The sequence below is a fragment of the Hymenobacter latericoloratus genome (assembly GCF_014199535.1).
GTDB lineage: Bacteria > Bacteroidota > Bacteroidia > Cytophagales > Hymenobacteraceae > Hymenobacter > Hymenobacter latericoloratus.
This window is the reverse complement of the sequence record NZ_JACHNV010000011.1, coordinates 1-81,723: the sequence shown is the minus strand read 5'-3', so window position 1 is coordinate 81,723 and position 81,723 is coordinate 1. Positions and strand designations below refer to the sequence as shown.

Below are 81,723 nucleotides of genomic sequence, written 5' to 3'. Positions count from 1 at the left end.
ACGAACACACACCCGCCAGCCACGTCACTTGGCTGCTATTGGCCAACATCACCTTGGGCCTGAACCGATGCCGCTGATTCCCCAACACCCTCTAAGTGCGTGCCTTAGCCGTGTCAGGACGCCCGTAAGAAGCGGACAAGTGCTTTCGAAGCAGGCAATCAATCTTAAGGGAAGAATCTGATTCAAAGCTGTCCTCGAACACGAGCAAGCCGTCAACGCCTTGGGGCAGCAGCGGCAGGAGCGCCCGAAAGTCGTCGGTGTCAGGTGCCAGCAACGCTTTGAGATGGAGCACATCCATGAACACTTTGTTCACGGCCAGGAATACCCGCCCATTCAATCCGCTGTGGCCATCTTGGCCGAATTTATCGGCCAGCTTATTTCTGATTTTGAGCTCGAAGCTCTCGTCATCCTGCTTCAGGTCGATGACTTTCAGCGGGTACTCGTCGGACTCCAGCTCGCTCGCGCTGTCCGCCTCGATGAGGTTGTTGGGCATGTACACTTCCACGTGAAAGGTATTGCCCCTGGCCGTCTGCACGCTCAGGTCAATGTCCCGCTTTTTGAGCGTGGTCAGCAGCTTGAATTTCGTTTCGAAGCTCACCCTATACCCCCGCTGGTGCAGCGCATACGCCAGCGAAAGCTCGCTCATGGTAGCCAAGAAGTACAGGCCTTCCAGGTTCGTTATCTTTTCCAGGAAGCGCTTGTCGGCCGGTAGTTCAGGAAAAGCCCGCAAGTATACTTCCAGCTTCCGCAGCAGCCGTCTGTAGTGCGCAAAAAGGGCGTCGTCTCGCCCAGTCCGGATGCTGTACCCGGTCATAACCGATACATTCAGCAGATTCAGCTTTTCGCCGTTCCCGCCTAGAAAATCATCCGGGCTACGCTGGGAGCGCAGCGTGCCGGTCCACATCCTCACCACTTTGGCGCCGATAACCCCGCGGAGCCACGGGAACAGCTGGTAGCACAGCTCAAGATGGGCAAGGATATCAGCTACATCCGTAAACAAGCTCATGCTGCTGGGATAAGGGCGGGGGCCAGGTTGCTTTTGCTGTTGAAGTTACTCGGTTTCGGCACTAGACGGGGAAGTTCCGCGCAGCTCAATCAGGAACCTTTGCCGACCGAAGCGGGTACAAGCGGTAGCCGACAATTACCAGCTGTCGTTACCTTTGCCCTCATGCGTCTGTTGTCCCTGTTTTTCGCCTTCTACTTCGCGTGCCTGTCGACGATGACCTGCACCGACGAAGTGCCGGTGTCCCAGGACCAGGCGCACACCACCATCGCCGCGGCGTCGCATGCCGACGGCGGCACGGATGCACTGGGGGATTGGTGCTCCCCGCTGTGCCAGTGCCACTGCTGCCCCGGCGTGGTCATGCCGGTGCCGGCTACCCCGGTCCTGCCGCAAGCCGCCCTGCCGGACTGGTCCGAGGCCCAGCGCCACGCCTTTCTCGTGGTAGCCGCTCCAACGCGGGCATCCGGGGCCGTGTGGCAGCCGCCCCAGGCCTAGCCCTTCCCTATTCTTCCTGCTGACTTCCTTCAGGTAGCCTGAGCACGTGCGCGTGTTCAGGCTGCCGGCATATGCTCGTGGTAGCCATATGCCGCGAAAGTGCCGCGTGCTCCGCCGCCCTGGGCCGGGGCCAGCAGGTCGTGACCGAAGTGTTAGACCTAACCCCCACAGCAACGGATGTTTGACCGGCTGATTCATTTTTCCATTCATAACAAGCTCATCATCGGGCTGCTGACGCTGGCGCTGGTCGTCTGGGGCGGCTACTCGCTGAGTCGGCTGCCGATTGACGCGGTGCCCGACATCACCACCAACCAGGTCGTTGTCTACACGGTGGCCCCGTCGCTGGCCGCCGGCGACATCGAGCGCCTGGTGTCCTTTCCCGTCGAGCAGAGCGTGGCCACGATTCCCGGCCGCGAGGAAGTGCGCTCGTTTTCGCGCTTCGGCCTGTCGGTGGTCACCATCGTCTTCGAGGACCAGGTTGACATTTACTGGGCCCGCCAGCAGGTGGCCGAGCGCCTGCGCGAGGCGGAAAGCCAGATTCCGCCCAGCGTTGGCCGCCCCGAGCTGGCCCCCGTCAGCACCGGGCTGGGCGAGGTGTACCAGTACCTGGTGCGCGCCAAGCCCGGCTACGAGCAGCGCTACGACGCCCGCGAGCTGCGCACCATTCAGGACTGGATAGTGCGGCGCCAGCTGCTGGGCACGCCCGGCGTGGCCGACGTCGCCAGCTTCGGCGGCCAGCTCAAGCAGTACGAAGTCCGGTTGGACCCGGCGCGCCTGCGCGCGTTGAACGTCACCACCGAGCAGGTGTACCAGGCCGTGGCCGCCAACAACCAGAACGCCGGCGGGGCCTACCTGGACCAGAAGCCCACGGCCTACTTTATCCGCACCGAGGGCTTGGCTGAAAATGCCGCCGACCTGGGCAACATCGTTGTGCGCACCACCCAGGGCGGGCTGCCCGTGCTCGTGCGCGACGTGGCCGACGTGCGCGTGGGCTCGGCGGTGCGCTACGGGGCCATGACCCTGGGCGACGAGGGAGAGGTCACCGGCGGCATCGTGCTCATGCTCAAAGGGGCCAACGCCAACGAGGTCATCCAGGCCGTGAAGCAGCGGATGCAGACCGTGCGCAAGTCCCTGCCCGAAGGCGTCACCATCGACGTGTACCTGGACCGCTCCGACCTGGTGGGCCGTGCCATCGGTACCGTGAAAACCAACCTGATTGAGGGCGCGCTCATCGTCATCTTCGTGCTGGTGCTCTTCCTCGGCAACTGGCGGGCCGGCCTGGTGGTGGCCTCGGTCATTCCGCTGGCCATGCTCTTTGCCATCGGCCTGATGCGCTTGTTCGGCGTGTCGGGCAACCTGCTCTCGCTCGGCGCCATCGACTTCGGCCTGGTGGTGGACGGGGCCGTTATCATCGTCGAAGCCATCGTGCACCGCCTGCACGGCGGGCAGCTGCAGGTGCCGGCGGGCCGCCTGAATGCCGCCCAGATGGACGAGGAAACCTACTACGCGGCCAGCAAGATTCGTTCCTCCGCCGCCTTTGGGGAAATCATCATCCTGATTGTGTACCTGCCCCTGTTGGCCTTGGCCGGCATTGAGGGCAAGATGTTTCGCCCCATGGCTGAAACCGTGGCTTTTGCCATCATCGGCGCCTTCATCCTCTCCCTGACCTACGTACCGATGATGTCGGCGCTGGTGCTGAGCCGCTCTACGGCCAGCACGCGCACGTTCTCCGACCGCATGATGCGCTGGCTCGAAGCCCGCTACCGTCCGGTGCTGGCGTGGGCGCTGCGCCGCCAGGCCCTGGTGCTGGGCTCGGCCGCCGTACTGTTTGCCGGGGCACTGCTGCTGTTTCGCACCCTGGGCGGGGAGTTCATCCCGCAGCTCTCGGAAGGCGACTTTGCCGTGGAGATGCGCACGCTCACCGGCTCCTCGCTGAGCTACACCATCGATAAAAGCCAGCAGGCCGCCGCCATTCTGCAGCGGCAGTTTCCCGAAGTCAAGGAGGTGGTCACCAAAATCGGCGCCGCCGAAATTCCCACCGACCCCATGCCGGTGGAAGGCGGTGACCTGATGGTTATCCTGGAGAAAGACCCGCGCAAGTGGACCTCGGCCCGCACCCAGGAAGAGCTGGCCGAGCGGATGGCCGAGGCGCTGCGCGTGATTCCGGGCGTGACCTTCGGCTTCCAGCAGCCCATCCAGATGCGCTTCAACGAGCTCATCAGCGGCGCCAAGCAGGACGTGGTGCTCAAAATCTACGGCGAAGACCTGCAGCTGCTGGGAGCCTACGCCCAGCGCGCGGCCCGCCTGGTCCGGCAGGTGGAAGGGGCCGAAGACGTGTACGTGGAGCAGGTCACCGGCCTGCCGCAAATCGTGGTCAAGCTCGACCGCAACCGACTGGCCCGCTTCGGCCTGAACGCCGAGGACGTGAACCGCACCGTGCAAACCGCCTTCGCCGGCCAGACCGCCGGCCAGCTCTTCGAGCAGGAGCGGCGGTTCGACGTGGTGCTGCGCCTGGCCCCGGAGCTGCGCCAGAACATCGGCAACGTGCGGCAGCTGCTGGTGGCCACGCCCCGCGGCGAGCAGATACCGCTGGAACAGGTGGCCACGGTAGACCTGCAGGAGGGCCCCAACCAAATTCAGCGCGACGACGCCAAGCGCCGCATCACGGTGGCCTTCAACGTGCGGGGCCGCGACGTGGAAAGCGTCGTGCGGGAGCTGCAGGGCAAGGTCGATGCGCAGCTGCCGCTGGCCCCGGGCTACTACACCACCTACGGCGGGCAGTTCGAGAACCTGCGCCAGGCCACCGAGCGCCTGGGCATCGCCGTGCCCGTGGCCCTGCTGTTGATTTTTGTGCTCCTGTTCTTCACGTTCCGGTCGCTGAAGCAGTCGGTGCTGATTTTTACGGCCATTCCGCTCTCGGCCATCGGCGGGGTGCTGGCCCTGTGGCTGCGGGGCATGCCCTTCAGCATTTCCGCCGGGGTCGGCTTCATTGCCCTGTTCGGGGTGGCCGTGCTCAACGGCATCGTGCTCATCGGCTATTTCAACCAGCTCAAAGCCGAAGGCCGCCAAAACGTCTACCAGCGCATTCTGGAAGGCACGCAGGTGCGCCTGCGCCCGGTGCTGATGACGGCCACGGTGGCCTCGCTGGGTTTTCTGCCCATGGCCCTGTCGCAATCGGCGGGGGCCGAAGTGCAACGGCCGCTGGCCACCGTCGTGATTGGCGGCTTGGTCACGGCCACCCTGCTGACCTTGCTGGTGCTGCCGGTGCTCTACGCGTGGTCCGAGCGCATCGCCCAGCCGGCCGAAAAGCCAACGCCGGCCCCGGTCCTGCCGGCTTCCCTGGTCCTGTTCCTGGGCTTGCTGGGCTTGCTTGGCGGGGTGCTGACGGGCCCGCCAGCGCGGGCCCAAGGTTCCCTAACGGCCACCCAGGCCGTCAGCCAAGCCCTGCAAGCTAATGGCACGGTGCAGGCTGCGCAACGCGCGTTGGAAGCCCAGCAGGCCCTGCGCCGCACGGCCTACGACGTGGGCCGCACCACCCTCGTCGGCACGTACGGCTCCATCAATTCGCCCCAGCCCGACAACGTGGTGAGCATTGGGCAGTCGCTGGCGCTGCCCGGGTACTACCGCGCGCAGGCCGGCCTGAGCCAGGCGCAGGTTGCGGGGCGGGAGCAGCAGCTGGCACAGGTACAAGCCGAGTTGCGCCGGCAAGTGCGCCGCAGCTACGAGCAGGCGGTCTACGCCCGCCACCGCCTGCGCACCCTGCGCGGGCAGGACAGCATCTATTCCGAGTTTCTGCGGGCAGCGCAGTTGCGGTTTAAAACCGGCGAGGTGAACCGACTGGAACCGGCCAACGCCATCATCCAGCAGGGCGAAACCCAGAACCTGCTGGCCCAGAGTCGCGCCGACCTGGTGGTGGCCCAACGGCAACTGCAGGCGCTGCTGCAGGCCCCGCAGGCGATTACCGTCGCCGACAGCACCCTGCAGTTACTGCCCCCTCCCCCCGCCGACACCGCCCGCTTGGCGGCCACGCCCCAGGCCCGAGCCCTGCAGCAGCAGATAGCCGAGCGACGGGCTGAAACGCGGCTGGAACGGGCCCGGGGCCTGCCCGAGGTAAGCGTGGGCTATACGAACCAGTCGCTGCGCGGCGTCTACGAGGAAGGCGGCCGCCCCGTGACCTACGGGCCCGGGGACCGGTTCCACAGCGTGCAGGCTGGGGTGGCCCTTCCGTTGGTGCGGGGGCCGCAGCGCGCCCGCGTGCAGGCGGCCCAGCTGCAGGAGCAGGTGGCCGCGGCCACCTACCAGCGCTACCGAGCCGAAGCGGCGGCCCAGCTGGACGAGCTCCGCACGCGCCTGCAGGAGCAGCAGCGGCGCGTGCGGTTTTACGAGCAAACGGCCTTGCCCCAGGCCGCCGCGATTGTCCGGCTAAGCCAGCTCTCCTACAAAGCCGGCGAAACCACCTATTCCGAGTTGCTGCTCAACCTGGAGCGCGCCCTGAGCGTGCGCACGGCCTACCTCGATGCCGTGCTGCAGCACAACCAGACCGTCATTGACCTGGATTACCTGCTCGGCGCCGCCCAGTAATCCTTATCCTTCGGACTTTTTCTCATGAATAAAATAGCATCCCTGTTGCTGCTGCTGAGCCTGTCGCTGGCCGGCTGCAGCAAGGAAAAACCTGAATCCGCCGACGCGGAAAGCACCGACGCCCGGAAAACAGAAGCGGGCGAGGCCTCGGCCGGAAACGCCGACGAAGCGGCCGAAGCCTCGGATGTAGTGACGCTCTCGCCGGCGGAGCAACAGGCCGGCGGCCTGAAAACCGGGCGCGTGAGCACCCGGGCGATGGGCGCGGGCCTGGCCGTAAACGGCACGCTGGACGTGCCGCCGGAAAGCGCCGTGTCCATTACGGCGCCGCTGGGCGGCTACGTGCAAAGCACCGAGCTGCTGCAGGGTACCCGCGTGCGCAAGGGCGAAGCCCTGGCCGTGCTGCGCAACCCCGAATTTGTCACCCTGCAGAAGGAGTACCTGGAGCTGCGCAGCCGCCTGAAGTTTGCCAACGCCGAGCTGGCCCGCCAGCGCGAGCTCTACCAGCAGGAAGTGGCACCGCTCAAAAACTACCAGCGGGCCCAGGCCGAAGCGGAAGCCCTGCAGGTGCAAACGGCCGCGCAAGCAGCGCAGCTGCGCATCGCCGGGCTGCCGGTGGGCGAAGCCATCACCACCACGGCCACCCTGCGGGCGCCGCGGGCGGGCTTCGTGCGGGCCGTGAACGTGACGGTGGGCCAGAGCGTGACGGCCACCGAGCCGCTGTTTGAAATCGTGGACCCCGAGCACCTGCACGTGGAATTGGTCGTCTTCGAGAAGGACGTGGCCCGGGTGCAGAAAGGGCAGTTGATACGCTTCACGCTGGCCAGTGACTCCGCCGGCTCCCGCCGCGAGCGAACCGCCCGGGTATACCTGGTGGGCAAGGCCATCGGCGAGGACCGCACCGTGCGCGTGCACGGCCACCTCGACCAGGAAAACGACCCCGCCCTGCTGCCGGGCCTGTACGTGCGGGCCACCATCGAAACCGGCCGCTCCGACGCCCACGCCCTGCCCAACACGGCCCTGGTGCGCTTCGAAGGCAACAACTATGCTTTCGCCGTGGAAGCCCCCGGCCGCTACCGGATGGTGCCCGTGACGCTGGGCCGCAGCGAAGACGGGTACACCGAAGTCGCCCTGCCCGAAACGGTGCCGGCCACCACCACTTTCGTGACGGATGGGGCCTACTCGCTGCTGGCCAAGATGAAAAACGCCGAAGAAGAAGAATAGCCATGGCCCATCCCCTCGAAGACACGCTGATTGCCCGGCAGATAACGCCCACCCCCATGCGCCTGCTGGTGCTGGACGTGCTGCAAAAAGAGCCGACCGCGCTGAGCCTGGCCGACGTCGAGCAGCACCTGAAGCATGCCGACCGCATCACGGTGCACCGCACCTTGAAAACGTTTACCGACAAGGGCCTGGTGCACCGCATCGAGGACGGCAGCGGCGCGGTCAAGTTCGCCCTGTGCGCGCCCGCCTGCACGCCCGAGCTCCACCGGGACCTGCACGTGCACTTCTTCTGCGTTCGGTGCCGGGAAACCGCCTGCCTGCCCGCGGTGCCCGTGCCGGCCCTTGCCCTCCCCGGTGGTTACCAGGTGCAGGAAACCAGCCTGGTCGTCAAAGGCCACTGCCCCCGGTGCGCTGGGGCGGTTTAAACAATGCAATACCATTGCATCGACCGGGGCCCGAGGTTTGTACTCGCTTCCCGGCCGCGTGCCTCATTCCGCTTTCCCATGCCCGATACATCCCCCGAACAACGCAACGAAGAGCTGCACACGGCCAAGCAGGTGCAGCTCGAGAACGTGGGCGCGTTGACCCGCGACCAGCTCACCCCCCAAGCCGCGGCCGAGCCGCGGGGCCACGACGTGCCCGGCCACGACCACGCGCCGGTAACGGCCGCCGGACCCCGGGCGCCCTGGTGGCACAACCCCTACGCGCCGGCCGTGGCTAGCCTGCTGCTGCTGCTGGCGGGCCTGGCCCTGGACCACTTCCGCGACCAAGCCCCTTTCTTCACCGGCTTCGTGCGCCTGGGGTGGTACGGCGTCGCCTTTCTGCTGGTCGGCTGGAAGGTGATTCGCTCGGCCGTGCAAAGCATTCCGTCCGGCCACGTGTTCAACGAGTTTTTGCTCATGAGCCTGGCCACGCTCGGCGCCTTTGCCATCGGCGAGTACCCCGAAGGCGTGGCCGTGATGCTGTTCTACACCGTGGGCGAGCTGTTCCAGGACGCGGCCGTGAACCGGGCCAAGCGCAGCATCCGGGCATTGCTGGAAATTCAAGCCACCGAAGTCACGGTCCTGCGCGACGGGCAGGCCGTGGTGCTCGACCCCAAGCAGGTGGCGGTGGGCGATACCATTGAGGTGAAGCCCGGCGAGAAAGTGGCCCTCGACGGTACGTTGGTCCAAGGCCCGGCCTCGCTAAACACCGCTGCCCTAACCGGCGAATCGGTCCCCCAGACCAAGCAGGCGGGCGAGCCGGTGCTCGCGGGCATGGTCAACCTCGAATCGTTGATTCAGGTCGCCGTAACGGCTGGCTACCAGGACACCAAGCTGGCCAAAATCCTGGCCCTGGTGCAGGACGCGGTGGGGCGCAAGGCCAAGACCCAGCAGTTCATCACCAAGTTTGCCAAGACCTACACGCCCATTGTGGTGGTGCTGGCCGCGCTGCTCGTGGCCGTTCCCTACTTCGTGGTCGAGGACTACGTCTTTCGCGACTGGCTTTACCGGGCCCTGGTGTTCCTGGTTATTTCCTGCCCCTGTGCGCTGGTGGTGAGCATCCCGCTGGGCTACTTCGGCGGCATCGGCGCCGCTTCCAGGGCGGGCATTCTCTTCAAGGGCTCTAACTTTCTGGACGCGATGCGCGAGCTCGACACCGTGGTCATGGACAAAACGGGTACCCTCACCCAGGGCGTGTTTGCTCTGCAGCAGGTGCAGCCCGCCCCGGGCACGGCACCAGAGCAGCTGCTGCGCCTGGTGGGGGCGCTGGAAACCAAGTCTACTCACCCCATTGCCAAGGCGGTGGTCACGCACGTGGGCGCCGCCGCGGCTGGCGTGGCGGTGGAAAACGTGGAAGAAATTGCCGGCCATGGCCTGCGCGGCCGGGTGGACGGGCGCGACGTGCTGGCCGGCAACACCAAGCTGCTCGCCAAATTCGGCGTGGCCTATCCGCCCGAGGTGGACCAGGTGGTGGACAGCATCGTGGTGGCCGCCGTCGACGGGCAGTACGCCGGCTACCTGACCGTGGCCGACGCCCCGAAGGAGGACGCGGCCCGCGCCGTGCAGGCGTTGAAAGCCGATGGCATCACGAAGCTGGTCATGCTCTCCGGCGACAAGGACAGCATCGTGCAGCGCGTGGCCCTGGAACTGGGCATCACCGAAGCCCACGGCGGGCTGCTGCCCGAAGACAAGGCCCGCTACGTGCAGCAGTATAAGGACGCGGGCCATAAACTGGCTTTCGTGGGCGACGGGGTAAACGATGCGCCCGTGGTGGCCCTGGCCGACGTGGGCATTGCCATGGGCGGCCTGGGCTCGGACGCCACCATCGAAACGGCCGACGTGGTGATTCAGACCGACCACCCCAGCAAGATTGCCACCGCCCGGCGCATTGCCCGCGCCACGCATGCGGTGGTGTGGCAAAACATCTGGCTGGCCTTCGGGGTGAAAGCCCTTGTGCTGGCCCTGGGCGCCGGCGGCGTGGCCACGATGTGGGAAGCCGTGTTTGCCGACGTGGGCGTAGCCCTGCTGGCCATCTTGAACGCGGTGCGCATCCAGCGCACGACGTTCTAAGTGTTCTGCGTTGCTCTCCCGTTTGACCATCGGGCTGCGTCACCCAGCCTCCCTTGGGCTGGCTGCCGTGGCCGCGAAAACGCGTTTCAACACGGGTTGATAAGCAGGGGCCTGGACCAGAAAGAAGCACGTCCAGGCCGTTGTGAAGCCAGGTAACCCTGCTGGCTGCCAGCACGGAGCGCTTCCAGCCCCCCCGCTCTGTATAAACCCCGCTCACCGGAGCTTTTATGGCTGCTGCGTTTCATCTCCGCTTTTTTGACGGCGGGGCCCTGTACGGGTCCCATGGCTTTCGCACGAATCCGCACCAGCACTACGCGACCGAACTTATCCTGTCGCTTGGGGAGCCGTTCCTATTGGAATCAGCAGCGCTGCAGTTCACCAGCCACTATGCCCTGGTGCCCTCCAGCGTCGAGCACCGGTTTGAAGGCGCGGCCACCAGCCGGTATGCATTTGTTTTTTTGGACGCCCAGCACCAGTGGGAGCGGCAGCTGGAGAACGCGCTGGGCAGCCCTTCCTCCCCGGGGCTGGTGGACCTGAGCGCGGCCTTTTCCCCGGCGCTGACCGACCGCCTGCTGGCCTGGTTCAGGCAGCCGGGGGCACCGGGGGAGCCGCTGGTAGCCGAGCTGGTGCACCAACTCGTGCCCGCCAGCCCGGCAACGCCCGTGCTGGACCCGCGGGTGCAGCAGAGCACCGCCTACGTGCACGAACGGCTCGCTCAACCCATCAGCCTGGGGCAAGCCGCCGACTACGTCCACTTATCGCCCAGCCGGTTTGCGCACCTGTTTACCGAGCAGGTTGGCATTCCTTTCCGGCGCTACGTGCTCTGGGAGCGGCTGCAAGCGGCTATCCGGGCCGTGCAGGCGGGCCACTCGCTCACCCAGGCGTGCTACGAGGGGGGCTTTGCCGACCTGCCCCTTTTCACCAAGACGTTTCAGGCCATGTTCGGCGTGGCGCCGTCGGCCGTTATCAAACCGTAGCGGCCAGGGACGGCCTGGCAAAGTCAGCCAGTTTGTACAAGTTTTCGCCGGCAAGCCCCTGGAATTTTGCAGCAACCAAACGCCTTATGCCATGCCGTCGCTGAAAACCCTTGTTCAATACAGCATCTACCCGGCGTTCATGCTGTCGGCCTAGACCCTGATTCTGTATCTGCTGCAAAGCGGGGTAAACTACTACCTGGCCACCGTGCCGGTGATTGCGCTATTCGGCCTGCTCGCACTGGTGCTGGAACGCCTCCTGCCCTACGAGCGGGCGTGGCTGGATGGCCCCGACTGGAACCTGGACTTTACGTATTACCTGGTCAATTACCTAATTAAGGTAACGGCTTACTTCGGCATCCTCTGGGTTACGTCGCTCGTGGCCTTCCCCAAGTGGTTCCCCACGCGCTGGCCCTTCTGGGGGCAGGTGCTGCTGGCCCTCACCCTCATCGACTTCTTCTTGTTCTTCGTGCACTGGCAAAGCCACCGCTACCGTTGGCTGTGGAAGCTACACGCCGTGCACGACAGCTCGGAGCGCCTGTACTTTCTCAACGGCGAAAAGCGCCATGCGCTCCACCAGGTCCTGGAGGGGCTGCCTGGCATTGGCGTTTGCCTGCTCGTCGGCACCCCGCCGCCGGTGATTGCCGCCGCGCTGGCCCTGCTGGCTATCAACATGATGATGCAGCACACCAACCTGGACTACCGGGCCGGCTGGCTGAAAAAGCTGTTTTGCGTGGCCGAGCTGCACCGTTGGCACCACCGGGCCGACTACGCCGATGCCCAGGTGAATTACGGGGCCTGGCTTACGGTCTGGGACCGGTTGTTTGGCACGGCCTACGATGCCCCGGCCATGAACAACGCGCAGCTCCTGGGGCCGGTCGGAATCACGGAGGAGCGTTCGTTTCCCACCTCCTACCTCGGCCAGCTGCTTTATCCCTTTCGGCGCGTTCGTGTACCCGGCCCCAAGGCCACCCCAGACCCGACGCCTTGAGGCCTGTTCAAGGCGCCATTCCGGGGCCTGGGCACCCAAGAGGAATGCCCGCTTGCCACCGGGTTCTGCGGGGGCCGCGGCGGTGCCTGCCGGTACGGCCCCCACCCTGAAAACCAAATACCCGCTCTTCGAGTCGCTTACCCGTCCCCCATGTTTTACCTCCGCCTTCCCGCCCGCTTGCGGCCGCCCTTTGCGGCGGAGCTTCGGGCTGCCCGCCTGGCCACGCTCCGGCAAGATTTGCCGACTGCCTTTGCCCACCTCGAACGGGCCCACATCCTGGGCCAGCGCTGGGCCCTGCCGCACACCCATACCCACCTGCTCATGCTGCGCCACGGGTGGCGCACCCGCGACCGGCGCGAAATCCTGGGGCAGGTGCCGCGCATCGTGTTTGGGTTCTTCCTGTCCTTCTTCGGCCGCGTGCCCACCGGCAACACCGGCGGGGCCAACGTCTCGCCCGAGCAGCCCATGCCCATTCCCCAGGACTTGCAGCAACTGCTCCGCACCGGCAGCCAGTAACTTTCGGCTTGGTGGGTAGGAGCGGGGTTTTGGAATTGGCACGGTACGCAGTGTACGGCCAAGCCTGTTTCGAATACCCAACGCCGAACTTGCGTATAACTTCGCAGAGCCGACTTTGGCCACTTCAGCATGAAAGCAATGGGTTGCGACCACAGCACTTCCGAGCGTCTGCGCGCCGAACGCGGCATGCGTACCGGCGGCGGGAATCCGCTGCTGCGGGTGGACCCGACGCATCCGCAGTACCCGCTGGCCTTGGGCGAGGAAGTGCTGTGGTTCGCCGAACCGGTGGTTATCGGCTGGTACGCCTCGCAACCGCAGCTGCCGCTTTTGGCCTTTGGGTTGAGCAACGCCATTCGGCCGGTTGCCCTGGAAGGGCTCGTGGTTCAGTTCGCCGACGCCGGCAGCCCCCTGCTGCTGTGGGCCAAAATGCTGAAATTCGGCCAGCCCAGCCCGTTCATTCTGAACGAAGCCGGCCTGGCCGAACTTCAACAACGCTACCGGCTGCGGGTCCCCTAGCGTCCGAACTCCCGAATACGCAGGCCAGCCTGCTGGCAAAGCCGTTGCAGGTCGGCCGGTACATCGGCAAGGCGCCAAGCCACGACGCATTCCACGTCCTGCAGGCGTACGCCACCGTGAAACTGCGCTTCCACATAATGAAACTCCACTTCTGCTACGTGCGCGGCGTGTATCATCCGTAACAAGTGCGTGTATACCCACCCAGATTGGTTGGGTATTAACGAGGTGATGGGAATGCAGGAATAGGCCGCCGGCAGCACGGCCTGGTCCAACGTATCGGCAATCGACACCGTGGTGCGGCTCAGGATTTCCGGGCGCAGCCGCAAGGCCAAGCGGCCGTAGCCCTCCTCGGCCGGGGGTTCGTGGTCGCCTGGTGTCAGGTAGCCGTACACCGGGCGCTGCTTCGGGTCCAAGTCCATCGCGTACCCAAACAGCTCCGTTTCCAGACTCGCCCGCAAAACCGGGTTGAAGGCCCCACCGGAATGCTGCGTTTCAAATTGAGTTTGTACCCGGCCGCTCAGCAAAATCTGCCGCAAGGCTTCGTGCTGGTGCAGGGGGTCCTTTCCACCAATGCGCAGCTGCGGCCGCGCCGGCGCCAGGAGGCGCTGCATGTTGGCAGCCGCCTGCGCCAAATAAGACTCCAGCATTTGGGGAGGCATCACGGGCTTTAGCTTGCCGCGGATGGCGGCCTCCCAATAAGCTCCCTGCTGCTGCACGTGCTGTTGCACGCCCGCCGGCAGGAGTTGGGGCATGCCCGGTGCCGGGCTTGCATTCGGGCAAGCCGAGCTTGCCAATGACAGACCTAAGTCTGCAGAAGCGCAACGCGCAACAGCTTCTGGTATGATTTCGCCCGGGTGAGCGGCGTTGGGTACGGTTTCGTCATGTACGTCTTTCAATTGAGGTTAAAGGATTTGTTTTGTGCCGCCGCACCTTTCGTTTGGGGTGCCTTGGCTTGTGGGAACCTTGAGGTTCCGCTTATCGCCGTTCCGTGGCGGTGAAGCAACGGTCTGGTTCAGGGCCGGGCGCTAGCCAAGCCGGGTTTCTAAGTATGTATACGTAAAAACCGGGGCTGCTCGGGAATGAGCAGGACAAAGGCAGACGATGTAAGGGCGGCCTGAGGGGCGCCTTCCGTCCTTTTGATGGACGGGGCGGTCCTCTTTCCCGCTGGCACGTAGCCGACAGGTGCGCGGAGTTTGATTTAGCGAAGCGAATCTTCATACAGCTTATATCAATAAATAGTGTGGGGTTTGCCGTTGAGCCCGGCAATTCATCGTTTTATATTATAATTTGCTCATTATCAGATAAATATTTTTCCTGCACCCTGCTTGGCCGCTGGTTGAAAACGGGCCCGCCTCAAATCCATGTTCCCGTGCAGCGGCTCTCGGCCAGCCCTGGTCGAGGGCGCCGGGGTGAAACGGGTCAGGGTATCGGTACCGGGTAAGTAGTGGCCCGCGAAAAAAAAGTGGAAAAAAACTTTATGTCGTAAACATGCGTCATAATATGACGTATATTTGCGACATACTTCATAGCCCCACTATGACCTACGCCAAAACCGCCGCCTTTACCGAGGAGCAACAACAGCTGGCCCGCGTGGCGAAGGCGCTGGCGCACCCGGCCCGCGTGGCCATCATTCAGCTGCTGGCCTCCAAGCAGACGTGCATCTCGGGCGACATCGCCGCCGAGCTGCCGCTCTCGCGCACCACGGTTTCGCAGCACCTTCAGGAGCTCAAGGCGTTGGACCTCATCCGCGGGGAAATCGACGGGCTGACCGTGTGCTACTGCCTCAACACCGAGTTGCTGCAGCAGGTGCAGCAGCAGTTCACGGCCTTCTTCATTGAAGCTACCGCCAGCCCGGCCTGCGGGCCCGCGGATGCGTGCAGCTGCTGATTCCGCAGCTTTTGCCAACCCCTTTCTTGAACATCCTCAACCCAACCACGCTTGACCATGAACATCGCCGAAATGAAGCAGACCCTCGCGGGTCTCGAAGCCGTCAACTTTCGCCTGCCCTCGGGTGAATACCTACCCTCGCATTTCCACGTGACGGAAGTGGGCCTCGTGAGCAAGCACTTCATCGACTGCGGCGGCGTCGAGCGCCGCGAGACGGTCGCCAACTTCCAGCTCTGGGAAGCCGGCGACTACGACCACCGCCTGGCGCCCCAAAAGTTTCTGCACATCCTGAAGCTGTCGGAGAAAATCCTCGGCCGCGAAGACCTCGACATCGAGGTGGAGTACCAGCAGGCCACCATCGGCAAGTTCGGCCTCACCTTCGACGGCACCGATTTCGTGCTCACCCCCAAGCACACGGCCTGCCTGGCCCAGGAGGCCTGCGGCATTCCGGCCCAGGACCTGGCCCTGCCCCAGCTGCAGGTGGCCGGCTGCACCCCGGGCGGCGGGTGCTGCTAAGCTTGCGCAACGGCGCTGCCTTCGCAGGTGGCGCCGTTTTGCTGAGTTGCTCTATTGCCTTTTGCTGACTTTTTCTCTCTGATGACAATTGCCTTTTTCTCCGACGTGCACGGCAACCTGCCGGCCCTGGAAGCGGTGCTGGCCGATATGGACCGGCGCCGCCCGGACATGATTTTTTGCCTGGGTGACTTAGTGGGTTACGCCCCCTGGCCGAATGAAGTGGTCAACGAGGTCCGCCGGCGGGGCATCCCCACGCTGGCCGGCAACTACGACCAGGGCATTGGCCTGGCCAGCGAGAACTGCGGCTGCGCCTACAAAACGGACACGGAGAAAGACCTGGGCGCCCAGAGCATTGCCTTTACCAACCAGGTGGTCGGGGCCGATGAGCGGCGCTACCTGCGCTACCTGCCCAAGCACATGCGCCTGGACTTTCAGGAAGAGCCCTGCACGCTGAGTTTGCTGATGGTGCACGGCTCACCCCGCAAAATCAACGAGTACCTGTTCGAGGACCGGCCCGAAGCCAGCTTCCTGCGCGTGCTGCAGGAAGCCCAGGCCGACATCCTGCTGTTTGGACACACCCACAAGCCCTATCACCGCACCTTCGCCTACGAACACGCGGGCGAAACCCGCTACCGGCACGCGCTCAACATCGGCTCGGTGGGCAAGCCCAAAGACGGCGACCCACGCGCCGCCTACCAACTGCTGCACCTGGACGAGCACACCATCCTGACGGACCCCGGCAGCGTGCGCTCGGAGCTGGTGCGCGTGGAATACGACGTGGAGAAAGCCGCGCTGGCGGTGGAGGCCTCGCCGCTGCCCAACGAGTACGCCGACATGCTGCGCAAAGCCTACTAACCCGTTTCTGCCATGACCATTATCCCGATGACGGACGCCCACTGGCCGGCGGTGAAGGCCATTTACGAAGCCGGCATGGCGACCGGTAATGCCACGTTTGAAACCCAGGCGCCGGCTTGGGAAGCCTGGGACAAAGCCCACCTGGACCATAGCCGTCTGGTGGCCGTGGACGAGGCCGGCACGGTGCGGGGCTGGGCGGCGCTCTCGCCCGTGTCGAGCCGCTGCGTGTACGGCGGCGTGGCCGAAATCAGCATCTACATTGCTGCCGGGGCCCGCGGGCAGGGCGTGGGCCGGCAACTGCTGCAGGCCTTGATTGCGGATTCGGAAGCGCACGGCATCTGGACGCTGCAGGCCGGCACCTTCGAGGAAAACCACGCCAGCATCGGCCTGCACACGCAGGCGGGGTTCCGCATCATTGGCTACCGCGAGCGAATTGGCCAGCACCACGGCGTGTGGCGCAACACGGTGCAAATGGAGCGGCGCAGCCCAACCGTAGGCGTTGCTTAAGACAGCTATTTTTATGACGACGCTGAATCAACCCGTACCCGCCGCTCCGGCCCCCGCCGCCCTGGCCGAGAAAAAGCTCTCGGGCCTGGACCGGGGCCTGACGCTGTGGATATTCCTGGCCATGGCGCTGGGCGTGGCGTTGGGCTACTTCGTGCCCGGCATGAACGAGGCGGTGAACTACTTCTCCGTGGGCACCGTGAACGTGCCGCTGGCCCTGGGCCTGATGCTGATGATGTACCCACCCCTGGCCAAGGTGAAGTACGAAGAGCTGCCCAAGGTCTTCCGGAACACGCGCATCATCGGGCTGTCCTTGTTTTTGAACTGGATACTCGGGCCGCTGCTCATGTTCTTGCTGGCCGTCTGGCTGCTGCCCGACAAGCCCGCTTACATGATGGGGCTGATTCTGATTGGCATTGCCCGCTGCATTGCCATGGTGCTGGTGTGGAACGACCTGGCCAATGGCTCCCGCGAGTACGCGGCAGGGCTGGTGGCGCTGAATTCCATCTTTCAGGTGCTGTTCTACTCGGTGCTGGCCTGGCTCTTCATCACCGTGCTGCCCCCCTTCTTTGGCCTGAGGGGCTACGCCGTGCACATCGGCATCGGAGACATCGCGCAGAGCGTGCTCATCTACCTTGGCATCCCGTTTGCCGCGGGCTTCCTTTCTCGCACCCTCCTGCGCCGCCTGAAGGGCAACGACTGGTATGAGCAGGTGTACCTCCCGGCCATTAGCCCGATTACGCTCGTGGCGCTGCTGCTGACCATCGTCATCATGTTCAGCCTCAAAGGCGAAACCATCGTGCAGGTGCCGCTCGACGTGCTGCGCATTGCCCTGCCGCTGGCTTTGTACTTCGGCATCATGTTCGTGCTCAGCTTCGCGGCGGGCAAGTACCTGGGGGCGGGCTACGCGGAGAATGCCAGCATCGCCTTCACGGCCACGGGCAACAACTTCGAGCTGGCCATTGCCGTGGCCATCGGGGTGTTTGGGCTGAATTCGGGCCAGGCGTTTGCGGGCGTGATTGGGCCGCTTATCGAAGTGCCGGCGCTGATTGCCTTGGTCAACCTGGCCTTCTGGTTCCGGCGGCGCTGGTATGGCGGGAACCACGTGGCCTAGCCCGCATAAGGGGCCGCGTAGCAGCAGCAAAGCGCGAAAGAAACCGCTGCAGGTAGTTAGCAACAGCCGCACGCGCCATTACCCTGCACCTGAACAGGGGGGCAGGGCACTGTGCCGTAGGAGCAGTACACGCAGCAGTCGCCGGTTAATGGCTTGAGCACCGTGTGACAGCCCGGGCACTCGTAGAAGTACTGACAGGCATCGGTGGGCATCTGCTCGGCTTGCTGGCGCTGGCACACCGGGCAAGTGAGCACGGAGGTCAGCGTGACGGGGAGCGGGGGAGTGTCGGACGTGAGGGGAATCATAATCGAAACACTTAACGGGAAGATGTGGGATTCAGCACCGAATAGCCGGTGCCGATAATGGCCTGCTCCACTTGGGCCACGGACGTGACGGCGGCATTGAAGCGCACTTGGGCCGTGCCCCGTTCATACGACACCTGCACGCTCTGCACGCCCGGCAGCTGCTGCACGTCGTGCTCTACGTGGCGGGCGCAAGCCTCGCACGTCATGCCCCCAATGCGGTAAGAACTGGTCTGCCAAAGGGCCGCGCTGATGGCCACCACCGGTTTGGGCGTAGCCGACGGGTAGAATTGGGCGCCGTAGTAAGGGAAGGCCAATAACAACCCGGCCAGCGCGGTGATAACGCCCAGAAAGCCCCGCGACTGCATCGGGGAGGGCTTGGCTGGCACAGTGCAGCCGCAGTCAGCGGCGGCGGCGGGGCGGTGCCGCAGCTGTTGATACCAGGCGAAGCCCAGCACCCCCAACGTCAGCGCCACCAGGTAGGGACGCAGGGGCTCCAGCCACGAAAAGGTTGAGACCACGCCGCCCAGACCGCCGACAATTGCCAGCAACGGGGTAATGCAGCACAGCGAGGCCGCCAGCGCCGCCAGCAGGCCGGTTCCCGCCAAGGACTTGGTGGAAGTCGAAGCAGGTTGTTTCATGATACAGAGGCAGTAAGAGGGATTGAAACAGAAGCCAGCAGGGGCTCCACCAAGGGCCGCAGGGCGGGCGTCAACGTATAGAACACGGTCTGGCCGACTTTACGCGCCTGCACCACGCCGCCGTCCTTGAGCTTGCGCAGGTGCTGGGAAATGGCCGACACATTCATCTGCAGCACGTCGGCCAAGTCACACACGCAGAGTTGCTGCTGGTCGAGCAGCAGGAACAGCATCTTCAGGCGCACCTCGTTGCCGGCCAGGGCCAGCACCGCCGCGATGGATTCCAAGCCCGGCGCGGCCGCGGCCAGCCGTTGCTTGCCGTGTTCAATGTGCGCGGCATCAGCAAAGACCCGAATGCAGGAAGTGGCCATAACGCTATTTTTTCGCTAAGTTACTGTTTTCTTATTAAAGCAAACGCTAAAATAAGTAATAAAAAGAGAGCAGAAGTCGCCTACTCCTTTCTTATCAACACATCGGATGGCTTAGCAGCAACCGAACGTATTATTGCCGCAGCAGGTGCCGTCGGCGCAGCAATCATCGGGTTCGTTGTTCATGACAATCGAGTGATTAAGGTGAGGTAAGCCGTACCAACTTAGTACGCCCCATAGACGACCGACCTGAAAAAAGACGCTGCTCGCTAGCAGGCGAAAAACAAATACCGCCCCCGCACCACCTTCAGGCCCCGCACCAACCGGCATTCAGCGCGCATAAACAGACGCAGCACCAGGCAGCCGTGCTCGTCCACCAGCAGCAGGCTCAGCTCCCGGTGTAAGTGTGCGTAGCCTTTGTGCAAACGTCCCATGCACGAAAATTATACGCCGATGGGCAATGTTCTTGGCATGACCGGGCAGCAGGCGTTTAGCTGTCCGTTGCCCTGGCTCACTTGCTGATGGACTCCCGCCACTCGTCGTGGCAGGCGCCCAACGTAGCCAGGTCAATCCTACCGGCAATGTACTGGGCATGTAGCTCTGCCAGCCATGCAGGCTCCTGATAGGGCCCCTGGCTGCGGGTAATACCCAGGGACTGATTGACAATATGCTCACGCTCTTCCCGGGTTTGTTCGCGCGGGCCAAACTGAGGGGTGGGGGATAGGGGCGTGTCCATACCGACTCAACACGCAAAGCGCGAAAGAGTATCCAAGCAAGCCCCATTCCTTCTGGGTTCAGGTCATGATGCCCCTACGGGGCTAGCGCGTTAGTTCGGCGCGGTTACTGCCGGCTTCGAGGGACTGCTGTCTGCGGGCCGTTTCCTGCCGCTCGACCCGGTGGCTGGCGTGTTCCACCACCTCGCTGCCCGGCTGCGCCGCCACGGCATCCAGGGCCCGGCTAACCTGCGCCGCATCCGGTTGGTCGGTGCGGTAGGAAACTTTAATTTCCGAGTGACGCATGCCCTGCCCGTCGGTGGTGCTTTGCACCTCGCTGGCCTTGGCCCCGCTGGCTACCAGCGCCTCCTTCACGGCTTCGGCTTGCCCGCGGGCCCCATCCGGCGGTGCTACTTCGTCCACGCGGACGAGTACCTGGCGCTCCACGCCCGCTCCATCCCCCGACCCGGTTTGCGCCGCTTCGCCGGCGGCCTGCTCACGCGTGGGTCCGGTGCGCGGCTGCAGGGTCGCACCAGCGGCCGCCTGCTGCCGCTCCACCCGGTCCTGTTCGCTTTCGGTGACGCTGACGCCCACGTACTTTTCATTGCCGGCCGCGGCCCGCGCGTTGGTGTTGGTCACGATGGCGTGAATCAGCGCGATTTCGGGCTGCTCGTTGCGGTAGTACATATCGAACTCAGCCCGGCGGATACCCTGCTCATCCACCGTGCTGCGGATGGCGCTGGTGCGGATATACCCGTCGCTTTCCAGCACGGCCTGCCAAGCTTCGGCCCGGCCCGTGGTATGGGGCGCCAGTTCATCCACCCGCCAAGTAGCCACCTTATCAACCCCAGGGTGGTCAGGCGCTTGCGCAACCACTGCCACGGCAGGTGCTCTGGGTGCCGGTGCAGCCGTCAGCTCTTCCTCGCTGGCGCGGCGCCCAGTAGGCGGCGGGTTGTCGTTCATCCAATCCTTAAGTAACACCACCCCAGCCTCTTTGAGGTGGGTGAATTGGGCAGTCTGCTCCTGAGCCTCTTGCTCGCTGCGGTAGGAACGGGTTGGCCGCGGTTCCGCCTCAGTTACAGCTGCTCCGAACACGGCTTGGCTAAAACGCTTATCGTCCCGCTCACGCTCCTGCTGCGCTTCGGGCGTGTTTTCCCGCTCGCGCTGGGCCTGGCGCTCCAAGGCCCGCTGTTCGCGCTCCTGGCGCTGGGCTTCGGCCAGCCGCTGCTGCCGCTCCGACTCGCGCTGCTGCTCTTCGCGCTGGGCTGCGGCCCGGATTTGCTCGGCGCTCAGGCCCTGGTTGGTATACTCCAGCTCTTTGTTGAAGTCCTTGGCCAGCGGGTAGTCCACCCGCAGAAAGCTTTCCTGCTGCCGCTCGACCGCGGTGCGCAGCTGCTCCCGCTGCCGGTACAGCTCCTGGGCCACGACTTCCAGCTGGGCCGTGTCGGCGCGGGCCACCGTGAGGCGCACAATGGTGGCCTGCTCGGTGCTGCGCTGCACTTCCACGGCGAGCGACGGACCGTCCTGCTGGGTCTGGTTGATGTGCTCCACCCGCTCGCGCAGCTGCTGCACCTGGCCCCCGCCTTGCTCGGCCGAGTCGTGGTGAAAGGTCACCTTCAGGCTGGTGTGGTACTTGTCGCTGGTGGCGTGCCACTCCACCGGCCGGGAGGCCTCGCGGTAGGCTTCCTGCTCGGCGACGGGCACCATCGGCCTAGCCGGCTGCAGCTCGTTGAGGTAATTGATGTTGAACTGCCGGCCGCCGGCGTCGCGGTCGTTGGCAAGCACTACCTCGCGGGGCTGCTGCTTGTCGATAACCCGCTGAATCAAGGCTACCTGCGCCTCGGTGGGCGTGCCGCTGGTGGCAATGTAGAGCGTGTTCTTCGGGTCCTGCGCGTGCTTGAGCTGGAAGTGAGACAACGAGTCGATGGCCGACTCGCTCACCACCACGCGCTCCACCGGGGTGTCCTTGCCTTCGGTGGGGTGGGATACCCAGATGCCGTTTTTGGGCAGCGGCAGCAGGCTTTTGTAGTGCTCGTTCTTCTGCTCGACGCTGGCCAGGCCGTGCTCGTTGTAGAGGGGGAAAGCCGTGTTTTTGTGCTCGTTCTGCTGCGCGGTAAAAATGCGGCCCTGAAACGCGGGGTTGTCCAGCGTTTCGTCCGTAATGCCGCGGCCGTGCAGGTAGCTGCGGTCGGTCAGCTCCTTCTTCACGCCCAGCACCTCGGAAATCAGCCGGGTGCGGCGCTCTTCCTCGGCTTGCCGGGCCTGTTCCGGGTCGCCCGCGGGCAGGCTGCTCAGGCGAGACGTGTCCGGCGGGGTGGCGTACTGAGTCGCATACTGACGGGCCGGGGCGGGGGCGCCGTCGAGGTACTCGCGCAGCTGCTGGCGTACCTGGCCCAGGTTGAGGCCGTGGCCGTCGCCGCCGCGGGTTTTGGCAAAGTCGATGATGGAGCCCGCGTCGCGGTCGTCGCCGGTGTTGAGGTACACCTGGTGGTCGCCCTTTCGGGTGACGATGACGTGCTCGTCGTCCTTGACCAGGTGGTGCCAGTCGCCGCGGCGGCTTTCCTTCTTGATGGTGTAGCCCTGGCGCTGGGCGTAATCCACCAGGTCTATGTCGCGCTTGAAGCGGTCGAGTTCGGAGGGGTCGTTTTCCCGGGGTGCGTTCATGGGGTGGGGAGTGGAGCCGGACAGCGCCGGCTCCTCCCGCACCCGAATCGGGCGTGAGAAGGAAAGCTATCCGGGGGTTAGGTGGTGGGCGGGGTGCCGGCGGCCCGCTGGGCGGCCGCGTCGAAGAAGGCCAGCTGCTCGCGGAATTGTGCTAGAAGCTCCGCGCTGCCGAACACGTACTGGTTGGCGCCGCTGCCGATGTCGATGCGCACGATGTCGGTGGGCACGCCCAGGGCACGCAGCACGCGCTGCACCAGCCGCGGCTCGTCGCGCTTTAGCTTGCCGTTTTTCAGGTTCACGACGTTGGTATAGGTCAGGCCATGCTGGGCACAAAATGCGGTTAAATCGCCCTGGGGCAGGGCTTTAAGACGAAGCTGCACGTAGCGCAGGCACTCGCTGTAGGGGGCCAGCAGGGTGATGTCGGGGAATCCTAATGAGTTGGACATTGGTGGTGTCGTTTGAAATGCGAAGTCCGTTTACCAGCGTTCTAGAGTCAGAACGTTGATAAACGGACCTGTAGGAAAAAGTAGGTTAGGTATCGGTTTTTAGTAACCGCCCCGCTGCTTCGCATAATAGTCGTCAATCACCTGCTGCAAATTGGGTACTTGGGCGAGGTTAATTCTTACGCCTTCTTGGGCAAATTGAGCATGAACGTCGAAGTAGTTATTCGGAAAGAGCTCCTTCATTGCCGTTGAGGCGCAAGTGATAATGTCAGTTATTACCGGGTCGATGGGGAAGCGGCCTTCCTGTGACTTTTGATAAAGCAAAATGTCGCAGGCATAATAAATCACCTCCTGTTCCAACGCCTGAATCGAAATAGCGCCGTATCCTCTGGTATCAATGATATTCTGAATATTGTTAGCAATGTCTGACTTGAAACGCTCTTTCAAGTCGTGGTTGAGTGCAGAGAATGGATTCATCGGCTCAGGATTATTGCAAATCGGTCAGTTTGACCAATTCGTAGGGGTCAAAAATATTTGCGGAAAGTGGGTTGTATTGATTGACCCAGATGTAATTGCGGAACGCCTTGTAAGCGCCTCTTTTAAACTCTTCGATTAATTCCGAGCCCAGATAAGCATCAATGGGCCGGCCAGTGGACCGCAACTCAGTTGCATTCATCACCTGTGCAACAGTGAATAAATAGGCGCTTAGGTCCGTGTCAATAAGTCGCCCGTAGTCTTGGATATGCCTCGTGCAAGATTTCAACAAAGCATTGAAATACACTTGACTGTCAAGCACCCGCGTTCCTTGCAGTGCGGCTATTATATCGCCAGCGTCTTTGAAAAACTCTGCCGTAGCACACGTTTGGCGTGGTGTAACCGTCCCACCAATACGTAGACTCATTTCCCGAGTGAAGATGTCTATGTAAACCATTTTGCCTTCTGCATCCGCGCTTTCAACTCGAACGGGAGTCTTAACACCATTCAATTTGAAGACTTTGGAAACATAGTTTCCTTCCTTAATCGGCTTGCTGTCTAAAAATGAGAAAAGGCCCATAGGAGAAATGGAGCAAGTTTTTGATTAGCGAAAAGTAAGTGGTTATCAGCAAAAGTTGACGCTTTCCTGGTAAGCCACTGACGCTTTCGAAGCAGCAAAACCGTGATTTTGAGCAATAAAACAGGATTTTCTTCTGAAAAAAATTATTACACAAGCCGTGGGCGGCGGGGACGGGGGCGTACGCTAACCGGCCATGCGCTCCTACAAATCCATTGAGCGGCCCGCGCAGGTGCTGGGCATGAACATCCAGGACTTGGGCATCATGGTCGGCCTCTTCATCGGCTCGGTGCTGCTGCTGGGCTTTTTGGGCATGGCCGTCAAGATTCCGCGCTTGGTGTACCTGCTCGTCATCCTCATCGAGCTGGGCCTGATTCTGGGCCTGCGCTACCTGAGCAAGCGGCAGGCGCCCGGCTTTCTGATGGGCTGGCTCTCCTTCACCTTCATCCAGCCCCGCCGCCTGGCGGTGGGGCCTCTTCCCACCCCCAACCATGACCAAAAAGCCCAAAACGGCCGCGTTTAACGCCGTGATGCCCGTGCACAGCTTCGAGGGCGACAAGGTGGTCTTCAAGGACGGCCGCGTCGCGGTGGGCTTCCGCGTGGAGCCCGCCGAGATGGAGAGCTGGACCGCGGACGACTACGAAGCCTTCCAGACCGCGCTGGTGGGCGTGCTGCGGCCCCTGCCGGTGGGCACCATCGTGCAGAAAACCGACATCTACTACGACCGGCCCTACCGCGAAGACAAAACCCAGCAGACCTACTTCGAGAACAAGATGAACAAGCACTTCTTCGAGCGGCTGGTGCTGTTTCAGAAGTCGTACCTGTTCCTCTCCTTCGCCCCGGTGGCGGTCAAATCGCCCAAGACCAACGCGGTAAATGCCCTGGTGGCCCGCGCCGGCGAGGCCGTGCTCAAGAACCCGTTTGCCCAGCTTGTGCACACACTCGAAGCGGCCGAAAGCGGCGCCGTGGAATTCATTCAGGGCCTCAAGAACCTGGGCGGCGTGACCTTCGAGCGGCTGGCCAGCGCGGAGATGCACCAGCTCTACCTGCAGTACTTCAACCTCAACTTCGACGGGCAGCCCACCCGGCAGGAGCGCGAGATTGGCAACGACCTGGGCACCTTCAGCGTGGGCGAGCACAAGGTCAACGTGCTGAGCATGGTGGGCCAGGGCTCCGACGCCTACCCGGCCGTGCGCAACTCCTACGGGGTGACGGCGCCCATGCTCTACCCGCTCACCCACATCCTGCAGTGCCCGCACGTGCTTACCCAGGCCCTGCTGATTCACGACACCCGCGCCGAGCTCAGCTCGCTGGATACCGACCGCAAGCTCAACGCCTCGCTCTCGTTTCTGGCCACCCAGGACAACCACCTGCGCGCGGCCGAAGTCGAGGAATTCACGGCGGAAGTGCGGGCCGACAACAAGCAGATTGTGGGCCTGCACCTCTCGTGCGTGCTCTGGGACACGAACGACACCAGCCGGCGCGAGAACGTGGAGCGGGCCACGGCGGCCTTTCGCTACATGTTCGGCACCGAAAGCGTGGTGGAAAGCTACCTGGCCCTGCCCGTGTTCTTCGGTTTGCTGCCCGGCAACGCCTGGCAGGTGCCGGACCGCTGGCTGACGAGCACCGCCGACCGCGGCGCCTGCTACACCCACTGGACGGCTACCTACAAAACCGACCCGGTGGGGGAGTACCTGACCGACCGGTTCCGCAACCTGGTGCAGGTGAACCTCTTCAACACGGCCCTGGACAACCAGAACGCCATTGTCATCGGCCCCTCGGGCTCGGGCAAGAGCTACACCTTCGGCAATTTGATTGTGCAGCGCTTCGAGAAGGGCGCCCGGCAAATCATCATGGACGTGGGCGGCACCTACCGCAACGTGCTGCAGTCGCTCAACGGCGAGGACTTCGAGAACACCTACTTCGAGTACGACCCGCAGCGGCCCATCGAGTTCAACCCCTTCGTGGTGCCGCGCGACGCGGCGGGCAAGTGGCTCTACAACGACGAGAAAACCAACTTTCACCTGGCCCTGCTGGCCGCGCTCTGGAAGGGCGGCAAGGACACGGCGCTGGACAAGTCGGAGCGCACCATTCTCTCGCGCTTTCTGATTGAGTACTACGCCTGCCTGAACGAAAGCCCGCGCCTAAACCAGAAGGACGAGGAGTTTCCCGGCATGGAAAGCTTCTACCGCTTCGTGGAGCAGTACGACCAGGAAATGCAGAAGCCCGTGGCCCAGCCCGGCGACGGCGGGGAGCCCGACCCGCTGGACGGCGCCCGCCGCCAGTACCAGAAGAACCTGAAGTACATCGACATGCACCAGTTTTTCCTGGTGCTGGGCCAGTACATCACCGGCGGGCGCTACGAGCGGGTGCTCAACGCCAAGCGCGACGTGGACTTGTCGGAGTACCGGCTTATCTGCTTTGACCTGGCCAAGGTGCAGGCCGACCCCGACCTCTACCCGGTGGTGGCCATGCTCATCACCGAGCTGAGCCTGGACCTGTTCCGCAAGTTTCCCGACGACATCAAGTACATCGCCCTCGACGAGGCCTGGACCATGCTCTCGGGCGTGCTCTCGGAGTTCATCGAGTCGATGTACCGCACCATCCGCAAAACCAACGGCTCGGTCACCATCATCACCCAGGGCATCACCGAGATTACCAGCAGCAAAATCGGGCCGGCCATCATCAACAACTCGGCTACCAAGATTATCCTGCGCCACGTCAACCCCGACTCGCTGGCGCAGCTGCAGGCCCCGCTGGGCTTGACCGGCCACGAGATGGATTTGATTAAGTCCGTGCGCTCCACCGAGGCGCTGCGGGAGTTTTTCATCAAGCAGGGCGCCAAGGGCAAGGTCTTCGCCCTAGAAGCCTCCCCGCAGCTCGACGCCATCCTGACGTCGAAGCCCGTAGAGCGCAACCACCTCAACAAGCTGGTCAAGTTCTACCAGCAAACCCAGCAGCGGCCCCGCACCGACAAAAACGGCCACGTGCTGCTCAATGCCGAAGGGCAGATTGAGTACGAGCCGGTACGGGTGCAGCGCTTGGACTACGCCGTCGACCAGTTCGTGGAAGATAAACAGGCCCGCAAAGGGGCCCTCGCCCGATGAGCATGCTCGCGATGGTAGCCTACGGCATCGACCCGGGCTTTCTGCGGGCCTGCGACCAGACCCTGCAGGTGGTGCTTACCGCCTGCCGCTTCATCACGCCGAGCCTGATGGGCATTGCCCTGCTCTACACCATCGGGCGCGGCTTTATCTCGGGCAGCGGCCTGGCCATGGACTGGGGGCCGATTATCAAGGCCACCTGGATATTCTTTCTGCTCTTCTTCTACCAGACGCTGGTAGATACCCTGGGCACGGGACTGGCCGCCTTTACGGCCCTGTTCTCGACCGACAAGTCCGCGGCCGAAGCTATTCGGGACCTGACCACGCCGGCTTCGGTAGCCGCGGCGGCCCGCAACGACGCCATGGGCATCGGCGACATCGTGGCCGGCGCCAGCTCGCTGATGACCAGCATTTCCCAAACGCTGAGCTCGTTCACGCTCTCGGGCATCCTGACCCGGCTGTTCACGGCCACGGCGGTGCTCATCATCCGCCACATCATGCAGTTTATCCAGCAGTTCATCCTGGGCTTCCTGTACGTGTGCGGGCCGATTGCCATGACCCTGTCGGTGATTCCGGCCTTTGGGCAGCTGGCCCTGAAGTGGCTGCAGAACTTCCTGGCCGTGCAGCTCTGGGGGCTCACGTTCGTGCTGCTCGACACCATCTACGGCTTCTACGCCGAGACGGCGCAGGCGCCCAACGGCCTTTTCAGCGGCCTCACGGGCGGCCCGCAGCAGTCGGTCGATGACGAGAAGTTCATGGTGATGTCGGTGGCCTTCGTCCTGCTCTACGTGATGGTGCCCTACCTCACGTCCATGTTCATCGGCTCCTCGGCCGTGCAGGGCTTCGTGGGTTCCGTGGTCGGCTCGGCCGTGGGCGCCGCGACGGCCGTGGCCGGCGTGGCCTCGCCTGGGGGCGGGGGCCTGTCGAGCGCCGTGGGCCGCGCCCTGGGCAACGGCGGCAGCCGCGGCGGGGGAGGAGGCCACAGCGCCGGCGGCGGAGGCAGTAGCAGCGGTGGCGGCAGCGAGGGAGGCGAGTCGGCTTCGTCCTCGGCTTCCTCCGGCCTGCCCACCATCACCATGTCGGAAGCCCTGAACCCGTCCTACCGCCAGCGGGCCTCGGGCATCTGGACCAAATAACTCACCCTGCTGACTTCCTAGCCATGAAAAACATTCCCCGATGTATTGCTGCGGGCTTTGGCCTGGCCCTAACGGCCGCTTGCCAATCCAAGGAATCCGCTCCGGTAGCTACCACGCCGGCGGCCCCGGCGGCAACCCAACCCGCTACGGGTTTACCGGCTCCGCTGCCGGCGTCGGCCGTGGACCTCAAACCCGGCGTGGCTGAGCAGACTCCCCGCGAGGGCTACCTGCAGGTGGTTTCCGCCAAGGCCCTGAAAGCCGAGCCCATGCAGCTGCGGCTGCCGGCGGCGTGGCAGTCCGACCCGGACCGGCCGGACGGGAAGAAGCAGGCCCCCGGCTACCGCATAGCCTACGAAGCCGTGCTGCAGTGGATACCCCAGGGCTTCGGCAAGCAGAAAGTGCCGGCCTCGCTGCCTTTGTACGCCCCGAACGGCCGGGATACCCTGGCCTCATTCCGCTTGGGCGGCCTCAACCTGAATGTGCCCGGCCGCGAGCGGTACACCGTCACGCCCATCGAGCCCCGCAAGCCGCTGACCGTGCGCGGCACGCTCTACGCCTTCTTGGGCCAAAACGAGCAGCAGCAGCCCGCCTTGGTGGTGTATCCCTACCGGGGCCGCGCCGGCGGGTTCGACGACTCCTTTAAGAAGGTGCTGCTGCCCATCCGCCAGTAAAGGGCGGTGGGGAGAAAAAGTACCCATCACCACAACCAGACTCTCAACCCTTTCATGGATTCCGCTAAAGACTTAAGTACTTCCTTTTCCACCATGCGCAACCTGGCGCTGGGCAGCGTGCTGGCCCTGCTCCTAGTGGCCTTGGCGTCGGGCTTCCTGGTGTACCGCGCCTACGAAAACAGCGGCCGGCGCGTGTACGTCGTCTCGCAAACCGGCTCGATGGCGGCCCTCTCGGCCGGCAACGACACCCACACGCCCTACGAGGCCCGCAACCTGGTGCGCCAGTTCATGCAAACCATGTTCGGCCACGACCAATACACCTTCAAGGCCAACCTGGACGCGGCCCTGCCCCTGATTGAGGGCCGCGGTGGCCGGCGCATCTACGAGGGCTTCACCCGCGGGCAGGTGCTGCAGAACTACGAGCGCTATGCCGCCCGCAACGTGGTGACGGTGGACAGCGTGCTGGTGGACATGAGCCGCCGGCCCTGGTCGGGCTCGGTCTACATCAAGCAGCGCATTTTCATCGGGGGCCAGCAGAAGGAGCCCCTGCCGCTGGCTGCCAAGTTCAACCTGGTGGAAACGAACCGCTCGGACGCCAACCCCTACGGGCTGCTCATCACCAACTTCGATTACATCCCTTACTCGCCGCAGCTGACGCGGGAAGAGCAGGAGCTGCTGCAGGCCCAGGAAGCTGACCGCCAGCGCCGCCTGCAGGAAGCCGAGCGCGGCCTGGCCCCGGCCGGCGAGCCGGCGGCCCCCGCCGCTCCTGCCCCCGCTACAACCCCGGCGCCTACGGCTCCGGCTAACTAATCACCCATCCTTGTCTCCGATGCGACTCTACACCCTTCCGGCCCTGCTGGGGCTGCTTTCCCTGCTCTTCGCCACGGCGCCCGCGGCCGCGCAAACCACTGCCGCCACCCCGACTCCGGCTGTGGTCACCTCCGATAATTTACTGGACGTGGCCGTTTCCGATTCCTCCACCACCTACCTGGTATTTGGCGGTCCCGTGTCGCTGGTCGACGTGGGCATGGCCGGCAACTACCTGGTGAAGATTGAGGCCAACGCCGTGTTTGTGCGCGCCAAGCGCAAGCACGTGCCGCCCACGCCCATGCTCATTCGCTACGGCTCCAAGTACTGGATGGGCCGGCTCGTGTACACAGGCCGCCCGGTGCTGCAGCTCTACGACTTCCAGAAAGACGGCGCGCTGCGCATCAACGGCAAAAGCACCGCGTCCGCCGGGGCGCCCCCCGAAAACGAGTTGGCCCTGGACAAGGAGCAGGAAAAGAAAGCCGTCGTCGAGGGCAAGCTCAGCCAGCTGCGCAAAGCCCGGGAGGAGCACCAGGCCGTGGCCGTGGTCGACAATGATTTGGTGCTGTCGCTGGCCAACGTGCGCAACGACAAGGACTTTACCTACCTGCGCTTCAAGGTCATCAACAAGACCAACATCGACTACAACGTGGATTTCACCGACTTCCAGCTGGTGGAAAATGCCCAGAAGAAGTTCCTGGCCCGCAAAAAGAACGAAGCCCGGCGCCCGCTGGCGCCTTCGGGCGGCCGCCCGAACCAGGTCATCACCGGCCGCACCACGGGCTACCTGACCTACGCCATTCCCCTGTACGCGGCCACCGAGCGCGGCTACCTGGAAGTAACGCTGCGCGAGCTCAACGGCGCCCGGGTGCTGGTGCTGCCCGTGCCCTCCCGCGTGATTAACCGCGCCGCCACCATCTAACGCCGCCCGTACCTGCTATGGAACCCCTCACTCCCCCAACCGATAGCCGTTCTGCGGCTCAGCCAGCAACGGAACAGCCCGTACCAGCTGCTGCCCCTGCCAAGCGCACGCCCGCTGAAGTGCTGCGCGCCAACTGGATGGCCTTAGCCGGCCTGCTGCTCGTGCTCATCATCGGTGGCCTGCTGCTGTGGCTAAAGGCCGCGAAGCGGGCGGCCCAGCAGGAGCGCGAGCCGGTCGCGGCCGCCTCGGCCAACATAGAACCCGAAATTCCTTCGGTGGAAGCGGCGCCCCCGGCCCCGGCCGCCTCGCCCTCGGCCCAAATCGAAGCCCAGCGCCGCGCCGAGCAGGATGCCCAAAGTGCCCCCGCCCGGGCTTCCGACCAGGACGTCGTGGACGTGTTTGCCGTCGATACCACCGGGCTGGCCCTGCGCAAGCGGCGCCGGGCGCAGGCCGCCGCCCAAGCCGCGGCCCGTCGCGCGGAAGCCGCCCGGCTCGCCGCGGCCGACGTGGACACCATCGAAACCACCATTCAGGACCCGGCCACGGGCTCCTACCGCGCCCAAACCTTGGTGGTCCCGCGCCGGCGCCTGACGGCCACCGGTAGCAAGGGCCGCCGCGCGGGCACCGGTTCCGGCCGCGCGGGCCGTGGCCTGGTACCGGCCCGCGACGTGGACGGCACCCCGTTTGAAACCGACCCGGACGTGCTGGCCATGCTGGGCTCCTCGCCGCCGGAAACCCGCGCGGCCTACGAGCGCATGACCGGCAAGCGCTACCGCGACCCCAACCAGACCGCGCAGCTGCTGGCCACCCGCGGGAGCGCCCCCGGCCTGGATGGCTTCAACACCGTGAAAGTGGGCAATGCCAGCCGAATGATGGCCCAGGGCAGCCAGCGCGAGCAGCAGCTGGCCCCGGACGTGTTTTTCAAGTGCGTCATCAACGGCGAGCAGAAGGTACGCACCGGCTCGGTGGTTATCCTGCGCCTGCTCGAAGACGCCGTGGTGTCCGGGGTGACCTTTCCCAAAAACATGGTCTTTGCCGGCGTGGCCACCGTGGGCACCAACAACGTGACGCTGGAAGTCAACCGCCTCGGCCCCACGCGGGTGCAGGCCGACATCTACGACTTCAACTACATGCCGGGCATCATGATTGACCCGGTGAAGCGCGTGGCCCGCGAAGCCGGCATGGCTGGCAACGAGCTGCAGCAGCAGACCACCCAGGAAATCAGCACGGCCATCGACCGCTCGGCCTCGGCCGCCAACTCCGTGGTGGGCGTGGGCGGCCGGGTGGCGGCCTCGCTGCTTTCGCGGCCCAAGACCCGCACCAAGCTGCGCGACGTGCTGCTGCCCGACGGCTACCCCATCCTGATTACCACGGCGGCAGCTGGCCAGCTCGGCCCGGAAGCGGCCGTGCGCTAATTCTTCCACCTAACCGATACGACGATGAAAAAGACGCTTTTGCCGGCCCTTGTGGCCCTGGCCCTGATTCTGGTTCCGAGCGCGGACGCCGCGGCGCAGGCCGTCGTGAACGACCCGCTGCACATGGGCGTGCACATCGGCGAGTTTGCCAAGCACCTCAAGCAGTGGACTGAAACGGTCAAAAACTACCAGGTTATCAAGGACGCCAAGCAGATTGCCGGCGTTACCAAGGACATCACCGGGCAGGTGAAGGATATCACCGACCAGACCCTGCAGCTGCAGCGCCAGGTGCAGGCCGACCTGCGTAAGGTGCAGAGCATTCAGGATTTGCGCCTCTCCAACCCCCAGGAGCTGTTTGCCCGCGCCCTGGCCATGTCGGGCCGGGGGCAGAGCAACCAGTACATGCCCGTGTTTCAGAAAGCCGAGCGCCTGCGCCAGGCCCTGCAGCTCAACAACCCCCAGCAGGATTTGAACACGGTGTACGACGTGTTTTCGCGCTTCGGCTCCGGCGCCACGGCGGGCAACAACCGCATGAGCTCCCGCGAGTACCAGCTCAAGCGCGAAGAAGCGGCCGTCTCCACCTTTGCCTACGAGGAGATGATGCAGAAAAAGAAGATTGCCACCGCCTTCGGCTACTACAAGATTGCCGACGAGATGACCCAGCAGAGCATCGAGATGAACGCGACGCTCAAGAACCCCGGCCGCTATGCCATGACCGAGGGCGAGCGAATGGTGGCCCTGAACACCTCGAACGACAACATGATTAAGGCCATGCAGCTGCGCCAGGAAGCTGACCGGTTGCTGGCCGAAGCCGCCCAGCCCGGCCCTTCGCGGCAGGCCGCCGAAATGGTCTACTCCGACATCCTGGTGCAAAACGCCCTTATCAAAGCGGACCGGGCCCGCCCCCGCCACTAACCCCTTATGAAGAACTTCTTGCTAGTGGCCCTGCTGCTGGCGGGGGCCGGCGCCGTGCCGGCCTCCGCCCAGCGCCACGTCCAACACATGGCCAGTTGGGGCGCCCACCGGGGCCGCTCCGAACAAGGCACCTACTACGAGCTGAGCTACACCAGCATGCTGACCAACCGCCTGGCCCTGCGCGCCAGCGGCCTGCGCGAGACGGGCACCCTCAGCGGCCGCGGCGACTACGCCAGCTACGCGGGGCGGGTGCTGCTCGCGCCGCAACTGTTTCGCCTGGGCGAAGTCGTCTACGTGCACCTGCTGCTCGGGGCCGGGGCCGGCTACGAGCGCACGGGCGAGCACGGCACCGGCGAGCCAGCGGCCGATGCCCAACAGCCGCAGCGCTTCACCTACGGCCCGCAGGCCGGGGCCGAGGCGGACGTGTTCCTGGGCAACCGCTTCTCGCTGGTGGCCACCGCCACCAAGGGCTACCTCTTCAACAATCCCCTGCTCGACCAATGGCCCGGCTACGCCAGCGCCGGCCTGCGGTATCATTTCCGCTAACTCCCTTTCTGCGCTATGAAACGACTTGCCACCCTACTCCTTAGCTGCACCGCCCTGGCCACGGCCAGCAGCTGCGCCAAGGACGACGCGATGCCCACTGGCCCCAAAGAATACCAAGTAGAGTACCGCATTTCCTCCACCACGGCCCCGCAATCAGACTACATCAGCTACGACAACGAAAGCGGCGGCACGACCACGGTCAATAACGTCCCGCTGCCTGTTACCTACCGCTTCAAGCGCACCATGAAGCAGGGGGACCACCTCAGCCTGCTGGCCAGCCTCGCCGGCGGCACGGCCGCTTCGGAAATCACCGCCGCTATCCTGCTTGATGGCAAGGAAGTGAAGAAGGAAACCGGGCGGGGCGCCAATGCGCAAGCCGTACCGGTATACGTGATTGGGCAGTAGGATAAGAAATATACTTCGGGTACTCTTATGGAAACCTCCTTGGCCGTGTCCGGCTTTCCCGACCCGGCCCTTGTCATCAATTACCCAACGGCCCTGCGCTTCGTCCGCTTCCGCCTCAACCGCATGGCACACGGGCAAATGAAGCCCTGGTCAAAGGAGCACCGCTTCAACTATGTCCGGCTCGTGGAAATCAAGAAGGACGACCGGCAGCTCTACGTCCCCTTGGTCCAGCGGCTGCTGGCCGCCTTTGGCTACGACGTTGCGGTCATCCGGCTGGTGTCGACGAGCCGGGTGAAAAACCACTTCTTCTGGTTCTCCTCGCCCGAAGCCCACGCGCTGTTCTGTCAGGAGCTACGCACCTACGACCAGTTGGTCGCGCTGGCCAGTCAGTAGCCTGCCACCCATCTATAGACCAGAAAAAAGGCCGACCAGCAACCTGGCCGGCCTTTCTGTTTGGTTGGAACTACTCCCCCCGGACCAACTCCCGCTGCAGGCAGGCGAGCAGCTGCTGATAGGATTCCGGACAGAGCCGGATGGCCGGCTCCTGGGCCGTGCAGTACAGCAGCGTGGGGTCGGCCAGCGCCACGGCCCGGGCCCAGGCATCTTCGGACACCTCAGTAGCGAGGTTTAGCAAAGGGGTGAATTCTTCTTGAATAAGCCGAATTACCAGTGCCTGCACGTTAGGGCAAATGCTGGAAAAGCGGCGATAGGGGCTCGCAGCCATAGCAGTAACGTCAACGGAAAAGAATGAAAACGCCCCGCCTGCGGCCAGTTGTGGGGACCCGGCAGGAAACAGGGTAGCCGCCCAGCCGCCCGGGGTGGTGCGGTGGCGTGCTGCTTTTCAGAGGGGTAGCGTTACGCGAGGGAGCCCACAAACAGGGCGGGCCGCTGCTGGATGGGCAGCGGCTGCCGGAGCGCCCAGCTCAGCCAGTCGGCGGGAAGGGCTGCTGCGGAGGGGCAACTATGCAAAGCGTAGGATTCTAAAGCCAGCATACTCGGCAATCAGTTTGACAGGCAAAGCTAGCCATTACGGCTACACCAGACGGCAGTTTGGCTTTTCGACCTGCTAAATTGACTCCAGGCTCGCGTATCGCCATAGCGGGCAGGCGGTGCTCATACTGGCCCGACACCTGCTCGGTTGCAGGTGAACCAAAGCGGGTGCCGCATGCCCTTTCAGGCAACAGCGTGCTGCCGACGGCTCGTAACAGGGATTCCCCGTTTGGCAGCTCTGAATTTAATTGCTTTCATTCGAAGCGTAATGACCTTCGCTGCCTTGTTTCCGGGCTCTATGAGCCCATGATTATAGCGCGGCAGCGCGCTTAAAACTGCGTTTGCGCGCTATTATGACGCTTTTCTCAAAAAAAACCCGGGTGTAGTGAGCCCTTTGTGAGCCCTTTATTTTTCGAGGAGTGTTCCCCTAAACAGCTGTAGCCGGTGCGTCTTCGCAATTGCCTGCTGCTGCTTTTCCGGAACGCCGGCTTCGGCAGCAAATTTGGGCCAGTTCGCAACGGCCTCAACCACTTGCTGGATTATCTCCCGGGGCTTTTTCACCAGTACATTCTTGGCTAGCTGCAGGAAATCATCCTCCGTAAAGTCATCTACTTTGCCGGCTATTGACATTTGGTGTTGGCTGGACCATTCCCCCGTGGGGTTGTAGGAGTGCGTCACATCGTACGCCGGTGACAAACTCCACTTCCCCTCGGGGTTCATCAGGAAGGAAATGTTTTTGGTATGGTCGTCTTGATTGCGGGCCACCACATTGAATACCATGCGCCGGTAGAGCTCCTCCACGGCCGGGTGCGGCAGCCGTAGCTTCAGGATGACCTGAAATGCCTGCTCGTAGGTGTACGCTCCGGGCTGGTTGTAATCAAAGTGAGCCAGTCCGCAAAGCGTCTGCATGTGCAGGCGCTTGCTGCCATCCACCCGGTCGAAGCGCCGCGTCATAAAGTGCGCCCGGCCGTTTTCTTCTAGCAACCGGCACGGAGTCATGTGCAGGCCCGCCTGTTGCGCCATCAGGAAGTAGGCGTACTCAATGCGCCCGTAGCCGGCCGGGTCACCCAGGCTGGCGTTCGTTACCCCGTCGAGCTTGAGCAACCAGTGCTCAAAGCCGTCCGGAGCATCCACTTGCCCGGAGCGGACTTCCTGGGTGCTGGCATTGTAGGCAATCACGGCCTTGGCCCGGGCACCGCCGGCGGAAGTGCCCACGCTGATGATTTCGGCCAGCCCCTCGGCGGCGTTGGTGGCCAACGATGTGTGCAGCCCCTCCCGGTTCGTTAGTACCTGACGGGCAAACTTAACGAGCTCGCCTACTTCCAGTGACATTCCCTTTTCCAGCGCCGGCTGCAAAGCCGGTTCATACACCAGGGCGCCCATCCCCCGGTGGCCGAGGTAGCACAAATGCTCAACCGGAGTAAAGGAAGCGGCGTCTCGTCCTTTGGACGCCAGCCAAGCATCAATCAACTGGCGCCCGTACCGGTCAGGTAGGCTGTCGGCGAGCAAACCTGGCAGACCCTGATAGGTATCCCGGTTCAGGGTTGGGAAGATAAAAATCCCCTTCTGGCGCCGTTGCGGAAGGGGCATCGTCAACGGGGCCAGCTCCACTCCCGTGCGGGCAAAGGCGGGCTCGTATTCGAAGACGCCAACGCGACGTCGGGCGTCCCAGAGCACCGCGCCGACTCGCTGGCCCCAAATAGAAACAGTGGCAGTTATATCAGGGGTCATAAACCGGATGCTGAAGTGTCTTCCCCTCGGCGGCTGGCCCGTTGCCGCTGTTGGCGCGCCAGCCGTGCCGCCTGCAAAGGGCTGATGGTGGCGGACTCTTCCAGCACCTCCAGCACATCAAGCCGCCCCAATGCCCGCAACAGCTGCACCAGGGTCAGGGTAGACGCCGGGCGTCCATTCTCAACCTGGCTAATAGTCAACCGGCTCAGACCGGTTTGGACAGCCAGTTCCTGCTGGGAGATGTCCTGATTCAGACGAATCTGCTGCAGGTTCCGACCAATTTCCTTAACGGCGGCCAAGTCTGATAGCGCGTACCAATCCATAATGATGCTTTTGCATGTCATTAACTGCCGTTCACGGCCTTAATGTCACGTAAAGATAGCATTAACAAACGAACCGGTCAACAAATCTGCCAAAAGATTAATGACACCTATGCATTACATTAAGTAGGTTTTAGTGCCATAATGATACGCATAATATGCATTAAACCACACTAAATTGCTTTGACTTGCATACCAATAGAGGTGACGTGTCAGTTACCGATGTGTACTAAACTACTTCCTTGCCCCACTTACCTGACCACCTCAAGGCCCAGCAGCTTCCGCGCCCAGTCGACCAAACCACGAATGCGGGAGTTGAGATAGCACTCGCGGCAGTAGCGGAAGGACCATAGGCAGTCCACCGTATCGGTAAACAGGTGAAACAGCACGCCCACGGCGATGACGTTCATGGGCGGTGGCAGCAACAGCAGCAGCACATACACCGGGATGGCATAAAACGAGTGCAGCGGGTGGAAGCCTATGCTGCAGCGCAAGGGGTCAAAGACGGGAGTGGCTAACAAGTGGTCCAGGTCAATGAGCATCGTGGCCAGCATAATCAGGTAGGCAGTTTGCCACATCGCAGGAAAGAACACCAACGCCAGCACGACCGGAAACACGAAGTGCAAGCTATAATGCACCAGGGTTTTGGCGCTTACTAGTTTGGGTAAAGGCTTGCGAAGCTCGCGCGGCGTCGCTGCACGGGCTGAGTTCTTCGCCGTATCGGCCGTCGTTGTGGTTGGATAACTTCTATTCGATTGGGGTGCCTGTCCCTTTTTCTCCAAGGGCCTCTCGTTCAGCGAGTACACCGCCCGGGGGCGCGCTCCCCTCTTCGCCGGCCGCGGCGGGGCAGTAGAACGTTCAGGGGCGGCGGCCAGCGTCGTGTCCAGGCGCGTCACCGGGCGCGGCGTAAAGGAATAAGCGGCCGGGGCAAACCGGGGTGTTACAGCCGTGGAGCGGCAACCGCCGAGAAGCAGCACCAGACCGGCGGCGATGTTTCGGAGGCGATGCAGAACAGAGCAGGCAAGCATGGAAGCTCGTAACAGCGGAGCGAAAAAAAGGCAGCCCGAACAGAGCTGCCTTTGCCAGAACGTACCGGTGCTTAGCGGTTGCGCGTCAACCAATTCTGCAGCGCCGCAATTTCCTGACGCTGGTCGGCAATGATGGCTTGGGCCATGCTACGGGTGGTGGTGTTGCGCCCGTGCTGCAGCAGGGCCTCAGAGTTGTCGATGGCGGCCTGGTGGTGGTCCACCATGAGTTGGGCGAAATCGTAATCCGGCCGGCCTGTCAACGTGCGGGCGTCGCTGGCAGCCATCATGCGGTCCATGTTGGTTTTCTGCAGCTGGTTGAACTGCGGCACCAGCGGCGTTTGCGGTTGGTGGCTACCCAGAAAGGCGTTGAACTGGCCAATTTCAGCCTGCTGCTTGGTGATGATGTCCTGGGCCGTGGTCTTCATCTCCTGGTTAGTGCCCGTGCGCAGTTCTTCTTGGGCCATTTTGATGGCGGCATCGTGGTGCAGCACCATTTGGGCAGCAAAGTCGTGGTCGGGGTCTTGGGTTTTGGCCTGCGCGTCCATTTGAGCCATCATGTCCATCATGATTTTCATGTAAGGACTATCGTGTTTCGTGTGCTGGTCGTGGTCCTTCTTGCAGGATGTTACCAGCACCCCTATCAGAAGCAGGGAAAGCAGGGGCAGGCGAAAAAAGCGGCGGGAGAGCATGCGCATTAAATTAGTGGTGAATAAGCGTGACAACGGTCGGCTTGGCGAGGTTGTTTTTACACAACAGAGCCTTTTGCTTGCATAATTTCTGGCTTATACCAACGAATCCAGGCTACGGCGGGCTGAACTCGCCGGCCCCAGCTTCTGAAATTCACTCGGGGTAAGGCCGGTGATTTGCCGGAATTGCCGCGTTAGGTGGGCCGGGCTGCTGTAACCCAGTTGCCGGCTGACCTCGGCAATGCTCAGTTCGCCGTAACCGATAAGCTCTTTGGCGCGCTCGACCTTCTGGCGGATGATAAACTTCTCAATGGTCAGCCCTTCCTCGGCGGAAAACAAGTGGGAGAGGTAATGGTAGTCGCGGCCCAGATGCTCCACCAAGTAGTCAGAGTAGTTGAGCAGGCGCGGGCCGGGGGGCGGGTAGTGAATCAGGGTCACCAGCACCGTTTTAATTTGTTCCACCAGCTGGGCCCGGGGGTCCTCCAGCAACGCAAAGCCGGCATCGCGCAGGCAGGCCCGGATGGGCTCCCATTCCAGCTCGGCGCCGTCGGGAGCCGTTACGTCGGCCTCGCCCAGCACCACGCGGTGCACCTGCAGGCCCAGGGCCGTCAGGTCCTCCTGCACCACCCGGATGCACTGGGGGCACACCATATTTTTAATGAGCAGGCGCTGGGCCCCGGGCGGGGGCAGCACGTGGCCGGCAGGAAGGGCGTGGTTCATAGCACGGGCTTACTTAACGACCAGGCTGCCCCGCAGCATGCCCATGCCGCAAGTGAACGTAAACGTGCCGGCCTGCTGGGGCAGCAGCTCTACCAAAGTGGTTTTGTAGGCCGGCAGGTCGCGGCGGATGCTGAAGTCGGGCAGCAGCAGCTCCTCGGAGCAGGAGTTTTCCTCGTCGCGGTAAAAGCTCAGCTGCACGGGTTTGCCACGCTCCACCTCGATGACGTCGGGCGAGTAGCCGCCCTTGACGGTGATGTCCACCTGCTGCACCCCGCCCGAGCTTGACACGGCGCTGGCCGTTTGGCGGGCCGAGAAGAAAAAGTACCAGATGACAAACCCGGCCAGAGCCAGCCCGGACAGGGTCACGATGATTTCGGCAGTATCCATAACCTTAGGATTTAACGGGGGTGAAGCCGCGCAGCCGCAGCGAGTTGGTGAGCACCGACACCGAGCTCAGGGCCATGGCCGCGGCCGCCAGCATGGGCGAGAGCAGCCAGCCAAAGACCGGGTAGAGCAGGCCCGCCGCCACCGGGATGCCCAGGGTGTTGTAGATGAAGGCGAAAAACAGGTTCTGCTTGATGGTGCGGATGGTCTGGCGCGAGAGGTCGATGGCCGTGACCACGCCCTGCAAATCGGAGCGCATGAGGGTGATGCCGGCGGCTTCCATGGCCACGTCGGTGCCGCCGCCCATGGCCAAACCGATGTCGGCCTGGGCCAGGGCGGGCGCGTCGTTGATGCCGTCGCCCACCATGGCCACCGTGCGGCCCTCGGCCTGCAGCTCCTTGACTTTGCCGGCCTTGTCCTGGGGCAGCACCTCGGCGAAATAGCGCTTGATGCCCACCTGCGCGGCCACCTGCGTGGCGGTCTGGGGGTTGTCGCCGGTCATCATCACCACTTCGATGCCCAGCGCCTGCAGCCGTTGAATGGCGGCCCGGGAGGTGTCGCGCACGGTGTCGGCCACGCCGATTACCCCCGCGGCTTGGCCGGCCACGGCCACGTAGAGCACCGTCTTGGCCTGGGCCAGCAGCGCCTCGGCCTGCCGGCGCACGGCCGGGGGCAAGGAAATACCGGCTTCTTCGAGCAGGCGCAAATTGCCGATGAGCACGGGCTGGCCGTTGACCGTGGCCTGGGCGCCCTTGCCCTCCACCGCCCGGAACCCGCTGGCCGCGACCAGCGGCGTGTGCCGGGCATCGGCGAAGCGCACCACCGCTTCCGCCAAGGGGTGTTCGCTCTGCCGCTCCACGGCGGCCACTGCTTGCAACAGCTGGCTTGCATCCTGCCCGTCGGCCGGACTAAAGTCGGTCACGGCCGGCTCACCCCGGGTAATGGTACCGGTTTTGTCGAGCAGCACGGTGTTGACTTGGTAAGCTTTTTCCAGCGCCTCGGCGTTGCGGATGAGCACGCCGTGCTCGGCGCCCTTGCCGGTGCTGACCATGATGGCCGTGGGCGTGGCCAGACCCAGCGCGCAGGGGCAAGCAATGATGAGCACGGCCACGAAGTTGACCAGCGCCAGCGGCAGGCGCGCTTCTACCGGCGCCAGGTCGAACCACAGCACGAAGGTGAGGATAGCAATAACAACCACCGTGGGCACGAAGATGGCGCTAACCTTGTCGGCCAGCCGCTGGATGGGTGCCCGGCTGCCCTGCGCATCTTCCACCAGCTTCACGATTTGCGACAGCATAGTGTCGGCGCCCACTTTGGTCACGCGGAAGCGGAAGGAACCGGTCTTGTTGAGCGTCGCCCCGAACACGGGGTCGCCTTCCTTCTTCTCCACCGGCAGGCTTTCGCCCGTGAGCATGGCCTCGTCCACGGCCGAGTGACCGGCTTCGATGATGCCGTCGGTGGCGACTTTTTCGCCGGGGCGCACCACAATAATATCGTTCAGCTGGACCTGCTCAATGGGCACGTCCACTTCCTGGCCCCCGGGGCGCACCACGCGGGCGGTTTTAGCTTGCAAACCCATCAAGGCCTTGATGGCGGCCGAGGTCTGGGTTTTGGCGCGCAACTCCAGCACCTTGCCCAGCAGAATCAGGGCAATGATGGTGGCCGTGGTGTCGTAGTACACCTCAGGCATGATGCCGCGGCGCATAAACCAGCCCGGCACCACGGTCGCCGCGAGGCTATACAGAAAGGCTGCGCCGGTGCCCACGGCAATGAGCGTGTCCATGTTGGCGGCCCGGTGTTTGAAGCCGTTCCAAGCCGACGTGTAGAATTCGCGGCCGCTGTAGAGCAGCACCGGCAGGGTCAGCAGCAGCAGGCCGTAGTTGAGCCATTGCATGTTGACGCGTGCCATCAGCGCGGGCCAGAGCATCAGCATGCTCAGCGGCATGATGACGATGGCCAAGGCCGTGGCTACCCAAAAGCGGCGCTTGAGCTTTTGGTAGGCCAGGGCCTTCTGCTGGTCGATTTCGGCCTGCCGGTCGGCCGCACTCGTGTCGGGGGCGCGCTCGGTCACGCCGTAGCCGGCCATGACCACGGCTTGCTTGAGGGTAGCGGGCGTGGCCTGAGCGGGCAAGTAATCCACGGTGGCTTTTTCCGTGGCAAAGTTGACCACGGCGCGTTGCACGCCGGGGGTGCGGGTCAGGGACTTTTCGACAAAGGCCGCGCACGAGGCGCAAGTCATGCCTTCGATGTCGAGGGTCTCGGTTCTGGTCGTTGGTTCCATAGGTAACAGCTCAGTAGCGGATTTGCGCGCTTGGCAGGCCAGTGGCCCAAAGGTGAAATCACGCTACAAAGGAACGGGGGCAGTTGCCGGAAGTTGGTATTAAATCCGGCTGCGAACTTGCATAATTTGACGCCCTGACCGGGTGGTAATTGCGTGGGGAAGTAAGGGTGTTAAAAGCCAAACGGCAGGCAGCGTTTACATAATCGCGGCGCAGGCTTGCATAATTTTGCACTTAGTTGTGGTACCCGCAGGAAACGAAAAGCTGACAAAACGGGCCGCAAAGCTTATTCAGCCCCAATTGCGACGCCCTGCTCCAGACCTGAGGCCGACCCGCGGCAACGCTTCGCCTGCAATTACAGTAAAGGAGCAGTCCTGCACTTTTTGCGCAGAATAGTAGTTTTGCAGTTGCTTAGCACCTGTCATGTTTCGTAGCCTGTTCCCCTTCCGCCGTTTGCTGGCGACGAGCTTTCTGCTCGTCTTCGTCAACGTGTTCGTGGGCCAGTGCTATTGCGCTACCCTCACTTCAACGGGGACGGCCCCGGTAGCCAAGCCTCAAGTCGTGGAGAAACCCACGCATCCGGGTTGTCACGGCCACGGCCAGGCGACGGCCCAAACGAAGCCCGTGAAAGCCCAGCCGGAACACGGCCGGCACGACTCCAAACCCGCGGGCAAAGAGGATTGCTGCAAAGACAACTCGGCTGCCATTCTCAAGTCCTTGACGACGCCCGGGGAAAAGCAGTTGCTGGTAACTTCCCCCGCGTTGCTGCCGGCCAGCAACGACTTCTTTTTCCGGCCGGCTGCGGGCCAATGGGACCGCACGAACGCGGTGGTACTGGTGCTTCGTGAGCACCTGCCGCCCAAAATACCCGACATCCGCATTTTCATTCAGTCCCTGACGGTCTGATTGGTTGATTAGCCGAAGGCCCGCCCCGGCATAGCGCTGCTATGCCCGGGGCGGGCCTTTGCTGTGGCGTGTTCGCCCGGCGCCCTGGCGCCCCCATCCCATTTCTTCCTGGATTACCCGCCCCAACAATGAAGCGTTGTTGCCAGGAGGCGGGCGGACCCGCCCCCCGGGGCCCGGTTCGCCGCCGGCTTTCCTACCTGCTCTATGCCGCGGTAATCGCCGTGCTGGGCTTCGTGCTCTGGCAGCAGTGGCAGACTTAATTCCCCGGCAAAGTTCCCGGGCCGCAACAGGCAGCGGCCTCATGTCTAACCCCCACACCTCTGTTATGTACCGCTTACCGCTTTCCCTGCTGGCCCTGGCCGGCACCCTGGCTGTTGCCGGCTGCTCGTCCAACCCAGAGTCCAGCAACGCCACCGACACCGTCACCACGCCCACCAACGGCCCGGCCGAAGGCACCCCCGAGCACAGCGGCGGCCACACCTACGCCTGCCCCATGCACCCCGAAGTGACCAGCACCAAAGAAGGGGAGAAGTGCCCCAAATGCGGCATGAACCTGGAGCACAACGACAAGGTGGCCAATGGCAAGACCTACGACATGAAGCTCGTGCCCACGCCCACGGAAGTGACGGCCGGGCAGCCCACCACGCTGGCTTTTACCCCCGTGGAAATGGGCAATGCCTCGGCTCCCGTGCCGCTGGACGTGGTGCACGAAAAGAAGATTCACCTCATCATCGTCAGCAAAGACCTGGGCCAGTTCTACCACGAACACCCCGAGTACACCGCGGCCGGCGACTACAAGGTGCAGTACACCTTCCCCAAAGGCGGCGACTACGTGCTGTTTCAGGACTACACGCCTACCGGCGCCGGGCACCAGCTGGGCCGCCAGCCCCTCACGGTGAAGGGCCCGGCCTACGCGCCGGTGAGGTTTAAGAACGACGACATGCAGTGGGCCGGCGACGGCTACCAAGCCACGCTCTCCTTTGACAAGGAGTTGAAAGTAGGCCAGCTGCTGGGCATGAAAATCAACATCACCAAGGGCGGCCAGCCCGTGACAGACCTGGAAAACTACCTGGGCGCCCTGGGCCACGTGGTGGTCATCAGCGAAGACACCGAGCAGTACCTGCACGTGCACCCCAACGACCAGGCCGACAAAGGCCCGGCCATCGGCTTCAACACCAACTTCGAAAAGCCCGGCCTATACCGCGTCTTCCTGCAGTTCAACCACGCGGGGAAGATTCACACCGGTGACTTCACCATCAACGTGAAGGCGTAGCTCCGGCACCGTTTTGTACACCCACTAATCCCAACCAAACCCATGAAAACCTCCGCTTTTATCCTCGCCGCCCTTTGCACTGGCTCGCTGCTCGTCGCCGGCTGCAACACCGACCAATCCGCTGACTCAACGGCTACCACTACTACTGCACCGGAAAGCGCGGCCTCCGGCGACATGGCCGGCGAGGACCACGCGGCCATGGGCCACGCCCCGGCCGAGGCAGCCGGCAGCTCGCCGCAGCTGGCCGCCATGAATGCGATGATGCAGAAGATGCACGCCATGCCGATGAAGGGCAACACCGACCACGACTTTGCCCACCACATGCTCGAGCACCACAAAGGCGCGGTGGTGATGGCCGACCTGCAGCTGCGCGACGGCAAAGACGCAACGATGCGCCAGCTGGCGGAGAAAATCAAAGCCGACCAGCAGCGGGAAATCGCCGCGCTGGAAGCCGCGGCCACCCGCCTCGACAACGCCCCGACCAACTACCAGCCAAACGACCCCAACGACCCCTTCACCAGCAAAATGAAGGCCTCGATGGACGGCATGATGAAAAACATGCCCCGGCCGGTGGCCGACCCCGACATGAACTTCAACATGCTCATGACGGTGCACCACCAGAGCGCGGTGGACATGGCCAAGGCCGAGCTGGCCCACGGCAAGGACACCAAGCTCAAGGAAATGGCGCAGCAAATGATTGACGCCCAGGAAAAGGAAATCCAGCAGCTCAAAGACTGGCACAACCAGAACGCCGACAAAATGTGACCTCCGGGCCCGGCCCGCTTTTCTCTCCACGATTGACTTTTCTTCCCATGAAAATCCTGCAAGTTCTCGCCGCTGCTTTGTTGTTGGCCGCGCCGCTCACCGTTGCCGCCCAGCACAGCCACAAGCCCGGCACCGCCGCCCACGGCCACAAGGCCGCCGGCGAAACCCACGCCCACAAATCCCCCCACGGCGGCACCGTGCGCACGGCCGGCAAGTACCACATCGAGCTGGTGCAGCAGGCGGGCCAGGTGCACGTGTACCTGCTCGACGCCAAGGAAAACGCCCTGCCCCTGGACCGCACCACCGGCACGGCCATGCTGCTGAGCACAACGGGCCGAACCGCCAGCGTGAAGCTCACCCCGGCCGGGGACCACTTGGTGGCCGCCGTACCCGCCGGCACCACCCTGCGCACGGCCATTGTCAGCCTGAAGGCCAACGGCAGCTCGCTCAGCGCCCGCTTTGAAAAGCTGGACGCGGCAGCGAAAGCCGGCAAAGCCCTATCGGCCGCGTACGCCTGCCCCATGAACTGCGAAGGCTCGGCCAGCACCCAGCCCGGCAGCTGCCCCAAGTGCGGCATGGCCCTGGTGAAAAAGTCGTAGGCGGAGTCCGGAAGCCGGACGCCCGGCTTCCCTCCGTCCCGGACCGCTCGCTGCTACCGCAGCGGGCGGCCCCCAGGCTGGTTTTAACCCGAACGTATGAAGTCATTAACAAGTAAAGTCGGATGGCGGTGGCTGCTGGCCACGGGGCTGGGCGTGCTCGGGCCCGGGCTGGCCGAGCTGCAGGCCCAAACAATTATCAGCCTCGATAGCGCTGAGGCCCAGACGCTGCGCCGCCACCCGCGGCTGCGCCAGTCCGAGCGGGAAATCGAGGAGCAGCGGGCGCTCAAGCGCGGCTCGTTCGCGCCGGCCAACCCCGACTTTCTGTTGGCGGCCCCCACGGGTGAGATGTGGGCCCCGGGCGTGGTGCAAACCATCGACCTGCCCAACGTGTACCGCCGGCAGCGCCAAGTGGCGGAAGCCGGCATTACCCTGGCCGAACGCAACCGCGAGGTGAGCCGGGCCAGCGTGCTCCGCGACACCCGCCTGGCCTACCTCACCTTGCAGTTTGCCGAGGCCCAGGTGCGGCAGCTCACCTACCAAGACAGCTTGTTCCAGGCGCTGCGCCTGGCCACCGAGCGCCTCTTTACCGCCGGCGAAGTGACCTCCCTGCAGCGCATCAGCACCGACGCCGAAGCCCGGCAGGTGACCGTGCTGCTGCAGCAGGCCCAAGCCGACCGCCAAGCCGCCCAGCGCCGCCTGGGCTTGCTGCTGGGCCGGCCCTCCGAGCCGCTGACCACCAGCACCGACCTGAGCCGGACCGGCGCGGAACTGGCCCAAACGGGCCCGGCCCTGCTCAGCGGCCTGCCCGCCGACGACAGCACCGCCCTGGTGCGCAGCCCCACGCTGGCCGCGGCTACCCAGAACGTGGCCCTGAGCCAGTCGGGCATCAGCCTGGTGCGGGCCCGCCGCACGCCGGCCCTGACGGTGGGCTACCAGAACCAAGCCTTTGAGAACTCCCAGCTCAAGTACCGCTTCCAATTTGGCGTGTCGGTGCCCATCTGGTTCTGGACCTACCGCTCGCAGCTGCAGGCGGCCACGGCCCGTTCTCAGGCCGCCAGCTACCAGCTGCAAACCCAACGCCTGGAGCTCAGCACCCAGTACCAACAAGCCCTGGCCGACACGCGCAAGTTCGCCGCTTCGCTGGGCTACTACGAGCAAACGGGCCTGCCGCAGTCGCGGGCCATCATCAGCCAGTCGCAACGCCTGTTTCGGGCCGGAGAAGCCAGCTACCTGCAGCTTATCCTGAGCTTAAACCAGGCCTTTGCCATCCAGAATACTTACCTGACCACCATCCGCGACTACCGTCAGGCCCTCATCGAACTTACCTACTTGCGGGGGGAATAACATGAAACAGCTACTCATTCTGCTCCTGGGCCTGCTCCTGACCGGAGCCGCCTACGCCCACGGCGGCGAGGACCACGGCGACGGGGCCAAGGCCGCCGCGCCGGCCGGCGCGACTTCGTTTTCCGTGGCGGCCCTGTCCGAACAGTTCGAAGTGCTTTTGCGCTACGAGCCCCTGGAAGGCGGCCAGCCCGCCGACCTGCGCCTGTTCCTTTCCGACTACGCCACCAACGTCCCCATCAAAGGCGCCAAGCTGACCCTGACCAACCCGGAAGACGCCAAGCTGAAGTGGGTGGTGACGGAACAGGAGCCCGGCGTGTACCTGGTCGAGGGGGAGTTTCCGGCCAACAAAGCCTATAGTTTCGCCCTGAACGTGGTAGCCGGCGAGCGGGCCGACCTGATGCTGCTCGACGGCATCAAAGTCGGCGAAAAGCTGCCCGCAACCACGTCTCCCGCCGCGGCCGCACCCGGCCTCTTTTCCTCCTGGAAAACCATCCTGGCCCTGGTGGGCGCCTTTGTGCTCGGCATCGGGCTGACGGCCCTGCTGCTGCGGCGCCGGCGGCAGCCTCCGGTGCCACCGGCGCCGGAACCCGCCCTTTCGGCCCGCCGGCATTCCCCCCTTGCTTAAGCCCCTTACCAAGATGAAAACCAAGCATAAGCTACTTGCCGCCACGGCGGCCGCCAGCCTCGTGCTCACGGTGCTGCTGCCCCCGCCGGCGTCCGTACGAGCCCACGACGGCGAAGACCACGGCGGCGCAGCCAAGGCCAGCACCGGCGTGGCGCTGACCGACGAGGTGCTGCTGCCCAAGGAAAGTCAGTTCCTGTTTCAGGTGCGCACCAACCTGGCCGCTTTCTCCACCACCTACAGCCGGGCCACGCTCTACGGCACGGTGTCGGCCGCGGCCGGGGGCGAAGGCCGGATTGTGGTGCCCCAAACCGGGCGCATCGTCAGCCTGGCCGCGCAGGTGGGCCAGGCGGTCCGGGCCGGCCAGACGCTGGCCGTCATCGAGCAAACCCTGGACGCGACCCAGCAGATAGCCCTCAGCACCGAGCGGGCCAACGCCCAGGCCGAGCTGCGCGCCGCCCATCAGGACTACGCCCGCTTGCAGAGCATCGCCGACATTGCCGCTCGCAAAGACGTGGTGGCCGCCGAGCTGCGCCTGCGCCAGGCCCGGCAGAACGCGGCCATCCTGAACGGGCAGGCCCGGCAGCGCCGCACCACCATCACCTCGCCCGTGAGCGGCACGGTGGACGTGTTCAACCTGGCCGTGGGCCAGCAGGTCAACCAGGGCGACGAGCTGTTCCGGGTCATCAACCCGGGCAAGCTGCGCGTGGAGGCCCAGGTGTTTGCCCAGGACCTGGACAAGGTGACGCCCGGGGCGGTGTTTCGGGTGGAGGGCCTGCAAGGACAGGCCGGCGTGCCGGCCCGGCTGGTGGTGTTCAGCAACGTGGTGAACCCCGTGAACCAGGCCCGTCAGCTGGTGCTGGAGCTGGACGCGGCCGAGGGCAGCGCCTACCGCGCCGGCCAGGCCGTGAACGTGCAGGTCGTGGGCCAGACCGGCGGCGGCAAGCCGCAGCTGGTGGTGCCCACTTCGGCCATCACCGACCTGAACGGCAAACCCGTGGTGTTCGTGCACACCGCGCCCGAGCGGTTCAAGATTCGCTACGTGCAGCCCGGCGCCGTCAACGGCCAGCAAACCGTGCTGGCGCAGGGCGAGGTGAACGAAAACGACCGGGTGGTTACGTCAGGCACCTACCAGCTCAAATCCATCTACCTCAATCAATAACCCGCCTCATGAGAACCTGTATTGCTTTCGCGGCCCTGTCCGCGCTGGCGCTGTCGGTCCCCACCGCCCACGCCCAAACGGCTGGCAGCGCCATGAGCGGGGACGCGGCGGCCGCCAAAGCCGTGCTGCGCCAGTACCAGCAGGCGGTGGAAAAGTTGGACACGACCGGCACCCACCGCCTGTTCACAGACGATTCGCAAGTGTTTGAGTCGGGCGGGGTGGAAGGCACATTCAAGCATTACGCCGCCCACCACCTGGGCCCGGAACTGCGCGAGTTCAGCGCCTTCACCTTCAGCGACTACCAGGCTACCGTGACGGTGGACGGCTCCTACGCCTTCGCGACGGAAACCTACACCTATACCATCACCCTGAAGAAGGCTCCCCAAGACAAGGAAGCCAAGGCGCCCATCGTGCGCCGGGGCGTGGCCACGTCGGTGCTGCGCAAGAACGCTGCGGGCCAGTGGCAAATCATGAGCACCCACTCCTCGGCCCGTACGCCCAGGCCCAAAAAACAAAGCTAGCGTGCCCAAACAGCGGCCCACTTCCGGCCGCGCACTGGCCCGGCCTTAAGCCCACTACCTGGGGGCTTCACCTTACTGCTTACCCCGATGCTTGATAAAATCATTCGCTTTGCCCTGCAGAACCGCCTGCTCATGCTGGCCTTCGCCGTGGGGCTGCTCATTGCGGGCACTTACACGGCGGGCCAGCTGCCCGTGGACGTGCTGCCCGACCTCGACCGGCCCCGCGTGACCGTGTTTCTGGAAGCGCCGGGCATGGCGCCGGAAGAGGTGGAAGCCCTGGTCACGCTGCCCGTGGAAACGGCCCTGAACGGGGCCACCGGCGTGTCGGCGGTGCGCTCCAACTCGGCCATCGGGCTGGGCATGGTGTTCGTAGAATTCGACTACGGCACCGACATCTTCACCGCCCGCCAGATTGTCTCCGAAAAGCTGCAAACCACGGGTGAGCAGCTACCCGAGGGTATCACCCCAGTCCTGGGACCCATTTCCTCGGTCATGGGCCAAATTATGTTGGTGGGCTTGTCGGGCGGAAAAGAAACGAACGCCGCCGACCTGCGCACGCTGGCCAACTACACCGTACGTCAGCGCCTGCTCAGCATTCCGGGCGTGGCCCAGGTGATTCCCATCGGGGGCGACAACCTGCAGTACCAGGTGCTGCTCGACATGCCGCGGCTCAGCGCCACCGGGCTGACCGTGAACCAGGTGGAGGAGGCGCTGCGCCGCTCGAACCTGAACACCACCGGCAACTTCTTTGACCGCAACGGCTCGGAGGTGCTCATCCGCAACCTGGGCCGGCTGCGCTCGGTGCAGGACATCGAAAACGTCATCGTGGGCTACCGCGAGCAGTCGCCCATCCGCGTGGCCGACATTGCCAAGGTAGAGTTCGGCGCCCGCTTCAAGCGCGGTGACGGCAGCGTGAACGGCCAGCCCGCCGTCATTCTGAGCATTGAGAAGCAACCTGGTGCCGCCACGGTGGGCTTGACCGAGGCGGTGGAAAAGGCGCTGGTCGAGCTCAAGCCGTCGCTGCCCAAGGACGTGCAGGTAAACACCCGGCTGTTCAAGCAGTCGGAGTTTATCGAGGCCAGCATCACCAACGTGGAAGAAGCCCTGCGCGACGGGGCCATTCTGGTGGTCATCGTGCTCTTCGCCTTCCTCCTGAACGTGCGCACCACGTTTATCTCGCTGGTCGCGATTCCGTTGTCCTTGCTCGTGACGGCCTTGGTGTTTCGCTTCGCCGGCATCAGCATCAACACCATGACGCTGGGCGGCCTGGCCATTGCCATCGGCGAGCTGGTCGACGACGCCATCGTGGACGTGGAAAACGTGTACCGGCGCCTGCGCGAAAACCGGCACCTGCCCAATCCGCAGCCCGTGCTCAAGGTAATTTACGCGGCCTCGTCGGAGGTGCGCAACTCCATCGTGTACGCCACCATCATCGTGGTGCTGGTGTTCCTGCCGCTGTTTGCCCTCGAAGGCATGGAAGGCCGCATTTTCGCCCCGCTCGGCATTGCCTACATCACCAGCATCGTGGCCTCCCTCTTTGTGTCGCTGACGGTGACGCCGGTGCTTTGCTACTACCTGCTGCCCAAGATGAAGCAGATGGACCACGCCGAGACGGACGGCGGCCTGGTGCGCTGGCTCAAGCGCAAAGACACCCGGCTGCTGAACTGGGGGCTGACGCACCCCAAGCTGGTGCTGACCACCACGGCCCTGCTGTTTGCCATGGCCGCTGCGATGGTGCCCTTTTTCGGTACGGAGTTCCTGCCACCCTTCAACGAAGGCTCCCTTACGGTGAACTTTTCAGCGCCGGCCGGCACGTCGCTGGCCGAGTCCAACCGCCTGGGCACGCTGGGCGAGCAGCAGATGCTCAAGATTCCGGAAGTAGCCTACACCGCCCGGCGCACCGGCCGCGCCGAGTTGGACGAGCACGCCGAGTCGGTGAACAACTCCGAAATCGAGGTGGCCTTTAAAACGGAGGAGGAGTTGGAGAAGGAAGGCCGCGAGATGCGCAGCCGCGACGAGATATTGGCCGACATGCGCCAGAAGCTCAGCTTGATTACGGGCGTGAACGTGAACATCGGCCAGCCCATTTCGCACCGCCTCGACCACTTGCTGTCGGGCGTGCGGGCGCAGGTGGCCATCAAGGTGTTCGGCAACGATTTGCTGGAGCTGCGCCGCTACGCCAACGAAATCCGCGCCGTGGCCAGCACCGTGCCCGGGGTGGTGGACCTGCAAGTGGAAAAGCAGGTGCAGATTCCGCAGCTGCTCATCCGCCCCCGCGACCAAGCCCTGCGCGCGTACGGCATGGAGCGCGGCGAAGTCGTGCGGGACCTGGAGACCCTGTTTCAAGGCGCCGTCGTCTCGCAAATGCTCGACGGCCAGAAGCGCTTTGACCTGGTGGTCAAGCTGCCCGAAACGCAGCGCAACGACCTGGCCGCCATTAGCCAAACCCGCATCGAAACGCCCAGCGGGGCCATGATTCCGGTGAGTCAGGTGGCCGACATCGTCTACGAGCCGGGCCCGAACACGGTGAATCACGAAAACACCCAGCGGCGCATCACCATTTCGCTCAACGTAGCCGAGCGCGACCTGGGCTCTACCGTAAAGGAAATCCAAGCCAAGGTAACCCAACAGGTCAAACTGCCACCGGGCTATTACCTGACCTACGGCGGGCAGTTCGAAAGCCAACAGTCGGCCTCGCAGAAAATTCTGTGGCTAAGCCTGTTCTCGTTGGCGGGCATCTTTCTGGTCTTGTTCTCGCACTTCAAGTCGAGCTACATGGTGCTGCAGATCATGCTCAACATCCCGTTGGCGCTGATCGGTTCGGTGGTGGCGGTGCTGCTCACGGGCGGCACGTTCAGCATTGCCTCGCTGGTGGGCTTTATCACCCTTACGGGCATTGCCTCGCGCAACGGCATCATGATGATTTCGCACTACATCCACCTGGTAGAGCACGAGGGCGAAAGATTCGGCAAGGACATGATTATCCGCGGCTCGCTGGAGCGCCTGGTGCCGGTGCTGATGACGGCGCTGGTGGCGGCCCTGGCCCTGGTGCCGCTCACGCTGGCCAAAGACGCACCGGGCAAGGAGATTCTGTACCCGGTGGCCACGGTTATTCTCGGCGGCCTGCTCTCTTCCACCTTCCTTGACATCATCGTGACACCAGTCGTATTCTGGTTGGTGGGGGAAAAAGCCCTGGCGCAATACTTTGCCGCTCACCAGGAAACGGGCCTCGACGACCACCCGCAGGAACTGGACGCGCCCCCGCTCACGCCGCCCTCGGACCTGAACCCCGTGCTGCCCACGCGCTAAGTCATGGTGCACGCCTTTCTGCACATCGTGGTGCCGGGCCTCGTGGCCTTGGCCTTCTACCGCCCCCGCTGGCGGCGGGTCTGGTTGGTGCTGGCCGCGGCGCTGCTGCTCGACCTGGACCACTTGTGGGCCACCCCGTTCTACGACCCCGACCGCTGCATCATCAACTTCCACACCTTTCACACCTATTGGGCCATTGGCTTTTACATGGTGTTGCTTTTTCCAACTCGAACGCGGGTGTGGGCCGTGGGCTTTCTGTTGCACATGGTGCTGGACTACACCGAGTGCTGGCAGCGCGGCATTTACCTGCCCTAATCCTGTCGTCCATGCCGCGCCACGCCGTTCCGACCCCGCCCACCACCGTGCTCTACATTAAGCACATGGTCTGCGCGCGCGGCATCCGGGTGGTGCGCCGCGAGCTGGAGCAGCTGGGCCTGCAGGTGTTGGATGTTCGGCTGGGGGCGGCCACGGTCGTCGGCGCGGCCGGTGACCTGAACTGGGCCGCTATCCGGCAAGCCCTCGGCGCCGCGCAGTTTGCGCTGCTGGAATCGTTTCACCAGACCTTGCTGGAGCGGGTGGACGCCGCCGTGCAGAAGCTGCTGCGGCAAGCCGAGCCCTGCCCGCGGCACCGGGCGTTCGGGGCGGCCGTGGCCGCCGAGCTGGCCCTGCCGTATTCCCAGCTCAACGCAGCGTACACCCGCTTGTCGGGGGGCCGCACCGTGGCCGCCTTTATTGTCCACCAGCGCCTACTCTACGCCCAGGAGTTGCTGGCCACCTCGCCCCTGGGCGTGAGCGCCGTGGCGCGGCGGCTGGGCTACAGCAGCTTGGCGCATTTTTCCGGGCAGTTCCGCCGCCTGACGCGGTGCTCGCCCTCGGCGTACCGCAAGCGCGGCGCCCAAGTTCAGTTCCCGGCGCCGCGGCCGCCCCAAATAATGCAAGCGGAAGGCTCGCAGGTGTAAAACCGCGGGTCAAGGATGGGGTATAACTGGTTTAGCAGGCCTCTTGGCCACCAGTATTCACCCCAAACCTTTACCCATGCATACCCAGAACCAAGCCCTACTCGACGCCCTTAACGCCTGCATCGCCGCCTGCGAGCATTGTGCCACGGCCTGCCTGCAGGAAGAAAACGTAAAAATGATGGCCCGCTGCATCAGCCTGGACCGGGACTGCGCCGACGTCTGCGCCCTGACTGCGCGCTTGACGGCCCGCGGTTCCGAGCACGCCCAGCACCTGCTGCGGGAGTGTGCCGAAGTCTGCAAAGCCTGCGGGGACGAGTGCGAGCAGCACGGCGCCCACATGGAGCACTGCCGGGAATGCGCCGAGGCCTGCCGCCGCTGCGAGCAGGCTTGCCGCCAAGGCTTGGCCGCGTAGCCGGTCTTGCCACCTTTGTCGCTAAGCCAGCCGGTAGCTTTACCAGCTGGCTTTTGCGCTGTTTAACCCTTACCTATATTGTTAAGCTGCGCCACGTCGCGTCGGCCCGTTGCTTTGCGGCTTGATTCCACCGTTAGTCCGTTTAAATGGCCTTTTCCCCGCCGCTTCGCAAGTTTGTGCTCACGGCCCACATCACGTTTTCGGTGGGATGGCTGGGTGCGGTGGCCGCCTTTCTGGCATTGGCCATCGCGGGACTCACCAGCCAAGACCCGTTGCTGGTGCGGGCATCCTACCTGAGCATGGGCCTGAGCGGCTGGTTTGTCATCGTACCGGCCAGCATGGGCGCGCTGGCTACCGGCGTTGTGCAGGCACTGGGCACACCCTGGGGGCTGTTCAAGCACTATTGGGTGCTGGTCAAGCTCGTACTCACGGCGGGGGCCACGCTGCTGTTGCTGCTGCACATGCAGCCCGTTACCTACCTGGCCGACGTGGCGGCCCGAACCGACTTGTCCGCCACGGACCTGCGGAGCCTGCGCCTGCAGCTGCTCGCCGATGCCGCCGCCGCGCTTGCGGTACTGCTCTCGGCCACGCTTATTTCCGTTTATAAGCCCTGGGGGCGCATTGAGCAGTGGCGAAAGCATCGGCAGCAGCGGGTGGCCCCAGGGCTACCCGCCGAAGCGGGTCCTACACCCTGGGGCCGGAACCTGCTGCTGGCCCTGCTGGTGCTGGGCCTGCTGCTGGTCATCGGCAAGCACCTGCTCAGCGGCGGCATGGGCCATCACTAGGTCGGGCTGCGGGTACCCGGCGGCTGCAAATCATGCAAGTCCCAAGCCTAATTCTGTACCACTGCCCGTGCACCACCCGCTAGTTTTGAGTGTTCTTAGTCCGAACCCGCCCCCCTTGGGCACCACGCATTCACCTCCCATGAAAACGCTTCAATTCAAAACCAACATCAACTGCGGCGGCTGCATCAAAGCCGTGACGCCCACCCTCAACCAGGAAGCCGGCGCCGGCAACTGGCAGGTTGACACCGCCAACCCGGATAAAATCCTGACCGTGACCTCCGACAAGCTCACGGCCGAGCAAGTGGTACACGCCGTGCAAGAAGCCGGTTTCGAGATTCAGCCCGCGTGAGTGTCCTCCTGCTTTCAGGTTGAACGCCCGGCCCCGCCGGGCGTTTTGTTTTCCATTGCCCTGCCGACGCGCACCCAGCATTGGAAATTAAGTAAGCCTTTCGCTTAATGGCAGCAAACAGTTTATGAGCCCGCGAGCATAACGTCAAGCGCGCCTAGTTGCATGCTTACTCCGCTGCCTAGGCAACGCAGGGGGCGCTTCTATTAGGAAAACCGTCAGCACGCCGGCTACCTAGCTGGCTGGTTTGGGAGTGTTGGTGCCGCCGGCCTTTGCCTCCCGTTTGCGACGGCGCTCGGCTCGGTCCCGCTCGCGCAGCTCCCAACGCCGCGCCTCGTCCTTTTCCTCATCCTCGTAGCGCGCGTATTCGCCCGCGTAGTAGGCCCTTCGGCTGGCAATGTACTGCTGCGCCGACACGGATTCCTGCCCGAAGCGCTCCACCACCGGCTCGCCCGTACCAATGCTCAGCTTCAGCTTGCCCTGGGTATCCCGGCTATGCTGCCAGATTAGCAGGTGCAGCTGTGGCGTTTGGTTGGCCTGCACATAGGGCTGAATGGCTTTCTCCATGAACTTGGCGCTAAAGCAGTTGAAATGGGTATCCAGCACAAAGCGCAGCATCTCCCGGTCGTGCTTCCAGTCGCTGAACGCCACGCTGAGGTAAAGCATGTTGTCCCGAAAATCCTGCTCACCGTGTCGGTTGTGAAAGCTGAGCGGGGGCTCGGCCCCGAAATGCTTATAGCCCGTGCAGGTATAGATTGACATCATCGCCGTACGTCGTTATTCAAGTAGCCTCACTTACAATCCTGCACCAGGGCACTCACGCTCAGTGTAGCCGTGGCGTCGGTGGTGTAATTATCGTTATTCACGCACACGTACAGCCGCCGGGTACCCGCCGGCACCGCCATGGGCCGGGTTTCCTGGGGCGTGTTTTCCGCCGCCCGAAAGCACAGCTTGTCCCGGCTGATGGTGCCTTTGGTAGCCAGAAATTGCTGGGCGGCGTTTTCATCGGGGGTAATGTACCAGTGGCACTTGGTGCTAACTGTGGGGGGAGCGTTGTTGCCCTGCTTGGTGAGGGCCGTGGCGGCGGTGCTTAGCAGCGCCGGGGCGGCCGCGCCACCACTGCCGGCTACGGCGGCCACCGCCAGCGCCGTCGACCAGGAAATCGGCGGCTGGCCTTCGTCGCGGACGTCGAGCTTGTAGACAATGCCCACCGTGCCCACGGGCAGCTCGACGGTGAACACCTTGCGGCTGGAGTGCAGGCAGTTGCTGCAGTGAATGGTGGCGTTGCTCAAGGGCAGCGCGTCCTGCATGACGGAAGCGCACTTGATTTCGCGCCCGTCGTCGTGCCAGCTCCGAAAATCGGCTTGATGCACGCCGTTCACGTAGGTGCCGCGGAAGCTGACCTGACCATTCTCGTGCCAGCCGCAGCACAGGCCCGTTGGCTTATCTGGATTCTCCGACGCCAGTTTGCCCTCCCACTGCTTTTTCCACGACGGAAAGTAGTAGTCGCGCACGGTGCCGATGGTTTTGCCGGCCGCGTCGTGGCGGGCAATGCGGGCGTAGGCCACTTCTTCGAGTGTTTCGGTACGCTCCCAGTCACGGTCAAAGTAAACGGTATCGGCCGGGGGCAAGCTCACCGCCGCCGGCTTGGGCCGCTGGGCCGCCGCGGAGACACTTATAATAAGGAGTAGAAAAAGCAGCGAGTAGTTTTGGGCCATAGGATAAAAACTGATGGGGTGAGAGGGAAGGCGGCAGGTAAATGTAACGCGAAGATTGACGAAGCTCAACCGGAACCGGTCCGTCTTCCCAGCGCTTCTTTCTCAAGGTTTAGGCATCATAACTGTTAATTATGATACCTAACTTATCTTTACCCGCATGAGCACCGAACTCGCCCGAATCCCTGACCAGCCACAGGCCCTCGGCTCGCAACTCGCCACCGCGGCCGACAACGTGGCCCGCTACCTCAAGCTCGGCCTGGAGGGCGCCGACAACACGGTGCTCGCGTACTCGGCCGACCTGAAAAGCTTCGGCGAGTACTGCGAGACAAACGGCTTGTGCCCGCTGCCAGCCGACGTGGCCACCGTGGCCCGGTACGCCGCGGACCTGGCCGACATCCCGCGCAAGCTCTCGACCATCAAGCGCCACTTGGCAGCCATTCACAAGCATCATCAGCTGCGCGGCTACCCGTCGCCGGTACACTCGGACGAACTGGCGCTGGTCCTCGAAGGCATCACGCGCGCCCTGGGCAAGCGTCAGAAGCAGGCGCCGGCCTTTACCGTCGACGAGCTCAAGGAGAGCATCCGCCGCTTGGATGTGACGACTACGGCCGGGCTGCGCGACCGAGCCCTGCTGCTGCTGGGCTTCGCCGGCGCCTTCCGCCGCTCCGAGCTCGTGGCCCTGAACGTGGAGCACTTGGAGTTTACCGAGCGGGCTCTAATCGTGCACCTGCCCAAAAGCAAAACCAACCAAGCCGGTGAAGCCGAAGACAAAGCGGTCTTCTACGCTTCTACGGCAAGCTTCTGCCCGGTGCGCTGCACGCGCGCCTGGGTACATCAGTTGGGCCGCAGCACTGGGCCATTATTCGTATCGCTCAAGCGTGGGAAGGTGAAGGGCGAGGCGCTACCCACCCAAAAGCGTTTGTCCGCTCTGCGTGTAAATGGGCTGGTACAGTTCCACCTGAACCATGACGAGGAAGGCCACAAGATTCCTGAGAAGAACTACTCGGCCCACTCGTTGCGTGTCTCCTTTATCACGGTCTCGGTACTGCGCGGACAGTCAAACCGATTTATTAAGAACCAGACGAAGCAAAAGACCGATGCCATGATTGACCGCTACTCCCGACTGGATGACGTGGTGAGCTTTAATGCAGCGCAGAATTTAGGGCTATAATTCAAACCCTACCGTTCCATCCGCTTTCGGTTCTACCCATTGACAGATTCATTAGCAAGCCTGTTTTGCGGAGCATGTATGCAGCCATGGCCTAGATGGCAAAGTGAAGGCGGTCATTAATGATAAGGAAAGCACCGCATTACGAAAACCCGATAAAAATAGCCCAAAATCAAGTTGCACAATTTTGTGCAGTGAACTACATTTGCCAAAAGAATTGGCATTTCCCCATGAGCGACAACTTTGCAAATAGCCCCGACCTCCCATCCGACTTGATGGATGAGGTGCTCAAGTTGCTGGCGTCGTCCGATGCCCCTTCGTTGGCTAGCTTGATTGAGCGGCGGCGTGAGGAACTGGGTTTGTCGACGAAAGCCACTAGCGAAATCCTGAGCATGACGCGTACCTCGTATGAGCGCTTGGTAACGGGGGCTTTGCAAAAGCTGGATGTACTAACGGCCCTCAAGCTCGCGCACTTCCTGGACGTGAGCATCGAGCAGGTCATGAAGCTGGTAGCGGCGTCGGTAATGCCGGCAGAAGACTACAAAACGGTGGAGCGCGTGAAAGAAGCTTCCTTCATCGTGCGGAATTTCGATGTTGTGCGCTTGCGCAAACTCGGCTTTATCGAGTCGATGGACTATGGGCACATCCGGGACCGGATACTGCACTACTTCGGGCTGAACTCCTTGTATGAGTACGGCACTGAAATGGCCGCCGTGCTTTTTCAGAAGTCCAACACGCGCGTGGAGGACAAGATGAAGGCCTTCTGGATAATGTCGGCTTATCAGCAGTTTCAGCGCGTGGACAATCCGAATCCGTTCGACCCGCGGCAAGTAGAGAAGCTGGTGACCCAGATTCGCCGCTACACCCGGCAGGAGCGAGCAGGTATGCTGACGGTGATGCGGGCGCTGTACGAGGCCGGCGTTACGGTGATTATGCAGAAGGCGCTGCCCAGCACGGCGGTGCAGGGCGGGACGTTTATCGTCAACAAGAAGCCGTGCATCGTTATTACCGACCACTTCAAGAGCTATCCGCTGCTCTGGCACACGCTGCTGCACGAGCTGGGGCACGTTATTTTTCACCTCGATAAGCTGGCAGTTGTCAAATACCACCTCACCGAGGGTGTGGAAGACCTGTTTTTGATTGAAGACCAGGCCAACCAGTTTGCCGACGAACTGCTGCTGCCCCGCGAGAAGTATGAATACATCAAGAATTACATCAACGTAGAGTCATTCGTGGAGCGCTACGCGGCGCAGAACAACGTGCACCCGTCCATCATCTACCACCGCTACGCCCGCGAGCTGAGCGACCGACAGGACAAAACCGGGTGGCAGTATTACGGCCGCTTCATGCCCAAGTCAGATGTGTGCGCCGCGGGGCTGAGCCGGGCCCCCTGGCTGACCCCCGATACCTCACTCGCGGCCGAAAGCGAAGAAGTACGCACCATTCTGGCGCCTACTTCTCACCCCACCACGCAACCCATTGCCTAACTTTTTATGCAAGACCATTACGACCTGCCCAGCGAAGACGAGTTTGACGAGAACCGTCCGCACGATTCGGAAAAACAGGAAAGCGATGCCCAGGAGCTGGATTTTCTGGCCCGGCTAAAACAGTTGTCGGACGACGCGCAGCAGGAGGCAGAAGGGAGGCAAGGCGCTTTTGCTTTCTCGCCCGAAGAAGAAGTCGAAGACGAGCCTTTCGGGGCTGAGTTTGCCGGCGATATGCACAACCAGCAGGAGTCTTACGACTTGTACTACGCCATTCGTCGCCTACTGATGCAGGGACTGCCGCGCGGCGAAGAAAACAAGGACCTGCGCCAAATGGTGTACGACGAAAAAAACCTGCTGCTGCGCGACGGCGTGGACCGCCCGGCGGGAGGTGGCACCATCGGGGCCGATAGCCGGCAAGGCAAACCTTCGCTCGCGCGGTCGGCCTACGAGAAAACCCAGGCCTGGGCCAACCGGGGCGGCAGCGCCTACGACATCTTCCTGGAATACTACGACCTCAACAAGCAAATGCGCTTCCGCTAGTCGGTACCGCTTCGTAGGCCACCATGTGGAGCCAGGAAGAATTCAAAACAGCAGTACCGCTGGTTGTAGCGGTAATAACAGGGCTGTTCGGTGCCGGCGTAGCCGTGCTTACGTGGAAGCTGACCGGGCGTCGCGAGCGGCTGAAGCTCCGGCAGGAACAGCAGATGCAGCACTACAAATCCATGGAGGACTTGTATGCCAGCCTCCTGGAAATGGTGCACGAGGGTATTCGCTACACGGAAGCCCGGCTGAACTACGACGAGTACTATCAGTCGATGTCGCCGCTGCTGTCACGGGCCATGCTGAAGGCACCTGAAGAGGTGCTTGAGCAGCTGCAGCTAGCCTGCGACGCTTTATCGGCGTGGTCGTCGGAATACCGGCAAGGCTTACCCCTCTTGGTTGGCAAAACGGGTCTGGCAATGGTATCGACGCAGGACTTTCCGCACCAAGAAAGGGCGCGAGAACTGCGGCCCTTGCTCAACGACGAGTTGCATAAGCTGAACGCCGTGATGAAAAAGGACCTCGACGGCCGCCGCAAACAGCTGCCAACCTAGCGCCCATCTTTACCCCGCAGCCCTAGCCGCTGCAATTTTTACCGCCAGTTGCAAAGCGCAACGCCTGGTCTCGGGCGGCTTTGCTTGCTTACTCGCCTTACGCCTGCCCTATGCCTACCCTCCACTGGATTGGTAAAGACAAAGTCATCAATCACCACCAGGACGTTCCGTTCCGACTTCTTGACCACCAGTACGGCGCCCTTGCCGATGGCTCGCAAACCGCAGAGCCTGCTGGCAGCGGCAACCGCATCATCCACGGCGACAACCTCGAAGCCCTGAAAGCGCTGCTGCCCGAGTACGAAGGCCGGGTGAAATGCATATACATAGACCCGCCATACAACACCGGCAACGAGGGCTGGGTGTACAACGACAACGTCAACGACCCCAAAATCAAGAAGTGGCTAAGCCAGGTCGTTGGCAAGGAAGGCGAAGACCTTTCCCGTCACGATAAGTGGCTGTGCATGATGTACCCGCGTCTCAAGCTGCTGCACAAGCTGCTGGCTGAAGATGGAATTATCTTTATTTCAATCGACGACAATGAAATTTCTTACCTCCGAATAGTCATGGATGAGATATTCGGTCGGGCGCAATTCGTCACCGAATTTATTTGGAAGTCAAGAGTTAGCGAGGATGCGCGTGCTGTTACTGGTGTATCAAACGACCATGAATACATTCTTACTTATCGCAAAACAGATTTGGTAAAATTGCGCGGGGTCGAAAAGGACTTAACTAAGTTTTCGAATCCTGATAATGACCCTCGTGGACCGTGGCGAAGTGCTGATGTTACCGGGCTGGCTACCAAAGAACAACGCCCAAATTTGCATTATGACTTGGTTAATCCTGTGACTGGTGACGTTTATCCGGCGCCTTATAAAGGTTGGCGCTTTGATAAAAACACTATGGCTAAGCGAGTGAGTGAAGGGAGAATCCTTTTTCCCTCTTCACCAGATGGCCGGCCGCGTCAGAAAGTATTTTCTGACGAAATGGCGAGTCAATACAAAGCCATATCTTCTGTGATAACTTCTACAAGCACTGCGGAAGGCACTAAGGTCATAAGCTCCATATTAGGTCAAGGCGCTTTTGATTTTCCAAAACCTGTCGCCCTACCTGAAATGCTTATTGGACAGGTGACAGACCCCGAAGACCCTGATTGCATCGTCCTCGACTCATTCGCTGGCAGCGGCACTACAGCCCACGCCGTGCTCAAGCTCAACCAGCAGGACGGCGGCAACCGCCGCTTCATCCTGACGGAGATGGAAGACTATGCCGAAACCATCACGGCCGAGCGAGTAAAGCGCGTGATGCAGGGCTACGCCGGCCAGCCCGGCACCGGCGGCAGCTTCGACTACTACACCCTGGGAGCGGCCGTCTTCACCGAAACCGGCGAGCTGAACGAGCAGGCCGGCCTGCCGGGCTTGCGCCAGTATATCTACTACGCCGAAACCAAGCAGCCCTTGCCGGCCTCCTCGGCCGACGACAACGCTGCCTTCCTGGCCTTGCACGACGATACAGCCTACTATTTCCACTACGCGCCCGACGAAGTCACCACCCTAAGCCACGACTTCCTGGCCACCATGCGTACCCGGGCCGGCCAGTACATCATCTACGCCGATAACTGCCTGCTCACGCCCGAGTTCATGACCCAGCACGGCATTATTTTCAAGAAAATCCCCCGCGACATTTCGCGCTTCTAGCCCCCTGCCGATGGAGCTCAAACCCTACCAACAGGAGGTCATCACCGACCTCGCCCGCTTCCTCGACTGCGTGCAGGCTACCAAGCGCCTCCCCGACGCCTTCCACGATTTCTGGGCCACGCATCCGCGCACGCCGGTGAAGCCGTTTCCGGGCACGGCCATTGAGCCCTACAAAAACACGGTGCCAGGGGTGCCGCACGTCACCATCAAGGTGCCCACGGCCGGCGGCAAAACCTTCCTGGCTGCCAACGCCCTGCGCACCATCTTCGGGGCATTTCCGCCCGACCGCGCCAAGGCCGTAGTGTGGCTGGTGCCTTCCGTCACCATTCTGGAGCAGACGCTGCGCAACCTGAAAGACCCAGGCCACCCCTACCGGCAGAAAATCAACACCCACTTCGCCGGCCGGGTGGAGGTGTACGACAAAGCGGCCCTGTTGCAGGGCAGCGGCTTCTCGGCCAGCTCCGTGCAGGAGCAGGTAAGCCTGGTGGTGCTCAGCTTTGACTCGCTGCGCGCCCGCAACAAGGAAGACCGCAAGGTGTACCAGGAAAACGGCAACCTGCAATCTTTCGGCTCGCTGCTGGGCGATGAGGAAGACATTACGCTGATGCGGGTGATTCAGGCCCTGAACCCGGTGGTGGTGGTCGATGAAAGCCACAACGCCGAGAGCGAGCTGAGCGTGGATATGCTCAAGAACCTCAACCCCGCCTTTATCCTCGACCTGACGGCCACCCCGCGCAAAAACAGCAACATCATCAGCTTCGTGGACGCGCTAGCGCTCAAAAAAGAGCACATGGTGAAGCTGCCCGTCATCGTCTACAACCACAACGACCGCACGGAAGTCATCAACTCGGCCCTGCAGCTGCAGCGCAATCTGGAGCTGCAGGCCAAACAGGAGCAAAAGGCTGGCGGGCGCTACATCCGGCCCATCGTGCTGTTTCAGGCCCAGCCCAAAACGGCCGACGACAACACCACCTTCGAGCAGCTGAAAAAGAAGCTCCTCGACCTGAAAATCCCCGAAAGCCACATCCGCATCAAGACGGCCAGCCTCAACGAGCTGAAGAACGAGGACCTGGCTTCGCCCAAGTGCGAGGTGCGCTACATCATCACGGTCAATGCCCTGAAAGAGGGTTGGGACGCGCCGTTTGCCTACATCCTGGCCTCCCTGGCCGATAAGTCGTCGGCCGTGGACGTGGAACAGATTCTGGGCCGGGTGCTGCGCCAGCCCTACGTGGCCCCGCACGCCGCACCCATGCTCAACATGAGCTACGTGCTGACGGCCTCCAGCAAGTTTCTGGAAACGCTCGACAAGATTGTAGTGGGCCTGAACAAAGCCGGCTTCAGCGCCCGCGACTACAAGGTGGCTGACCCGGCCGCGCTGGCTCCCAAACCCGACCCGCTGGCCACCTTCGTGCAGGCCCCGCTGAACTTCGACGCGCCGCCAGCTCCTACCGCGGCCGACGACCTGGCCGACATCGACGTGCGTCGCATCACGCCACTGGCACCGACTACCGACGAAGCCGCCGCGCCCGTAGCAGTAGCCGACCCGCTGGCCAGCCTGCCGGCCGCTACCGGCTCGGTGCAGGCCATTGCCGAAGCCGCCCTGACCCAGCAAGCTGAGTTTGAGAAAACCGTGGCCGCCAGCACCGCCGGCAGGGCCGCGCCTTTACCCACTGCGCTCCAATCCCTCGTGAAAACCTATCCCATCAAGGACATCTTCCGCGAGCAGGCCGCCGCTTTGGTATTGCCGCAATTCTTCTGGAAAAAACCCGCTGCCACGCTTTTCGACAGCGGCGAAGGCAGCCAGGCTGTGCTGCTGGAAAAGGAGTACCTGCTCGAAGGCTTTCCGCTGGGCAAGGCCGATACCAACATCAAGTTCGACGGTGTGTCGGCCGAACTCTACCGCGTGGACCTCGACGAAACTAAGAAGGAAGCCACGCCCACCTTCATGCGCATCGACGGCGACGCGAAGGAGCGCATCATGGCTTACATCCTGGACCCCAGCCGCAAAGACAGCCGGGTAAAGAACTTCACGCGCCGCATCCTCGACCTTATCGGCAACCTCTACCCCATTGCCGATAAGGAGATTGAGCGCTACGTGAAGCGTATTCTGGAAGACTTCACCGACGAGCAGTTCACCGACTTCGCCAACCACGAGTACACGTACACCCAGAAAATCAAGGACAGAATCCGGCAGCTGTCGGAAGACTACGCCTACAAGAAGTTCCGCGACTTCCTCGACCAGGATAAGGCCTTTATCCAGCCGGCCTACACCTTCCCGCTGCAGATTTCGCCGGGCGACACCAGCAAGGACATTACCAAGTCGCTCTACGAGCAGGAGGGCAAAATCAACGGCTTCGAGGAGCGGGTTATTAATGAAATAGCCAACCTGCCCAACATCGCCTTCTGGACCCGCAACCTCGAACGTGGCAAGGGATTCCGCATCAACGGCTTTCTGAACCACTACCCCGACTTCATCATTCAGACCAAAAGCGGCAAAACGCTGGTGGTGGAAACCAAGGGGGACCACCTGGACGCGGAGCAGAAAATCAAGCTGGGTGCCACTTGGGCGCAAAAAGCTGGTAATGCCTACCGCTACTTCATGGTGTACGAGCGCCGAGTAGTAGACGGGGCTTATAAGCTAGATGACTTCCTGAACACCGTACGGGAAATTTAGACGACGTGTGTCCTCGGGTGCTGCTTGACTATGTAGGTTAAGACCGCATATAAGCCAATTGGCGTTTAACGCCGGTTCGGTTGATGCGCAGTTGTACCATCTGGGCACTGGCTTGATAGTGTTCCATGATGGCAGCGTTATCCCACCCTTTACTCAACGCGTACAGCAACGCGGCTCGGGGCAATAGTAGAGTCCACCCGAGGCAGTCTGCTTCCAACTCCTGTTCCTCCGGGTAAAGCCGCATGTAATCGGGCAACCCATTACCTGTATCGATGGCAGATAATTGATGTCCACAAAGAATGTGCGCAACCTCATGCATTACATTACTTTGCTGCCGTGCCGGCGAATGCACCCCGTTGTGAATAATAAGGTGGGTTGATTGCTGAGACGGGTGGTACGGCATAGTAAGCGCCGACCAGTGCTTTCCGCTCGGATGGCAGAGTGTAGTTAAGCTCTCCGATGAAAGCCCAACCAACTGCTGGGCCACGACGACTTTGATGCGCAGGTGCTCACACAGACGGAAAGCACACAAGGGCTCATACGGCTTCAAGCCAAGTTCTTGGCGCAAGGATTCCGCTTTTCGCTCCGCTTTTGCGGGGAAACCGTGGGGGAGTTTGGACTTCGCTGCCACCGGGACGCTACTTTATTAGTGCCCAAGGGCCTCCTGGCTCACTTGCCGATAGGCAAGCTGAATCATTTCTATCAGCGCCTGCGCCGTTGCCTTGGGCAAAACGCGGTCGGCCCGCAGGTGAGCCACAATTTTATCGCTTCCAGCGGCGGCTGATTCGGCGGCCGTAGCGGTTTCGTCGGTAGTGGTGAATGTATCGGTAGGGACGTTTAACCATTTGCAGAGCTGCAAGAAGGTATTCACGTCTGGAACGGAGCCTTGCTCAATTCGCGAGAGAGTGGAGGCGCTGACTTCGCCTATCTCCTGGGCTACTGCTCGTAGCCCGCGACCCGCTCGCTTGGATTTCACCATCGCGGCAAGTTTGTCAGTGTCAAGTTGTACGCTCATGATGGGCTAGTGACATTGTTGCGCAAAGAAAACATTTGTTTCACCAATGGAACAATTGTTGGGGGTGTTTCGTTCGTGAAACAGTCGTGTCGCAAAGTAGACAGGCGTACCTTTTATACGCATGCCAAAACGCAACGGCGGCCTTTCTCCTGCACAAAACAAACCTAAATCCCTTGAAATGAATTCTACCCCTCCTTCGCCGGACCGGCCTTTTCGCATTTTATCCCTCGATGGTGGGGGAATCCGTGGCCTTTATACCGCTCGATTCTTAGCTGACTTGGAAGCGCAACTGCAACGAGACGGCCAAGAACATACTTCTCTCTACCAACACTTCGACTTAATCTGCGGTACGTCTACCGGCGGCATCATTGCGTTGGCGCTGGCATTAGGCATGCCGGCTCGGGAACTCGTTCACCTGTACTCGCACCACGCCAAGGACATTTTCGGTGCTGGCCGAAATCTCGTTTCCTGGCTGGGTACAGCTCGGTACTCCAATAAGAAACTGGAGGCGCTGCTGAAGGAGAAGTTTGCCCCCTACTCTCCAGACGGCAATACCCGACTGGGACACGCACGCACCCGGGTTTGCATTCCGGTGTTCAACGCTGTGTCGGGCAAGGTGAGCGTGTACAAAACCTGCCACCACAAAGACTTCATTCGGGACTACCAGATGCCGGCATATCAAGTTGGCATGTCTACGGCCGCGGCCCCTACCTATTTTGACCCCTATAGCCCGCGTTATCTCGCCGATGTAACGGAAGAAGAGGTTATCATTAGCCACAACGTGGACGGCGGCATTTTCGCCAACAACCCCGCCCTTATCGGCCTGACCGAGGCCCACGGTTGCTTGGCTGTGCCGTGGACCAATATTCGGCTGCTCTCCATCGGCACCGGCCGGCAGGCCTTCACGGAGCGCCCCGAGCAGCGGCGGTGGGGCCTGATTTACTGGGCCAATAAAATGCGCATCCTGGACATGATACTTCATGCCCAGGCCGACCACACCGATAGCGTCTGCCAGGTGCTCAGCCGGGGCGCCGGCCGAGAGGCCCCGCAGGCTTTTTTGTACGAGCGGGTTCAGTTCGACTTTCTCAATAAACAGGAATACGTCGATTTAGACACCACCTCCCCGGCAAAGCTCACGGCGTTGCAGGAGCGGGCCAGCAACCAGTTCCGCGAACGGGGCCGGCGCATCATTGATAATTTCTGTACCGAGCCAACGGCTGCGTTTGCTCCCTGCCGCTCACTGAGCCAGCCCGCGCTGGTAGCTGCTTAACTACTGATTCCGTTTTTATGGCCAACTGCAACAAGCTGTTTCTGGACTTCAACCAGAACCTGAACGTGCTCAGCACGAAGAAAACCAAGCTCAGCACTTCCAAAAAGGAGCTTCGCCGAAAAATTACCGACCACTTCAAAGAGCACCACCCGGACTACAAGCCAAAGTTCTTTACACAGGGCTCGCAGAAGCTGGGGACGGTCATTCGCATCCACGACGACACCTGTGACCTTGACGACGGCGTGTACTTCTTGTGCAAGCCCGACGTGACAGCTACGACTTTGCAACGCTGGGTATACGAAGCCGTGCAAGACCACACCAGCGAGCCAGCCCAGTGGCGGAAAAAGTGTATCCGGGTGACTTACAAGGCCGATTATCACATCGACCTGCCTGTTTACTACATGCTGGAAGACGAGGACCATCCTCATCTGGCGGTGAAGAACGAAGGCTGGGAGGACAGCGACCCGAAGGAGTTTATCACGTGGTTCCGCAAGCAGCGCGATACCAAGGGACAACTGGTGCGGTTGGTGAAGTACCTGAAATCCTGGTGCGACTGGTGCGCCCACAAAATGCCCAGTGGGTTGTGCATGACGGTGCTGGCGGAACGCAACTTCGTGGCCAATGACCGCGACGACTGCGCCCTACGTGCCCTTCTCAAAGCCATTCGAACCGACCTAAAGCGGGAATGGAGGTGCACCATGCCCACCACGCCCCAGGATGATTTGCTGAGCAAATACTCTGACGAGCTGAAGCGGAATTTCTTCGATGCGCTGGACGAGTTTATTGATGATGCTGACGAGGCGGTAGACGACGAAAAGAACCAGTTGAGCGCCAGTAAACTCTGGCGGCACCACTTGGGCCCACGCTTCCCTGACGGGCTCGATGAGGATGTGGATGCCAAAGAAGCCAAGCTGCGCGCCTCGGCCGTGCTCATCAACAGCGGGCGCGCAGCCACCACAGCTGCCGTTGGTATCACTACCCGCGGCCACGGAGTGCCTAACCAATCACACCGCTTCGATGGAGGGCGCCATTTTCATCCACTGGCGCGACAGGGCAAAGACTGGTTTGCCGTGTTTCATCGGGAAAAGCAGTTGGTCGAGCGGCACTATCCAGCTTTTCGGTGCCAGCTGAAGCGCAATGCATTGACCTGTCGCGGTGAGGTGTCCTCGCCCGGTGGCGAAGGCACTTACCATATCAAAATTGACTACACTCCTGGCCGGCCCCCGAAAGTGTTCGTGCTCAATCCAGACATTGAATACCGGCACCACGCCCTCACGCACTTCTACCCGGCCGACAATAGCCTGTGCCTTTACTATCCCGGCGACCTAGCCTGGTCAGACAAACACCATCTGTATGACAAGACCATTCCATGGCTTGCCGAATGGTTGGTCTTCTACGAGCTGTATCAGATTACGGGCCGATGGGAAGGCCCCGCCGTGGACCATCGCCTTCACAATCAAAACACCTCTTTTTAACTTCTTCACTTCCTTTTATGACTCGCAATTTTCCAACCCCAAGCAATGAGCTTGCTGCCGTGACCAATACCATTGGGCAAGCGGTGCAAGCTTCAACCTCCGCTTTTCGCTTTTTAGGCTCGCTCAAAGGGGACACCCGTGCCGTTTTGGTGCTGCTGCTCTCGGTATGCGGCCTGCTCTGGACCATCAACTATTTTTCTACCAAGCGCTAATCCTTGCCATTATGTCTAACCGCATTACCCACATTCGCAAGCCGAACGCGAACAGCTCTCACGAGCACATCACCCACATCAAAGGCCTTAACACCTCTGGGCAAGTATTTGAATCAACCGTGGCCGTCGTGATAGCCAATCTCAAATCCGGTAACTACAAATACCACGTGCAAGCTGCCGGACGCACGATTAACGTAATCCATCAGAAAAGCGCGGCCGGCAACGAATACATCAAAACGGAACCGGATTCCACAACAAAAGACAACTTGTTGAGCCTGCCGCAATTTTAATTGAATTGCTGGTGCTAATCCTCAAAGCCCTGGCCGTAAACGGCCAGGGCTTTACTCATTTTAAGCTGATTTGTAACTCTAGCGGTCTATGCCACCGGTCCCGCGACCTTGAACACTAGCTTCACGGCGTTCCTTTTCAAAGGGCATTTTTTCCATAATTCCGACTGCACTTTTTAGTTCGCTCAGTTGACTACTACCCCTCAGTGCCGGAATCCGGTCAGCCGCGTCGATGGACTTACCAACATTTTCCCGGTTCAACCCACCGATAAAGGGTGTGCGCTCAACGTGCCGGGCTACTTCCTGAAGTCTAGCCGCGTCCAACCCTTTCCCGTGCTCGCGCAGGCCTAGTGCTACTTGCTCAGCAGCCTGCTTGAAAACAGCCTGAGCCTCTTCGTGCGTTTTGGGCTGCCCGAGCACCTTCTCAACATTAGATTCTTTCATCACGGCTAATGCTTGAACCTGCTCAGCCGCCAACCGAAACCGTTTGGCATCCGTTTGGTCCTGCCGCGTATCTGGACCCTGCAACGCGGGATGCTTGATAATCTTCTCCGCCGCCTGCTGAAACTGCTTTAAGTGGCTCTGAATTGCTGCGGGGTTTAAGTTCGTTGCCTCTACCCCCTTCCCTACCGCCACGCCCTTCTCGTAATTGCCGGCGCCGGGCATGTTGGCCACGATGTCCATCACCCGGTAGCCGGTTACCTCCAGTTCGCGCCGGGCATCCATGGCTTTCATCTCCGGGGATAACGCGGCTAGGGGACGCGCCTGGCTGGAGTCGCGGCGCTGCTCGGCTTCGAGGCCGGGCGCCGGGCTGATGACCTGTTCAAACATGGCTTTTAGCGCCTGCAGGTTCTTCGCTGCCTCTTCCGGTGCGTGCGGGCGCACGATGGCCAGGTCGCGGGCCCGGTTGAGCGTAGCCGGGTCGATGCGGGCAAAGTCGACCTGGTAGCCGGCTTCCTGGCCCAGCTGCACGAACGTGGCCTGCAGCGTGCGCCCGTTACCGTCCCGAAAGGCGTGGGTGTGGTTGTACTGGTCGAGGTAGTAGGCCGCGCGCTCGGCAAACTTTTCCTCCGACAGCCCCTTCAGGTAGTTTTCCTGGCCCAACTGCGCGCCAATGGCGTTCAGCCGCTGCTCAATCTCTTTGTAGGGGGCGTAGGTCATCGTTTCCTTGAAGCCGGTGACGTACGTGGGCTTGTGGCCCTGAAACTCCCGGTCGGCCCGGGTTTCGCCGGCCCACTGGTAGACGCCCTCAAACAGCTTCTGGTGCACCTGTTTGAGGTGGGCGTGGTCGTAGCGCCCGCCGGGGATGCCGCCCTGCAGGTTGAGCCGCTGCAGGCGCAGCAGCGAGGAGTCGGTTTCGGCCTGGGCCAGTTGCTGGGGGTCGGTAATGCCCAGCCGGTTTATCCGTACCCCGTTTTCGTCGCTGAATCGGTCGCCGGCTACCATCAGCGGGCGGCTTGGTCCTCGGGGCTGGCCGGGGCGACGCCCGGCTGGTAACGGGCCAACAGCAGCTCATCGTTGAGTTCAATGGCCTCGTCAATGCTCAGCTCTCCGTCCACGTAGCGCTGCATGATGGCCACGCTCTCCGGGCTCGGCGCCGGGCCGTTGCTCATCAGGATGGCAATGGAGTTGTTGGCGCCGCGCTCCCGCTCCTGGCGAGCCGCGAGTTGCTCGGCATCAAGGCCGGCCGGGGCCGGGGTAAAAAAGCTCTTCATCATCGGAATGGAAGTCTAGGTGTTGGGTACTTACTTAACAGCAAAAAGTGGCTTAACGTCCCTTTCTGCTGGGTTTTCGAGGCTATTCGACCTCGTTCTTGGTGGCTCCTGCTAAGGTATTTGCGTGCAGGGCCAGGGTTTCTCGGACCTGCTGGCTGACGCGCCGGTAGTTCTCCTGAACCACCACCGTGAGCGTGGCGGCGCTATCTTCTTCGCTGTCGCCGAACGTGGCCACCGGGTGCAGCGGGAAACGCTCCGGGGTGGCACCGGCCCGGGAGATGATACCCTGGAAGAAGGTGCGCTCGGTTTCCACGGTCTGCCCGATAAACTCGCCCTGCTGCAGGCTGATGGCGTCCTGCACCCGCACCAGGTTGCGCTCCTGGTAGCTGGTGCTCAGGTTGGAACTGTGGCTGCCGCGGCTGCCCGCCCCGCCCTGGCTCTTGCCGGTGCTGGTGCTGTGCATCTGCTTGTCCTCGCGGCCCACGAGCTCGGAAATGAACTTGGCCGTGTCGAGCGAGTTGACCTTGCCAAAAAACTGGTTGTTGAGGTTGGAAACCATAACCTTCATCTTTTCAGGACCATAGGCATCGGTCATCTGCGCCAAATCCTGGGTCATGTAGATGGTGGCCACCTTGTTGCTGCGGGCCGTGGCGGGCAGCAGCTCCAGCCCCGGCACGTAGACCGTGGCGGCCTCGTCGAGGAACACGTAGCTGCGGTGCTTGTGCTGCTGGTTCATGAGCTTGATGGCCACGGTGATGATGCAGCTGACCACCGGCGAAAAGGTTTCCTTCAGCGTCGGGTCGTTGCCGATGCAGAGCAATGCCGGCTGCTGGGGGTCGTTCAGGTTCAGCGAGAACCCCTCCCCTTTCGCCTCGTCGGGCGTGAGCACCCACACGATTTCCGGGGAGTTGATGCGGTTCAGTATCACCTGCAGCGTGCCCACCACGGCGGCTACCTGCTTCTCAGCCCGCTGCTCCACGGCCGTCACAATGCTGCGCACCATGCCGGCGCACTCGGGGTCGGTTTCCAGCATCGAGAGCACGTGCTTGAAGTCCTTGTGGATGGCCGTGGCCACCACGTGGGGAATGGTGCAGTAGCGCGGGAAGTGCTTTTTGTAAAACCAGATAATGCCCGTCAGGTAAGCCACCGCGCTGATGTCGAAGAACTCCATCTTGCGGATGCTGGCCGGGTTTAGGTTGTTGATGATGGCCCGCGAGTACTCCTCGGCAAAAGCCACCACCGGCATGTCCGCGGCCCGCAAGGGATTCACCCGCTCGCTGCGCGTCAGGTCGCGGAAGTTGATGACGTGCAGCACCACCGCCGGCTCGGGCTCCCCGTTGGGCAGTCGCCGCGGCGCATCCGGCCGGCGCCCGGCCAGCTCCAGCGCCTTCTGCGCCGTTTCCGCCAGCACCGGGAACTTGAAGTCGTAGATGAGTCCGGCAAAATTCTTGGCCGCCAGCTGCTCAATCACGGGCTCCCCGATGGAGTACGTTTTGCCCGCGCCGGCGCCGCCCAGCACCAGCACGCCCCGGTAGGGATTGGGTACGTTCACCCAACCGCCCCCTTCCGTGGGCAAGCTGAACCCATCGGGTGTATCTACCTTCTTGCGCTCCACGCTCAGCCCAAAGTCCGGGCTTTTGGTCAGCGCCCGCAGCAGCCCCACCACAAAGCCGCTGGCCAGCACCAACGCCGCCGTCACGGGGTAGCCCACCCGGATAAAGCCGGCTGGGTACGACGCGATGCCGAGCAGCACGTAGGCGCTGAGCAGGGCCAGGCCCGCGCAGCTGGCCACCACGAGACGCACGGCCTGGGGCCGTAACGGCTTGCGGCGGGCCTGCCCCGGTTTGCGCGCCGGTGCCGGTTGCAGAAATACCAGAGCCAGGGCTACGAGCAGCAGTAGTCCCCGCAGGTACACGCCGGCCGCGTCGTAGAACCGACCGGCCTTCACCAGCACCTTCTGTTGAAATCCCTGCCCGGCGGTGGCCACGCGCAGGGCCGCCGCCCCGCCCGTATGCACTACCTGGTCGCCAGCCTGGCTCGTGGTGGTGGCCAGTTCGGCAGCCGGCTTGCCCACCACGGGCGCCGCTTGCCGCCGCAGCCGCGTGCGCCGCGCTTCGGCCCGCTGCCGGTTTAGTACGGCCAGCCGGGCCGCGAGGCGCTGCCCTGGCGTCAGCCGAGGAGCCTGCGCGGCCTGGTGTTGCGCGGCGCGGGCCGCGGCCAGCTCCGCGGGGTGCAGCAGCACGTACCACTCGCCGGCCAGCAGGCCCGCCAGCAGCAGAGCCAGGATGAGCAAGACGGATTGGGAAGCGGCCGCAGGCCGGGGTGGTTGGTGTGGCATGGGGGGTAGGAAAAAGGGGGCTTACATCTCGATATCCAGCTCGGCGCTGCGGCGCCCGGGCTTCTCGGCTACCTGCTCGGTGCGCTCGTCCCGGGTAGCTTGGGCGTTGCGCACCAGGTGTTGGACCGCGTGCAGGGCCGTCACCGCCTGGCGCTGCGGGGCCGGGGCCTGTTCCCGCCCGGTGCGCAGCAGCTGCAGGGCGTTGTCGATGGGCCGGCCGTCGCGAGCACGCTCCTCCACCCGGCGCAGCATCCGGTAAAACGTCTTGTCAAACTGCCGGGCCTGGGCAATGGCCTGCACCTGGTCCGGCGCCAGGCGCTGCTCCCGGGGCACCAACTGGTTGATGGTGGCCACGCGCCCGGCAATCTTATCCAGCCGGCCGGCATCGTAGGCCGGGTCGCGTGGCCGGGCTGCCTGGGGCCGCAGCTTCTCGTGCGCCTGGGCTTCGTAGCCGAACTGCTGCTCAAACTGCCGGCCGGCCGCCGCTTGCCAGCGCATCAGGTCAAACCGCTGCCGGCGCCCGCCGGGGTTGAGGGTCAGCTTTTGCTCCCGGTCGCGGGCGCTGACGATGATGTGCACGTGCGTCTGCAGGCCCGCGCGCTTGGCGCCGGCCTTGGCAGTGCCCGCCACTACCTCGGGGTCCGTTCCCCGGTGGGTGCGGTCCTGGTGGAGGATGGCGCCCCATACCAGGTTTTGGCTATCCAGCTGCCGGCCACCGGGCAGCCGGAAGTTCTGCGCGTACTGGCCCATGACCTGCCGGGTGTACGCCTTGAGCTTGTCGGGGTCGTTGCCGATGTGGGCCAGCTCCTGCTCGCTGGGACTCAGCACCAGCGAGTAAAATTTGGCCTCCGTGGCCCGCAGTCCTTTCACGTTGGAGTCGATGCGTTGCAGCAGCTGCGCGGCGCCGAGCTCGTCCGAGTCGGCGTTAAAAAACGTTGCTTCCTGCCCCTCCCCTACCGCTTCGTGCTGCAGATAATTCAGTGTTTGCGCGCAGCTGCCGGTATTGGTATACGCCGCTTTGCCGTGCGTTTTGGGGTTGATAAGTTTGACGTACATCGGCCTTTTAACCTGCTTTAAGTTCGCTGGAAGTAGCTCCTTCTTCTCCCGATTGCCCCGGATTTACTTTTCTTTCCACTGGCGCCTCGTGCTTTCCCGGGCCCTGTTTGCGGGCGGTCAGCAGCGCTTCTTTTACCTGCCTTTCTACCGCTTCTTCGTTGCGCTGGCGCAGCAATTGGAGTGCCTGCTGCTGCCGCTGCAGCTGTGCTTCGCTGAGCGTTTCCAGCTGCGTGTTCAGGTTGCTCACCAGGATTTCGTTCATGCGCAGCACCCGCTCCAGCGTGATGCGGGTACGCAGCATTTCTTCCAGCATGGCCGTGAGCAGCGTGCGCTCCTGCTCCTGCATGAAGCCGAAGACCCGGTCACCCAGCTTTTTTATCTGCTGCATGATGAGCTGCCCTTCGCGTGCTTCCGTGGCCCGGGGGTCGAGCCCTCGGGTGGCAAAGTACTCCACGGCCGCACTGGTGTAGGCCCCCAGGCTGGCGCCGACTTCCGCGGCAGCTGCGTCGGCTTTGCGGTAGGCAATGCTGTCGAGGGTAACCCGTTTGCGAAGCGCTGTACTCATGACATGTATGTTGTTGTTAGGCTCGCGGCCCACATTTACATCTGTAAACCAATTACTTACATTCAGATGGCCCGCTAAAACAGCTCTGCTGGTTTATAAATAACTCAGGAATAGCGCGTTAGCTCTACGCCTGAGTTGTTCTTCTTGCTAAGACCATTATACAGTTAGCAATAAGTTAGTAAGAAGCTAGTACGGAGCTTTGAACATTAGTGTTAGCTCCCGGGGCACTTCGCTTTCATTTGCCATCTAGGTTCTGAATCAAACCCGTTGCAACAGACTATGCACCCAGGCTCCTCCAACACCTGATTTGGCTAATTGCTGGTTGCTGGCTTTGATTCAATTATGCCGCATTGCAGCTCAAGGGCACGCCGACGCGGGTTTTAAGCTGCTGGGTTCAAATCAACAGTTCTGCAATTCTGCATTTCTGTTGCTGATATACGGCACCTGCTAGCTCTAACTGGTCGCTTGTGCCGCAATTCTGCTTTTCTGTAGTTCTACACTTCTACCAGTTGTGCCCTTACGCGTCGGCTCCGTGCTTTCTGCCTTTGTGCAAATCTGTTGTTCTGTTGTTTTGTATTTCTGTTAAATTCACGCACTCACTAGCTACCCGCCCCATCTAGCTGCGGTTCTGCAAAAACACACTTCTGCAAACCTGTTTTTCTGTTGTTGTGTGATTCTGTTTTTTTGTTATTTGACTTTTCTGCAACTTGACAGAACCGCATGACGACAGAAAAGCAGAAATACTTTTCTGGTTAAAAACACTTCTGCTTTTCAGCAAAAGTGTTGTTCTGCGCTTCTGGCTTTCTGCTTTTCTATTACTTTTGGTTTATTGTCCTGCCGGCGCGTTGCCCCGGTACCTACCTACGCCTCAACCCCACACCCACTATGTCCAAGGTTATCAGCTTTGCCACCCAGAAGGGGGGCTCCGGTAAATCCACGCTGGCTCTGGTGCTCGCTGCCCCGCTGGCAACGGAGTACGGCTTGCGCATCGCCGTCCTCGACTGCGACTACCAGCAGAGCATTGTCAAGACCCGCGAGCAGGTGGACGCGGCCAACTTCGCCAAGCTGCGCGAAGTCAACCCCGACGCCCAGTATCCCTACGACGTGTACCCCTGGCAGCTGAGCCAGATTTTTGACTTCATCGATAATCCCGAGCACAACTACGACCTCATCATCATCGACGTGCCCGGCCGCGCCGACGGCGACGATGTGTTCAACGCCCTGACGGCCTGCGACGCGGTAATAGTGCCCCTGGTGTCGGATTACCTGGACCGGGCCTCCACGGCCGAATTTATGACCATCCTGGAGGCCATCAAGAAAGCCGCCGACGACGCCCAGATTGACTTCCAGTACTACGGCCTGCCCACCAAGCGCGTGGCGGGGCAGCGGGAGGAGAAAGAGATGGACGACTACATCGATGGACTGGGCCTGGCGCGCTTTAACTCGTACCTGGGCCACCGCAAGGCCTACACCCGGGCCTCGACGCTTTACAGCCTGCTTAACCCGGCCTGGTCGCGCTACGCCGGCGGCTCCAAGGACACGAGCGAGGAAATCCGCCGCGTGTGCGAGGAACTCATCGAGCGCCTGGGCTTGCCCGACCGCCGTTCTACCGCGGCTACCACCGTATCCACCGCTTCAACCTCCGCTAAGTAATGGGCTTCGAGAAACCACAAATCACGCCGCGGCGCCGCATTGAAGTACCCGAAGAGGCTCGCCAGCAGGCCCGGGCGGGAATGGGAGGGGAGGCCACCCGCACGGCCACCACGCCGCCGGCGCCGGTAGAGCCCATTGCGCCCCCCACGCCCACAGCTGCGCCGGTAGTTGCGGCCCCTGCCCCTGAACCCGCAGCTGTGGCGCCGCAGCCCACGGTCTCGCAACCAGGACCACCGACAGCCGCTCGGGCGCGTGCCTCCACGCGGGGCCGTAAGACCGCCGCGGCCGCGGCACCAACCCCGGAGCCCGAAGTGCCCCTGCATACGGTGCAAATCGCCAAATCCGTGGTGCAGGAGATTAAGATGAGCCTGCTGCTGGCCACGCCGGGTCCGGACACCCCGACTACCATCAAGAACTACCTGGAGGCGGCCCACCGCCACTACGATGCCTACCTGCGTAAGTCTGGCAAGCTGCCGGTTAAGTAGGGGAGGGGCTTCTCTCCGCCGACTCAGTGCAAGCAGCCTCTTCGGGGGCTGCTTTGCTTTTGGGCGGTGGGGGAGGAGAGGCGCCAGGCTGCGTGCGATACCCTCTGGCTGCGCTCACTTTTTATAAGCGCCGGTCGTCTGGCAGCCCGCCCTTGCCCGCAGGCGGCGCAACTGCTGTGTTCCGCCGAGGGAGCTAAACCGCGCACCCAGGGCAAAAAGAGGGCATTTACTGCGGATAGTGGCCTGGGGTTGCGCTTATAAAACGTGCTAGTTGGCCGCTGGGAGCACTGCAGGGACTTATAAAAAGTGGTAATTCATTGTTAGCTAATAGTTAGCAAAAAGTTAGTAAGCATCTGTTTGACCTTGAAAAAAGTTGGAATGACTTATAAAAAGTGGTGCAGAGCACCGATTCCCGTCTCGGCTTCGAGAAGCTGTAGTCGCTTATAAAACGTGAGATTAACTTTGAATCAGTAACTAACGTCTTAAAAAAGTGCAATCCCTTAATGACGTCTGTTTTCTTCTGTTCGTTGTGTTGTTTTCTTGTTTGTTTGGCTGGTGGTTTGCAGCCGACCATCTAAAAGCTTATCGAGGGGGGTAACATCAACCTTTGTGAGTTATTTGCTATTACTTGTTCTATTTGTAGGGCTCATAACTCGCTGATACACAGTAGTATATAATGGTATAAAACCACTTTTTATAAGCGAAAAACCACTTTTTATACCTTTTAGTACCACCTTTTATAAGTGAACTCTCACGTTTTATAAGTCTATCCATCACGTTTTATAAGCGAAAAACCACGCTCAACTACCACTGTGGTTTTTTATGTGCCGGACGCTTACATTTGCCTTATCCCTGCGTCCTTATGTCCTAGTGTATGAAGCCTGAAGATACCGCCGTTGTAGTTGTCGAGCCAGCTCCGGTTCCCGTCGTTCGTCAGCACAACGCCATCACCCAGGCCCGCTACGACTACACCGCTTGTCAGCTGGATATCTTCTTTTACCTGCTTTCCCGGCTGCGCCGGGATGACACGCCGGACCAGGAGTATACCATCTACGTGAAGGACGTGGAAGCCCTTACCGGGCGGCAGTGGAACTACCAGCAACTGCGCGAAGCGACAGCCGACATGGGCTCGCGCATGTTCGAGGTGGAGAACGAGCGCACCTACCAGCAGCTGTGGATGTTTCAGCGGGTAGAGTACATCAAGGGTAAAGGGTGCCTGCAGATTCAGCTGGCGGCGCCCATTCGGCCTTTTCTGTTCAACCTAAAGGAAAACTTCACCTCTTACCAGCTGCACTCGGCCCTGAAGCTGAGCAGCAAGTACGCCAAGCGCATCTACCAGCTGGTGAGCCAGTGGAAGGACAAGACGTCGACGCGGACCTACCCGCTGGACGAGTTCAAGCAGATGCTGCACCTGAAGGACCCCAAAGGCAAGGAGCCGGAGCTGTTTCAGAACATCAGCCAACTCAAGGCCCGGGTACTCGACATCGCCGTGCGCCAGGTCAGCGAGCACACCGACCTCAAGATTGACTACGAGCTGGTGAAGAAGGGGCGGGCCTACGACGCCGTGCGCTTTACCATTGCCCGCCAGCAGCCCCAGCAGCTGCCCATTCCTTTTGAGCAGCCGGCAGAGGACGCCCGCGCGCACGCGGCCCGCCAGCACCTGGAGGCCCTCGGTATTAATCATCCGCAGCTGGTGGCCACCATCCTCGGCGACCCTAAGCACCTGGACCAACTCTTCAAGTTCACGTACCAGCTGAAAACCGATAAGGTTAAGGCGACCAAAAATCCGGGTGGGTTGTTTCTGAAAATCTGCGGGCTGCGTTGATAGCCCACCCGCTTCCGGCCAACGTCCTCTACTTCCAGCTTTAAATGCACCAAGATGGCAATTGATAAAGATGGCTTCCAAGATTGGCTGACTAAACTATCCTATACATCAGCTCCGGAGCAGTATCCCTACTATCTGGAAATCATCGAGCAGCAGTGCCAATGCGACTTAGACAGCTTGTTTCCGGATGGGTTTGACTCCATCGACGCAAGACTGGCTCAAGAAATCACAGCTTGCAAACAGACAGGAACGGTAGACATAAAGGAAATCAACAATAAAGCCAGTCGGTTGTCGGCACTCCGCAGGTACAAGGAATACCTCACGCAACGAGGCCAGCAAGTACCTTCACACTCCGATAACGCGCAATAAATTGGGCAATAATGTGTAATATTGCTCAACATATTGCGCATTATGCCTAAAGAATCGGTCGTCCTTTTACCGCGGTTGCAGCAGTTGCTGACGCAAACGGGGGAAAACATCCGCCTGGCCCGCCTGCGCCGTAAGCTCAGCGCGGCCCGCGTGGCGGAGCGCGCGGCCATCAGCCGCAACACCCTGCACGCCATCGAGCAGGGCGCTTCCACGGTGAGCATGGGGGCCTACCTGCAGGTGTTGTTTGTGCTGGGCCTGGAAAAGACCCTGCTCCAGCTGGCGGCCGACGACGTGCTGGGTCGAAAGCTGCAGGATGCCGACTTGGTGGTTAGCGCGCGGGCACCGAAACAGTCTTCCGGCGAGTAGTCCCATGGCCAAAACCGCTGAACGCCGCCAGCTCTACGTGTACGCCGACTGGCAGAGCCTAGTCGATGGACCGCGGCTGATGGGCACGCTCTCGGCCGTGCCGGTGCGGGGCAAAGAAGTGTTTTCCTTTACCTACGACGCGCAGTGGCTGGCCCTGCCGCAGGCCCAGGTGCTGGACCCGGCGCTGCACCTGTTTGCCGGCCCGCAGTACCTGCCGGAAGACCAAGCCAACTTCGGTCTCTTCCTGGATTCGTCGCCCGACCGCTGGGGACGGCTGCTCATGCGCCGGCGCGAAGCTGCCCTGGCCCGGCAGGAGGAGCGCCGCGAGCGGCCGCTGCTCGAATCGGACTACCTGTTGGGAGTATTTGATGGCCACCGCATGGGCGGGCTGCGCTTCAAAACCGACCCGGCCGGCCCGTTCCTCAACGACAACCGGGCCATGGCCGCTCCGCCGTGGACGTCGCTGCGGGAGTTGGAATACGCGAGCCTGCAGCTGGAGCGGGTCGACGCGCCCCAGGACCCAGACTACCTCAAGTGGCTGTTTATGCTGGTCGCGCCCGGCTCCTCTCTGGGCGGTGCGCGGCCCAAGGCCGGCGTGGTGGACGAGCACGGGCAGCTCTGGATTGCCAAGTTCCCCAGCGGGCAGGATGAGCACGACGTCGGCGCCTGGGAAGCCGTAGTGAACGAACTGGCCCGCACCGCCGGCCTGCAGGTGGCCACCGGCCGGGCCCAGCGCTTCAACAGCCGCCACCACACCTTCCTCTCCCAGCGCTTTGACCGCACGGCCGCCGGCGAACGGCTGCACTTCGCTTCAGCCATGACCCTGTTGGGCTACCAAGACGGCACGGACCACCAGGACGGGGCCAGCTACCTGGAGCTGGCGGGTTTGCTCATGCAGCAGGGCGCCCAAGTGACCGAGGACCTGACCGAGCTCTGGCGGCGCATTGTGTTCAACATCTGCGTCTCCAACACCGAGACCACCTGCGCAACCACGGCTTTCTGCTCACCCCTCAGGGCTGGCGCCTCTCGCCGGCGTTCGACCTGAACCCCATCCGCTACGGGCAGGGCCTAAAGCTCAACATCTCCGAAACCGACAACGCCCTGGACCTCGACCTGGCCCGCGAAGTGGCGCCCTACTTTCGTCTATCGGCTGCGCAGGCCGAAGCGGTGCTCGCGCAGGTCGTGGCCGCAGTGCGGCAATGGCCGGACGTGGCCAGCCGGTACCAGCTCTCGCGCACTGAGCAGGAGTTGATGGCGGGGGCTTTTGAGGCGGCACAATAGCCGGCGGAACAGCCCACAGGCCATTTACAGGCACCGGGCACTGCTTATGTTTTGTAACGCTACCAGACGCCCACTACTCTGCGGCCGCTTCGGCGCGCACGACGGCAAAGAGTTCTTCCTCGGAAACGTGGAGCACCCGCGCCAGCTGTTGCAGTTCGCCGATGGTGCAGGTGCCGGGGCTGCGCTTGCGGGTGTCGTAGGTGCGGGCCGATACGCCCCAAGCTTCCACAATGCGCTTGCGTGTGCCGGCTACTTCCAGCAGTTCCGCCAGCGTGGCGGGGTGGTGTACGCGCGGCGGGCTAGTCAGGGGCTCGGTAAAAGCCACGGTGGGTGCAGACACTTTGGGCATGGAAGTAAGGCTAAAAAGGCACAGAATAGAGCGCGAAAGGTAGTCCGTTTACGCGCTGGCCGCTCCCTTGACTAAAAATTACCTTTCCTGTCTGCCTTCTGACGCTAACGTCTGCTCCTCCCAGCGTCCGCACTCGACAACGGCCAAGGCCAGCCACCGCTCCAGTCGGGCAGCATCGGTGCACCGGTCCATAAACGCTTCGGCGGCCTGCCGGCGTCCCGGCTCAATGGCCGGGTGCTGCAGGATGCAGCGCAGCTCCGCGCGCAGGGCTACCAGCTGAGCGTAGCAGCTGGCAGCAAAGGCAGGGGGTATGTTCGAGGGAACAGGCATGGACGGTAGGCGGTGGGAAGTTGAACGGGCAAGCACACCGGCAACCGCTCCGATACCGAAGCGACTGCCGGCCGGGCTTAGCGCAGAAGGGCGGACTTCATGAGCAGCACCGGCCCGGCCACCACGTCGACGGGCGAGTAGTGCTCCAGCGGGTAGGTTTCGTACCACGCGGCGGTGGCCAGCGGGTTGATGGGGCGCCGGCGGTCTTTGCCCTCGTCGTCAAACACGAGAATATAGGGGGCCTCTCAGAAAACGGAATAAATAGCACGTTAAGGGTTGGGAAGGGGCCGTAGGGGCTGAAATTTGCCGGGAGCGCGCTTGCTGCGCCACG

At 62.3% G+C, this 81,723-nt stretch carries 86 protein-coding genes and 1 pseudogene; 56 read left to right on the top strand and 31 right to left on the bottom strand.

The window, feature by feature from the left end:
* Positions 1-91 precede the first annotated feature (91 nt).
* The gene (locus GGU46_RS20865; RefSeq protein WP_183405468.1) at positions 92-1,006 is read right to left on the bottom strand and encodes a hypothetical protein; all 915 of its coding nucleotides are present in this window, start codon (positions 1,004-1,006) and stop codon (positions 92-94) included.
* Between the two features lie 162 nt (positions 1,007-1,168).
* Here GGU46_RS20865 and GGU46_RS20860 point away from each other — a divergent pair, with 162 nt between their 5' ends.
* The 9 genes from GGU46_RS20860 (at position 1,169) to GGU46_RS20820 (ending at position 12,849) form a co-directional block, all read left to right on the top strand.
* Complete coding sequence (locus GGU46_RS20860; RefSeq protein ID WP_183405467.1) at positions 1,169-1,498, top strand: DUF6660 family protein; 330 nt, start codon at positions 1,169-1,171, stop codon at positions 1,496-1,498.
* Between the two features lie 177 nt (positions 1,499-1,675).
* On the top strand, positions 1,676-6,079 hold the full coding sequence (locus GGU46_RS20855; RefSeq protein WP_183405466.1) for a CusA/CzcA family heavy metal efflux RND transporter: 4,404 nt from the start codon (positions 1,676-1,678) through the stop codon (positions 6,077-6,079).
* A gap of 24 nt (positions 6,080-6,103) precedes the next feature.
* Complete coding sequence (locus tag GGU46_RS20850; protein WP_183405465.1) at positions 6,104-7,300, top strand: efflux RND transporter periplasmic adaptor subunit; 1,197 nt, start codon at positions 6,104-6,106, stop codon at positions 7,298-7,300.
* 2 nt (positions 7,301-7,302) lie between these two features.
* Positions 7,303-7,725: a Fur family transcriptional regulator gene (locus tag GGU46_RS20845; protein ID WP_183405464.1), complete on the top strand. Its 423-nt coding sequence runs from the start codon at positions 7,303-7,305 to the stop codon at positions 7,723-7,725.
* Between the two features lie 78 nt (positions 7,726-7,803).
* Positions 7,804-9,852, top strand: a complete 2,049-nt coding sequence (locus GGU46_RS20840; RefSeq protein ID WP_183405463.1) for a heavy metal translocating P-type ATPase — start codon at positions 7,804-7,806, stop codon at positions 9,850-9,852.
* Between the two features lie 227 nt (positions 9,853-10,079).
* A complete protein-coding gene (locus GGU46_RS20835) occupies positions 10,080-10,829 on the top strand; it encodes a helix-turn-helix transcriptional regulator (RefSeq protein ID WP_183405462.1) in 750 nt (249 codons plus the stop codon).
* Between the two features lie 211 nt (positions 10,830-11,040).
* Positions 11,041-11,817 (top strand): sterol desaturase family protein, encoded by a 777-nt coding sequence (locus GGU46_RS20830; protein ID WP_183405461.1) that lies wholly within the window; start codon positions 11,041-11,043, stop codon positions 11,815-11,817.
* Positions 11,818-11,967: 150 nt separating this feature from the next.
* Positions 11,968-12,333 (top strand): DUF3703 domain-containing protein, encoded by a 366-nt coding sequence (locus GGU46_RS20825; RefSeq protein WP_183405460.1) that lies wholly within the window; start codon positions 11,968-11,970, stop codon positions 12,331-12,333.
* A gap of 129 nt (positions 12,334-12,462) precedes the next feature.
* A complete protein-coding gene (locus tag GGU46_RS20820; RefSeq protein ID WP_110980505.1) occupies positions 12,463-12,849 on the top strand; it encodes a hypothetical protein in 387 nt (128 codons plus the stop codon).
* Here the strand turns inward: GGU46_RS20820 and GGU46_RS20815 are convergent.
* Positions 12,846-13,601, bottom strand: a complete 756-nt coding sequence (locus tag GGU46_RS20815) for a DUF3626 domain-containing protein (protein ID WP_183405459.1) — start codon at positions 13,599-13,601, stop codon at positions 12,846-12,848. The two genes, GGU46_RS20820 and GGU46_RS20815, sit on opposite strands and share 4 nt — an antisense overlap.
* A 784-nt stretch (positions 13,602-14,385) precedes the next feature.
* Between GGU46_RS20815 and GGU46_RS20810 the strand changes: the two genes are divergently transcribed.
* The 5 genes from GGU46_RS20810 (at position 14,386) to arsB (ending at position 17,725) form a co-directional block, all read left to right on the top strand.
* Positions 14,386-14,736 carry an ArsR/SmtB family transcription factor gene (locus GGU46_RS20810; protein ID WP_110980503.1) on the top strand — a complete coding sequence of 117 codons (351 nt, stop codon included), beginning with the start codon at positions 14,386-14,388 and terminating at the stop codon, positions 14,734-14,736.
* 57 nt (positions 14,737-14,793) lie between these two features.
* Entirely contained in the window at positions 14,794-15,252 is a 459-nt protein-coding gene (locus tag GGU46_RS20805; protein WP_110980502.1) for a DUF6428 family protein, read from the top strand.
* Positions 15,253-15,333: 81 nt separating this feature from the next.
* Positions 15,334-16,107, top strand: coding sequence for a metallophosphoesterase family protein (locus tag GGU46_RS20800; protein WP_183405458.1), 774 nt, complete (start codon positions 15,334-15,336; stop codon positions 16,105-16,107).
* 12 nt (positions 16,108-16,119) lie between these two features.
* A complete protein-coding gene (locus GGU46_RS20795; protein WP_110980500.1) occupies positions 16,120-16,614 on the top strand; it encodes a GNAT family N-acetyltransferase in 495 nt (164 codons plus the stop codon).
* 13 nt (positions 16,615-16,627) lie between these two features.
* Positions 16,628-17,725, top strand: a complete 1,098-nt coding sequence (gene arsB, locus GGU46_RS20790) for an ACR3 family arsenite efflux transporter (protein WP_183405457.1) — start codon at positions 16,628-16,630, stop codon at positions 17,723-17,725.
* Between the two features lie 56 nt (positions 17,726-17,781).
* Here the strand turns inward: arsB and GGU46_RS20785 are convergent, their stop codons facing one another.
* The 9 genes from GGU46_RS20785 to GGU46_RS20745 all read right to left on the bottom strand — a co-directional run bounded on the left by GGU46_RS20785 (position 17,782) and on the right by GGU46_RS20745 (position 23,907).
* On the bottom strand, positions 17,782-18,030 hold the full coding sequence (locus tag GGU46_RS20785; RefSeq protein WP_110980498.1) for a GDCCVxC domain-containing (seleno)protein: 249 nt from the start codon (positions 18,028-18,030) through the stop codon (positions 17,782-17,784).
* A gap of 11 nt (positions 18,031-18,041) precedes the next feature.
* Positions 18,042-18,668: a mercuric transport protein MerTP gene (gene merTP / locus GGU46_RS20780; RefSeq protein WP_183405456.1), complete on the bottom strand. Its 627-nt coding sequence runs from the start codon at positions 18,666-18,668 to the stop codon at positions 18,042-18,044.
* A complete protein-coding gene (locus GGU46_RS20775; protein WP_110980496.1) occupies positions 18,665-19,036 on the bottom strand; it encodes an ArsR/SmtB family transcription factor in 372 nt (123 codons plus the stop codon). Before GGU46_RS20775 ends, merTP begins: the two co-directional genes overlap by 4 nt.
* A gap of 266 nt (positions 19,037-19,302) precedes the next feature.
* Complete coding sequence (locus tag GGU46_RS20770; protein ID WP_162303730.1) at positions 19,303-19,467, bottom strand: hypothetical protein; 165 nt, start codon at positions 19,465-19,467, stop codon at positions 19,303-19,305.
* Positions 19,468-19,544: 77 nt separating this feature from the next.
* Positions 19,545-19,769: a hypothetical protein gene (locus GGU46_RS20765; RefSeq protein WP_110980495.1), complete on the bottom strand. Its 225-nt coding sequence runs from the start codon at positions 19,767-19,769 to the stop codon at positions 19,545-19,547.
* An 82-nt stretch (positions 19,770-19,851) separates the two neighbouring features.
* Positions 19,852-22,410, bottom strand: a complete 2,559-nt coding sequence (locus GGU46_RS20760) for a toprim domain-containing protein (RefSeq protein ID WP_110980494.1) — start codon at positions 22,408-22,410, stop codon at positions 19,852-19,854.
* Positions 22,411-22,487: 77 nt separating this feature from the next.
* Positions 22,488-22,856 (bottom strand): hypothetical protein, encoded by a 369-nt coding sequence (locus tag GGU46_RS20755; RefSeq protein WP_183405455.1) that lies wholly within the window; start codon positions 22,854-22,856, stop codon positions 22,488-22,490.
* Positions 22,857-22,955: 99 nt separating this feature from the next.
* Positions 22,956-23,330, bottom strand: a complete 375-nt coding sequence (locus GGU46_RS20750; protein WP_183405454.1) for a hypothetical protein — start codon at positions 23,328-23,330, stop codon at positions 22,956-22,958.
* 10 nt (positions 23,331-23,340) lie between these two features.
* Positions 23,341-23,907, bottom strand: a complete 567-nt coding sequence (locus GGU46_RS20745) for a hypothetical protein (RefSeq protein WP_183405453.1) — start codon at positions 23,905-23,907, stop codon at positions 23,341-23,343.
* A gap of 193 nt (positions 23,908-24,100) precedes the next feature.
* Here GGU46_RS20745 and GGU46_RS20740 point away from each other — a divergent pair, with 193 nt between their 5' ends.
* Genes GGU46_RS20740 through GGU46_RS20690 form a run of 11 tightly spaced genes read left to right on the top strand, consistent with a single transcriptional unit; the run spans position 24,101 to position 34,218 of the window.
* Complete coding sequence (locus GGU46_RS20740; protein ID WP_183405452.1) at positions 24,101-24,427, top strand: hypothetical protein; 327 nt, start codon at positions 24,101-24,103, stop codon at positions 24,425-24,427.
* Positions 24,396-27,011 (top strand): TraG/VirB4 family ATPase, encoded by a 2,616-nt coding sequence (locus tag GGU46_RS20735; protein WP_183405451.1) that lies wholly within the window; start codon positions 24,396-24,398, stop codon positions 27,009-27,011. The genes GGU46_RS20740 and GGU46_RS20735 overlap by 32 nt, the downstream gene beginning before the upstream one ends.
* A 2-nt stretch (positions 27,012-27,013) precedes the next feature.
* The gene (locus tag GGU46_RS20730; RefSeq protein WP_183405450.1) at positions 27,014-28,144 is read left to right on the top strand and encodes a conjugal transfer protein TraG N-terminal domain-containing protein; all 1,131 of its coding nucleotides are present in this window, start codon (positions 27,014-27,016) and stop codon (positions 28,142-28,144) included.
* 23 nt (positions 28,145-28,167) lie between these two features.
* Entirely contained in the window at positions 28,168-28,815 is a 648-nt protein-coding gene (locus GGU46_RS20725; protein ID WP_183405449.1) for a hypothetical protein, read from the top strand.
* Positions 28,816-28,869: 54 nt separating this feature from the next.
* Entirely contained in the window at positions 28,870-29,625 is a 756-nt protein-coding gene (locus GGU46_RS20720) for a conjugal transfer protein TraK (RefSeq protein ID WP_183405448.1), read from the top strand.
* A gap of 19 nt (positions 29,626-29,644) precedes the next feature.
* Positions 29,645-30,544, top strand: coding sequence for a DUF4138 domain-containing protein (locus tag GGU46_RS20715; RefSeq protein WP_183405447.1), 900 nt, complete (start codon positions 29,645-29,647; stop codon positions 30,542-30,544).
* A gap of 17 nt (positions 30,545-30,561) precedes the next feature.
* Complete coding sequence (traM, locus tag GGU46_RS20710; protein WP_183405446.1) at positions 30,562-31,959, top strand: conjugative transposon protein TraM; 1,398 nt, start codon at positions 30,562-30,564, stop codon at positions 31,957-31,959.
* Positions 31,960-31,983: 24 nt separating this feature from the next.
* Positions 31,984-32,874 (top strand): hypothetical protein, encoded by an 891-nt coding sequence (locus tag GGU46_RS20705; protein ID WP_126696154.1) that lies wholly within the window; start codon positions 31,984-31,986, stop codon positions 32,872-32,874.
* Between the two features lie 6 nt (positions 32,875-32,880).
* Positions 32,881-33,420, top strand: a complete 540-nt coding sequence (locus GGU46_RS20700) for a hypothetical protein (protein WP_183405445.1) — start codon at positions 32,881-32,883, stop codon at positions 33,418-33,420.
* Between the two features lie 15 nt (positions 33,421-33,435).
* Positions 33,436-33,825 carry a hypothetical protein gene (locus GGU46_RS20695; protein ID WP_183405444.1) on the top strand — a complete coding sequence of 130 codons (390 nt, stop codon included), beginning with the start codon at positions 33,436-33,438 and terminating at the stop codon, positions 33,823-33,825.
* 27 nt (positions 33,826-33,852) lie between these two features.
* Positions 33,853-34,218 (top strand): hypothetical protein, encoded by a 366-nt coding sequence (locus GGU46_RS20690; protein WP_183405443.1) that lies wholly within the window; start codon positions 33,853-33,855, stop codon positions 34,216-34,218.
* Between the two features lie 70 nt (positions 34,219-34,288).
* Here the strand turns inward: GGU46_RS20690 and GGU46_RS20685 are convergent, their stop codons facing one another.
* The 8 genes from GGU46_RS20685 to GGU46_RS20650 form a co-directional block, all read right to left on the bottom strand.
* Positions 34,289-34,459 carry a hypothetical protein gene (locus GGU46_RS20685; RefSeq protein ID WP_183405442.1) on the bottom strand — a complete coding sequence of 57 codons (171 nt, stop codon included), beginning with the start codon at positions 34,457-34,459 and terminating at the stop codon, positions 34,289-34,291.
* Positions 34,460-35,220: 761 nt separating this feature from the next.
* Positions 35,221-36,546 carry a type II toxin-antitoxin system HipA family toxin gene (locus GGU46_RS20680; protein ID WP_183405441.1) on the bottom strand — a complete coding sequence of 442 codons (1,326 nt, stop codon included), beginning with the start codon at positions 36,544-36,546 and terminating at the stop codon, positions 35,221-35,223.
* Positions 36,543-36,869, bottom strand: coding sequence for a helix-turn-helix domain-containing protein (locus GGU46_RS20675; RefSeq protein ID WP_183405440.1), 327 nt, complete (start codon positions 36,867-36,869; stop codon positions 36,543-36,545). The genes GGU46_RS20680 and GGU46_RS20675 overlap by 4 nt, the downstream gene beginning before the upstream one ends.
* A gap of 248 nt (positions 36,870-37,117) precedes the next feature.
* Positions 37,118-37,894 (bottom strand): DUF6122 family protein, encoded by a 777-nt coding sequence (locus GGU46_RS21930; RefSeq protein ID WP_215906422.1) that lies wholly within the window; start codon positions 37,892-37,894, stop codon positions 37,118-37,120.
* Between the two features lie 71 nt (positions 37,895-37,965).
* On the bottom strand, positions 37,966-38,583 hold the full coding sequence (locus GGU46_RS20665) for a DUF305 domain-containing protein (RefSeq protein WP_183405439.1): 618 nt from the start codon (positions 38,581-38,583) through the stop codon (positions 37,966-37,968).
* A 93-nt stretch (positions 38,584-38,676) separates the two neighbouring features.
* On the bottom strand, positions 38,677-39,300 hold the full coding sequence (locus GGU46_RS20660; protein WP_183405438.1) for a helix-turn-helix domain-containing protein: 624 nt from the start codon (positions 39,298-39,300) through the stop codon (positions 38,677-38,679).
* Positions 39,301-39,309: 9 nt separating this feature from the next.
* A complete protein-coding gene (locus tag GGU46_RS20655) occupies positions 39,310-39,687 on the bottom strand; it encodes a cupredoxin domain-containing protein (RefSeq protein ID WP_183405437.1) in 378 nt (125 codons plus the stop codon).
* A 4-nt stretch (positions 39,688-39,691) separates the two neighbouring features.
* On the bottom strand, positions 39,692-41,965 hold the full coding sequence (locus tag GGU46_RS20650; RefSeq protein WP_183405436.1) for a heavy metal translocating P-type ATPase: 2,274 nt from the start codon (positions 41,963-41,965) through the stop codon (positions 39,692-39,694).
* 421 nt (positions 41,966-42,386) lie between these two features.
* Here GGU46_RS20650 and GGU46_RS20645 point away from each other — a divergent pair, with 421 nt between their 5' ends.
* The 15 genes from GGU46_RS20645 (at position 42,387) to GGU46_RS20580 (ending at position 54,969) form a co-directional block, all read left to right on the top strand.
* Positions 42,387-42,869 (top strand): hypothetical protein, encoded by a 483-nt coding sequence (locus GGU46_RS20645; RefSeq protein ID WP_183405435.1) that lies wholly within the window; start codon positions 42,387-42,389, stop codon positions 42,867-42,869.
* Positions 42,870-42,997: 128 nt separating this feature from the next.
* Positions 42,998-43,129 carry a hypothetical protein gene (locus GGU46_RS22385; RefSeq protein WP_262890965.1) on the top strand — a complete coding sequence of 44 codons (132 nt, stop codon included), beginning with the start codon at positions 42,998-43,000 and terminating at the stop codon, positions 43,127-43,129.
* A 65-nt stretch (positions 43,130-43,194) separates the two neighbouring features.
* Complete coding sequence (locus GGU46_RS20640; protein ID WP_183405434.1) at positions 43,195-44,142, top strand: heavy metal-binding domain-containing protein; 948 nt, start codon at positions 43,195-43,197, stop codon at positions 44,140-44,142.
* A gap of 42 nt (positions 44,143-44,184) precedes the next feature.
* The gene (locus tag GGU46_RS20635; RefSeq protein ID WP_183405433.1) at positions 44,185-44,907 is read left to right on the top strand and encodes a DUF305 domain-containing protein; all 723 of its coding nucleotides are present in this window, start codon (positions 44,185-44,187) and stop codon (positions 44,905-44,907) included.
* A 47-nt stretch (positions 44,908-44,954) separates the two neighbouring features.
* A complete protein-coding gene (locus GGU46_RS20630) occupies positions 44,955-45,506 on the top strand; it encodes a heavy metal-binding domain-containing protein (protein WP_183405432.1) in 552 nt (183 codons plus the stop codon).
* Between the two features lie 96 nt (positions 45,507-45,602).
* Complete coding sequence (locus GGU46_RS20625; RefSeq protein ID WP_183405431.1) at positions 45,603-46,850, top strand: TolC family protein; 1,248 nt, start codon at positions 45,603-45,605, stop codon at positions 46,848-46,850.
* 1 nt (position 46,851) lies between these two features.
* Entirely contained in the window at positions 46,852-47,475 is a 624-nt protein-coding gene (locus tag GGU46_RS20620) for a hypothetical protein (protein WP_183405430.1), read from the top strand.
* A 13-nt stretch (positions 47,476-47,488) separates the two neighbouring features.
* A complete protein-coding gene (locus GGU46_RS20615) occupies positions 47,489-48,634 on the top strand; it encodes an efflux RND transporter periplasmic adaptor subunit (protein ID WP_183405429.1) in 1,146 nt (381 codons plus the stop codon).
* Between the two features lie 8 nt (positions 48,635-48,642).
* Positions 48,643-49,155 (top strand): YybH family protein, encoded by a 513-nt coding sequence (locus GGU46_RS20610; RefSeq protein ID WP_183405428.1) that lies wholly within the window; start codon positions 48,643-48,645, stop codon positions 49,153-49,155.
* An 87-nt stretch (positions 49,156-49,242) separates the two neighbouring features.
* On the top strand, positions 49,243-52,464 hold the full coding sequence (locus GGU46_RS20605; protein WP_183405427.1) for an efflux RND transporter permease subunit: 3,222 nt from the start codon (positions 49,243-49,245) through the stop codon (positions 52,462-52,464).
* Positions 52,465-52,467: 3 nt separating this feature from the next.
* Entirely contained in the window at positions 52,468-52,779 is a 312-nt protein-coding gene (locus tag GGU46_RS20600) for a DUF6122 family protein (RefSeq protein ID WP_183405426.1), read from the top strand.
* Positions 52,780-52,790: 11 nt separating this feature from the next.
* Complete coding sequence (locus GGU46_RS20595) at positions 52,791-53,423, top strand: helix-turn-helix transcriptional regulator (protein WP_183405425.1); 633 nt, start codon at positions 52,791-52,793, stop codon at positions 53,421-53,423.
* Between the two features lie 76 nt (positions 53,424-53,499).
* Positions 53,500-53,835, top strand: coding sequence for a four-helix bundle copper-binding protein (locus tag GGU46_RS20590; RefSeq protein WP_183405424.1), 336 nt, complete (start codon positions 53,500-53,502; stop codon positions 53,833-53,835).
* Positions 53,836-53,981: 146 nt separating this feature from the next.
* On the top strand, positions 53,982-54,620 hold the full coding sequence (locus tag GGU46_RS20585; protein WP_183405423.1) for a hypothetical protein: 639 nt from the start codon (positions 53,982-53,984) through the stop codon (positions 54,618-54,620).
* Between the two features lie 139 nt (positions 54,621-54,759).
* On the top strand, positions 54,760-54,969 hold the full coding sequence (locus tag GGU46_RS20580) for a heavy-metal-associated domain-containing protein (protein ID WP_183405422.1): 210 nt from the start codon (positions 54,760-54,762) through the stop codon (positions 54,967-54,969).
* Positions 54,970-55,200: 231 nt separating this feature from the next.
* Here GGU46_RS20580 and GGU46_RS20575 read toward each other — a convergent pair whose 3' ends face one another.
* Both GGU46_RS20575 and GGU46_RS20570 read right to left on the bottom strand, forming a co-directional pair.
* Entirely contained in the window at positions 55,201-55,731 is a 531-nt protein-coding gene (locus tag GGU46_RS20575) for a hypothetical protein (protein WP_215906421.1), read from the bottom strand.
* 26 nt (positions 55,732-55,757) lie between these two features.
* A complete protein-coding gene (locus GGU46_RS20570) occupies positions 55,758-56,684 on the bottom strand; it encodes a toxin-antitoxin system YwqK family antitoxin (protein WP_183405420.1) in 927 nt (308 codons plus the stop codon).
* A 157-nt stretch (positions 56,685-56,841) separates the two neighbouring features.
* Between GGU46_RS20570 and GGU46_RS20565 the strand changes: the two genes are divergently transcribed.
* The 6 genes from GGU46_RS20565 to GGU46_RS20540 all read left to right on the top strand — a co-directional run bounded on the left by GGU46_RS20565 (position 56,842) and on the right by GGU46_RS20540 (position 64,801).
* Positions 56,842-57,855 (top strand): tyrosine-type recombinase/integrase, encoded by a 1,014-nt coding sequence (locus GGU46_RS20565; protein WP_183405419.1) that lies wholly within the window; start codon positions 56,842-56,844, stop codon positions 57,853-57,855.
* A gap of 227 nt (positions 57,856-58,082) precedes the next feature.
* Positions 58,083-59,339: an ImmA/IrrE family metallo-endopeptidase gene (locus GGU46_RS20560; protein ID WP_183405418.1), complete on the top strand. Its 1,257-nt coding sequence runs from the start codon at positions 58,083-58,085 to the stop codon at positions 59,337-59,339.
* A gap of 6 nt (positions 59,340-59,345) precedes the next feature.
* Positions 59,346-59,879 carry a hypothetical protein gene (locus tag GGU46_RS20555; protein ID WP_183405417.1) on the top strand — a complete coding sequence of 178 codons (534 nt, stop codon included), beginning with the start codon at positions 59,346-59,348 and terminating at the stop codon, positions 59,877-59,879.
* Positions 59,880-59,902: 23 nt separating this feature from the next.
* A complete protein-coding gene (locus tag GGU46_RS20550; RefSeq protein WP_183405416.1) occupies positions 59,903-60,433 on the top strand; it encodes a hypothetical protein in 531 nt (176 codons plus the stop codon).
* Positions 60,434-60,543: 110 nt separating this feature from the next.
* Positions 60,544-62,127: a site-specific DNA-methyltransferase gene (locus tag GGU46_RS20545; protein ID WP_183405415.1), complete on the top strand. Its 1,584-nt coding sequence runs from the start codon at positions 60,544-60,546 to the stop codon at positions 62,125-62,127.
* A gap of 10 nt (positions 62,128-62,137) precedes the next feature.
* Complete coding sequence (locus GGU46_RS20540; protein ID WP_183405414.1) at positions 62,138-64,801, top strand: DEAD/DEAH box helicase; 2,664 nt, start codon at positions 62,138-62,140, stop codon at positions 64,799-64,801.
* A 37-nt stretch (positions 64,802-64,838) separates the two neighbouring features.
* On the opposite strand, the gene GGU46_RS20535 is transcribed toward GGU46_RS20540, so the two are convergent.
* Both GGU46_RS20535 and GGU46_RS20530 read right to left on the bottom strand, forming a co-directional pair.
* The gene (locus tag GGU46_RS20535; protein WP_126696190.1) at positions 64,839-65,369 is read right to left on the bottom strand and encodes an ImmA/IrrE family metallo-endopeptidase; all 531 of its coding nucleotides are present in this window, start codon (positions 65,367-65,369) and stop codon (positions 64,839-64,841) included.
* Positions 65,370-65,447: 78 nt separating this feature from the next.
* Positions 65,448-65,816, bottom strand: a complete 369-nt coding sequence (locus tag GGU46_RS20530) for a helix-turn-helix domain-containing protein (RefSeq protein WP_126696191.1) — start codon at positions 65,814-65,816, stop codon at positions 65,448-65,450.
* A gap of 121 nt (positions 65,817-65,937) precedes the next feature.
* Between GGU46_RS20530 and GGU46_RS20525 the strand changes: the two genes are divergently transcribed.
* From GGU46_RS20525 to GGU46_RS20510, 4 genes are read left to right on the top strand one after another with little or no spacing between them, the layout of a single operon-like run.
* On the top strand, positions 65,938-67,086 hold the full coding sequence (locus GGU46_RS20525; protein ID WP_183405413.1) for a CBASS cGAMP-activated phospholipase: 1,149 nt from the start codon (positions 65,938-65,940) through the stop codon (positions 67,084-67,086).
* A gap of 17 nt (positions 67,087-67,103) precedes the next feature.
* Positions 67,104-68,561 carry a CBASS cGAMP synthase gene (locus GGU46_RS20520; RefSeq protein ID WP_183405412.1) on the top strand — a complete coding sequence of 486 codons (1,458 nt, stop codon included), beginning with the start codon at positions 67,104-67,106 and terminating at the stop codon, positions 68,559-68,561.
* Positions 68,562-68,578: 17 nt separating this feature from the next.
* Complete coding sequence (locus GGU46_RS20515) at positions 68,579-68,773, top strand: hypothetical protein (protein ID WP_183405411.1); 195 nt, start codon at positions 68,579-68,581, stop codon at positions 68,771-68,773.
* Positions 68,774-68,784: 11 nt separating this feature from the next.
* Positions 68,785-69,063: a DUF3892 domain-containing protein gene (locus GGU46_RS20510; protein ID WP_183405410.1), complete on the top strand. Its 279-nt coding sequence runs from the start codon at positions 68,785-68,787 to the stop codon at positions 69,061-69,063.
* A gap of 78 nt (positions 69,064-69,141) precedes the next feature.
* On the opposite strand, the gene GGU46_RS20505 is transcribed toward GGU46_RS20510, so the two are convergent.
* From GGU46_RS20505 to GGU46_RS20485, 5 genes are all read right to left on the bottom strand, one after another.
* Positions 69,142-70,506, bottom strand: a complete 1,365-nt coding sequence (locus GGU46_RS20505) for a Fic/DOC family protein (protein ID WP_183405409.1) — start codon at positions 70,504-70,506, stop codon at positions 69,142-69,144.
* Complete coding sequence (locus GGU46_RS20500) at positions 70,506-70,778, bottom strand: antitoxin VbhA family protein (RefSeq protein WP_183405408.1); 273 nt, start codon at positions 70,776-70,778, stop codon at positions 70,506-70,508. The genes GGU46_RS20505 and GGU46_RS20500 overlap by 1 nt, the downstream gene beginning before the upstream one ends.
* A gap of 79 nt (positions 70,779-70,857) precedes the next feature.
* The gene (locus tag GGU46_RS22380) at positions 70,858-73,113 is read right to left on the bottom strand and encodes a type IV secretory system conjugative DNA transfer family protein (protein ID WP_183405407.1); all 2,256 of its coding nucleotides are present in this window, start codon (positions 73,111-73,113) and stop codon (positions 70,858-70,860) included.
* Positions 73,114-73,134: 21 nt separating this feature from the next.
* On the bottom strand, positions 73,135-74,169 hold the full coding sequence (locus GGU46_RS20490; RefSeq protein WP_183405406.1) for a DUF5712 family protein: 1,035 nt from the start codon (positions 74,167-74,169) through the stop codon (positions 73,135-73,137).
* Between the two features lie 7 nt (positions 74,170-74,176).
* Entirely contained in the window at positions 74,177-74,734 is a 558-nt protein-coding gene (locus tag GGU46_RS20485) for a BfmA/BtgA family mobilization protein (RefSeq protein WP_183405405.1), read from the bottom strand.
* An 885-nt stretch (positions 74,735-75,619) separates the two neighbouring features.
* Between GGU46_RS20485 and GGU46_RS20480 the strand changes: the two genes are divergently transcribed.
* The 6 genes and pseudogenes from GGU46_RS20480 (at position 75,620) to GGU46_RS22375 (ending at position 80,713) form a co-directional block, all read left to right on the top strand.
* Positions 75,620-76,387, top strand: coding sequence for a ParA family protein (locus GGU46_RS20480; RefSeq protein WP_123823395.1), 768 nt, complete (start codon positions 75,620-75,622; stop codon positions 76,385-76,387).
* Positions 76,387-76,872: a hypothetical protein gene (locus tag GGU46_RS20475; RefSeq protein ID WP_183405404.1), complete on the top strand. Its 486-nt coding sequence runs from the start codon at positions 76,387-76,389 to the stop codon at positions 76,870-76,872. The genes GGU46_RS20480 and GGU46_RS20475 overlap by 1 nt, the downstream gene beginning before the upstream one ends.
* Before the next feature lie 874 nt (positions 76,873-77,746).
* Positions 77,747-78,697 carry a replication initiation protein gene (locus GGU46_RS20470; RefSeq protein ID WP_183405403.1) on the top strand — a complete coding sequence of 317 codons (951 nt, stop codon included), beginning with the start codon at positions 77,747-77,749 and terminating at the stop codon, positions 78,695-78,697.
* A gap of 54 nt (positions 78,698-78,751) precedes the next feature.
* Entirely contained in the window at positions 78,752-79,066 is a 315-nt protein-coding gene (locus GGU46_RS20465; protein WP_183405402.1) for a hypothetical protein, read from the top strand.
* An 84-nt stretch (positions 79,067-79,150) separates the two neighbouring features.
* Entirely contained in the window at positions 79,151-79,432 is a 282-nt protein-coding gene (locus tag GGU46_RS20460; RefSeq protein WP_246417745.1) for a helix-turn-helix transcriptional regulator, read from the top strand.
* Positions 79,380-80,713: pseudogene (locus GGU46_RS22375) on the top strand (type II toxin-antitoxin system HipA family toxin). The gene GGU46_RS20460 and the pseudogene GGU46_RS22375 overlap by 53 nt, the downstream one beginning before the upstream one ends.
* 73 nt (positions 80,714-80,786) lie before the next feature.
* Here the strand turns inward: GGU46_RS22375 and GGU46_RS20450 are convergent.
* From GGU46_RS20450 to GGU46_RS20440, 3 genes are all read right to left on the bottom strand, one after another.
* The gene (locus GGU46_RS20450) at positions 80,787-81,062 is read right to left on the bottom strand and encodes a hypothetical protein (protein ID WP_183405400.1); all 276 of its coding nucleotides are present in this window, start codon (positions 81,060-81,062) and stop codon (positions 80,787-80,789) included.
* A gap of 78 nt (positions 81,063-81,140) precedes the next feature.
* Positions 81,141-81,392 carry a hypothetical protein gene (locus GGU46_RS20445; RefSeq protein WP_183405399.1) on the bottom strand — a complete coding sequence of 84 codons (252 nt, stop codon included), beginning with the start codon at positions 81,390-81,392 and terminating at the stop codon, positions 81,141-81,143.
* Between the two features lie 77 nt (positions 81,393-81,469).
* Complete coding sequence (locus GGU46_RS20440; RefSeq protein ID WP_183405398.1) at positions 81,470-81,619, bottom strand: hypothetical protein; 150 nt, start codon at positions 81,617-81,619, stop codon at positions 81,470-81,472.
* Between the last annotated feature and the right edge of the window lie 104 nt (positions 81,620-81,723).

Bases quoted from the DNA above. Each gene is read 5' to 3' on its own strand.
- GGU46_RS20505 (WP_183405409.1), bottom strand. From the start codon at position 70,506: ATGGTAGCCGGCGACCGATTCAGCGACGAAAACGGGGTACGGATAAAC.
- GGU46_RS20590 (WP_183405424.1), top strand. From the start codon at position 53,500: ATGCATACCCAGAACCAAGCCCTACTCGACGCCCTTAACGCCTGCATC.
- GGU46_RS20850 (WP_183405465.1), top strand. From the start codon at position 6,104: ATGAATAAAATAGCATCCCTGTTGCTGCTGCTGAGCCTGTCGCTGGCC.
- GGU46_RS20825 (WP_183405460.1), top strand. From the start codon at position 11,968: ATGTTTTACCTCCGCCTTCCCGCCCGCTTGCGGCCGCCCTTTGCGGCG.
- GGU46_RS20615 (WP_183405429.1), top strand. From the start codon at position 47,489: ATGAAAACCAAGCATAAGCTACTTGCCGCCACGGCGGCCGCCAGCCTC.
- GGU46_RS20450 (WP_183405400.1), bottom strand. From the start codon at position 81,062: ATGCCCAAAGTGTCTGCACCCACCGTGGCTTTTACCGAGCCCCTGACT.
- GGU46_RS20585 (WP_183405423.1), top strand. From the start codon at position 53,982: ATGGCCTTTTCCCCGCCGCTTCGCAAGTTTGTGCTCACGGCCCACATC.
- GGU46_RS20705 (WP_126696154.1), top strand. From the start codon at position 31,984: ATGAAAAAGACGCTTTTGCCGGCCCTTGTGGCCCTGGCCCTGATTCTG.
- GGU46_RS20820 (WP_110980505.1), top strand. From the start codon at position 12,463: ATGAAAGCAATGGGTTGCGACCACAGCACTTCCGAGCGTCTGCGCGCC.
- GGU46_RS20500 (WP_183405408.1), bottom strand. From the start codon at position 70,778: ATGATGAAGAGCTTTTTTACCCCGGCCCCGGCCGGCCTTGATGCCGAG.
- GGU46_RS20515 (WP_183405411.1), top strand. From the start codon at position 68,579: ATGACTCGCAATTTTCCAACCCCAAGCAATGAGCTTGCTGCCGTGACC.
- GGU46_RS20665 (WP_183405439.1), bottom strand. From the start codon at position 38,583: ATGCTCTCCCGCCGCTTTTTTCGCCTGCCCCTGCTTTCCCTGCTTCTG.
- GGU46_RS20730 (WP_183405450.1), top strand. From the start codon at position 27,014: ATGCTCGCGATGGTAGCCTACGGCATCGACCCGGGCTTTCTGCGGGCC.
- GGU46_RS20770 (WP_162303730.1), bottom strand. From the start codon at position 19,467: ATGGGACGTTTGCACAAAGGCTACGCACACTTACACCGGGAGCTGAGC.
- GGU46_RS20795 (WP_110980500.1), top strand. From the start codon at position 16,120: ATGACCATTATCCCGATGACGGACGCCCACTGGCCGGCGGTGAAGGCC.
- GGU46_RS20510 (WP_183405410.1), top strand. From the start codon at position 68,785: ATGTCTAACCGCATTACCCACATTCGCAAGCCGAACGCGAACAGCTCT.
- GGU46_RS20475 (WP_183405404.1), top strand. From the start codon at position 76,387: ATGGGCTTCGAGAAACCACAAATCACGCCGCGGCGCCGCATTGAAGTA.
- GGU46_RS20640 (WP_183405434.1), top strand. From the start codon at position 43,195: ATGTACCGCTTACCGCTTTCCCTGCTGGCCCTGGCCGGCACCCTGGCT.
- GGU46_RS20490 (WP_183405406.1), bottom strand. From the start codon at position 74,169: ATGTACGTCAAACTTATCAACCCCAAAACGCACGGCAAAGCGGCGTAT.
- GGU46_RS20445 (WP_183405399.1), bottom strand. From the start codon at position 81,392: ATGCCTGTTCCCTCGAACATACCCCCTGCCTTTGCTGCCAGCTGCTAC.
- GGU46_RS20755 (WP_183405455.1), bottom strand. From the start codon at position 22,856: ATGTCCAACTCATTAGGATTCCCCGACATCACCCTGCTGGCCCCCTAC.
- GGU46_RS20465 (WP_183405402.1), top strand. From the start codon at position 78,752: ATGGCAATTGATAAAGATGGCTTCCAAGATTGGCTGACTAAACTATCC.
- GGU46_RS20835 (WP_183405462.1), top strand. From the start codon at position 10,080: ATGGCTGCTGCGTTTCATCTCCGCTTTTTTGACGGCGGGGCCCTGTAC.
- GGU46_RS20605 (WP_183405427.1), top strand. From the start codon at position 49,243: ATGCTTGATAAAATCATTCGCTTTGCCCTGCAGAACCGCCTGCTCATG.
- GGU46_RS20765 (WP_110980495.1), bottom strand. From the start codon at position 19,769: ATGGACACGCCCCTATCCCCCACCCCTCAGTTTGGCCCGCGCGAACAA.
- GGU46_RS21930 (WP_215906422.1), bottom strand. From the start codon at position 37,894: ATGCTTGCCTGCTCTGTTCTGCATCGCCTCCGAAACATCGCCGCCGGT.
- GGU46_RS20865 (WP_183405468.1), bottom strand. From the start codon at position 1,006: ATGAGCTTGTTTACGGATGTAGCTGATATCCTTGCCCATCTTGAGCTG.
- GGU46_RS20485 (WP_183405405.1), bottom strand. From the start codon at position 74,734: ATGAGTACAGCGCTTCGCAAACGGGTTACCCTCGACAGCATTGCCTAC.
- GGU46_RS20560 (WP_183405418.1), top strand. From the start codon at position 58,083: ATGAGCGACAACTTTGCAAATAGCCCCGACCTCCCATCCGACTTGATG.
- GGU46_RS20815 (WP_183405459.1), bottom strand. From the start codon at position 13,601: ATGCCCCAACTCCTGCCGGCGGGCGTGCAACAGCACGTGCAGCAGCAG.
- GGU46_RS20550 (WP_183405416.1), top strand. From the start codon at position 59,903: ATGTGGAGCCAGGAAGAATTCAAAACAGCAGTACCGCTGGTTGTAGCG.
- GGU46_RS20800 (WP_183405458.1), top strand. From the start codon at position 15,334: ATGACAATTGCCTTTTTCTCCGACGTGCACGGCAACCTGCCGGCCCTG.
- GGU46_RS20720 (WP_183405448.1), top strand. From the start codon at position 28,870: ATGGATTCCGCTAAAGACTTAAGTACTTCCTTTTCCACCATGCGCAAC.
- GGU46_RS20725 (WP_183405449.1), top strand. From the start codon at position 28,168: ATGAAAAACATTCCCCGATGTATTGCTGCGGGCTTTGGCCTGGCCCTA.
- arsB (WP_183405457.1), top strand. From the start codon at position 16,628: ATGACGACGCTGAATCAACCCGTACCCGCCGCTCCGGCCCCCGCCGCC.
- GGU46_RS20650 (WP_183405436.1), bottom strand. From the start codon at position 41,965: ATGGAACCAACGACCAGAACCGAGACCCTCGACATCGAAGGCATGACT.
- GGU46_RS20695 (WP_183405444.1), top strand. From the start codon at position 33,436: ATGAAACGACTTGCCACCCTACTCCTTAGCTGCACCGCCCTGGCCACG.
- GGU46_RS20715 (WP_183405447.1), top strand. From the start codon at position 29,645: ATGCGACTCTACACCCTTCCGGCCCTGCTGGGGCTGCTTTCCCTGCTC.
- GGU46_RS20565 (WP_183405419.1), top strand. From the start codon at position 56,842: ATGAGCACCGAACTCGCCCGAATCCCTGACCAGCCACAGGCCCTCGGC.
- GGU46_RS20760 (WP_110980494.1), bottom strand. From the start codon at position 22,410: ATGAACGCACCCCGGGAAAACGACCCCTCCGAACTCGACCGCTTCAAG.
- GGU46_RS20785 (WP_110980498.1), bottom strand. From the start codon at position 18,030: ATGATTCCCCTCACGTCCGACACTCCCCCGCTCCCCGTCACGCTGACC.
- merTP (WP_183405456.1), bottom strand. From the start codon at position 18,668: ATGAAACAACCTGCTTCGACTTCCACCAAGTCCTTGGCGGGAACCGGC.
- GGU46_RS20735 (WP_183405451.1), top strand. From the start codon at position 24,396: ATGACCAAAAAGCCCAAAACGGCCGCGTTTAACGCCGTGATGCCCGTG.
- GGU46_RS20480 (WP_123823395.1), top strand. From the start codon at position 75,620: ATGTCCAAGGTTATCAGCTTTGCCACCCAGAAGGGGGGCTCCGGTAAA.
- GGU46_RS20855 (WP_183405466.1), top strand. From the start codon at position 1,676: ATGTTTGACCGGCTGATTCATTTTTCCATTCATAACAAGCTCATCATC.
- GGU46_RS20700 (WP_183405445.1), top strand. From the start codon at position 32,881: ATGAAGAACTTCTTGCTAGTGGCCCTGCTGCTGGCGGGGGCCGGCGCC.
- GGU46_RS20675 (WP_183405440.1), bottom strand. From the start codon at position 36,869: ATGGATTGGTACGCGCTATCAGACTTGGCCGCCGTTAAGGAAATTGGT.
- GGU46_RS20600 (WP_183405426.1), top strand. From the start codon at position 52,468: ATGGTGCACGCCTTTCTGCACATCGTGGTGCCGGGCCTCGTGGCCTTG.
- GGU46_RS20570 (WP_183405420.1), bottom strand. From the start codon at position 56,684: ATGGCCCAAAACTACTCGCTGCTTTTTCTACTCCTTATTATAAGTGTC.
- GGU46_RS20525 (WP_183405413.1), top strand. From the start codon at position 65,938: ATGCCAAAACGCAACGGCGGCCTTTCTCCTGCACAAAACAAACCTAAA.
- GGU46_RS20655 (WP_183405437.1), bottom strand. From the start codon at position 39,687: ATGGATACTGCCGAAATCATCGTGACCCTGTCCGGGCTGGCTCTGGCC.
- traM (WP_183405446.1), top strand. From the start codon at position 30,562: ATGGAACCCCTCACTCCCCCAACCGATAGCCGTTCTGCGGCTCAGCCA.
- GGU46_RS20595 (WP_183405425.1), top strand. From the start codon at position 52,791: ATGCCGCGCCACGCCGTTCCGACCCCGCCCACCACCGTGCTCTACATT.
- GGU46_RS20575 (WP_215906421.1), bottom strand. From the start codon at position 55,731: ATGATGTCAATCTATACCTGCACGGGCTATAAGCATTTCGGGGCCGAG.
- GGU46_RS20555 (WP_183405417.1), top strand. From the start codon at position 59,346: ATGCAAGACCATTACGACCTGCCCAGCGAAGACGAGTTTGACGAGAAC.
- GGU46_RS22385 (WP_262890965.1), top strand. From the start codon at position 42,998: ATGAAGCGTTGTTGCCAGGAGGCGGGCGGACCCGCCCCCCGGGGCCCG.
- GGU46_RS20775 (WP_110980496.1), bottom strand. From the start codon at position 19,036: ATGGCCACTTCCTGCATTCGGGTCTTTGCTGATGCCGCGCACATTGAA.
- GGU46_RS20740 (WP_183405452.1), top strand. From the start codon at position 24,101: ATGCGCTCCTACAAATCCATTGAGCGGCCCGCGCAGGTGCTGGGCATG.
- GGU46_RS20630 (WP_183405432.1), top strand. From the start codon at position 44,955: ATGAAAATCCTGCAAGTTCTCGCCGCTGCTTTGTTGTTGGCCGCGCCG.
- GGU46_RS20840 (WP_183405463.1), top strand. From the start codon at position 7,804: ATGCCCGATACATCCCCCGAACAACGCAACGAAGAGCTGCACACGGCC.
- GGU46_RS20845 (WP_183405464.1), top strand. From the start codon at position 7,303: ATGGCCCATCCCCTCGAAGACACGCTGATTGCCCGGCAGATAACGCCC.
- GGU46_RS20520 (WP_183405412.1), top strand. From the start codon at position 67,104: ATGGCCAACTGCAACAAGCTGTTTCTGGACTTCAACCAGAACCTGAAC.
- GGU46_RS20635 (WP_183405433.1), top strand. From the start codon at position 44,185: ATGAAAACCTCCGCTTTTATCCTCGCCGCCCTTTGCACTGGCTCGCTG.
- GGU46_RS20580 (WP_183405422.1), top strand. From the start codon at position 54,760: ATGAAAACGCTTCAATTCAAAACCAACATCAACTGCGGCGGCTGCATC.
- GGU46_RS20540 (WP_183405414.1), top strand. From the start codon at position 62,138: ATGGAGCTCAAACCCTACCAACAGGAGGTCATCACCGACCTCGCCCGC.
- GGU46_RS20745 (WP_183405453.1), bottom strand. From the start codon at position 23,907: ATGGGCCTTTTCTCATTTTTAGACAGCAAGCCGATTAAGGAAGGAAAC.
- GGU46_RS20810 (WP_110980503.1), top strand. From the start codon at position 14,386: ATGACCTACGCCAAAACCGCCGCCTTTACCGAGGAGCAACAACAGCTG.
- GGU46_RS20625 (WP_183405431.1), top strand. From the start codon at position 45,603: ATGAAGTCATTAACAAGTAAAGTCGGATGGCGGTGGCTGCTGGCCACG.
- GGU46_RS22380 (WP_183405407.1), bottom strand. From the start codon at position 73,113: ATGCCACACCAACCACCCCGGCCTGCGGCCGCTTCCCAATCCGTCTTG.
- GGU46_RS20805 (WP_110980502.1), top strand. From the start codon at position 14,794: ATGAACATCGCCGAAATGAAGCAGACCCTCGCGGGTCTCGAAGCCGTC.
- GGU46_RS20470 (WP_183405403.1), top strand. From the start codon at position 77,747: ATGAAGCCTGAAGATACCGCCGTTGTAGTTGTCGAGCCAGCTCCGGTT.
- GGU46_RS20860 (WP_183405467.1), top strand. From the start codon at position 1,169: ATGCGTCTGTTGTCCCTGTTTTTCGCCTTCTACTTCGCGTGCCTGTCG.
- GGU46_RS20645 (WP_183405435.1), top strand. From the start codon at position 42,387: ATGTTTCGTAGCCTGTTCCCCTTCCGCCGTTTGCTGGCGACGAGCTTT.
- GGU46_RS20680 (WP_183405441.1), bottom strand. From the start codon at position 36,546: ATGACCCCTGATATAACTGCCACTGTTTCTATTTGGGGCCAGCGAGTC.
- GGU46_RS20545 (WP_183405415.1), top strand. From the start codon at position 60,544: ATGCCTACCCTCCACTGGATTGGTAAAGACAAAGTCATCAATCACCAC.
- GGU46_RS20610 (WP_183405428.1), top strand. From the start codon at position 48,643: ATGAGAACCTGTATTGCTTTCGCGGCCCTGTCCGCGCTGGCGCTGTCG.
- GGU46_RS20660 (WP_183405438.1), bottom strand. From the start codon at position 39,300: ATGAACCACGCCCTTCCTGCCGGCCACGTGCTGCCCCCGCCCGGGGCC.
- GGU46_RS20750 (WP_183405454.1), bottom strand. From the start codon at position 23,330: ATGAATCCATTCTCTGCACTCAACCACGACTTGAAAGAGCGTTTCAAG.
- GGU46_RS20690 (WP_183405443.1), top strand. From the start codon at position 33,853: ATGGAAACCTCCTTGGCCGTGTCCGGCTTTCCCGACCCGGCCCTTGTC.
- GGU46_RS20620 (WP_183405430.1), top strand. From the start codon at position 46,852: ATGAAACAGCTACTCATTCTGCTCCTGGGCCTGCTCCTGACCGGAGCC.
- GGU46_RS20530 (WP_126696191.1), bottom strand. From the start codon at position 65,816: ATGAGCGTACAACTTGACACTGACAAACTTGCCGCGATGGTGAAATCC.